The organism is Clostridium beijerinckii, from assembly GCF_008705175.1.
GTDB lineage: Bacteria > Bacillota > Clostridia > Clostridiales > Clostridiaceae > Clostridium > Clostridium beijerinckii.
Genome location: NZ_CP043998.1, coordinates 1,967,672 through 2,083,014, shown reverse-complemented (window position 1 = coordinate 2,083,014; position 115,343 = coordinate 1,967,672). Strand labels below are relative to the sequence as shown.

103 protein-coding genes, 1 pseudogene and 1 riboswitch (1 of these 105 cut by a window edge) are annotated in these 115,343 nt (G+C 29.1%); of the genes and pseudogenes, 17 read left to right on the top strand and 87 right to left on the bottom strand.

What is annotated here, in order from left to right:
- Positions 1-634: 634 nt before the first annotated feature.
- The 7 genes and pseudogenes from F3K33_RS09470 to F3K33_RS09440 form a co-directional block, all read right to left on the bottom strand.
- Positions 635-2,029 (bottom strand): NAD(P)/FAD-dependent oxidoreductase, encoded by a 1,395-nt coding sequence (locus F3K33_RS09470; protein ID WP_023975817.1) that lies wholly within the window; start codon positions 2,027-2,029, stop codon positions 635-637.
- A gap of 26 nt (positions 2,030-2,055) precedes the next feature.
- Positions 2,056-2,160, bottom strand: a riboswitch (purine riboswitch).
- A gap of 247 nt (positions 2,161-2,407) precedes the next feature.
- A complete protein-coding gene (locus F3K33_RS09465) occupies positions 2,408-3,019 on the bottom strand; it encodes an ECF transporter S component (RefSeq protein ID WP_017209603.1) in 612 nt (203 codons plus the stop codon).
- Positions 3,020-3,355: 336 nt separating this feature from the next.
- Entirely contained in the window at positions 3,356-4,756 is a 1,401-nt protein-coding gene (locus tag F3K33_RS09460) for a hypothetical protein (protein ID WP_174775790.1), read from the bottom strand.
- Between the two features lie 127 nt (positions 4,757-4,883).
- Positions 4,884-5,165, bottom strand: coding sequence for a SoxR reducing system RseC family protein (locus F3K33_RS09455; protein WP_023975814.1), 282 nt, complete (start codon positions 5,163-5,165; stop codon positions 4,884-4,886).
- Between the two features lie 240 nt (positions 5,166-5,405).
- A pseudogene (locus F3K33_RS09450) lies at positions 5,406-5,588 on the bottom strand (DsrE/DsrF/DrsH-like family protein); the annotation flags it as partial.
- A gap of 123 nt (positions 5,589-5,711) precedes the next feature.
- The gene (locus F3K33_RS09445) at positions 5,712-5,867 is read right to left on the bottom strand and encodes a zinc-ribbon domain-containing protein (protein ID WP_012058137.1); all 156 of its coding nucleotides are present in this window, start codon (positions 5,865-5,867) and stop codon (positions 5,712-5,714) included.
- 143 nt (positions 5,868-6,010) lie between these two features.
- Complete coding sequence (locus tag F3K33_RS09440) at positions 6,011-6,508, bottom strand: CarD family transcriptional regulator (protein ID WP_012058136.1); 498 nt, start codon at positions 6,506-6,508, stop codon at positions 6,011-6,013.
- 504 nt (positions 6,509-7,012) lie between these two features.
- On the opposite strand from F3K33_RS09440, the gene fba reads away from it, so the two are divergent.
- Positions 7,013-7,879, top strand: a complete 867-nt coding sequence (fba, locus tag F3K33_RS09435) for a class II fructose-1,6-bisphosphate aldolase (RefSeq protein ID WP_012058135.1) — start codon at positions 7,013-7,015, stop codon at positions 7,877-7,879.
- A gap of 80 nt (positions 7,880-7,959) precedes the next feature.
- On the opposite strand, the gene F3K33_RS09430 is transcribed toward fba, so the two are convergent.
- A complete protein-coding gene (locus F3K33_RS09430) occupies positions 7,960-8,316 on the bottom strand; it encodes a hypothetical protein (RefSeq protein ID WP_023975042.1) in 357 nt (118 codons plus the stop codon).
- 247 nt (positions 8,317-8,563) lie between these two features.
- On the opposite strand from F3K33_RS09430, the gene F3K33_RS09425 reads away from it, so the two are divergent.
- Complete coding sequence (locus F3K33_RS09425) at positions 8,564-9,913, top strand: [Fe-Fe] hydrogenase large subunit C-terminal domain-containing protein (RefSeq protein ID WP_039771863.1); 1,350 nt, start codon at positions 8,564-8,566, stop codon at positions 9,911-9,913.
- A 137-nt stretch (positions 9,914-10,050) separates the two neighbouring features.
- On the opposite strand, the gene F3K33_RS09420 is transcribed toward F3K33_RS09425, so the two are convergent.
- Together F3K33_RS09420 and gloA are read right to left on the bottom strand one after the other, a co-directional pair.
- Positions 10,051-12,084, bottom strand: a complete 2,034-nt coding sequence (locus F3K33_RS09420; RefSeq protein WP_039771862.1) for a penicillin-binding transpeptidase domain-containing protein — start codon at positions 12,082-12,084, stop codon at positions 10,051-10,053.
- 177 nt (positions 12,085-12,261) lie between these two features.
- The gene (gene gloA / locus F3K33_RS09415; protein ID WP_039771861.1) at positions 12,262-12,639 is read right to left on the bottom strand and encodes a lactoylglutathione lyase; all 378 of its coding nucleotides are present in this window, start codon (positions 12,637-12,639) and stop codon (positions 12,262-12,264) included.
- Positions 12,640-12,937: 298 nt separating this feature from the next.
- On the opposite strand from gloA, the gene cax reads away from it, so the two are divergent.
- Positions 12,938-13,984, top strand: coding sequence for a calcium/proton exchanger (cax, locus tag F3K33_RS09410; RefSeq protein ID WP_023975045.1), 1,047 nt, complete (start codon positions 12,938-12,940; stop codon positions 13,982-13,984).
- Positions 13,985-14,061: 77 nt separating this feature from the next.
- On the opposite strand, the gene F3K33_RS09405 is transcribed toward cax, so the two are convergent.
- Positions 14,062-14,982: a magnesium transporter CorA family protein gene (locus F3K33_RS09405; protein WP_023975046.1), complete on the bottom strand. Its 921-nt coding sequence runs from the start codon at positions 14,980-14,982 to the stop codon at positions 14,062-14,064.
- Positions 14,983-15,264: 282 nt separating this feature from the next.
- On the opposite strand from F3K33_RS09405, the gene F3K33_RS09400 reads away from it, so the two are divergent.
- Both F3K33_RS09400 and F3K33_RS09395 read left to right on the top strand, forming a co-directional pair.
- Positions 15,265-15,831: a LemA family protein gene (locus F3K33_RS09400; RefSeq protein WP_039771858.1), complete on the top strand. Its 567-nt coding sequence runs from the start codon at positions 15,265-15,267 to the stop codon at positions 15,829-15,831.
- On the top strand, positions 15,828-16,622 hold the full coding sequence (locus F3K33_RS09395; RefSeq protein ID WP_023975047.1) for a TPM domain-containing protein: 795 nt from the start codon (positions 15,828-15,830) through the stop codon (positions 16,620-16,622). Before F3K33_RS09400 ends, F3K33_RS09395 begins: the two co-directional genes overlap by 4 nt.
- Positions 16,623-16,709: 87 nt before the next feature.
- Here the strand turns inward: F3K33_RS09395 and F3K33_RS09390 are convergent, their stop codons facing one another.
- The 16 genes from F3K33_RS09390 to F3K33_RS09315 form a co-directional block, all read right to left on the bottom strand.
- A complete protein-coding gene (locus F3K33_RS09390) occupies positions 16,710-16,979 on the bottom strand; it encodes a late competence development ComFB family protein (RefSeq protein WP_012058126.1) in 270 nt (89 codons plus the stop codon).
- 235 nt (positions 16,980-17,214) lie between these two features.
- Positions 17,215-18,174, bottom strand: coding sequence for a methyl-accepting chemotaxis protein (locus tag F3K33_RS09385; RefSeq protein ID WP_023975048.1), 960 nt, complete (start codon positions 18,172-18,174; stop codon positions 17,215-17,217).
- 14 nt (positions 18,175-18,188) lie between these two features.
- Entirely contained in the window at positions 18,189-19,220 is a 1,032-nt protein-coding gene (locus tag F3K33_RS09380; protein WP_023975049.1) for an FIST signal transduction protein, read from the bottom strand.
- A gap of 266 nt (positions 19,221-19,486) precedes the next feature.
- A complete protein-coding gene (locus tag F3K33_RS09375; protein ID WP_039771856.1) occupies positions 19,487-20,818 on the bottom strand; it encodes a CCA tRNA nucleotidyltransferase in 1,332 nt (443 codons plus the stop codon).
- 106 nt (positions 20,819-20,924) lie between these two features.
- Positions 20,925-21,821 (bottom strand): MurR/RpiR family transcriptional regulator, encoded by an 897-nt coding sequence (locus F3K33_RS09370; RefSeq protein ID WP_012058122.1) that lies wholly within the window; start codon positions 21,819-21,821, stop codon positions 20,925-20,927.
- 224 nt (positions 21,822-22,045) lie between these two features.
- Positions 22,046-22,756, bottom strand: a complete 711-nt coding sequence (locus F3K33_RS09365; RefSeq protein ID WP_012058121.1) for a pseudouridine synthase — start codon at positions 22,754-22,756, stop codon at positions 22,046-22,048.
- A gap of 193 nt (positions 22,757-22,949) precedes the next feature.
- Positions 22,950-23,210, bottom strand: a complete 261-nt coding sequence (locus tag F3K33_RS09360; RefSeq protein ID WP_077723653.1) for a ground-like protein — start codon at positions 23,208-23,210, stop codon at positions 22,950-22,952.
- A 169-nt stretch (positions 23,211-23,379) separates the two neighbouring features.
- Positions 23,380-24,447, bottom strand: coding sequence for a hypothetical protein (locus tag F3K33_RS09355; protein WP_039771852.1), 1,068 nt, complete (start codon positions 24,445-24,447; stop codon positions 23,380-23,382).
- Complete coding sequence (locus tag F3K33_RS09350) at positions 24,428-25,324, bottom strand: ABC transporter ATP-binding protein (RefSeq protein WP_039771850.1); 897 nt, start codon at positions 25,322-25,324, stop codon at positions 24,428-24,430. Before F3K33_RS09350 ends, F3K33_RS09355 begins: the two co-directional genes overlap by 20 nt.
- Positions 25,308-25,706 (bottom strand): GntR family transcriptional regulator, encoded by a 399-nt coding sequence (locus F3K33_RS09345; RefSeq protein ID WP_011969208.1) that lies wholly within the window; start codon positions 25,704-25,706, stop codon positions 25,308-25,310. Before F3K33_RS09345 ends, F3K33_RS09350 begins: the two co-directional genes overlap by 17 nt.
- Complete coding sequence (locus F3K33_RS09340) at positions 25,699-26,226, bottom strand: hypothetical protein (RefSeq protein WP_039771849.1); 528 nt, start codon at positions 26,224-26,226, stop codon at positions 25,699-25,701. The genes F3K33_RS09345 and F3K33_RS09340 overlap by 8 nt, the downstream gene beginning before the upstream one ends.
- Before the next feature lie 202 nt (positions 26,227-26,428).
- The gene (gene yjeM / locus F3K33_RS09335) at positions 26,429-27,925 is read right to left on the bottom strand and encodes a glutamate/gamma-aminobutyrate family transporter YjeM (RefSeq protein ID WP_039771847.1); all 1,497 of its coding nucleotides are present in this window, start codon (positions 27,923-27,925) and stop codon (positions 26,429-26,431) included.
- A 245-nt stretch (positions 27,926-28,170) separates the two neighbouring features.
- Positions 28,171-28,575, bottom strand: coding sequence for a YmaF family protein (locus tag F3K33_RS09330; protein ID WP_011969205.1), 405 nt, complete (start codon positions 28,573-28,575; stop codon positions 28,171-28,173).
- Positions 28,576-28,824: 249 nt separating this feature from the next.
- Positions 28,825-30,102, bottom strand: coding sequence for an FAD-dependent oxidoreductase (locus F3K33_RS09325; RefSeq protein WP_017209624.1), 1,278 nt, complete (start codon positions 30,100-30,102; stop codon positions 28,825-28,827).
- Positions 30,099-31,088 carry a sulfide/dihydroorotate dehydrogenase-like FAD/NAD-binding protein gene (locus F3K33_RS09320; RefSeq protein ID WP_039771844.1) on the bottom strand — a complete coding sequence of 330 codons (990 nt, stop codon included), beginning with the start codon at positions 31,086-31,088 and terminating at the stop codon, positions 30,099-30,101. The genes F3K33_RS09325 and F3K33_RS09320 overlap by 4 nt, the downstream gene beginning before the upstream one ends.
- Positions 31,089-31,288: 200 nt before the next feature.
- Complete coding sequence (locus F3K33_RS09315; RefSeq protein ID WP_017209626.1) at positions 31,289-32,143, bottom strand: D-alanyl-D-alanine carboxypeptidase family protein; 855 nt, start codon at positions 32,141-32,143, stop codon at positions 31,289-31,291.
- Between the two features lie 141 nt (positions 32,144-32,284).
- On the opposite strand from F3K33_RS09315, the gene F3K33_RS09310 reads away from it, so the two are divergent.
- Both F3K33_RS09310 and ytfJ read left to right on the top strand, forming a co-directional pair.
- Positions 32,285-32,827, top strand: coding sequence for a DUF2953 domain-containing protein (locus F3K33_RS09310; protein WP_023975058.1), 543 nt, complete (start codon positions 32,285-32,287; stop codon positions 32,825-32,827).
- Positions 32,828-32,850: 23 nt separating this feature from the next.
- Entirely contained in the window at positions 32,851-33,321 is a 471-nt protein-coding gene (ytfJ, locus tag F3K33_RS09305; RefSeq protein WP_011969200.1) for a GerW family sporulation protein, read from the top strand.
- Positions 33,322-33,487: 166 nt separating this feature from the next.
- On the opposite strand, the gene scpB is transcribed toward ytfJ, so the two are convergent.
- The 4 genes from scpB to F3K33_RS09285 form a co-directional block, all read right to left on the bottom strand.
- Positions 33,488-34,078, bottom strand: coding sequence for an SMC-Scp complex subunit ScpB (gene scpB / locus F3K33_RS09300; protein WP_039771842.1), 591 nt, complete (start codon positions 34,076-34,078; stop codon positions 33,488-33,490).
- Positions 34,071-34,817 (bottom strand): segregation/condensation protein A, encoded by a 747-nt coding sequence (locus F3K33_RS09295; protein WP_039771839.1) that lies wholly within the window; start codon positions 34,815-34,817, stop codon positions 34,071-34,073. The genes scpB and F3K33_RS09295 overlap by 8 nt, the downstream gene beginning before the upstream one ends.
- A 426-nt stretch (positions 34,818-35,243) precedes the next feature.
- Positions 35,244-36,434: a D-alanyl-D-alanine carboxypeptidase family protein gene (locus F3K33_RS09290; RefSeq protein ID WP_039771837.1), complete on the bottom strand. Its 1,191-nt coding sequence runs from the start codon at positions 36,432-36,434 to the stop codon at positions 35,244-35,246.
- A 177-nt stretch (positions 36,435-36,611) separates the two neighbouring features.
- Entirely contained in the window at positions 36,612-38,801 is a 2,190-nt protein-coding gene (locus tag F3K33_RS09285) for a DNA topoisomerase III (RefSeq protein ID WP_039771836.1), read from the bottom strand.
- Positions 38,802-39,363: 562 nt separating this feature from the next.
- Between F3K33_RS09285 and F3K33_RS09280 the strand changes: the two genes are divergently transcribed.
- Positions 39,364-39,855: a hypothetical protein gene (locus F3K33_RS09280; RefSeq protein ID WP_039771835.1), complete on the top strand. Its 492-nt coding sequence runs from the start codon at positions 39,364-39,366 to the stop codon at positions 39,853-39,855.
- A 126-nt stretch (positions 39,856-39,981) separates the two neighbouring features.
- A complete protein-coding gene (locus F3K33_RS26320; protein WP_011969194.1) occupies positions 39,982-40,137 on the top strand; it encodes a hypothetical protein in 156 nt (51 codons plus the stop codon).
- 159 nt (positions 40,138-40,296) lie between these two features.
- On the opposite strand, the gene F3K33_RS09275 is transcribed toward F3K33_RS26320, so the two are convergent.
- From F3K33_RS09275 to glyA, 3 genes are all read right to left on the bottom strand, one after another.
- Complete coding sequence (locus F3K33_RS09275) at positions 40,297-40,545, bottom strand: hypothetical protein (RefSeq protein WP_011969193.1); 249 nt, start codon at positions 40,543-40,545, stop codon at positions 40,297-40,299.
- Positions 40,546-40,671: 126 nt separating this feature from the next.
- Positions 40,672-41,187: a cysteine hydrolase family protein gene (locus F3K33_RS09270; RefSeq protein ID WP_154861661.1), complete on the bottom strand. Its 516-nt coding sequence runs from the start codon at positions 41,185-41,187 to the stop codon at positions 40,672-40,674.
- Positions 41,188-41,407: 220 nt separating this feature from the next.
- Positions 41,408-42,643, bottom strand: a complete 1,236-nt coding sequence (glyA, locus tag F3K33_RS09265; RefSeq protein ID WP_039773945.1) for a serine hydroxymethyltransferase — start codon at positions 42,641-42,643, stop codon at positions 41,408-41,410.
- Between the two features lie 347 nt (positions 42,644-42,990).
- Between glyA and F3K33_RS09260 the strand changes: the two genes are divergently transcribed.
- A complete protein-coding gene (locus F3K33_RS09260; protein WP_017209635.1) occupies positions 42,991-43,749 on the top strand; it encodes a threonine/serine exporter family protein in 759 nt (252 codons plus the stop codon).
- Between the two features lie 64 nt (positions 43,750-43,813).
- Entirely contained in the window at positions 43,814-44,263 is a 450-nt protein-coding gene (locus tag F3K33_RS09255; protein WP_017209636.1) for a threonine/serine exporter family protein, read from the top strand.
- Positions 44,264-44,273: 10 nt separating this feature from the next.
- Here the strand turns inward: F3K33_RS09255 and F3K33_RS09250 are convergent, their stop codons facing one another.
- Entirely contained in the window at positions 44,274-44,798 is a 525-nt protein-coding gene (locus tag F3K33_RS09250) for a hypothetical protein (protein ID WP_023975067.1), read from the bottom strand.
- Between the two features lie 109 nt (positions 44,799-44,907).
- Positions 44,908-45,567 (bottom strand): DUF6483 family protein, encoded by a 660-nt coding sequence (locus F3K33_RS09245; RefSeq protein ID WP_023975068.1) that lies wholly within the window; start codon positions 45,565-45,567, stop codon positions 44,908-44,910.
- Positions 45,568-45,792: 225 nt separating this feature from the next.
- Here F3K33_RS09245 and F3K33_RS09240 point away from each other — a divergent pair, with 225 nt between their 5' ends.
- On the top strand, positions 45,793-46,335 hold the full coding sequence (locus tag F3K33_RS09240; RefSeq protein WP_017209639.1) for a DUF4489 domain-containing protein: 543 nt from the start codon (positions 45,793-45,795) through the stop codon (positions 46,333-46,335).
- A 56-nt stretch (positions 46,336-46,391) separates the two neighbouring features.
- On the opposite strand, the gene gshAB is transcribed toward F3K33_RS09240, so the two are convergent.
- The 15 genes from gshAB to sufC form a co-directional block, all read right to left on the bottom strand.
- Complete coding sequence (gshAB, locus tag F3K33_RS09235) at positions 46,392-48,740, bottom strand: bifunctional glutamate--cysteine ligase GshA/glutathione synthetase GshB (RefSeq protein WP_023975069.1); 2,349 nt, start codon at positions 48,738-48,740, stop codon at positions 46,392-46,394.
- Positions 48,741-48,785: 45 nt separating this feature from the next.
- Positions 48,786-50,099, bottom strand: a complete 1,314-nt coding sequence (locus F3K33_RS09230; RefSeq protein ID WP_023975070.1) for an MATE family efflux transporter — start codon at positions 50,097-50,099, stop codon at positions 48,786-48,788.
- Between the two features lie 96 nt (positions 50,100-50,195).
- Positions 50,196-50,519: an ArsR/SmtB family transcription factor gene (locus tag F3K33_RS09225; protein WP_011969183.1), complete on the bottom strand. Its 324-nt coding sequence runs from the start codon at positions 50,517-50,519 to the stop codon at positions 50,196-50,198.
- 476 nt (positions 50,520-50,995) lie between these two features.
- The gene (locus tag F3K33_RS09220; RefSeq protein ID WP_011969182.1) at positions 50,996-51,862 is read right to left on the bottom strand and encodes an SDR family oxidoreductase; all 867 of its coding nucleotides are present in this window, start codon (positions 51,860-51,862) and stop codon (positions 50,996-50,998) included.
- A 144-nt stretch (positions 51,863-52,006) separates the two neighbouring features.
- Positions 52,007-52,858 carry a DegV family protein gene (locus F3K33_RS09215; protein WP_023975071.1) on the bottom strand — a complete coding sequence of 284 codons (852 nt, stop codon included), beginning with the start codon at positions 52,856-52,858 and terminating at the stop codon, positions 52,007-52,009.
- 171 nt (positions 52,859-53,029) lie between these two features.
- Positions 53,030-53,674 carry a pentapeptide repeat-containing protein gene (locus F3K33_RS09210; protein WP_023975072.1) on the bottom strand — a complete coding sequence of 215 codons (645 nt, stop codon included), beginning with the start codon at positions 53,672-53,674 and terminating at the stop codon, positions 53,030-53,032.
- A 168-nt stretch (positions 53,675-53,842) separates the two neighbouring features.
- Positions 53,843-54,463, bottom strand: coding sequence for a superoxide dismutase (locus F3K33_RS09205; protein WP_017209643.1), 621 nt, complete (start codon positions 54,461-54,463; stop codon positions 53,843-53,845).
- Positions 54,464-54,596: 133 nt separating this feature from the next.
- Complete coding sequence (locus F3K33_RS09200) at positions 54,597-56,603, bottom strand: flagellar assembly protein A (RefSeq protein ID WP_039773944.1); 2,007 nt, start codon at positions 56,601-56,603, stop codon at positions 54,597-54,599.
- Positions 56,604-56,822: 219 nt separating this feature from the next.
- Positions 56,823-58,559 (bottom strand): S8 family peptidase, encoded by a 1,737-nt coding sequence (locus F3K33_RS09195; protein WP_154861663.1) that lies wholly within the window; start codon positions 58,557-58,559, stop codon positions 56,823-56,825.
- Positions 58,560-58,825: 266 nt separating this feature from the next.
- Entirely contained in the window at positions 58,826-62,341 is a 3,516-nt protein-coding gene (nifJ, locus tag F3K33_RS09190; RefSeq protein ID WP_039772425.1) for a pyruvate:ferredoxin (flavodoxin) oxidoreductase, read from the bottom strand.
- 390 nt (positions 62,342-62,731) lie between these two features.
- Positions 62,732-63,157 (bottom strand): Fe-S cluster assembly sulfur transfer protein SufU, encoded by a 426-nt coding sequence (gene sufU, locus F3K33_RS09185; protein WP_039772424.1) that lies wholly within the window; start codon positions 63,155-63,157, stop codon positions 62,732-62,734.
- Positions 63,158-63,162: 5 nt separating this feature from the next.
- On the bottom strand, positions 63,163-64,392 hold the full coding sequence (locus tag F3K33_RS09180) for a cysteine desulfurase (RefSeq protein WP_039772422.1): 1,230 nt from the start codon (positions 64,390-64,392) through the stop codon (positions 63,163-63,165).
- Positions 64,385-65,482, bottom strand: coding sequence for a Fe-S cluster assembly protein SufD (gene sufD, locus F3K33_RS09175; protein ID WP_039772429.1), 1,098 nt, complete (start codon positions 65,480-65,482; stop codon positions 64,385-64,387). The genes F3K33_RS09180 and sufD overlap by 8 nt, the downstream gene beginning before the upstream one ends.
- A gap of 9 nt (positions 65,483-65,491) precedes the next feature.
- The gene (gene sufB / locus F3K33_RS09170) at positions 65,492-66,901 is read right to left on the bottom strand and encodes a Fe-S cluster assembly protein SufB (protein ID WP_039772420.1); all 1,410 of its coding nucleotides are present in this window, start codon (positions 66,899-66,901) and stop codon (positions 65,492-65,494) included.
- Between the two features lie 15 nt (positions 66,902-66,916).
- Entirely contained in the window at positions 66,917-67,669 is a 753-nt protein-coding gene (sufC, locus tag F3K33_RS09165; RefSeq protein ID WP_011969171.1) for a Fe-S cluster assembly ATPase SufC, read from the bottom strand.
- A gap of 245 nt (positions 67,670-67,914) precedes the next feature.
- Here sufC and F3K33_RS09160 point away from each other — a divergent pair, with 245 nt between their 5' ends.
- The gene (locus tag F3K33_RS09160; protein ID WP_011969170.1) at positions 67,915-68,307 is read left to right on the top strand and encodes an RrF2 family transcriptional regulator; all 393 of its coding nucleotides are present in this window, start codon (positions 67,915-67,917) and stop codon (positions 68,305-68,307) included.
- A gap of 239 nt (positions 68,308-68,546) precedes the next feature.
- Here the strand turns inward: F3K33_RS09160 and F3K33_RS09155 are convergent, their stop codons facing one another.
- From F3K33_RS09155 to F3K33_RS09035, 25 genes are all read right to left on the bottom strand, one after another.
- On the bottom strand, positions 68,547-69,098 hold the full coding sequence (locus F3K33_RS09155) for a hemerythrin domain-containing protein (RefSeq protein WP_039772419.1): 552 nt from the start codon (positions 69,096-69,098) through the stop codon (positions 68,547-68,549).
- 133 nt (positions 69,099-69,231) lie between these two features.
- Positions 69,232-69,870, bottom strand: a complete 639-nt coding sequence (locus tag F3K33_RS09150; RefSeq protein WP_039772418.1) for a hypothetical protein — start codon at positions 69,868-69,870, stop codon at positions 69,232-69,234.
- Between the two features lie 340 nt (positions 69,871-70,210).
- On the bottom strand, positions 70,211-72,133 hold the full coding sequence (locus tag F3K33_RS09145; protein ID WP_039772417.1) for a PTS fructose transporter subunit IIABC: 1,923 nt from the start codon (positions 72,131-72,133) through the stop codon (positions 70,211-70,213).
- 124 nt (positions 72,134-72,257) lie between these two features.
- On the bottom strand, positions 72,258-73,160 hold the full coding sequence (pfkB, locus tag F3K33_RS09140; RefSeq protein ID WP_017209655.1) for a 1-phosphofructokinase: 903 nt from the start codon (positions 73,158-73,160) through the stop codon (positions 72,258-72,260).
- A complete protein-coding gene (locus tag F3K33_RS09135; RefSeq protein WP_017209656.1) occupies positions 73,153-73,905 on the bottom strand; it encodes a DeoR/GlpR family DNA-binding transcription regulator in 753 nt (250 codons plus the stop codon). The genes pfkB and F3K33_RS09135 overlap by 8 nt, the downstream gene beginning before the upstream one ends.
- Positions 73,906-74,023: 118 nt before the next feature.
- On the bottom strand, positions 74,024-74,890 hold the full coding sequence (locus F3K33_RS09130) for a pyridoxamine kinase (RefSeq protein WP_039772416.1): 867 nt from the start codon (positions 74,888-74,890) through the stop codon (positions 74,024-74,026).
- Between the two features lie 251 nt (positions 74,891-75,141).
- Positions 75,142-75,633: a mannose/fructose/sorbose PTS transporter subunit IIB gene (locus F3K33_RS09125; RefSeq protein ID WP_023975085.1), complete on the bottom strand. Its 492-nt coding sequence runs from the start codon at positions 75,631-75,633 to the stop codon at positions 75,142-75,144.
- A 485-nt stretch (positions 75,634-76,118) separates the two neighbouring features.
- Positions 76,119-77,606: a UxaA family hydrolase gene (locus F3K33_RS09120; protein WP_023975086.1), complete on the bottom strand. Its 1,488-nt coding sequence runs from the start codon at positions 77,604-77,606 to the stop codon at positions 76,119-76,121.
- A 92-nt stretch (positions 77,607-77,698) separates the two neighbouring features.
- Entirely contained in the window at positions 77,699-79,147 is a 1,449-nt protein-coding gene (locus tag F3K33_RS09115; RefSeq protein ID WP_039772415.1) for a tagaturonate reductase, read from the bottom strand.
- Positions 79,148-79,479: 332 nt separating this feature from the next.
- Positions 79,480-80,430, bottom strand: a complete 951-nt coding sequence (locus tag F3K33_RS09110) for a sugar kinase (protein WP_023975088.1) — start codon at positions 80,428-80,430, stop codon at positions 79,480-79,482.
- 1 nt (position 80,431) lies between these two features.
- The gene (locus tag F3K33_RS09105; RefSeq protein ID WP_039772413.1) at positions 80,432-81,079 is read right to left on the bottom strand and encodes a bifunctional 4-hydroxy-2-oxoglutarate aldolase/2-dehydro-3-deoxy-phosphogluconate aldolase; all 648 of its coding nucleotides are present in this window, start codon (positions 81,077-81,079) and stop codon (positions 80,432-80,434) included.
- A gap of 668 nt (positions 81,080-81,747) precedes the next feature.
- Entirely contained in the window at positions 81,748-83,154 is a 1,407-nt protein-coding gene (locus F3K33_RS09100) for a glycoside-pentoside-hexuronide (GPH):cation symporter (RefSeq protein WP_023975089.1), read from the bottom strand.
- Between the two features lie 52 nt (positions 83,155-83,206).
- Positions 83,207-83,629 carry an HIT family protein gene (locus tag F3K33_RS09095; protein WP_039772411.1) on the bottom strand — a complete coding sequence of 141 codons (423 nt, stop codon included), beginning with the start codon at positions 83,627-83,629 and terminating at the stop codon, positions 83,207-83,209.
- Between the two features lie 79 nt (positions 83,630-83,708).
- Positions 83,709-85,157: a tagaturonate reductase gene (locus F3K33_RS09090; RefSeq protein WP_039772410.1), complete on the bottom strand. Its 1,449-nt coding sequence runs from the start codon at positions 85,155-85,157 to the stop codon at positions 83,709-83,711.
- A gap of 87 nt (positions 85,158-85,244) precedes the next feature.
- Entirely contained in the window at positions 85,245-86,645 is a 1,401-nt protein-coding gene (gene uxaC, locus F3K33_RS09085; protein WP_039772408.1) for a glucuronate isomerase, read from the bottom strand.
- A 195-nt stretch (positions 86,646-86,840) separates the two neighbouring features.
- Positions 86,841-87,839, bottom strand: a complete 999-nt coding sequence (locus F3K33_RS09080) for a LacI family DNA-binding transcriptional regulator (protein WP_023975093.1) — start codon at positions 87,837-87,839, stop codon at positions 86,841-86,843.
- A gap of 176 nt (positions 87,840-88,015) precedes the next feature.
- Complete coding sequence (locus F3K33_RS09075) at positions 88,016-89,257, bottom strand: NAD(P)-dependent oxidoreductase (protein WP_039772406.1); 1,242 nt, start codon at positions 89,255-89,257, stop codon at positions 88,016-88,018.
- 190 nt (positions 89,258-89,447) lie between these two features.
- On the bottom strand, positions 89,448-89,993 hold the full coding sequence (locus F3K33_RS09070) for a histidine phosphatase family protein (protein WP_039772404.1): 546 nt from the start codon (positions 89,991-89,993) through the stop codon (positions 89,448-89,450).
- Between the two features lie 45 nt (positions 89,994-90,038).
- Positions 90,039-91,820 carry a bifunctional homocysteine S-methyltransferase/methylenetetrahydrofolate reductase gene (locus tag F3K33_RS09065; RefSeq protein WP_039772402.1) on the bottom strand — a complete coding sequence of 594 codons (1,782 nt, stop codon included), beginning with the start codon at positions 91,818-91,820 and terminating at the stop codon, positions 90,039-90,041.
- 190 nt (positions 91,821-92,010) lie between these two features.
- Positions 92,011-93,147 (bottom strand): anti-sigma-I factor RsgI family protein, encoded by a 1,137-nt coding sequence (locus tag F3K33_RS09060; protein WP_039772400.1) that lies wholly within the window; start codon positions 93,145-93,147, stop codon positions 92,011-92,013.
- A 9-nt stretch (positions 93,148-93,156) separates the two neighbouring features.
- Complete coding sequence (gene sigI / locus F3K33_RS09055) at positions 93,157-93,822, bottom strand: RNA polymerase sigma factor SigI (RefSeq protein WP_011969149.1); 666 nt, start codon at positions 93,820-93,822, stop codon at positions 93,157-93,159.
- Positions 93,823-94,412: 590 nt separating this feature from the next.
- Positions 94,413-94,916 (bottom strand): J domain-containing protein, encoded by a 504-nt coding sequence (locus F3K33_RS09050; RefSeq protein ID WP_039772398.1) that lies wholly within the window; start codon positions 94,914-94,916, stop codon positions 94,413-94,415.
- Positions 94,917-95,037: 121 nt separating this feature from the next.
- Positions 95,038-97,488 (bottom strand): DNA helicase RecQ, encoded by a 2,451-nt coding sequence (gene recQ / locus F3K33_RS09045; RefSeq protein ID WP_039772396.1) that lies wholly within the window; start codon positions 97,486-97,488, stop codon positions 95,038-95,040.
- A gap of 83 nt (positions 97,489-97,571) precedes the next feature.
- On the bottom strand, positions 97,572-98,441 hold the full coding sequence (locus F3K33_RS09040) for a methionyl aminopeptidase (RefSeq protein ID WP_017210048.1): 870 nt from the start codon (positions 98,439-98,441) through the stop codon (positions 97,572-97,574).
- 311 nt (positions 98,442-98,752) lie between these two features.
- Entirely contained in the window at positions 98,753-100,195 is a 1,443-nt protein-coding gene (locus F3K33_RS09035; RefSeq protein WP_039772395.1) for a DEAD/DEAH box helicase, read from the bottom strand.
- 316 nt (positions 100,196-100,511) lie between these two features.
- Between F3K33_RS09035 and F3K33_RS09030 the strand changes: the two genes are divergently transcribed.
- Together F3K33_RS09030 and F3K33_RS09025 are read left to right on the top strand one after the other, a co-directional pair.
- A complete protein-coding gene (locus tag F3K33_RS09030) occupies positions 100,512-101,720 on the top strand; it encodes a DEAD/DEAH box helicase (RefSeq protein WP_039772393.1) in 1,209 nt (402 codons plus the stop codon).
- A 464-nt stretch (positions 101,721-102,184) separates the two neighbouring features.
- Positions 102,185-102,763: a hypothetical protein gene (locus F3K33_RS09025; protein ID WP_023976833.1), complete on the top strand. Its 579-nt coding sequence runs from the start codon at positions 102,185-102,187 to the stop codon at positions 102,761-102,763.
- A gap of 136 nt (positions 102,764-102,899) precedes the next feature.
- Here the strand turns inward: F3K33_RS09025 and F3K33_RS09020 are convergent, their stop codons facing one another.
- From F3K33_RS09020 to hisC, 9 genes are all read right to left on the bottom strand, one after another.
- On the bottom strand, positions 102,900-103,643 hold the full coding sequence (locus F3K33_RS09020) for a TIGR03943 family putative permease subunit (RefSeq protein WP_017210052.1): 744 nt from the start codon (positions 103,641-103,643) through the stop codon (positions 102,900-102,902).
- A gap of 52 nt (positions 103,644-103,695) precedes the next feature.
- Complete coding sequence (locus F3K33_RS09015; RefSeq protein ID WP_039772392.1) at positions 103,696-104,694, bottom strand: permease; 999 nt, start codon at positions 104,692-104,694, stop codon at positions 103,696-103,698.
- Entirely contained in the window at positions 104,691-105,359 is a 669-nt protein-coding gene (locus F3K33_RS09010; RefSeq protein WP_017210054.1) for a GTP-binding protein, read from the bottom strand. Before F3K33_RS09010 ends, F3K33_RS09015 begins: the two co-directional genes overlap by 4 nt.
- Before the next feature lie 42 nt (positions 105,360-105,401).
- On the bottom strand, positions 105,402-106,364 hold the full coding sequence (locus F3K33_RS09005) for a GTP-binding protein (RefSeq protein ID WP_039772390.1): 963 nt from the start codon (positions 106,362-106,364) through the stop codon (positions 105,402-105,404).
- A gap of 302 nt (positions 106,365-106,666) precedes the next feature.
- A complete protein-coding gene (locus F3K33_RS09000) occupies positions 106,667-108,142 on the bottom strand; it encodes a leucine-rich repeat domain-containing protein (protein ID WP_039772388.1) in 1,476 nt (491 codons plus the stop codon).
- A gap of 130 nt (positions 108,143-108,272) precedes the next feature.
- Positions 108,273-108,929, bottom strand: a complete 657-nt coding sequence (locus F3K33_RS08995) for an HAD family hydrolase (protein WP_011969137.1) — start codon at positions 108,927-108,929, stop codon at positions 108,273-108,275.
- 53 nt (positions 108,930-108,982) lie between these two features.
- Positions 108,983-109,171: a hypothetical protein gene (locus tag F3K33_RS08990; protein WP_017212999.1), complete on the bottom strand. Its 189-nt coding sequence runs from the start codon at positions 109,169-109,171 to the stop codon at positions 108,983-108,985.
- Positions 109,172-109,316: 145 nt separating this feature from the next.
- A complete protein-coding gene (locus F3K33_RS08985) occupies positions 109,317-110,354 on the bottom strand; it encodes a M42 family metallopeptidase (protein ID WP_017212998.1) in 1,038 nt (345 codons plus the stop codon).
- A gap of 229 nt (positions 110,355-110,583) precedes the next feature.
- Positions 110,584-111,648: a histidinol-phosphate transaminase gene (gene hisC / locus F3K33_RS08980; protein WP_023975343.1), complete on the bottom strand. Its 1,065-nt coding sequence runs from the start codon at positions 111,646-111,648 to the stop codon at positions 110,584-110,586.
- Between the two features lie 229 nt (positions 111,649-111,877).
- Between hisC and F3K33_RS08975 the strand changes: the two genes are divergently transcribed.
- Positions 111,878-112,504, top strand: coding sequence for a VTT domain-containing protein (locus tag F3K33_RS08975; RefSeq protein ID WP_011969134.1), 627 nt, complete (start codon positions 111,878-111,880; stop codon positions 112,502-112,504).
- 385 nt (positions 112,505-112,889) lie between these two features.
- The gene (locus F3K33_RS08970) at positions 112,890-113,513 is read left to right on the top strand and encodes a manganese efflux pump (RefSeq protein ID WP_023975342.1); all 624 of its coding nucleotides are present in this window, start codon (positions 112,890-112,892) and stop codon (positions 113,511-113,513) included.
- A gap of 93 nt (positions 113,514-113,606) precedes the next feature.
- Here F3K33_RS08970 and F3K33_RS08965 read toward each other — a convergent pair whose 3' ends face one another.
- Both F3K33_RS08965 and F3K33_RS08960 read right to left on the bottom strand, forming a co-directional pair.
- Positions 113,607-115,100: an ABC transporter permease gene (locus tag F3K33_RS08965; protein WP_017212996.1), complete on the bottom strand. Its 1,494-nt coding sequence runs from the start codon at positions 115,098-115,100 to the stop codon at positions 113,607-113,609.
- Positions 115,091-115,343, bottom strand: partial view of an ABC transporter ATP-binding protein gene (locus F3K33_RS08960; protein WP_020372905.1) — the 3' end only. The gene runs 485 nt beyond the window's last position; 253 of the gene's 738 nt are visible here — the last part of the coding sequence; the start codon falls outside the window, past its right edge; its stop codon occupies positions 115,091-115,093. Before F3K33_RS08960 ends, F3K33_RS08965 begins: the two co-directional genes overlap by 10 nt.

Genomic DNA, 115,343 nt, shown 5'->3' with positions numbered 1-115,343 from the left:
ACAGCTAAGAACCTTTAACAGCTCATTTTCAAATGTTTTCTCCACAAATATATTTATGATTTCTAGTGATGATATGAACTTAAAGTTTTAGCAAATTTGCAAATACATTCATCTAATAAGTTGAATTCTTAAATTGGATATCTATATAGATAACATAATCATAAACTATACTTAGACTATGAAATGTCTTCCAACCAGAAATGAGTAATATACTTTTGTGGAATGTTTCATTGGTAATTTTGATGGATGTGATTCTTTGGCTATAAGTTGTTCCAAATGTGCTAGTTCAAAGCTTGTTCTTTGAGACTAGCACTTTGGGTGCAACTTTTATAGCCTTAGAATCACCCATCAGAATTACCTAGAAACTGGAACAAAAGTATGTTACTCATTTCAGCGAGTTATATGCATAAGTTAAGGTCTTAGTTGGGTTATCTATATTTCTTTATACAATTTATAATCTTAACTTTAGGTTATTACTAATAACACATCATTTAAATTAATATATCTTTTATAAAAAAAACAGCATCCCCCATAATTTTCATAAAAAATTATGTAGAATACTGTTTAATGGATGTTATCATCCCCTGAATTTATGAATACTTTATATTAATACAACTTAGTATTTTCAATATTTTTAAAGTTTTCTACCCATTATCACACCCATGGCTGATGCCATCATAAGTCCTCTAGTCCATCCACTTGAGTCACCTAAACAATGTAAGCCTTTTATATTAGTTTCGAAATTTTTATCTAAATCAATTCTATTACTGTAGAATTTTATTTCTGGGCCATATAATAATGTTTCTCTGCTTGCAAATCCTGGAACTACTGTATCCATGGCTTGTATGAAGTTTAAAATATTTGTCATAGTTCTATATGGCATAGCTGATGTTAAATCTCCAGCTTCTGCATCTGGTAATGTATGTCTAACGTTTGATTCATACAATTCCTTTTCCCAAGTTCTCTTACCATCCAATATATCTCCATATCTTTGGACTAATATTTTTCCATTTCCCAACATATTAACAAGTTCTGCAACCTTCTGACCATATTCAATTGGTTCATTGAAAGGCGCTGAAAAATTATGCGAACTTAAAATTGCTAAGTTTGTATTATCAGATTTCTTATCTTTATAAGAATGTCCATTAACTATTGCTAAATTATTATCATAATTCTCTTGACTTACAAAACCACCTGGATTTTGACAAAAAGTCCTAACCTTATCTTTAAATGGTGCTGGATGCCCTATAAGTTTAGATTCGTAAAGTACATTATTTACACTTTCCATTACTTCATTTCTGAGCTCAACTCTAACACCTATATCAACTGGCCCTGCACTATGATTTATCTTGTGTTCAATACACATGTCTTTTAACCAATCAGCACCTTTTCTACCTGTTGCTACAACTACTTTATCTGAAAACATTTCTTCATCATTACTTCTAGTTAATGAATCTGTTATTAATACCCCAGATACTTCATTGTTTCTTATCAAAAGATTTTTAACTGTTGTATCAAATTTAATTTCAACACCAGCATTTAATAGATGTTTTTGAATCTTCAAATATATTTCTTGAGCTTTTTCAGTTCCTAAGTGTCTTATTGGACAATCTACTAGCTTTAATCCACCTTGTATTGCTTTTCTTCTTATTTCTTTAACTGCTTCATTATTTCCTACACCTTCAACTTTAGTATCTGCTCCAAAATCCAAATAAATTGAATCTGTATAATTTATGTATTCTTGTATTAAATCAGCTCCTGCAAGTTCAGGTAGATCTCCACCTACTTCATAGCTTAAAGATAGCTTTCCATCTGAAAACGCTCCTGCGCCAGAAAATCCAGTAGTAATATGACAATAAGGTTTGCATGATACACACTTTTTAGTCTTATCTTTTGGACAATGTCTCTTATCAATGCTCTTTCCTGATTCAACTAAAAGGATTTTAGATTGAGGTTTTTGTTTCTTTAGTTCATACGCAGTAAATATTCCTGCTGGACCAGCACCTACTATTATTACATCATAATTCATTCTTATCTCTCCTTGACATTAAATATAATTTTTAAGTAGACACTTATAGTCCTATAGCAATTTACGGTAGCTTGGTAGAAACATCCGACCCTTATTATCAGATTTATATAAGTGAATATTATTAACTTTTTTTTTAAAATAGTTCTTATTACTAGGTAATTTTAGCTCATATATTAATAAAAATCAATAACAAATTATTTTTTTCTTCTTTTTTCCTTTATAAACACGAACATTAATCTAAACTCAAAGAATAAAACTCTCATCTATGTGATCGTATGGCCTTATAAAAATTAAAATTTATTGTATTTTAAATTGGTAAAAACCACCAAAATCAGAAATTGTGATTTTAATGGTTTCTTACATACAAAAATAAAGTTATTATTTTACTATAGATTTTCTTTCTCCAACTGGTAATAATAATCCAGACTTTGATAAAACGGGTCTTATAGCATTATAAATAATACTTACTAATATTACTGACACTACTGCATTAACAAAGGTTGCAAATACACTTATTTTTGCCAAAACTGCAGCCATTTGCTGCGGCTGCCCAAGAATATATTGTTTATAAAAGTATCCAGCTATAGGATCAAAAACAACATTAAAAGCTAATCCTCCAATTGCAGCAATAATAGTCCATTTAGCTATATACTTTTTATCCCTACTTTCATCTATTTTTGCATATTTATGAGCAATTAAACCAGTTATCAAACCAATGCATAACTTTAAAATGAAAGTTTTAGGTGCTCCGATTGCATATGTTGGATCTAATAGATCTGATATTGTCATACCTATAGCCCCTGATAATCCACCATACCAGCCTCCTAGAAGCAATGCTGCCAATACACAAAATGCATTCCCAATGTGCAGTGAAACCGCATCTTCACCTACAGGTATTTTTATTGAAAGAAAAGTAAATGATACAAAGCATAATGCTGCAAGGACACCCGTCTGAATTACTTTTACAATTCTTGAATTCTTATTTTCCATATAATAGCCCCCCTTATTGTATTATTCTATCTTCATAGGAAAATGTTGTGATTATTATAACACTATAGGAGTTCTCTAGCAATTGTATGGGTTCATTTATATTTCACATTGCATCTTTTATTATATATTATGTTTAAATTTACAATGCACATTTCACAATTCACAATTACGGCTAGAATCCTTGCAATGTTTTTAGAAATTTTATGAAGAATTATTTTTGCAATATATATACAAAAAATAAGACTCCCCTAAATCACAAATTAGTGGAGTCTTTTAATCGTAATCTTCTATTTTAATAATGATATAGCTATTTAATTTAGCCTGATTTTAACTTTGTTAAATAATAATTATTGCTACTATTGTTGTGATAATTAATCCTATAACAACAGGTTTGAGATTTTTTTTAGCTAATTCAAATGCATCTACACCGCAAATCGCTGCTACTGGTATTAGTGCCCATGGGATTACGGTTCCTCCACCTACCCATATTCCTGCAATTTGTCCTAAAGCTGTTAATGTTGCTACACCACCACCTAAAGCAGTTGAGAATATTTTCGAAATGGATCCTACCAAAGATATTCCTGAAAAACCTGATCCATCTAAGCCTGTAATTGCGCCAACTACTGTAAGTGTGCCGGCAGAAATAGTTGAATTTATTGGAACGTTATTTGCAAGTGCAGCACCTAAGTCATTAACTATGCCATTTGAGCCTTCTGGAAGTATCTTTCCAAATATATCTGTAAATGCAGAGTCACCTAAATAAAAAAATGCAGCTATTGGTATAACAACTCCAAATATTTTGAAACCAAACTGGAGTCCTTTAACAAGATTATCAGTAATTTTATCTAGTGATTTTTCTTTATAAGCTAGTATTGAAATTAAGCTCAGGATAAATATAGCAGTACCTCCAATAAGCGCTGTTGCATCACCACCTTGTAATTTAGCAATATACATTATAAAAATATCTAATGCAAATAATACTAGAATTAATAACGCTAAAAACCTTCTTACTTTTTTTGAAGAAATAAGCATTGAAGAACTTGAAATTGATGTTGAACTTTCTATTTCCTCATATTCACTAGACATCTCTCCTGATTTAATCTCCTTTCTGAGGAAATAAAATGCAGCAACAGTTGTAACTATTCCCATTGTTAGTTCAAGTGGAATACTTGCAGATATAACCTCAGAAACTGGTATACTTGCTGCATCAGCAGTAAGTTTTGGTGCTGCCTGAATTATATAATCGATTGATAAAGCTATACCATGTCCAAATAAATTCATTGAAATAGCTACTCCCATAGCTGGAAGTCCAGCTTTCTTAGCAATAGGTAGAAACAATGCCCCTATAAGTGCAACTGCTGGAGATGGCCAGAAAAACCACGATAAAACCATCATAAAAATTCCAATTACCCAATAAGCAATCCAATAATTTTTTATAACTTTTCTAAAAGGAGACACCATCTCATCATTTATTCCAGAGTCCATTAATGTATTACTCATTGCTGTTATTATTGATATTATAAAAATTGTTGGCATCAATTCCTTTGCTGCATAAACAAAACTATTAAATACTCCCATTACAGATTTATAAATTGATTCTGTTCCGGCCAATCCCAGAATAAAAATGCCTAATATACATAAAAGAGAGATATCTTTCTTCTTCACCATAGCCAATATAATTATAATGATAAAAATAAGATAAATATAGTGAAGCGGTGTTAATACTAAGTTAATCATATATTTCTCCTATAAAAGTTCTTGTACTTATAAATTATGTAGGAAATATATTCTTAGTTACTATATATTAAACAATTGTCAACAAATATTTTTTATTTAGCAATTCCTTATTATTTCTATCAGTTATTTATAAATCATCCCAATAAATCTTCTCTGACTTTTCATCTGCTTTTGAATGTTTATCAAACACTTTGACTATTATGGCTGATAACAAAAAGCCAATTACTCCACCTACGATTTGAAAAGTTCTATCAGAAGCCACCTGCATATTTTCACCTATTATTCCACCTATAAAAGCTCCTATAAATACCAGCATTATTGGCAAAATGAAAATCATGAACGCAGCTAGTATCATACTTGTATTTTTCTTTTTTGTCTTTAAATTTGAGCCATTTTCTAAATCTCTCATAAAATCCCTCGCTTTCATATTAATATGTTTATATAAACGTTTATTAACTTGTTTTACCTGCATGATAATATTTTCAAATTAAAATATATCCCATTCTAATTATATATTTTAATCCCAATACTTGTCTTCTATAATTTCATATTATCACCAATCATTGTAAAAACAAACAATAAAAAATAGACTTGGTGAAATTATTAATTACCAAGTCTATGAAATATTTATATTACAAACAATTATTAATTAAATAAACAAGTTTAGTCCAGAACCTTCTGTTGATCCTAAATATAAAGCAACTCCACCAATTTCAACCCCATCAATAAATTCTTCTTTTTTAATCCCCATTAACTCCATGCTCATAGAACACGCTCCCACCTTAACTCCCATATCTATAGCATTTCTTATTAATGTTTCTAATCTATCAACTTAAAACGCAAAAACTATCTAGGCAACTTTTTTTAAGTTATCCATAAATTTTATTGGAATATAAATTTCTAAAGAATAAAAAAAGAGTTGTAAGAAAATCTTACAACTCTTAATAAAATAATATTATCTTCTATTATTTTGTTCCTTCTTAATTCTTCTGCAAGATATACATCTTGTAGGTTCATTAGTAAATCCCTTTTCTTGGTAGAATTCTTGTTCCCCTACAGTGAAAACAAATTCTTCTCCACAATCTCTGCATACTAAAGTCTTATCTGTCATATAAAGTTCCTCCTTTAACTAAAGATTAATATATTGATTCATATAATTCTCTAAAGGAGAAATTTACATATCTATAAAAAACCTTTTATTTCATTTACAATATTCATTATAACATACTTCAGTAAAATAGCAAACTTTTTAACTTAACTTTTTAAATTCATTGAGATATCCAATAACTCAGAAGCCTCATCACTTGTTAAACATTTTGCTTGAGCAATCTCTTCTACTACAATTTTCTTTATATGATTTAGCATTTGTTTTTCACTTGAATTTAAACTATGCCATCTTTTCAATTGTGTTAAATCAAAGATAACTTCAATAAATTCATCAAATGTGCCTGATTTCATTTTTATTTTACTTATATTCCTTCTTTCTTTATAATTAATTTTAGAAAATTTTTCTGCTTCTGTCATAAATCTATCCAAATGTTTTAAACTATTCTCTAATGTTTTAATATCGCTCACTAACCTTATATTGAATGTATTTGCTGCACTAATAGGTAAAGTTAATTTCATGGTATTATTAATTAAGTGTATTATATAACATTTTATTTTCTCACCTTTGAGTTCCTTTTCTTCAATAACATCAATTATTCCTATTCCTTGACTTGGGTATACAACCTTATCTCCTATGTTAAACAAAAAATGACCTCCTCACATGTAATAGAATTAATAAAACTAAATTATATAAAATTTTAATATTGTAATTATCTAGATAATACATATAAAATTAAGCGCTCTAAAAGTTCATTTTAAAATGCCTACTCATCTTATGACCATTGTAGTTATAAAAAGTTTTTACTTTCTAGTATGGTACTTATTTCAAAATATAAATCTAACTTTTAGCATTTTTTATCCGTACCATCATTTCTCTACATAAGTCCTTTTTTTAATTAAATTCTACATATTACCACTCTTTCATAAAATAAGATTTTTATTATCTAAATATATATTATGTAAATTTCGTATAAAGATACATATGTTTTATTAAAAGAAGCAGATTTTTCAATTTATTGTTTTCATATAGTTAATTTTAGAGTATAATAAGTTTGAAAAAGGAAAAACTGATGTGTAAAGTACATAAATCATTTTTCCTAAGCTATTATAGTTATTATAATAAATATACAAGTATACGGAGGTCGTAAAATGTTAACATCAGCTAAAGAAATGTTAAACAAAGCTAGACAAGGAAAATATGCAGTTGGTCAATTCAACATCAACAACTTAGAATGGACTAAAGCTGTATTATTAACTGCACAAGAAAATAATTCACCAGTTATCTTAGGTGTATCTGAAGGTGCTGGAAAATATATGACAGGATATAAGACTGTATCTGCAATGGTTAAAGCAATGATCGAAGAATTAAACATTACTGTACCAGTTGCTTTACACTTAGATCACGGCAGCTATGAAGGTGCAAAAAAATGTATCGAAGCTGGATTCTCATCAATCATGTTTGATGGATCTCATTATCCAATAGCTGAAAATATAGAAAAGACTAAAGAATTAGTTGCTATAACTAATGAAAAAGGACTTTCTTTAGAAGCAGAAGTTGGTTCAATTGGTGGAGAAGAAGACGGAGTTATAGGTAAAGGTGAAGTTGCTGATGCAAATGAGTGTAAGCAAATAGCTGAATTAGGAGTTACTATGTTAGCTGCTGGTATTGGAAACATTCATGGAAAATACCCTGCAAACTGGGCTGGATTAGATTTTGAAGCATTAGCTAAAATTGAAGAAGCTGTTGGAACTTCTATGCCATTAGTATTACATGGTGGTACTGGAATTCCTGAAGATATGATAAAGAAAGCTATATCTCTTGGAGTAGCTAAGATCAATGTTAATACTGAATGCCAATTATCATTCCAAGAAGCTACTAGAAAATATATTGAAGCTGGAAAAGATTTAGAAGGAAAAGGATTTGACCCAAGAAAGTTATTAAATCCTGGATTCGAAGCTATCAAAGCTACAGTTAAAGAAAAAATGGAATTATTCGGTTCAGTAAACAGAGCTTAATTTCATTGAATATAAGGAGCACTATATTTAGTGCTCCTTTTTATTTTAAATTAGTATTTCAATCAAATTTCCCTCTTTATCTAAAACAATGCCTTTATAAATATGTTTTCTAGTATTGATATTGAATCTATAATTACTTTTTCTCTTTTTTTAATATAAAAATTGTCATGTATGTTTTCAAGTATCCTATTATAGTCATTATCAACTATAAACTTACTCAAAATCTCAATTCTATCATTTCTATCCAATTTATATTTATCCAAAATTCCTACAATATCTCCTATTTCACTATTAAAACTTTTAAGATTAGAACCTCTTTTGATATTTGCTAACCTCGAAATGCAACCTGTATCATTAATAATTTCAATGTTTGATAACCCCTCAATTTTATTTTTCCTTGCCCCATCTTTTAAAATATTTAATATATAAATAAACATTTTTACATCTCCCCAATAAGAATAAAACTTAAATTTAATTATACGTTTACATTGAATAAAATTCAAGATTAATATAAAATTTATTAACTGTATTTTAAATATTACTTCTACATCTATATTTGTTTTTCCTTCCATTTTCTTATTTTTTTCTATTTTAATTTAACTTATGCTGAATTTTAGTATTAATATATGCAAATAAATATATAATAATATATAATAGATATTTTTGCAATTTGGAGGTGTCTTAATGAATAATAAATATAATGATTTATTCGATGAGTTAGTTAAATCATATTACAATGGTAATTTTGATGAAACTCTTAAACGTATTATGGTATGTCACAAAAAGTCTCCACAAGAAACTTTTGAGATTATTAGATCGTTGTGTGGAGTTGATATGGAGTTCGATAATAATTATGTATATAATCTAAAAAAAGCAATTACAGAATATACAGTTAATACAAGATTAATTGAAAAACTTAAAGGCTGTAATGAATCATGTCCTAGAAATGAAGACGGTAAATTTAGCTGTCAGGTTGCTTGTCCTTTTGATGCCATTCTTTATGATGAAGAAGAAAGATCAACATACATAGATAACGATAAATGTCTAAATTGTGGTGTATGCGTGGATTCATGTAAGCATGGATTAATATTAGATAAAGTTTATTTTCTTCCCGTTTTAGATTTAATGCAGAACAATAAAAAAGTCTTTGCTGCAGTTGCTCCTGCTATTAGCGGGCAATTTGGCGCTGAGGTCACTATGGATCAAATCAGGGCTGCTCTTATAAAAATAGGTTTTACTGATATGATCGAAGTTGCCTTTGCAGCAGACGTATTAACAATAAAAGAAGCTGTTGAATTTGATAAACATGTGAATGGGCCTAAAGACTTGATGATTACTTCATGCTGCTGCCCTATTTGGATAGGAATGCTTAGAAAAGTTTACAAGGAACTTGTTCCTGATTTATCCCCATCGGTTTCACCTATGGTTGCTGCTGCACGAATGATAAAAAGTCTTGATTCCGATGCAAAAGTAGTTTTTATAGGTCCATGTATTGCAAAAAAAGCTGAAGCTAAAGATAAGGATTTAAACGATGCAGTAGATTTTGTATTAACATTTCAAGAGCTTGACGAAGTATTCAGAACTTTAGACATAAAGCCTAGTGATTTGGATGGTGTACCATCTGTTGAGTACGCTTCTAGAGGCGGAAGATTATACGCCCGCAGTGGTGGCGTTTCAATTGCTGTATCAGAAACAGTTGAAGAACTTTTCCCTGAAAAGCACAAGTATTTTAAAGCTGCAAAAGCCTCTGGAGTAAAAGATTGCAAAGAACTTCTTGAAAACGCTCTAAATAGAAATGTTGATGCAAACTTCTTAGAAGGAATGGGCTGCGTTGGCGGATGTGTTGGTGGTCCTAAAGCAATAATTCCTACAGAACAAGGTAAGGAATCAGCCGATAAATTTGCTTATGATTCACCTATAAAGGTTCCAGTTCATAGTAAAGTACTTGATGAGGTATTAAATAAACTTGGTATAAATTCAATAGATGACTTTCATGATCATGAAAAAGTAAGTATTTTTGAACGTGAGTTTTAACCTAATTTTATTTTGACTTCTTAATCTATAATTTCATCTGAATGCTAATTAACATAAATATTTATAGTATATTTTACTAAAAAATGGCTGTATAAATCTACAGCCATTTCATATATGAATTGCAATTGTTAATCTTACTAATTTACAGTTTCAAGAGCCTTTTTTACTTTAGGAACTACATAGTGGCTACTACCTCTATCTTTAACATCTTCAATCATCATTACTACCAATAGATTATTGGGAGATTTATTAGTGGTCATCCCAACGAACCATCCTAATTCTGTACCATTATTATCATCCTGAGATGCTTTTATCTCCGCTGTTCCTGTCTTTCCAGCTATAGTTAACCCACTAGTATAAGCTCCATGACCTGTCCCACCTGAATTTTCTACTACTTGTATCAAATCTTGAAGTACCGTATTAGCTGAGTCTTTTGACACAACATTAGCTTTCCATACTTTGTTATCTGAATTATCCTTTTTCACAAGATATGGTGTTAATATATTTCCTTCATTTTGAAACATAGTGTAAAGCGCTGCTAGATGCACAGGATTTACCAAAACTTCACCTTGACCATACCCACTGTCTGCTAGTTGTACCTCAGATTTAAAATCCTTATCACTTGAATATTGTGAATTATATAATGGATATTCAAATGGAATTTTATCAACAAATCCAAAGCTATTTAACTTATCTCTAAGTATATCCTTTCCAATATCTAACGCTGCCTGAGCAAAGTAGATATTATCAGAATAAACAAGTGCATTCGATAGATTTGACGGTCCTTTATAATCGCTTACTCTTGTAACTGAGTAATTTCCCCAACTGCTATCCTTCTTCCAGCTAAGGCCAGTTATATTTTTATTTGCATTGGGATCTATCTTTTTTGTATCTAAACCAATAACCGCAGTAATTGGCTTAAAGGAAGATCCAGGCACTAATGTTGCCTGAAATCTATTATACATAGGTTTTTTAGGATCATTATTCAAACTATTCCACTCATCACCTGACATGCCCAAAACAAAATCATTTGGATTAAATGCTGGTGTACTAACCAAAGCTAAAACCTCTCCTGTATTAGGATTCATAGCAACTGAAGTTCCTTTATCACTACCAAGCTGACTATATAATAAGCTTTGTAGATTGCTATCAATTGTTAATTTTAAATCCGCACCGTTTTTAACATCTTTTGTTATAATTGATTTTTTCTTTTCGCCCTGAATACTTTGAATATATATTTCAGCACCATCAATTCCTCTTAATGTATCTTCGTATGTTTTTTCAAGCCCTGATTTACCAATTATAGAATTTTCAGTATACTCCTCATCTTTATGTTTATCCAATTCATCAGCATTTATAGCTTGCACATATCCAGTTAGATGTGCTGCCTGCTCTCCTAGAGAATAAACTCTTGCATCTTTATCATTAATTTTAACTCCTGGAATTTTAAGAAGGCTCGGAATTCTTTCATCACCATATGGTATTGCCTTTACCGGAATAAACATATCTGGTTTAACATATGATGCATTTAGTTGACTGTTTATATAATCAACAGTTATCCCTAATACTTTTGAAATTTCATCAATTGATTTATCTTTGTTTTCACCTAAGTTTCCTGGAACAATTCCAACGTTAGATGAAAAAGAATCTGTTGCCAGTTTAACTCCATTTCTATCTAATATGTCTCCTCTTTTAGATTTTATTATTTTAACCCTTATTTTGTCGCTATAAGCTAAGTCCGGGAATATTGCTTGAGAATTCCACATTAAAGCATAATCCTTTCCAATCTTCCTACTCATAGTTGCACTATTTGAAAATTCTAATTTTCCACATATAGTATCCATGCTGGTTTCATAATCTACGGTAGCTTTATCACCATCTTTTTTTACATTTTTTACATAGATTTCAATATTACTAGCACCAATACCTTCATAAATATTTTTGTTCCTTGTAATAAAATCATCTTTGGACATCTTTTGTATAATTTCACCATCTGCCAAATCATACATTTTTTCATATTCTTTTGAATTTAATAAGCTAAAGTACTCCAGTAATTTATTTTCCGGTTTGTGTGTCTTATTGTAAAAAAAGAAAGCAGCTAAACTAATAATAAATGGAATTACTACTATTCCTGCACCAATTAATATATAAATATTTTTCTTTTTATCCATAAAATCCAACCTTCTCTATCTTAAATCTATCAGTAAATTATACCATATAAATGTATATCTTTACATCTCGAATTCCACATTATTAAAATATAAAGAGAGACTACTTTTATATTTTCGCAATCTCTCTTAATCTAATATATATTTATATAATTCACTTATTTTTCAAGCATAAAAGTATTATCTTCGTATAACTTCTACTTTATATCCATCTGGATCAGTCACAAAATAATATCCTGGTTTTTCTCCTGGTAATCCTTTCAAAGGCGTAACTTCGTATCCTAGTTCTATATGTTTGTCTCTCATTTCTTCTAAGTTTTCAACACCTATTGCAGTATGGCTGAATCCATTTCCTAAATCGTATTTTTCAACACCATAATTATAGGTAAGTTCAATTTCATATCCCCCCATCTCATTTGACAAATAAACAAGGGTGAATTTATGTTCTGGGAAATCTTTTCTTCTAGTCTCTATAAGACCTAGTGCATCTCTATAAAACTTTAAAGATTCCTCTAAATTTTTAACTCTAATACAAGTATGCAACATTTTTACTGACATTTCAGTTCCTCCTTAATTTAAATAATTTTATAATTCATTTGCATCAATAGTATATATTTCTCTATACAACATTACTTTGCATTTATATACACTAATTTCTTATATTAATATACCACATAAAATGCAAATAATAAAATAGTTTCCTATTCCTAAAATAAAGTAAAAATTACCTTTAACTATTTTCATAATTAGAAAAATATAGCATAATGTCAAATTATAGTTTATAATATTATGATGTATTTATTAAACACTAATTGAAGTTACAAATTTATAATAATTATCAAGGAGGCAATATTTCATGAAATTACTAAAATATATGCTTATTTTTATTCCAATAAGCTTTATAGCAGAATTTGTTATGCATGTATCTCCATCAATAATGTTTATACTTGCAGCATTATCTATAGTACCACTAGCAGGACTTATGGGTGAAGCAACTGAAGAAATTTCATTCTACTCAGGCCCTAAGATTGGCGGTTTTTTAAATGGCACTTTCGGAAATGCAACAGAACTAATAATATCATTTTTTGCTCTTAAAGAAGGCCTTTTTGATGTTGTAAAATCTTCTATAGCTGGGTCTGTAATCGGCAATATATTGTTAGTACTTGGTGCTAGCATGCTTGCTGGGGGGCTAAAACATAAAACTCAGACTTTTAACAAAAAAGTAGTTGAAGTTTCTTCAAGTATGTTACTATTTGCTGTTGTTGGCTTGTGTGTACCTGCTTTATTTACCCATACTGTGGACCCAACTCTTTTGAATACTAGATATGAAGGGTTAAGTATAATAGTTGCAATAGTAATGCTTTCTATTTACATTTTAAGTCTTATTTTTTCATTCTTCACTCACAAAGATATTTATACAGTTTCTAATCAAGAAGAAGGTAGTGCTAAATGGACATTAAAAAAAGCAATATCTGTATTAGTTATTGCTACAGTTCTAGTAGCTATAGAAAGTGAATTCTTGGTAAGTGGAATAGAATCTATAACTTCAAGCTTAGGACTTAGTGAATTTTTCGTTGGTATTATTTTAATCCCTATTATAGGAAATGCCGCTGAACATAGTACTTCTGTTGTAATGGCAATGAAGAATAAAATGGACGTTGCTTTGGAAATAGCTATTGGCTCAAGCTTGCAAATTATATTATTTGTAGCACCAGTATTAATATTCTTAAGTTTATTATTCACTCCTATGAGTATTGTTTTCAATGAATTTGAACTGATTGGCCTTATTGTTGCTGTATTAATAGCTAATAGAGTTTCCAACGATGGAGAATCAAATTGGTTGGAAGGAGTTCAACTCCTTGCTGTCTATTTAATAGTTGCCGCATCATTCTTTATTTTGTAAAATTCAAAAAATAATCTAATTCCATTTTAATGCAATACCTCATAATTTCTTATTTATAAAATTATGAGGTATTATTTTTATAACCACTTATTTTTCTTGAACCATACACCACATAACACAACTACGCTGACACTTATTGAAATCACAAAGGGATATCCATAACTCCAACCATATTCCGGCATATTAAAATTCATTCCATACCACCCTACTATAAGAGTAAGTGGCAAAAATATAGTCGTGACCACCGTGAATAACCTCATTAATTGATTTTGATTTATGTCAACTTGAGCTTGATATGCTTCCCTTACTTGAGTAACATAATCTCTAAGATTATTCACATTCTGATATAGTCTATTAATACGATTAGTGAACATTCTAAAGTATCTTATTATTTTTTTATCAATTAATCCATTATCATTTTCTTCTATAGATTCTGCAATATTTAATAATCTTTCATAATACCTCTTCAATTTTAATAATTTTTTTCTCAACATAATAATCTTCTTTAAGTAATTATCATTCTTTGAAGTCATTAAGCCTTCTTCAAGTGCTGCAATTTCATATTCAAGTTCTTCAATATGATAAGTGTCCTCAAATGTAAGTTTATCAAAAAATGCATATAAAAGCTTGCTAAGATTCAATCCTTTAATCTCACCCGTTTTACTCTTAGAAATCACCTCTTCTAGAATATCATTTCCATCACTTATAAATACAAGTACGTTTTTCTGAAGAAACATACTTACTTTTTTTGATTGTTTTAATACATTATTAATTATAGGAATCTTTAAAGATATGTAATCTAGACCTTCATAACTTTCAAATTTAGATGTTCTTCCATTCATACAATCATATAATAATTTTTCGTTTATATTGAGGATGTCCGAAACTGATTTAAGTTCATCAAATTTGATGACAACAACAAATAATTTATTATTATTTGTTGTAATACTTTCCATTTTATCACTTTGTAATATATCATTCTCTAAAACATAGACCATTTTTAATCTCCTAAGTATAAATTTATTATATTTTAACATATTATCATAATCATTTCATCATATCCTTAAACTTCATAATGATTCGTTAATTAAAATTCGTTTATCGTTATGATACTTAAATTTTAACATCATAAATATTCTCCTTATTTAATTCCAAATCACTAATCTAAAGCTACTTGTAATTTTTGAATTATTATTTTAAATTTTGTTATATGGTTAGTTTACTATATAAAATTTATATTTCTGCACATAATATAATTAATTTAGAAGGGAGGCTTTTTAATGCGAAAAAGTACAAAAATAGCAATAATTGTGGTAATAATCTTGATAGTCGTAGGTATTCCTATAAGTAGTTATAATAATCTAGTTTCTTTAGAACAGACTGCCAATTCTGCATCTTCAAATATTGACACTCAATTGCAAAGAAGATCGGATTTAATTCCTAATTTAGTTAATACAGTTAAAGGTTATGCTACACAAGAAAAATCCATATTTACTGATATCGCTAATGCAAGAAGCAGATTATCTGGTGCAACAAATATACAGGATCAAGCTGATGCTGATAATCAACTTTCCAGTTCCCTTTCAAGACTATTGGCTATAGTTGAAAATTATCCAGAATTAAAATCTAATCAGAATTTCAGAGATCTATCAGTCCAGTTAGAAGGAACAGAAAATAGAATTGCAATAGCGCGGCAGGATTATAATACTGCTGTAACAAATTATAATACTAAAAGAAGAAGTTTTCCAAGTAATATAGTATCTTCATTATTTGGTTTCCAAGAGAAACCACTCTATAAAGCTAGCGAAGGCTCAAAAGAGGTTCCTTCAGTAGATTTTACAAAATGATAGAAAAATTAATACATAAATCTTTAAATTCATTATTAAGCTTTCTTCTTTTAGTTGTTTCTTCAATTTTCCTCATTTCAGCAAGTGCTGAAATTAAAGTTCCTTCTCCTACATCTTACAAATATTTAAATGATTATGTACATATAGCTAGCGAGACTGAGGTGAATGGCATACTCTCTATAGGAAAGGAATTAGAAGACAAAACTGGCGCACAAGCTGTTGTAGTTATTATAAACTCAACTAATAATATACCTATTGAAGACTATGCTAATACTCTTTTTAGATCATGGGGCATCGGAGAAAAAGGTAAAGATAACGGCTTATTGGTTCTTTTGGCGTTAAATGATAGGGCATGGAGAGTTGAAGTTGGCCGTGGACTTGAAGGTGCTATTCCAGACGTTTTAAGTAGCAGAATCATGGAATCAGTTGCTAAGCCTAGTTTTATAGAAGGAAAATATGGTGAAGGTCTACTTAATTCTTATAGTACTTTTTGCGATTATATAGCAAAAGAGTATAATATCACTCTGGATAAATCATTAAATATCTCGGAAAAAAATACAAATACTATTAAATCTAATACCGGAACTAAGGTGTTTGGAAGTATAATTCTAGGTCTGCTATTTCTAGATATTATCTTTAATAAAGGTAGAATTTCTTTTTCACTACTTCAGATTATTTTCTGGAGTAGCATCTTTAGAGGCCGTGGTCCCAGAGGTGGATCATCAGGAGGAGGTTTTGGTGGCTTCGGTGGTGGCTCTTCTGGTGGTGGTGGCTCTAGTGGAAACTGGTAGAACCACCCAAACCATAAAATAAAGGTATTCTTCTAAACGATATTTTATAGTTTTCTTAATATCAGTAGTAATATTTTCCCGAGATGTTTATCTATCATGATTAGGGTTATTACTAACCTTATTTATCGCAGTTGTAACTTGTACTATTATATCAGTTTCAACTTGTTGTTTAGTACTTTCTATTTTGGCCATTATCTTTCCTAAAGGTGTTGCCACATAGTATGGTTTTAAATTGTTAAGAGAAAGTGTGAAGATGTCCCTTTTACATTTATCGCATTTACATCCATCTGTTTTGGCTAACAAGATTTCCATATACTCCTTAACCCATATTTCCATATAATTAATAACATTCTCCATTATGTTTTCTCCTTAATATTAAAGTCTTAAGCATTATCTAATCTTTACCACTGACAATGAGATTGTACCACAATTTTCTAACAGAACAATTATATCACTAATCTTAGAATATTTTAACCCTTATAAAATCATTTATCTGTATTTAAAATAATAAAAGATGAGCTCTACTAAACTCATCTTTTATTGCTTTATGCTTGTTAGTTTACTCACTATGTAAAAATATTTTATACAGCATTTATTCCTTTTTAAGGATTTTAATTTGATTTATATAATTAAGTATGTCTAGGTAACAATCACCCTTTTTCTGTATGCTATATACTAGGTTTTGTAATTGCTGATTTTCAGTTCTTGATTTCTCAACTAAATTAGTTAAATTTACTGATATCTCCTTTATTCCATGTAAATTATTCTTTTGAGAGTCCTGAACTCCTTGTACATGTTTATATACTTCTGATTCAGCATCTATTATTTTATCTAGTATAGACGAAGACCCTTCTATAATGTTAGTTGTTTTATTTATAACTTCAGTTCCTTCGTTAGATTTACTAGATAATTCCTCCATTGATTTTGTCAAATCATCTAAAGAATTCATAATATCTTTAGCATTTTTCTGGGTATCAACAGAAAGTTTTTTTATTTCATTAGCTACAACGGTAAACCCTTTTCCAGCTTCACCAACTCTAGCTGCCTCAATAGCTGCATTCAATGATAATAAATTTGTTTGCTGGGCAATTCCATTTATAATATTAGCAAAGCCTTGAATACTGTTATACTGATTTTGTATCTCTGAAATTAAATTGATAAATTCATCAAAAACCTTAGAAACTGTGCCGACCTGATTTATTAATTCATTAAAATCATTTCTTGCATTATCTATTTCTTTTTGAGAATTATCAAGACTAAGAAAAACATCCTGTACAAGATTTTCTGTCTTATCACTATTGTTAGATAAAACCTGTAAATATTCATTAACATTTTCTGTTTGCTTAGTCGTATATTCAGTACCTTTAAGAAGTTTATCCAGCCCGTACGTCATATTTCCTTCTTCATTAATAACTGTTTTTATATTATTTTCTATTATAGATGTTAACTCCATAACTTCATTCACATATAGGAAGCATTCTTCTTTCTCATTACTGTTAACTTCATTTTGATTTTGTATAGTGCTTATTTCCTTGCTTTTAAATTTAAACATATTAATATCCCCCTTTATTCAACTGCTAATATTACCATAGTTTGATTTACGTGTTTTTTATAAAATTGCTCTCCATAGCTTACAAATCCAGCAGTATTAGGGCAGAATGAAAGTAGTTCTTTATCTATTGCTTTCCAAATATTATCTTCTTGAAACTTCAAACTTCTTAATATACAGTTTATTGACAACATAAAGCTAGGTTTAAATCCAATCTTCTCAACTGTATTTCTTACTTGGCTTATTGGATCAACTGGTTTTAGAACCTCAACAAAGGTATTCGACATAACCTGGCAATAAAATGTGATTGATTTGTCTGGGTTTACTTTCATAGGAGAAGATATAAAAATTTCATCTTCATACATTTTTCCTAAAGGATTATTCATAAAATAATTAGAAAGATCACTTTCTTTTACATTTAAAACTCTTGCATATTCAATGCTAGCTGGAACTTTATTGAATGTCTTTATCGTTCTGCTTATAGGGTCGGCTTCAGTTACTAATAGTCTTTGTCCCATTGGTATATATATATTTTCTTTTATTATAGTAGTTCTTCTTTTTGTATTAAAGAAAATCATTACACTATGAACACGCTTTTTACCTATAAATATGAATGTTTCTTTAAACTTAAGATTATCTCCAGCACTTCCACCTATGACTTTAAAATTATCATCTACAAAATAGAGGGTACCTATAATACTTTCTTCCATTCCAGTTAGGCCATCGCATAATAAAAGTGAAAAAGCATTCTTGTTAGTTTTAATTTTTTCATAAGCACCTTTTAAATTATTCACACTTTTTATTGGTGGATAAAGTATCTCTACAACTTCACCATCACAAATATCATATTGAAATCCAGAAATAACTCCATCTTCATAACCATTTCTTCCATACTCTCCAGACGTAGAACAAAGTATAACATTTGAAGATACTAATGTTGATAATTCTGTAACATTTTCTACATTTGAAAATATAACAAATCCTATATTAGAATTATTATTTATAAAATTTGACGCTTCTTGTACGTTTGAAAACATTAACTCTCTCATAATCTTATCCCCACCCTTAATTTTTTCTTAAATGTAAAAATTTTCTCAATTTTCACTATAATTATATCCAATTTTTCTACAAAATACAATCACACAATTATTCTCTCATTAATTAAATTTATTGTATAGATTTAACTAAATAAAAACTTAAATATTTATATATACAAATTAAAAAAACTTAAAATAAAAGATATAAATTCAAAATGAGCAGCGCTTAATTTGAATTTATATCTTTTGATCATTAACATATTCTATATTAATAAATTTTATCTCCATCGTTTCATAACTAATTTAATTAGTTCCTGTTTCTCATTTGATTTAGGATCTTCAATTACAATATCCAACAAATGATTTAAGATTTCACCAATTTCTTTTCCTTTATTAAATCCTAAAGACAATAAATCTCCACCATTGATTTTCAAATTTTTTAAAGTAAAACATTCATCTTTATCAATTATTTTATTAAGAATATTTTCGGCCTCATCTAAATTTATTAAATGTTTTTTAGAGTTTTTGGACTCCTGAGCAAGTATATCCGCTCGCTTAATCTTAATTAGATCTTTAAAAAGATCTATACCTATTTCTCTTAATAGTTTTTTTATAGATACTTTATTATCCATCCTATAGTCATGATACTGTATAAGAAGTGTAACTTTATTAATTGTATTATTATCATATTTCAAATATTTTAATATTTCATTGGCTATTCTTGAGGATTCCTTTGAATAAGAACTGCAATGCAAATTGTCATTTTCATCAGTTCTTATTGTGCAAGCCTTTCCAAAATCATGAAATAGCATACTCAATTTCAAATATATCTGGGATTCTACAGTTTCAGTTGCTATAATTGCATGATTATATAAATCATGTGAATGGCAAGAATTGTTTTTATTAAAATTATAGATTTTGCTCATTCCTGGAACTATGTATTCTAAAATTCCACATTCCCTCAACATTTCTATTTTTCTTGGATTATTAAGTAATATCTTATTAAATTCTTCTCTTATTCTCTCTTTTGATATATTTCTTATATTATCTTTAAGTTCTTTTATTGAATTTAGTGTTAACCTATCAATAGTAAAATCTAGTTGGGCAGAAAACCTAATTGCCCTAAGCATTCTTAATGCATCCTCGCCAAATCTTTTTCTAGGTTCACCTACAGTTCTTATTACCTTTTCATCCAAATCCTCTATCCCATTAAAATAATCTACTAATCCACTTATATTATTATATGCCATTGAATTAATGGTAAAATCTCTTCTCGCCAAATCTTCCTTTAAAGAACTCACAAACTTAACCTCTTTGGGATGTCTATTATCTTCATATTCACCATCTGATCTATAAGTTGTAATTTCATAACTCTCTTTATTTAACATTACTGTAACTGTTCCATGCTTTAATCCAGTTAATATAACTTTATCAAATAACTCCACTACTTCTAGTGGCTTAGCATTAGTTGTTATATCCCAGTCTTTAGGTTCTTTTCCTAGAATACAATCTCTAACACATCCTCCAACCATATAAGCCTCATATCCATTTTCTAATAACCTATCAATGATTAATGCAACATTTTTAGGCATCTCTATATTTTTATTCAATATTTCACCTCTAAACTTATCATTCTTATCAAAATAAATTTATCTTTATCTAATAAAAACAAGCTGCCCTCATAATCATCTGAGAACAGCTCTATTTACTAGAATTTTAATCATCTGCAACATTTCTATTATTATAAGAATAAACATTATACGTCTGCCATATTTGTTCTAAATTACCAAAAATATCAGATATGTTTTCCTTCTCTCGCATTCCTACTGCAATAATTAGTGCATTTATTACCGACATAGGTGCAACTAAAGAATCTACAAATGATGCCATATTACTTTGTGCAATTAATGTGTGATCAGCTTTAGACGCAAGAGGTGATAGTAAACTATCCGTGAGAGCAACCACTTTGGCTCCTCTATCTTGTGAAAATTCTAATGCATCAATAGTTTTAGCAGCATATCGAGGAAAACCAATTCCTATAACTAAATCTCCATCTCCTACATTTATCATTTGTTCAAATACATCTGAAATTCCATAACTTACAATTTTAACATTTTGCAGTATTATATTTAGATAAAACCCTAAAAACTCCGCAAGAGCAGTAGAACTTCTAAGACCAATTATGTATATTCTATTTGCCTCAAAAATCCCCTTTACTACGTCTTCAAACGTGTTTTGATTAATTTTTTCAAGAGTTGCACGTATATTTTCCATATCAGCTTTTAGTACACCTTTTAATGCATCTCCATCAGAAAAATAATCATTTCTAAGCTCTAATCTCTGTACAGTTGTTAGCTTATTCTTTATAAGTTCTTGTAATGCTTTTTGCAATTTAGGATATCCTGAAAAGCCAAGCTCAATCGCAAATCTTACAACTGTTGATTCAGAAACTCCAACAGATATTCCTAGTTTGGCTGCCGTCATAAATGCTGCTTTATCATAATTTTTTAATATGTACTCAGCTATTAATTTCTGACCTTTACTTAGCCTTATAAATTTTCCCTGAATTAATCTCATTAAATCTTTACTGTTTTCATTATTTACTTCATCCATCTTTTGCCTTCCTGTTACAACATTGAATAATATTATCTTAATTCTATCATCTTATTTCTAAATATTCAACAAATAACTTGTTTTTCACAGAGCATATTAAAATTTTGCAATATTTTATCAAGCTACTTTCATTACGTATTATATTTTAAAATCAATATCTTACTTTAATTTATTAATGATGTACAATCAAATTTCCTTTATCTGTCATTATGATTAGTTATTTTCTATAAACTATTAATATAATCTAGTTCTTCTTTGTTTAACTTTCTATATTCCCCTCTTTTTAAATATCCTAGTTTTATTTCCCCTATAGATATTCTTTTTAAAGATAATACATCATGGTGTATAGCAGCACACATTTTTCTTATTTGTCTGTTCTTTCCCTCATGAATACCAATCTCAATAGTCGAAACGCCTTTATCATAACTAATAACTTTAAGCTCAGCTGGAGCAGTAATATACCCTCCAATATCTATACCTATTTCAAACTTCATCTTATCTTTATCAGTTATCTCTCCCTTAACTACCGCCACATACCTTTTTATTATTTCTACCCTTGGATGGATTATTTTATTGTAAATTTCCCCATCATTTGTTAATAACAATAATCCTGAGCTATCATAATCTAATCTGCCAATTGGATATATTCTCTCATTCACCTTAACTATATCCAAAATAGTATCTCTGCCTTTTTCGTCTTTAACCGAGCTAATATATCCCTCAGGCTTATTGAGCATTATATAAACTTTATCTTCTTTCTTTTTTATTTCCTTTCCATCATATTCTATCATATCTTTTAATGGATCTACTTTTATTCCTACTTCATTAACTATAACCCCATTTACTTTAACTTTTCCTGAAATTATTAATTCCTCACATTTTCTTCTTGAAGCTACTCCACAATTTGCGAGATATTTCTGCAATCTTTCTTCCATAATTTAAATCACTCCATTTAGCATATAAATACATTTATACTTTTACATTTTAGATTATATCTTTTTCACTTATATAATACAACTTTCTAATTATTTTTATTTGAATAGTAAAGTAATAGAAACGCTGTCACCAGCGTTTCTATTATCTAATTATAAGGCTACTTTTAAATTGTACTCCTTATGATTAATCAAATTACCAGAGAAATCCTCCGCAACCTGCTCCGCCACCAAGGAATAAAATTAATAAAATCCAAAGCCAGCTTCCGCAGCCACCAAAGCCGCCTCCGCAACCCAAGCCGCCTCCAAAGCCGCCGCCGTAGCCTCCAAATCCACCACCGTATCCACCGTATCCTCCGCAGCCGCCGCCGCATCCGCAAACGTTACAGCAACTAGGTTTACAAGAGCAACAAGAATTACATTTACAGCAGCAACAATCATTAGAATGTTTAGACATGTTGATCATCTCCTATTCTTTTGTTAATATATTCTATTCGATACATATATTTTTTGTTCTTTATGATTTAAATAAAATATGAGAACCATCTACAAGTATCATTACTTCATATGGTTCTCACTAATTTAAAATCTATAAATATTTTGTTTATAAAAACTTTTTTTATAACCTAAACTATATTTTTTAATATTCTTTTTATTATTTTATAGGCTATAAATCCAATTAAAAGCATGCATATTATATCTAATCCAAGACCCTTGATTAAGTCTGATCCTATTAATACCATAGAATTTCCATTCTTTCGCTGCAAACTATGAATAAAACTTTCAGTTAAAAACAATGATGCAAATGATCCAGCTGCTGTTGATACTAATATCACTAAAATCTTTTCGTTATTTTGTGATGAAAATATCTTATTAGCGTTCTCTAGTCTATACTTATTTTGAACTACACTGTAAACAATAATCATAATTATAATAACAAATAAAATAATTACCGTCTCACTCCATAAATTTCTGATTATTATATCTTTAACGCTAATTCTATCAAATACAATCTCAAAAAAGCCTCTTCCTAATTTATTTTTATAATCTACACCTCTTATTTTATCTAACAAACTATAATCCTTATTAACTCCAAAATATTCAAATATAGAAATAAATTTAGCTATTATTATGGAAATAGATATAGGTATTATTGAAATCATGCTAATAAATCCTATTACTGAATTAGAAAACATTAAATCTATTATTAACATAAACATTATACCAATAATTCCAAGTAAAATTATTTTTGAAGTTTCTATAATAACTATATTCCAATATCCTTCAACAACGGATATAAATTCAACATTACCGAAATATGATACTGTTGCAATATAAACATAAGTCATTACAAAAAGTATTAATGTAATTAAAAGACATATAAATTCATTATATCTAATCTGCTTTTTTGTATATGGTCCACTACATAAGAACATTTCAGTATTTCTCTTATTAATTCCCTTTGCTATAAAATATATAGCCACAAATATAATTGCTAGAATGAAATATTCATTCCAAGAATTTGTATAGTAGTAGTTATCAAAATTGTTTGCAAGTTGATTTCTAACATTACTTAAATTGCTCTTTATAATTTCATATGCTACAGCTCCCCATACTAATAATCCTATAGAGATGGCTGCCTTAGCAGAATTGAACCATGCATATAGCAATCCTTTATTTAAATATTTTTTCATCATTATCCTCCTTATCAACTTTATAGATAAAGATATCTTCTAAGCTTAAATCTATTTCTTCAATAAATAACGGTTTGAATTTTTCTAAGCTTTTTATAAATTCCCCGTCATATTCATCAGTTATTATGGTAAAGACTCTGCCAACTCTACTAATTTTAAATATTCCCTTAAGTTTTAAATCTTCTTCGTAAACAGGCTCATCAAAAGCCACTTGTATCTTTTTTATCTTATTCTTCATATTTTCCACAGAATTTTCATATGTAACTACGCCTTTGTCTAAAATAGCCACATCATCACAAATTCTCTCAAGTTCATTTAAATGATGAGAACTTATTATTATAGTTATACCATTTTCAAAAACTTCATCTGCAAATATCTTTAATAATTTATTCTTTAGTATTGCATCTAGTCCTGATGTTGGCTCATCCAATATTAAATATTCAGCATGAATAGAAAAAGCTAGCATTATGGAAAGTCTCATTTTCATCCCTTTGGACAATTGGAATATATACTTATTAGTTTGAATTTTAAAAATTTTATTTAATTCATTAAATTTCTTTTCATCAAAATTTTTATATGAATATTTATAATACTTCAGTATTTCGCTAACTTTAAAATTTGTTTGCATGATATTCTCATCCGCTACATAGCCAATTTTATTTTTAACGTCTATATTATCATAAACATCTTGTCCATCATAAAATACATTTCCTGATGTCCCTTTATAAATTCCTGTTAAGCATCTTAAAAGTGTAGTTTTTCCCACACCATTTGGTCCTATAATTCCAAATATTTTATTTTTATCTATTCTAATATCTATATTTTTCAAAATTTGTTTTCCATCAATCTCAAAGGATAGATTATTTACTTCTATCATTATCATCCACCCCTAACTCGGAAAATATTTGAAGTGCCAACCTTATAAATTCTTCCTTACTAACGCCCCCATAACTTGCCTCAAGTATAATTTTTTTTAATTCATTTGAAATGTGCTCCATTTTTTTATGATCCCCCTTACCTTCATAATTAGATGTTATAAAAGTTCCTTTTCCCCTTAAAGTTTCAATTATACCTTCTCTTTCAAGTTCACCATAGGCTTTGCTTATTGTATTGGGGTTTATCATAAGTATTGATGCCAACTCTCTAACTGATGGTAATTTCTCTCCCATCTTTAAAGCTCCTTTTAGAATAAGTTCCTTTATCCCAAGTTCTATTTGTTCATAGATAGGAGTACTACTCCTAGGATCGATTCTAAGCATTGTCATTACCTTCTACATAAGAATGATACATAATATAATCAATTACTAAACCTTCCCCCTCATCTACGAGGACTAAGTTAACTTTTAGCTTTTGTGATCTATCATCTTTTTCTTTTAGAGAGCTGTAATTATATGCATCAACAATTAAGCTTACTGGTTCTTCTCTTGTTATCGGACGTCTTTTAGAAAAATTATTTCGGAATCCATCATATTCACTTAGCATCTCACTTTTATCCTTTTCATTAAGATCACATACTTTTTCTATGTTTACCTTCGAAAAATTAAACTCGAAATTAGTTAACCTTTTTCGTTCTGAAAAACATTCCTTAAATTCATTTGTTTCAGTTAACTTTCCGGTATCATCAATTGCTTTTAACGGTTTATCATTTAGTTGATCTAGAACCTCATTCACAGTTTCGAAATGCTTCTGTTTCTGATACATTTTATTATTATCCATCCCAAGAAAAGCAGTAACTATAATGACAATTCCAAACATAATAATTATCGTTGATTTTTTCATAAACTTCCCTCCTAATTGTATTAAGTGTACTAGCTTATATAGTACACTTGAATTATAAAACTCATTTCTTGCTTTTTCAATTAATAATTGTTTAACATTTCTTAATTTTTCCTTAATATACATAATGTAACCGAAAATATTAATAATAAAAATAACTAGAGATTTTAACCCCTAGTTATTTTTACTATGTACAAACAATTTTCTAAATATCTTTTTTCTTCTCTCCATTAGCATAGATTAATAATGCTGCTACAGCAAAAACTACAGGTCCCGCAATCATAGCAAATGTCGATTTGTAATCCCCATGGATTGCCGGCTCGATAATTGTAAAGAAATTTGCGAATCCAACCACTGCCGTAACTATAACTCCTATAAATATAGCAAATGATTTACTTTTCAATATTATAAAAGGCTTCTCTATATTATCTTTTTTTCTAAATGATATATACGCACTTGATAAAAATAAATATGGTATAGTCATTGCGACATTAGTCATTAATACTAACATTGTGAAAAATAATTTTGCACTGCTTCCTCCCATAGAAACAAATAGCACCATAACTGCTACTATAATAGTTTGAATAAACATTGCATTTATTGGCATCTCGTTTTCATCAATAACAGCCATCTTTCCTGGCCAAAGTTTTGCTGGCGTTCCTTCTATTAACTGTTTAAGTGGAGAATATGATAGTGTAAAAAACGCTCCTGTTAATGCTAAAAACATTGATAATCCAACAAACCTAGCTACCCAATTTCCAACTTGTATAGATAACGAATTACTTAACCCCATTGAACTGCCCAAAGTATATCCTAAATTATTCATAACAACATATGCAACGTTTGCCATATTGATGTTTTCACCTGAAAGAGTGCCTGCCCAGTTTGTAAATATTCCAATCAAGAAAATTCCAAGAGAATAACCAACAGAAATTATAGCTGCTGCCATTAAAATTCCCTTAGGAAATGTCTTCTCTGGATTTTCAGTTTGATCAACAAGTCCACTCACAGCTTCGATACCACCATATGCAAATAAAGCAAAGACTAGGAATGATAAAACTGAACTAACATTCTGATAAGCTGGATTTGGTGAATTAACAAAAGACATTATAGATGTAATTTCCTCTCTAAATTGTCCCTTATTTAATATAGATATTATAATTGCCCCTATTATCAAAACTATATTTAGAAGTGCTACCGCTATTCCTCCAACTGATGTAATCTTAGTTATTTTGCTTATTCCTCTTTTTGATATAAGATATGTTGCAGATACCCATATAACACCAAGTACCCCTAAAACCTGAGTTGAATTCAATCCAAGTATTCCCCAATTTGATGTAGTATCTATTCCAAATATTGTATTTGATAATGGAATCCAAATAGTAGAACATATATTTATCATCCATACTACATAAGAAGAATACCACATGAAAACTCCTACAAAGGCAAACTTAGGGCCCACAGACTTCTCCATCCATGAGTATATACCACCTTTTTCATCTTTAAATGCAGATCCATATTCTGCCATCATGAATGCAAATGGTATAAAATATGTTATCCCTCCTAATATAAACCAAGGAATTGCACCATAACCCATAAGATAAAAAGATCTTGGCATATTAGCAAATCCGAAAACTGATGTAAAGATCATCAGAATTAATGTAATTAATGTTAATTTCTTTTGTTTATTATTTTCTGCCATTTTTGTTACTCCTTAATTTTAAATACTTAACATATTCAAATAGAATGAATAGTATTTTTATTTATTATTTGCAATTTTGATGTACTTTTATGCTATATTTAAATATTTAAATACATTATAAATTCTTAAAGAATAGAAAAACTAATTAACCACACTCTATTTATACTAGAGTGTGGTTAATAGCTATGACGACTCATATTTGTTTATGCAATAATATATGCAAATAAAAATATCTTAATTTATCGTTAATTTCTATCTGGTACATTAGATGGATCGTCAATTAGAGTAGTAAAAAAATAATCGTGATCATGCCCATCATTGAATGATGTTTGCCCTTGCACTATATGAATATGCTTATTTCGTGAAATATAAATCGCTGGACCAGTTGTAATGCAAACTCTATGATTATGATCATTAAATGTGTCTGTGACTTCTTCGATTCTATGAACATGAGACAGTCCAACCCTTATTGCTGGGCCAGTGGTACCAGCAATGCGATGATTGTGTTCTTCACAATTCTCATCTTCTTCATAATTTGTGCTTGATAGAAATTCATGATTATGATCCCTATACCTATAATAATTATCACCAAGTTGGTTTCCTCTATAATGACGACCATAAGCAATATCGCAATTATTATTGTTGCTCATATCTAATTCCTCCTCAGTTTTTATATACTATATGTTATGTACGATCATATGATTGGTGTTAAAAAGCCTAACTTATTTCATCTATCTTTCTAATTAACTAAAGTTTATTTAATGTCAACTTATAGAATAAAATTTTCCTAACTTATTTAAACTAACGTGTACATTATGTTTATTTGTAAAAATAAAAGACATGATTTTAAATACCATGTCTTTTAAATCTTTATAACTTCCTCTTAACTGTAATAATTATTATAATAATTTTTGGCTAAAAACATTATCTAAATTTACTTTTTGGATTCTTTTTGTAATTTCATCTACATCTATTGTATACAGGCCTAATTCTTTCATCCTATTAAAATATACTGAACCTGCGAAAGTATATCTATCTTTTCTTCCTTCTCTAGTACTCGCCTTTTCATTTGCGTAAGTTATCATATCTCCGATTGCTATAGATGAAGGAAGTATCAAAAGCGGCATTCCCATAGCCAATCTTACCGCATTGTGTCCAGCTAAAGCACCAGTACACATTGCTTCTGTATGACCAACAAATAATCCACTTTTCTCACCTGCACAGAACAAATTATCTACGCCAATTACCTTTAAGTCATTAGTTCTTGGTGCAACTGATAAATACCTAATTGAGTTTCCTTTACTTCCTGCGTATGGATCAACATATTTAGCATTTTCTAATCCTTTTATTTTCCTTAGTTTGTATAACGGATAGTAAGTTGTCATTAGCTTTGCATGTCCCGTATCCAAGAGTATGATATTCTCAGCAAATTCTTTGAGCGCATATTGTTGGCATACTTTTGTACTTAATTTATCATAATTTATATCTTCCTTAGGAACTTTTAAAATTACAACACCTTTAGAATCTAACTCATTTCTTATTTCATCTGACAAACTTTCTTTAGCCAATTTACAAGAACCAGAGAACGCCCCTAAGATATCATCTCCTCTTTCTCCTTGAATATCGGAAACTCCACATCTTTCACTAATACTAATTCTAGGCCCAAACGCAGGACATCTTAAAACACACATTGAGCAGCCATTTCCATAACGCAAGCAATTTCCCATAGGCCCGGTAGTTCCTGTTGTCTCTATAAATACGTCACCTTCTATATAAGTTCCATCGCTAAGATAAGCACCTTTTATTTTTTGTCCATCAAAATTTATGTCATTAACTCTGCTCTCCATCATTAGATTTATATCTAATGATTTCAAATATTTGCTAACAACTCCCTCTATTAAATTAACATTATACAGTGTAGCATGTTTATGTCCTGGAAAATCTATATTTTTATGAGTTGAAATTTCATCTGTGATCTTAATCAGATCACCTCCGCCAAGAGCTATTAATTCTTCTGCAGCAGTATATCTACCATTATTACGCATTATTCCACCTACATTACCAAGTCCAAGTAACAAATCTGTCTTTTCGATTATAGTAACATCTGCTCCAGCTTTTTTACTCGAAATTGCTGCCGCGCATCCAGACCAACCTCCGCCAACAATAATAACCTTCATACAAATCTTCTCCCTTCAAAAATACTTCTCGGGTCAGCCTGTTCTTTGCAGAATCTTTTTACTCTGTGACCTGAAAATCTTGATGTACATGCTCCACAAATTCCTTCACCGCAGCACATCTTAAAATTATTACAACATGAAAGTGAGACATCATTTCTATTAATGTCGCTTAGATAGTTAATAACGCCATAAGTCAAAATATCAGCTCCTGCTACATGAATAAAATTAGTTCCACCTTTAATTGAATCCTTAATCAGCACTTTTGCATGATCTGAGAGCTTGCCCTTATCCAGTAGTGAACACTCTGATACCTCTATTTTATATTCAGACAAAATTTCTTCAGAAAAATTTTCTTCAAATGGATCTTTATCTATTATTATTTGTATATCATTATTTTGTGAAATTAACTTTCTTACTACAGGTATCATAGGAGCTAATCCAATACCTCTTGCAAGTACTAATGCTTTATTATTCTTTTGGTCCAATATATTTTTAATTCCAAAAACACCATTCCAGTAAGGTCCACGTATTACTATGTTCCCGCCTGTTTTAATATCTAATAATTTAGCAGTTTTAACCCCTCTAATTTCAACAGCAACCATGATAATGTCACTTTCTATATCTGAATTCATTATAGATATCGGAACATCGAAATAAGTATTTCCATCAGTTCTTATAAATATATAACTTCCAGGCTTCACCAAATCTATAACTAATTTATGAGGAGCTTTAAATTTAATTATCACTAATTCATCATTATAATTTAGTACCTCTGTCACATTACATTCAAAAGTTTTACGCCCTTCTTTTGCTTTATTTCCATTATTATGGAGTTCTTGATATATACAAACCCCCTTCCAATTCAAACAATCACAAAAAACTTCTCCTTGGCATTGGGAACATGTCAAACACTGCCCATACTCTGCAAGTTTACATGGACAATACTCCGTTCCCGCATCTATACAATCAATAGCTTCTTTTACCATTTTTTCTCCTTTAGATAAAATTGCTTCTAATATAAATTATTTTAAAATATCTAATTTGACACAAATATAATTGTTTAAAATTATTTATTTTCCAATATTCTAATCTATACCTTATACTCTAAGAATTTATTTTTGATTTTCTAAATATTTTATTTAATAAAAAAAGTAGATAGTAATAAAAAACTATCTACTATTGCTTACTAAACCAATTCTTTAACTGTATGATTCCCAAATGCTACTTTCTCTAATACATAATTATATATTTTTTCTGTCACATTCCATCTATCTGGACAATTTAAAACTACAATTATCACATCTTTGCCATTATTATTAATTGATGAAACTAAACACTTACCAGCTTGGCCTGTATATCCTGTTTTAACACCATTAGCTCCTGGAATTCTCCACAATATTTTATTTATGTTATTATAATCTCTTGTAAAATTATACTTTTCTTTTGAGATTTGTTTACTTCCTACTACTTCTCTAAATAGATCATAATCCATGCCCTTAGCAGTAAGTATCGCTAAATCATATGCTGAAGAATAGTGTTTACTACTATCCAATCCATGAGGAGACTCAAAATGTGAATCTAATATTCCTATGCCCCTAGCATAATGATTCATTATTTCCGCAAATCCTTCTATTGATCCCCCTAATTCCTCGGCAATAGCTATTGCTGCATCATTTCCCGACTTAAACATTAATCCAAAAACTAACTCCCTCAAAGTAATTTCTTCATTTTCTTTATATCCAACTGTAGACCCTCTTATACTAGCTGCTTTTTTACTTATTACTACTTTTTTATCTAGATTACCTTGTTCAATAGCTATTAAAGAAGTAAGTATCTTTGTTGTACTTGCCATTGGAACTATTTCATAAGCATTTTGTTCAAATAAAACTGCATGACTTTCCTTATCCAATGCAATCGCAGATCTAGCATTTACCCTTAAATTATTACCTTTACCTTTGGCATTTGCATCTATACATATTATTTGAGTACATATAAGAATTAGTGCTATCAATGAAGTGCATTTACTAGTACCTTTTCGCATAATTAATCACCTTCTAAACTTACTATTTGGTTCTAGTTTACCTTTAAAATTAATTTTTAAACCTAATTTTGATAATTTTCTAGGTTTATTTTTTTATTATTAGTCAATAATTATGGAGTAGATGTAGTTTGGAGGAATTTTATGAAATTATTTTATGTCTTTTTAGTGGTCTTATTAATATTTTTTATTCCTATTCCCATTAAATTTAGTATTTACTATTCTACCGTAGATTATTATATAAAATTATATGGATTTAATCTTATCTCTAAAAATAAGAAAAGAATAACACGTATAAAAAAACTCAAAAATTCACCTTTAATTAAAAGTAAGCATAAATTTTTTTCAAAAATTAATAGTAAAATAAATTTCAAGCATCTGATTTCTACTTTAAATAATTTAAAATATAAGCCACTGTTAAAAATAAATTTATCTATGGAATACTCACTAAACGATGCTGCGAGAACTGCAATTTTCTATGGAGTCATATATAATACAACATCATTAACTTACATTCTCCTTAATTACCTTTTTAATATAAAGAAATTTAATTTTAAAATAACTCCTGTATTTGATGATAATTTTTTACTAAAAATTGAAACTTCAAGTATAATTTTCTTATCACTTGCAAACATTATATATATAATAATTAATTTATTAAAAAATAACGATAAACAAGGGAGGTGACCCCTTAATAAAGGGGATTTATTATGTCAAGTGAACAACATGTAGAAAACTTAATGAAAAGTACCATGGAAAATCTTAAGGATATGATTGATGTAAACACAGTAATAGGGAAAGCCATAGAAACAAAAGATGGAGCTTATATCGTTCCTGTTTCAAGATTAAGCTTTGGATTTGCTTCTGGTGGAAGTGAATGTCTAAATTTAAAGCAAAATATCACAAGCACAACATTTCCTTTTGGAGGCGGCTCCGGAGCAGGGGTTTCTGTTAAACCTGTAGCATTCCTAGTTGTTAAACAAGATGGTGTTAGAATGCTACCTGTAGATCAAGATACTACATATGATAGAATTGTGGATACAGTTCCTCAAATCTTAGATATTGCAAAAAGTTTAGTAAAAGATATATGTGGAAAGAATAAAAAATCTGCTACTGTCAATACTACTACTGTTGATAATAATTCCGAAGAATGTTATTGCAGTGATAGCGATAATATTTAAATTGCTCCTAATTTTTAATTCAAGAGAGAAATAGTTATTTAATAATACACTATTTCTCTCTTAAATTTAATAAAATAAATATAAAATATCTAAAAATAGATTTTATTGTTTTTCAAAATTTCAAGTATTAATATATTTATAAATTCCGATGATATATCCTTAAATTTTATTCCTGTTCATGATCTTCCTGAACATCTTCTTGCCCAAATAAATCTAGAGTAGGAAGTTCTTTTAAATCTTTCAATTCAAATTGTCTTAAAAATTCATCTGTTGTTCCATATAAGATTGGTCTACCAGGCACTTCTAGTCTGCCAACCTCTTTTATAAGATCTTTTTCTAAAAGCCTTTGGAGAGCACTCTCTGATTTAACTCCTCTAATTTCATCAATATCAATTCTTGTTATAGGCTGCTTATAAGCAATTATGGCTAAACTCTCTATAGATGCTTGTGATAAAGATTGTCTTTTGTTTTTCTTCAAAAGCTTCTGTATATAATCAGAGTTTTCAGCTTTCGTAACTAACTGGTAATTTCCTTTAATACATATTATTTTTATTCCTCTATTATCATTTTCATATTCTTCCATCATTTCATGTATGATAATTTCAATAAGTTTATTTTTTTCTTCAAGATGGTTAACCAAATCCTGCAAACTTAATGGTTCACCACTAGCAAATAGTAAAGATTCTATTGCTGATTTTAAAGAATTTTTTTTCTTGTCATCTATAAATGGAATTTGAATCCCTTTATCATTACTCATCATCTGTTCTCCTTTCAATCAATATATTGCTAAAATTTTCGCTTTGATATACTTTGATCATCCTCTGTTTAATCATCTCTAGCAATGCCAAAAATGTCACAACACACTCTAATTTGCATTCACAATTTTCGATAATCTTGTGAAAGCTGCTTACCTTCTCTGTTTTTAACTTGTCCATAATATATTCTAACTTATCTTCTATTTTATATTTATCCATATATATTTTTTTCTGAATTATGTTATTTCTATTTTGCTTATTATTATATATCTCAAGTAAATTATTATATATATTAAACAATTCTATAAGACTTATATTTTTTAATAAATCTTTTTTATCAGTATCATCTCTTTTTTCTTCTATTACCTCTGGTTTCTTTCCATATATCTCGCCAGCACTAGTATATCTGTCTTTTAAAAATACTGAAACCCCTTTTATTTTCTTATAAAGAATAAGTTTTTCTAAAAGCTTTTTCTCATCATCTTCTTCATCATCTTCTTGTTTTTTAAGCTTCGGCAACAAATTCTTAGATTTAATTTCTATTAAGGTAGCCGCTACTACAATAAACTCAGAAGTTATTTCTAAATCCATCTTTTTCATTTCATTAATATAATTCAGATACTGATTAGTTATTTCATATATTTTTACATTATATATACTCATTTGATTCTTTCTTATTAAATGCAATAGAAGATCAAACGGGCCTTCAAAATCATTAATTTTAATCTTTGGAAGTTCCATATATATCTTTTTTACCTCCATTATGAATTATACTTAAATTATAACTTTAAATCTAAATAATAAGTACTATAATATATAATAACAAGTTATAACATCTAAAACAAGAATCATTAATATATATATATGTTGCAATTCACAATTCACAATTACGGCTAAAATTCTTGCAATATTTTTAGAATTATAATGAAGAATTATTTTTGCAATATATATATTTTGAATAACAAATTTACATTTGAAATTTTCTTAAGTTAAATGTTTCACTTAAGAACAATATATAAGAGCTAATTAAAAATATGTATATTATAAAAATATAAAACAAGCATAGCTAAATAAATTTAATTAAATTTATTGTTTAGCTATGCTTGAATTATTTCTTATTTATAGTTTTACAAGAAAAATATAAAATTCATAATGTTTTTTATCGGGCTATACACCTTTTTCGAATAAGTTTTTAATATTATATTTTATATTGTCAATTATATTGCCTTTCTTCACATCTCTATCGCAATATATATCTACTTCTCCCACTTTTTCGCTACCCAAATAAACTTCACATTTTCCAACTATATCTCCTGCTTTGTATTCTTTTTGTAGTTCATCTATAACAATTTTCTTATCTAAATCTTTATTACCACCCTTAGGAATTATAACATTTAAATCATCTTTTGCCATTGCCATAAAGAACTTATCTGTTTGTTCATCCATATATACTTTATCTATTTCTTCATCTTTAGATACAAGTTTTTTACCTTCATACTTTGAGAATCCATAATTAAGTAAAACACCCGCATCACGATTTCTTATTTTGTAAGTTGGTGCTCCCATTATTACAGATAGCATTCTTACTCCATTTCTTGTTGCTGTAGCGCTAATACAGTATTTAGCTTCATCTGTAAATCCAGTTTTTAGCCCGTCACATCCTTCAAAAAACCTAACTAATTTATTGTGGTTTACTAGTTCTATTGGAGATTTTCTTCCTTCTGATATATTATCCATATAAGTTCCTGTGTATTTCAATACCTTTGGATGTTTCAACAACTCTTTTGACATTATTGCTATATCTTTTGCCGTAGACATATGTCCATCAGCTGGTAATCCATTGCAATTTTTAAATGTTGTATTAACCATTCCAAGCTCTTGAGCCCTTTTGTTCATCATATTAACGAAGTCTTGTTCTGTCCCTCCAAGATATTCTGCAAGTGCAACTGCAGCATCATTTCCAGACGCTATAGCTACACCTTTCAAAAGTTCTTCAACAGTTCTTATTTCTCCAGTGTCTAAAAGCATTGTACTTCCGCCCATTTTCTTAGCATTTTCACTACAAGTTACTTTATCATCTAATTTAATTTTTCCACTATCTACAGCCTCCATTGTGAGCAACATAGTCATAATTTTTGTTACAGATGCTGGTGCAAATTTTTCATCTGCATTCTTTTCATAAAGTACTTTACCGCTCATTGGTTCCATTAATAAAGCTGATCTTGCTTCAATATTAGTTCCATCTGATTTTACTTTTTCATCTGTATCTACAGCTTTGGCTAAGTTAATTGGTAAAAGTAATAAAGTAAAAATAAATATCAAAGTAAAAGATATAATTCTTTTTGCATTATTTTTCATAGTTACTGCCTCCTTTCAAAATTAGTGTTACCATAAGAAGAAATAATATAACAAGTAATTCTAATTTTCTTAACAATATGACAATATTTTTAACTTATGCATAACTACCGAAATAAAGGGTATAAATATATTTAATAAAAAACTTCTAGTAACTTTAAATTACTAGAAGCTTTTTTACTATTTATCAAATTTTATATCGCCTAATAATGCGGCAAAAGGATTATCATTAAATTCCTCTGCTTCTTTCTTCATTTTCTTCATATAATTATTCACTTCTCTTTTATCAATCTTTCCATTTTTCTCAAATCTCTTCTTAAATTGAGAAGCTTTTTCTCTAAAATTGCAGTTACTGCCAGGGCATACGTATATTGCTCCCTCACCATTTCCTCTTAGTTCCAATTTCTTCTTGCACTCTGGACATCTAGCATTTGTCACTCTAGCTACACTTTCTCTATATCCACATTCTCTATCTTGGCAGACATTCATTACTCCATTTTTACCTTTAACCTCTAATAGATACTTGCCACAATTAGGACACTTCTTTCCAGTTTTATTATCATGAACAAACTTATTATTTGTACCTTTAACATCTTCCACTAAAGCAACTGAATAGTTTTTCATTTCTTTTATAAATGAATGATCATCTCTTTTTCCTTTTGATATTTCATCTAATTGGCTTTCCCATTTAGCCGTTAAAAGTGGTGATTTTAAATCCTTTGGCACAAGTTCCATTAATTGTTTTCCTTTTGACGTAGGAATTATTTCCTTGCCCTTTTTTTCTATAACAAATGAATTAAATAATTTTTCAATAATATCTGCTCTTGTAGCAACTGTTCCAAGGCCACCTGTTTCACCTAAAGTTTTAGCAGCTTCCTTGGAAACATTAATATATTTATGAGGACTTTCCATCGCTGATAAAAGAGTAGCTTCTGTAAACCTAGCTGGTGGTTTTGTTTCACCTTTCTTTATATTAACACTCTCTACTCTAATATTGTCCCCAATAGACACTGTAGGAAGAACTTGCTCTTTTATTTCTTCTTCATCACTATCTTCTTCTAATCTATCATAAAGCTTTTTCCATCCTTTAGCTTTAATAACTTTTCCTTTAGCTACAAGCTTTTCCCCCTGAACCTCTGCTTCTATTGTGGTTTGAATATATTCAAAGGGTGGAAGCATAACGCTTAAAAATCTTTTAACCACTAAATCATAAATTTTTCTTTCTTCAGATGATAAAAGTGCTAAATTAGGCTTTTGTTCTGTTGGAATAATAGCATGGTGATCACTTACCTTTGAATTATCTACAAAACTCTTATTGCCAATTATTTTTCCTTTAAGTAGTTCTTCTGCTACAATTCTATATTCTCCAATAGAAATTGCTTTTAATCTATCAGGAATAGTAGCCACAATATCAGTAGTAATATATCTTGAATCTGTTCTTGGATAAGTTAATATTTTATAATTTTCATAAAGCCTTTGCATTATGTTTAATGTCTGTTTTGCAGAATATCCCCATATTTTATTTGCATCTCTTTGAAGTTCTGTTAAATCATAAAGAGCTGGAGAAAACTTTTTCTTATTTGCTTCATTTATATTTACTATTTTCCCCTCTGAATTTTTTAGTTTTGAAGCTATCTTATTAGCAAATTCTTCATCAAATATTCTCGAATTATTGTCTTTATTTACCCATGCTAAGTTAAATCCCTTAGTTTTTCCTTCTAAAGTATAATAAGTTTTTGGTTTAAAATTTCTTATTTCATCTTCTCTTAACACAATCATAGATAATGTTGGAGATTGAACTCTTCCTGCTGATAATTGTGCATTATATTTACATGTCAAAGCTCTTGTCACATTAAGTCCTACAAGCCAATCAGCTTCTGCTCTACATACTGCTGCTTTATAAAGATTTTCATAAGCTGCACCTGGTTTTAAATTTCTAAATCCATCTAAGATTGCTTTTTCTGTTTGAGATGAGATCCATAATCTTTTAAGCGGCTTTTTCACCCCTGATTTCTCCAAAATCCACCTAGCAACTAATTCACCTTCTCTTCCAGCATCTGTAGCAATTACAATATCGCTAACATCATTTCTCAATAATTGTTTTTTTACTTCATCATATTGTCTCCCTGTTTTTTTTAACACCGTAAGTTTCATATGTTTAGGAAGCATTGGGAGTGTTTCCATTTTCCACTCTTTATATTTATTATCATATCCTTCAGGATCCATAAGCCCAACTAAATGCCCCATTGCCCAAGTCACTATATATTTACTACCTTCTATATATGAACCTTTATTTTGGTTACACTTAAGAACTTTTGCCAAATCTCTCCCCACTGATGGTTTTTCTGCTAATACTAATGTTTTACTCATTTTTTCTCCTTGTCGATAAAAAATTCAATAATAAAAATTTATTTCTTATCATTGTTTATTTTCTATACTTAATTTTATTTTAGTAAAATATATATTTCTCAAATTAATCATATTTATTTTACAAATTTTAAGACGTCTTATCGTTTATTTAATTATTCTAGTATATGATTATCAGTATGATTTTTAATTACTTTATCATTATACAACGTTTTTCTTGATAATCCTATTATTTTGAATCAACTATTCTCAGCTTAGTCATTTTTAAAATCACTAATTCTTTACACCCACCATTATTTTTCAATAATTAACTTGAATTTATGATTAACCCTACTATCATAGATGCTTAATGACCATTTTCACTGTACTGCTATCATATAAATATAACTCATATCTACATAGTCTTTGTCAAATAATTAGTTAATTATTTAGCTTATAATTTGTTTTAAAGTAAAAACTCAATTCTATTCAAACATATTTATGTATATATTTAAATATACTAACTTAATTTTATTATAAATTTATATAATAATAACTTTAATGTTCATTAATAAAGGAGGTTTTTATGGGAACTAAAAGATGGATTGCCAATGTAGATAATATAAATTACACTATAGAATATTCTAAAAATTTTTTAAGAAAGACCCTACTAGTAAATAACATTCCTGTAAAACTTCAAAGCTCTAAAACTTTTGGAGTTACACGCGAGACTACATTTAAACTAGGAAGTAAAACCGCTATTCTGGTAAGTATAGATAATAACTGTGATATTGCTATTAATGGTACATACTTAGATTCAGGAAAAAACTATGTCCAAGTAAAATACATGCCTGGCTGGAATTTTATATTTTTAGGCTTAATTTTACTTATCTTTATACTCTCTTACGATAGTCTATGTTCTGCACTTTTTACTTTAGCAGGTTTTTATTTTCTTATAAGAGTAAGTATAGAGCCATCTTTAAATACAAGGCAGAGACTTCTAATTTGCTCATTTATAACATTCTCCATGCATTTGTTTTTTTGGGGTGTTTTATTTGTATTAATTTCTATTTTGTAATATTTTCTTGCAAAAGGATTATAAAATAGAATATTATTTTTTATAATATCTATACTAAATTTACCACAATTAATTTTTCTTAATGTAGACATACTATATATATAATAAATTAAAGGAGATGATTTTGTGGACAATAATAATAATAAAGATTATTCAGAAAGTAATTTTTTAAGAAATGGTAACAAAACTCAAAATCAATATGCGAAAAGTAGTTACAATACAACAATAAAAAAGCCTGGAAGAAATGAAAGTGGTATTGAAGCTGAAAAAAGAGGATTTTAATTTCCGAGCCAAATTAACATATTAATAATAAATTTCCCCTAAAAATCTATTATGCTTTTTAATCTAAAATAGAAGAAGTTTCATATAGTTAAATCCTTACAACTATATGAAACTTCTTTTATTCAATAAGTACTTGAAAATATATAATTCTAATTTAAATCATTTATAAATATTATACTCATCTAATAATCCTAAGATTCTTTTTACCGCATGCTTTGCATCTTTAGGTAATCTTTCCATAGCTTGTTCCCTTTGACTTTCATCACTAATTTGAGCTATTTGAATAACTCTTTGCTGAAGTCCTGGCACCTTGTTTAATTCAGATACAGCTTTATTAAATTTATTAGCAAAGTCAGGATCTTGTTGCATTCTTTGTTGAACATTCATGATTAATTGATAAGGATTCATTAATTTTTCCTCCCATAAAACCTTCTTTCTTCATAATATATATTATTCTGAAATACTTTAAATGTTCATGAGAAATTTTTAAATAAAATATTTATAAAAACTTAATCTTAATTTTATTAGTTTTTTTCATATATAAGCTACTCCAATTGACTTTAATTTGTTCGTTATTCTACTATATTTTTCATTATTAATAATTCCTATGCTATTGCTGGGTATGATAACATTAAGTCCAATCTTAACCGCACTTCTTGCAGTCTTAAAAATACATTCATTATTATCAACTCCAACCAACTCTATTTTACTCACTTCATTCTTTTTCATGAATTTCACTAAATTACTATTTCTAAAAGCACTTGTAAATTGTTTTTCAAAATAATTTTGCGATACTATCTTAATCCTCTTATCCAATTTGGCCCCTTTAGTTCCTACAAGACCGTATCCAAAAAACTTCTTATAAAAAAAATTATTAGGAAGTACACTAGCAATATAAATTACTATATCTTTATTTCTCTGATAAAATATAATTTTCTTATTTATATTATTAATAAGATTATCTATATCTTCAAAATTAAATTTCTCTTTATTACGCTGTTCACCAATAAAATCTTCTTGAGCATCAATAATCAAAAGTGCTTTTTTCATCTATCTCCTCATCTTCCACATAAATCATATTATATTTTCAAAATCTCTTATGTAAATTCTAAACCTCAATTTATTTTATTATTATCTCAAGTATTTAATTACTTATTTAATTATAAATAATAGCGACAATAAAAATAAAAATTTCTATTTACTCTTTAGAATTCTAGATAAATATAACAAGAGGCTTCATATAAATGAAGCCTCACTATGTCCTTATTACTTAATTATATAATGGATGTTTATCACATAAAGTTTCTATTCTAGTCTTAAGAGCTGATAAATCTCCATCTCTCTTCTCTATTGCCTCTGATATAACTGCTGCAATTTCAGCCATATCATCCTTTACAAAACCTCTAGTTGTTATCGCTGCTGTACCAATTCTGATTCCTGAAGTTACAAATGAACTTCTTGTTTCATTAGGTACTGTGTTTTTATTAACAGTTATTCCAACAGAATCTAATAAAGCTTCTGCTTCTTTTCCTGTTATGTCTTTGTTATTTAAATCAACTAAGAATACATGGTTATCTGTTCCACCTGATACAATTTTAAAACCTCTAGCTATTAATTGTTCTGCAAGTTCTTTACAGTTTTCAACTACATTTTCTCCATATGTTTTAAAACTTGGATCTAATGCTTCTTTAAAACAAACAGCCTTAGCAGCTATAATATGCTCTAAAGGACCTCCTTGTATTCCTGGAAATATGTTTTTATTTAATACTTGAGCATATTTATCTTTACAAAGTATTAACCCACCTCTTGGACCTCTTAAAGTCTTATGAGTTGTTGTTGTTACAAAATCAGAATATGGCACTGGTGATGGATGAACACCTGCAGCAACAAGTCCTGCAATATGAGCCATATCTACCATTAGTAATGCACCAACTTCATCAGCTATTTCTCTAAACTTTGGAAAATCTAAAATTCTTGCATATGCGCTTGCACCAGCAACTATAAGCTTTGGCTTATTTTCAATAGCTAGCTTTCTTACATTTTCATAGTCAATCATCTCAGTTTCTTTATCAACTCCATAAGATACAAAGTTAAACAATTTTCCTGAAAAGTTAACTGGAGAACCATGAGTTAAATGTCCACCATGGCTCAAATCCATACCCAATACAGTATCTCCTGGTTCTAATACTGCAAAATATACAGCCATATTAGCTTGTGAACCTGAATGAGGTTGAACATTAGCATGCTCTGCCCCAAATAATTCCTTAGCTCTATCAATTGCAATTTGTTCTATTTCATCTACAACGTGACATCCTCCATAATATCTTTTATTTGGATATCCCTCAGCATATTTATTAGTTAAATAAGAGCCCATAGCTTCCATAACAGCCGGACTTACAATATTTTCTGAAGCTATTAATTCTATTCCTTTTTGTTGTCTAACTAGCTCTTTCTCAATTAAATCATAAATTTCTTTATCTTCTCTTTGTATATTTTCAAAATTCATCTTAATAAATCACCCCAATATATTTTTGTTCCCTAACGGGCACGAGAAACCACTTTAACATAGTATAAAATATGTACAAGAGTTTCACTTATATTCAAATTATATGTTTTCTTACTAAATTTATCAACTATTTTTTATATTTTTATATTGCCTTTAGTAGAATTTGTTATATTTTATATTATCTTATAGATTCAGTCTACTATATTAATATGCTTAACTTCCAATGATTTTATCCGCTGATAACATATAATCTTTCATTATTAAATATTATATAACTTACTCCTATAAGAATTATTTATTATGTGCTATAATTCATTTGTTATAAAAAATATATTGGAGAAAAAATTATGGACTTAAATAAATTACTCAAAGTATCTACATTGGCTGGAAAAATAATGCTAGAAAGTGGTGCCGAAACTTATAGAGTCGAAGAAACCATTAGTAGAATATGTACTGCCTTTGGTGCTCATACAGTTGATAGTTTTGTAATACCGACAGGGATAATTGTAACAGTCACTTATTACGATGAGGTTGCTACCCTTGTTCAAAGAATTATTTCTAGGGGTGTTGATTTACATAAAGTAGATTTAGTCAATGATCTTTCTAGAAAAATACAAACAGAAACTATTGATATAAATGAATTTAATAAAGAACTTACAAACATATCGAATAGCCATAGGTACTCTAACTTAACCACTTTATTGTGGTCTGCTCTTAGCGCAGGATGCTTTAGTATTATGTTTGGTGGAAATCTTAAAGACTTTATTTCTGCAAGCATAATTGGCGCAGTAATAAAAATCATTGTTGTTATATGCCAAAAATTAAATATAAACGAATTTTTCACTAATTCCTTAAGTGGAGGATTGTGTGCATTTTTAGCTATAGCATTCATAAAATTAAATTTATCTAATAATTTAGATAAAACTATTATAGGTTCTATTATGCTTCTTGTTCCTGGGCTCACAATTACTAATGCAATTAGAGATACTATAGCTGGTGACTTTTTATCTGGTATAACAAAAGCCTCCGAAGCATTTTTAGTTGCGGTTTCTATAGCTGTTGGCACTGGTGCAGTTTTAAGCCTATTTATAAATAACTTAGGTTAATTCTAATCCAAATAATAAGCTAATAGAATATATTTCATTTTTATTATAATATTTAGGAGGTTTTATGCTAACACAAATTGCAGTCTCATTTTTAGCATCCTTAGGCTTTGGAATAATTTTTAATATAAAAGGAAAGAATTTAATATTTGCATCTATAGGTGGTGCTATAAGTTGGTTTTCTTATCTTTATTTAAAAGAAAATTATATAGGTGATATCTTATCATTGTTTATATCCTCAATACTATTTAGCATATATTCAGAAATTTGTGCAAGGCTTTTAAAAACACCTGTAACAACTTTGGTAATTTGTGCACTTATTCCACTAGTTCCTGGTTCTGGAATGTACTATACAATGTACGAAACAATAAGTGGCAATATAAACCGTGCAGTAGAATTAGGGTTAAATACATTAGCTAGTGCTGGAACATTAGCATTAGGGGTAATATTTGTATCTACTATAACAAAACAGGTAACAAATTTAAAAAAAGTTAAAGAAAAATTACTAGAAAAATAAATTAACTGGATTATTTTTCTAGTAATTTTTTAATCTCTTTTATTTCTTCTCTTAAATCATTTAATGATAATTCCAAATGGTTTATCTTACTATCCATGTCCTCTTCTGAATTTTTCTTCTTAATATCATTTGTTGATTTATTAGGTTTATTTTTGCTTGAGTTAGTATTTTGCGAACTACTACAAAACGGATTACTTACATTATAACTTTTAGGATTAAAGTATATTCCTGGTCCTCCTTGGAAATATTGCTGCTGGGCATTATATGTCTCTATTACTTGGCCAACTAATTGCAGCCAATTTCCTAATGCATTTTGAACATTGAACGGAAGCCTTCCTGATAATATATTTCCCAATATCTCTCCTATAAGAATAAATAGCTGTGGATCTACATCTTGAAATCCGTTTGGAATATCTCTACATTCTGAATTTTCAAACTCATCCTCTGTTTTATCTCCATTGTCATTTTTACCACAACTACTATATCCACAAGCTCTCGCTAGATTCTCAAAATCATTCCATCCCTTAAACTCCATAGTTTCCTCTAAATTGTAATTACTTTTTATCATTATATTATTTATTTTTAGCAATGTTCCTATAATACCAACAGCAAGTCATTTCTACTTACTTCATTTAAGTAAAGATTTATAAACCAAGTCTTCTTTCAAGCTCCAAAATTCCATCTTTAACTTCCTCTATAGGAAGATTACCTTCCGCTAATTCATCGTAATCTTTTTCTTTAAGTCTGTTGTAAAATTTAATTCCTTCTAAAATAATGCTACCATCATTATCAGTCTTTCTAAGAATATAAAATAAGGTATCCTCTGCTCTATCAAACTTATTAGTCAGTTCATATATTCTAAATATTTTCTTGTCTAAATCTAAGGAAAGTTCATAATTAATTAATTCATCTGCTACTTCTGTTGCTTCATAAAGATATTTCTCATTTATCTCATCATCTTCAATATAAGCCTTATAAAAACCTTCTAGTGACTTTTCATAATATTGAATTTTAGCGCTTTCATTATTTTCCTTATCGCTAATAAGTCCTTGAAGTTTCATAAGACTTCCAAATGCTATAAATTTTTCTGCATTATAATGCGTTTCTTTACCTATAAAACTTTCTATGCTGCTGAAAGAAAATATGTCTATAGTTCCTATATCGATTCCTACGAGAGCCTTAAGTTTTTTGTTTATTTTTTCTTTAGCTTCTCCTATATCACCCTTTACTATATCCTTTCTTACTTCTTCATTTGTTAATGTTAAAGTATTCTCTATCTCTTTCATATAATCATTCTTTATCATTGAGTCGCACCTCATCTTTTAAATTATTAGTTAAATTTGTATATTCCTAAAATATAAATACCTTTGCATTTAATTATTATACTCATAAAAATTTATAAAATATTAGATTTTCTAATACATCACATTTTTATACATTTCTCATACAATATAATATAAAAAGAATCTCTTACAACTAAATTATACGGAGAAAAACTTGATAAACTTATGATAGTATGGAGGTAATTTATGAATATTATTTGTGAAAATGAACATGATTATGATTGCTACGATACTCGTCCTAGCTGCACTTATTCTGACAATCGTCCTAGTTGCAGATGTTACAATCGTGCCCCAGAGCCTGGTAGAGCTTTACTAAATGTTGGTTCTGGTGGAGTTGGACCATTGCCTATAATTTCAACACCATTATCTAGACCTATACCTGTAGCTAGTGTTTCTCTAGATACTACTAACATGTGTAATCCTAAAGTGCTTTTAACATTTACTAGCATAATTTCTTTACCTGTAGATATTTTAGTAAATTTAAATTTCACATTAATAAAAACAGTTGGTGATGGAGCTCCTCAACCAATAGGTGGAACATTTACTTTCGCCGAAACAGTTAGTGTCTTAGAATCTGAATCATTTAGTTTTCAATTTTGTGATTGCAATCCAGCTTATGCTAATACGACTTATACAGTTCAACTTGAGCCAACTAGCTTAATTTCTGTAACAGCTGGATTAACTATAACTAATGCAGTATTATCAGCTTTAGCTGTTGAATCTCTATAATTATAGCTAATTATATTAAAGGGAGCTCTTTTGAGAGCTTCCTTTATTTTTATATTTTAAACGAAATTTAATACCCTTAATATTTCTACACCAATTTCTCTTTCCGTACCTTTATAAGGATAGCAATGAATATGAATTGCAGGATTAAAATTTAGTTCGATTATTGAGTAATTAGAATTTTCGTCGTTAAAATTTTCAAGCATCATGTCAACTCCACAAATTCTTGCGTTTACAGCATCCGCTGCATTTACAGCTATTATTTTAAACTTTTCAGGAATACTATCAGTATAATCTATACTATCTCCTCCAGTGCTTATGTTTGAATTCTCTCTTAGATAAACAATTTCGTCTTCCTCAGGGATATAATTAAAATCTTTATTTTGTTGCTTTAAAAATAATTCTGCACTTTCATCTAAAATTATCTTTTCAAGTGGTGTTACATAGTGATGACCTCTTAACGGATCCTGATTCTTTATTTCCACTAGTTCCTTAATAGAACTGACTCCATCCCCTTTAACATTAGCTGGAACTCTATGAAGTATTCCTGCAACTTTACCGTCTATAACTAAAAAACGATATTCTTTTCCCTTAACAAATTCTTCTATGAGAACTGTATTATCATATTTAAATGCGAGTTCAAAAGCCTTTTTAATACTCTCTTCATCAGCGCCTTCTTTAAATATACTTATACCTATCCCAAAATTTGTTGATTTTGGTTTAATAACAACTGGCTTTTTAGTAAATTCTTTTATTATATTAAAAGACTCATTTATTGAATTTACCTCAATTCCTTTTGGAACCTTAATACCACTATCAGAAAGAACTCTTTTAGTCACGCTCTTATTTTCCATAATTAAAGCAGTTATATAGCTATCTTTTGATGTTTTAGTTGCCTGCTTAATATATTCTACTTTATTATTCTTTCTAAGTGATATGAAATTTTCGAATTTATCCAAAACTTCAACTTCTACTCCTCTTTTAATGGCTTCTTTCATTAATATTTGAGTAGATAGCTCTAATTCTTCATATCCTTCCAATTTAAATCTGTTTTTATAAGAATTTTCTTTATATTTTTGTGCTATATCTAAATGGGCATTGATATATCCTTCTTCTTTTACTTTTTTTTCAATTTTATAAGCATATGTTAGTTGATTATTCTTAATTTTTTCGATCATCAAGTCAATAATTCTTTCTTTTCCAAGATTCAATTTATCATTAATATCTCTTATATTATTTAATATTTCTACTCCCCAATGCTCTTTGGAAATAAGCTCTCCATCTTTCTTTAATAAAACATCTTTTTGTCCTAGTTTTGAAATTATATTTTGGTTTTCTGTTCCCTCTTCCTGCCATCTATCATAGTCAGTTTCTTCATTAATTAGCAAAAACAAATTAAATACTTGAAGAAAATACAGATCATCTAAGCTTATTCCTCCTTTTTCAAAAGGATTAATATCAATACTTCTATATTCTAGATATTGGATTCCATCTTTACTAAGTGAATTAAAGAAATCACTTGGATCTTTTGGTTTAAGCCTTACACAGCTATATAATTCTTTATGGCTTCCTATAAGCTTATCGCTTACAAATCTCCTTAAACTTTCAATATGCTCATCAACAGAATTATAATTAGGATATAGATCTATTTTATTCTTATACCCACATTCACTATTTCTATAAGACAAAGCCCCTTCATTTGAAAAACTATCATGTGCAATTTCCTTAGATGAATTCATACAAGGTCCCATATAGCTTTTGTCAACAACTCCACTTGCTCCTAAAAGATAGATAATAATCCACCTATACCTCAAGTAATTTCTTGTAACCTTTAAGTATAAGTTATTTTTAAACTCCTTGTATCTCAATTTCTGATTTTCATTAAATATTCCACTAAAAAGCTTATGAGTGTTCTGTCTTTCATATAAACAGTATAACTTTCTCAAGAAATCATCATCAAAGGAAAAATTATAATGGATACCACATATAAGCTGTTTTTTACCTCCATATTTTTTTATTAAATTTTCTCTGTAACGTCTAGCTTCTCTACCTTTTTCATTGTCACCATATTCTGCAATTCTAATTTTATCATCGGTAGGTACTATTCCCGGCATAGACTGTGGCCATAAATATTCATCCTCAATTTCCATTGCAACAATATCATATAGCACTCTAGAAAAATTATATGTTTCCTCTATATTTTTAAATGGTGGTGTTATAACTTCTATTTGACTTTCAGCAAAATCCGTAGTTATATATTTGTTTTCCACTTTCTCACCAAACACTGCTGGATGTCTTTTAACTGATAACTCACCTTTATTATTTACTCTTAAACTTTCTCTTTCTATACCATAATTACCTTTTAATAACTCAAAAGGCGTAAATAATTCTTTAAGTTCATTTAACATTGACTGCCTCCCCATATAAATTTTATCTATATATTTTATTGATTTCTATTTATATTTTCTTTTCACCTCAATTATATATAATATATAAGCTACACTTCCTTTTAGAATACTCGATATAGAAATACTTATCCAAATACCATTTAAACCAAATGGTTTTATTAAAGCTAATGCCATTGGTATTCGTAGTGCTGTAAATATAATGCTTATAATTGAAGATATTTTAGGTTTTCCTATGCCTGTAAATAATCCATTAGATACAGTTTCTGTAGTACTAAATAATTGAGAAAATGCTACTACTTGTAAGTACATATTAGCTATTGCAATTGTTTGCTGATCTTTAACAAATAATTTAACAAATGGTGTACTAAAAAACATGAATATAAATGCCATAAGAAGAGAGTATATAATTCCTATCCTAAGTGCAGTGTTATACCCTTCTTTGATTCTTTTATATTTTTTAGCCCCAAAATTTTGACCTGTAAATGCAGCTATCGCACCATGAAGGCCACCAATAACCATATATGTAATAGATTCAATTTGAAGTCCTATTTTTTGAGCAGCTATTGCATCTGATCCAAATATAGCTATTATTTTTGCAAGGAATATGTTTATTACAGTAAATAGAATTCTTTGTATAGCCATAGGAAATCCTAAAATTATTATTTCCTTTATCTTATTATAATCAATTTTTACACTAAAATTATACTTAAGTGTTCCCGATGATCTAAATAAATATAACAAAAACATTATAATATTAGCAATCATTGTTGCAATTGCTGCTCCTTCAACGCCTAGTTTTACAGCATAAATAAAAATCGGGTCTAATATTATATTTGCAACTACTCCTACAACATTTATATTAAATGCTAATTTATTATTTCCAAAGCTCCCCAGTATCCTTGCATATAAAAGATTAAAAAATGCAAAAATTATTGTAGGTCCACTGAAAATTAAAAATTCATATGCATCTTTTTCAACTGCAATATTATTTATATTTAAAAAATTCACAAGTGCTCTTCCTAATATAATAAGTATAGACCCAAAAATAAACGACATTACTGCATTAATTAAAAGGCCCGCATTAATATACTCTTTTACCTCATTCTCTTCTTTTTTACCTATAGAATGTGCGACTTTTATTCCTGTTCCTATAACTACTAATGAGTTTATAGAATATCCAAGGCCTACGAAAAAACTCGCTGATCCAACACTCGCTACAGCATTACTTCCAAGTCCGCCAACCCACAGCATATCAACCAGATTATATGTAAATTGTAGCAATGAACTTCCCATTATTGGTACTGATAATGTTGTTAGAACATTCAATGTTTTTCCTTTAGTTAAATCAATCTGTCTCATTTCATCTCCGTTTTTATAAATTTTTATTATTTTTAATAAGTACATTATATTTAGTATATTATAAAGATTAACAAAATCGTACTTTCATATTAACTTTTAATTAGAATCTTCATTTTTCTTATCAATTTGTACGCAATCCTCATTTTCTGTAATTAGATTAAGTAAAAACAGCACTAATCTGTTACAATTACTTGTGTTTAACTTGTACAAGTTCCAAATTCCATCTTTTCTTGCTTTAACCAACCCACAATCTATTAATACCTTCATATGATGCGATAAAGTAGGTTGTGTAAATTCAAAGCTCTCTAATATCTCACACGCACATTTTTCTCCACAAGATAATAAGTCTATTATTTTTAGCCTATTAGGATCTGAAAGTGCCTTTAAAATTCTTCCATTCTTATCATATTTCTTACACACATTTAACTCCTTTTTCAATATTAGCCATTTTACTAATCTATGTATATAGTATAGATATTCATCTATGTGTAGTCAAGATTTTTTATTTTAATTTGCCTTTTAAACCGCCATCACATATATACCTATCTATTTGATGCCATAACTCTAGCTACTGTCTTATGTTGATAAATAGTATATTTTAATCTAAGGTTTCCGCAAACATAAATGCTAGTATTATTCTTTTATCATTTCTCATTAATATATTTTACTTTCTATAGAAATATCGCTTAAATCAAAAGAGCCAAGATTTTATTCCTGACTCTAGATTTTCTAATCAACATTTTATGATGTTACAAAGTATAATTTTAATCTATGTAAATCATATAATAAATTTTACTACTAGTTTCGCAGCTTTAAAAGTAAGCTTCCCATATAAATTTCTTAATATAATTTATGTAAAATTGCTCTTCAAAAACATTATACAAATATTTGTTTATCTACGCATTTACTATTTCTCCACCATTAACATGGATTACTTGCCCTGTGATATATGAAGCACATTGTGAAGCTAAAAATACGTATGCTCCAGCACACTCTACTGGCTGTCCTGCTCTTCCCAATGGTGTATCCGATCCAAATTTCTCAACCTTTTTTTCATCAAAGCTTGCTGGAATTAATGGTGTCCAGATTGGCCCAGGTGCAACAGCATTTACTCTTATATTAGTTTTTCCTTTTGCTAATGCAGTAGATAAAGATCTTGTTAATGTAACTATAGCACCTTTAGTCATTGAATAATCAATTAATGTTTCATTTCCCTTATATGCAGTTATTGAAGCAGTATTTATTATGCATCCACCTGCTTTCAAATGATTTAATGCTGCCCTTGTCATATAAAATGTTCCATATACGTTTGTCTTAAATGTCTTATCAAATTGCTCGTCACTTATTTGCTTGAAATCTGCACTTTCATATTGAACTGCTGCATTATTAACTAATATATCTATTTTTCCATATTCTTTAATAGTTTTTTCTAAAACATTATTACAAAAATTAGGATCACTTATATCACCTTTAATTAAGGTACATCTTCTGCCTATATTATCTATTATTTTTTTTGTTTCTTCTGCATCTTTATTTTCATTATAATAAGCAATCACTATGTCAGCACCTTGATTTGCATATGCTATAGCAACAGCCTTTCCGATTCCACTATCGCCTCCAGTAATTACTGCAATCTTGTCCTTTAATATATCTCCTTTTTTATTATAACTTGGATCATCATATATTGGAGCTGGATTCATTTCATACTCCAGTCCTGGTTGTTCTTTTTGTTCTTGTTTTGGAAAAGATGTTGGAAAATTCATTTTAATTCCTCCTGTTTTTCTTTATTTTTATAAAAATTAGTTTTTCCTATATACTAAAAAATATTTATGTGCAAAAAATTAAACTTCTAGTAAGTTAGAAATTTAATTTCACTTAACTTACTAGAAGTTTATTTATAATACCTCTTATTCATCTATTCTCTCAATTGCGAGTCCTACAAGTCCTGGTCCTGTATTTACCCCAAGCGCTGGACCAATTGTTCCAGCTATTGTACACTCAACTACATTGGGTAAATCTTTTATCAAGCAGTATAGGTTTTGTACCTTATCAAAACCATTTCCATCTAAAATCCAGGCTTTATATTTACCTTTTTCTAAATACATTTTAAATATACTGGTTAATTTAGATACAGCTTGCTTTGAACCTCTAACTTTAGCTGCAGTTCTATATGTTCCATCTTCTGCTACAGTTATTATTGGCTTAAGATTCAAAAACTCTCCTATTGTTCCTGCCACTTTGCCAATCCTTCCTCCTTTTTGAAGATATTCTAAAGTATCTATTGTAAAAAATAAATCTATCTTCTCTCTGTATGTAGGTAGAATTTCAATTATTTCATTAAATGTTTTACCTTCTCTAATTAACCTTGAAGTTTCCAAAACAATTGCACCTTCTGCCATTGTTAATGTTCTAGAATCAAAAACAAAAGTTTTCAGCTCCTTGAACTCCTCACAAATTAGTCTTACTGCATTATATGTTCCTGAAAATGCAGATGAAATAGTTATTATTATTGCATGCGTAAATCCCTCACTAACAACATCTTTCAGAACGCTTGTTATTTTTTCAATACTCGGTAACGATGTTTTAGGAATTTCTGTTTTTAATCTTTCATACATAAATTGGGGAGTTATATCAATTCTATCCTCGTATTCCTTATCCGAATATATAATTTTAAATGGCAAAAGCCTTATTTGGTTTGCTTCTAATAACTCTATGCTTATATCCGATGCACTATCAGTAATTAATGCTATCTTTTCCACTTATTGTTCCTCCTAAATTAATTTTACATTACAATCATTATATCACTCTCTATACGTTTATCAATATTTCCAAAACATTTCGAAACTAATACCCTAACTTTTAAAAAATCTAATCTTTAAAATCGAAAAATAAATCACCTATAGACAATTTTACTTTAACGGGAATAATGCTTATTTAACTATTACACCAAGAAATCTTGCTAGCTCAACTGCCTGCATAGGAGATACAATAGCATCTTTTAGCTCTTTTCCAGTTAACGATATGTCCGAAATGTTATTTTCTCTAAAATCTACTTTTTTAAGAGGAGTATTAGTAAACTCAGAGTTAGCTAAATCACATCCATTAAATGCAACATACGTAAAGCTACATTCCAAAAACATACTACTTTGCATATCACATTTCTGAAATTTTACATTCTTGACCTTTGAATATCCAAAGTTTGAGTATCTGCTAACTGTATCTTTAAAAAGAACCTCTTGTATACTACTATCACTAAAATCAGATCCTAAAAGCTTGCAATTATTAAATTCTACTCTATGTATACTTCCATTTGAAAAATCAATATTTGATAAATCACAATTTTCAAATATTATATCTACTAAGTCTACATTTCTTAAACAACACTCCCTAAACACAACATTTTCAAACTTGCATGCACTAATCTCTACCCTTTCTTCATTCATATATTCTAGACAACTATTCCTAACTAAAGTATTTGTTAAATATTTTTCATTTATGAGTTTCTCTTTAATGTTTATATTTTCTTCTAATATACTCTTTAATCTTGGTCCTGATATTTTTTTTAATTCCGCCATATGCATTCTCCTTACCCCAAAATTAATTTTAAATTTTCCTTTATTATAATTCTTATTTTATGAATTGTGTATAATAATTTACTATACGCAATCTTGATTTTATTTTAGTACATATATAAAAGAGAACTTTAACTAAAGTAAAGCTCTCTTTATTGACGGAAATTAAAATCAAACCAAATTATCATTCTTATACAATTCCTCAACTCGCGCCCAGTCAATTAAATTCCATATGTTTTTAACGTAATCTCCACGTAAATTTTTATATTTCAGATAATACGAGTGCTCCCAAACATCTATTGTTAGTATTGGAGTAAATCCAAAACTTAGAGGTGTATCCTGATTTGAACTATTTGCAACTTTCAGCTTACCACGTTTATCTTTAACTAGCCAGCCATAGCCTGATCCAAATTTATTTATTGCAGTTTCGCTAACAAGCTTCTTTAACATTTCTAGTGAACCAAAAGTACTAACTATTTCGTTAAGTAGTTTCCCTTCAGGTTCCTTTTTAGGATAAGGGAAAAGAATTGAAAAATATAAATTGTGATTTAATACACCTCCACCTTGATTTATAACATCGCGATAAATTTTTTTAGGTATTTTATTTGGATTTGAAAGTATTTGCTCTAAGGTTTTTCCCTCTGTAAATTTCTCATATCCCTTAAGCACATTATTTAGTTTATCAACATATCCTTGAAGATGTTTAGTATAGTGTATTTTTACAGTTTCTTCATCAATGTATGGTTCTAGTGAATTATACGAATACGTTAATTCAATTTTTTCATATCTCATATTTTTCCTCCAAACTTTAGAGAACAAAATTCATTTTATATTATAGTATGTTTTAATTGAATAAATGTTCACCTAAATAATCAAAGTAAAAATTTGAAATCCTATCAACACACATGAGAAAATCTATAATTCTTTACAGTACAAACTTCTCAATTATTATTTCTCCTTCTTTATTGACATATGCCTTAATATCTTTACTTGAGACATCTAATGTTTTTAATCTTTCTCCAAAGCAAAAAACTGTATTGCTATATGCAATTTTTGCAGTTATAATTCCTCCTTGCAACACTTCCAATTTGGTTGTTACCCCCGAAGGACTCCCAACTATTCCAAGTTTAATATTTCCTCTTGCTGATATAACGCCCCCTCTGGCTACTGAATCATCACGTAAAAAAATAATATCATTTAGTGCTGTTAAATTAGAAACATATTGTCCTTTATCTTTTATAATAATATTTCCTGTAGATTTTATTAAAGAATCCTGACAATAGCCTATATATATGTCTGCTGGAATTATCATATTATCTTCTAACAGTTCTATTTCATTGGTTATTAACTCTTCAAGATTTCTTAAATCCTCTATTGATTCTATTTTTGATAAGTTTAATCCCATCATTTTACTTCTTATAAAACTTACTAAATCATTATTATCACTATCTTCACAAATACTATGAGTTATTATATTTAAAGACAATTTAGGTATAGATTTATACCTGTTTTCTATAAGAATTTTAACCAATTCAGAAATTTTTTTAGAGTTATTGCTAGACTCATTTAACTTTTCAACCGCACTTATAAGTTTTGATATGATATCTTTATATTCATTTAACTTTTCCAAATACATTTTCTTTTCCATATCTACTTGTCCAGTAAGAACAGTTGATTTAATCACGCTTCCTTTAATATTAATTTCTCCTCCTGCCACTATGGTAGATATGTCAACATTTTTTTCGATAGTTAAAGAATTTCCCGATTTAACTTTCATTCCCTCTTTAACATTACCTTTAATATAAACGTCTCCAACAAAAAATATATTCCCGGATTTTATATCTACATCTTGAATATTATATAAACTATTTACACTCAAAATTCCATTTTTAGATGATGGCCTGCCAGTTTTAGTGGCAATTATACTATTTCCTTCAACTTTACATCCATCGCCTATTTTTATAGGTCTACTTTTCACAGTCTTTTTCTTTAATACTTCACCACATATATTTTTACCATCTTGCCCATTTTTACCTGGAATTATTTCTGCCAAAACTTGTCCTTCAGTTATACTAGATATAGAATATACATTCCTATAATCTATCTTTTCATTTGAGTTTTCATTCACTATCCTCTTTTCTCCAATATCAAATAACACTTTAATTTCATTTGGCGTGTCATCAATAGCACTAATACCTTCAGCTATTAACTTCTCTTCTCCATTTCCTAATGCGCATGCTTCTATAAGATTTTTATATATTATTCCATCAGTTATCTTGTTTCGCCTTAATATTTCCTTTATTTCTGTTAATGTATATTTTTTAGGATAATCTTCCTCTACCTTCATCGCCTTAAGAATCAAATCTTTAGCCATTGGCTTATCCCTAAGTTTATATACGTATGCTGGTTTATATTCTACCTTTATATATCCTTCCATTTTATCCACTGAAATATTCACTGATATTTTCTTTACTTGTTCTATTTTCTCCCCTATATAATCTATCTTATCAGATTGATTTATTTCATATGGTCCTTTTTCACTACATAGTTCTCCATTAATAAAAAGTTTGATTTTCTCACAAGGCCTAATTGTTATCTGTTCTTTATATACTTTGCTTAAACCTTCTATTACTACTACATCACCATTTTCTACTTTAACTCCATTTTCATCATTATTAATTACATTATCCTCATTAATTACAACTCTTTTCTTAGCAACATCTTTCGTGAAATCTTCCGTATAATTTAGATGATTATTAGAACTTGAGGAATATAAATCAACATCCATAACTTCTATTTCAACTTTTTTATTGATAAATGAATGATTGTCCTTAATTATTTTATAGTTTAGGTCTTCCTCTGCAACATTTAATTCTTTTGAAGCATTATTTAAACATTCATCTAAATATTTTCCAACATAAGTCCTATTCATATTCCTCATCTCCTTAACTTGACATTATTCCTTAACTAATTATAACATTAATCGATTACATTTAATACTTATTTATACATATTGTTAGCTTTTCTTATATAAATTGCCACTAATCTACTAAAGAATAACAATATTTTTCTTTAATAAAATAAAAGACTTACTCAATTAAGAATAAGTCTATAAAAAGATAATTAAAATATTGCTTTAATTACTCTTTCTCTATGTCATATTTTCAAAAATCCTTGGTACATTCAATATGCCATAACCCCAATATGGATTTGGAGTAACATCTCCACTTCTCGCCATTGCTACTTTTGCAAGATATGCTTTAATAGTTTGTGCATACATATTAGGTTCATTTCCATTTACAATCCCCCATTGAAATAGCATAGCACAAACTCCAGATACGACAGCCGCTGATACACTAGTTCCGCTTACTACTGCCGTTGTGTTATTCGGGGCAACCGTTAGTGCATTTATTCCACCTGCTGCAACATCTATTCTATCAGTGTAGGATTCCAAAAAGGCCATACCAGAAAAATCAACAATATTGTTATTATTTTGATTATATGCCGCTACAGTTATAGCGTATATTGAGTTTCCTGGATTTGTTATAGTTCCAAATGGATCTGAAAAACTAAATCTTGTATCTCCAACTGTTAGCCCCTTTTGTGGTATCCAAGCATTAAATCTTCCATTAGAAATATAATTCGCCAGTATTCTGATTCTCCATATACCAGGCTGCAAATTATAAAATCTTATCCTTATCAACTCATCTCCAGTTACTTCTTCTGGAAAATAAAAATTAACTCTAATTGAGGTCTTCTCAAAAATAAAAGTATGATTTATGGTGTAATTAATTATTAAACTCAATATCCCAGAACTTTCCCCTGATGGTGAAACTATTTCAACCGTCATTATGTTAGGCAAATCAGCCCATATTTGCACCCATATATTTTTTTGTTCAGGTGACGCTTCTAACTCCGCAACCCCAGCACCAGGTGATTGCGCTCCAACAATCTGAGTTACTGAACCAGATGTGTGGCCGCCAGCATTCCTCTGATTTCCAGTACCAGTAACTACCGCTATTCCTCCATTGCTTGATATTGCATCTATAAAGTCTTCCAGTATACCTTCTCCCTTATGATTTCCCAAACTACTTCCAAGAGGAAAATATATAACCATTGGTTTGTTGGTCGTTAAAGCATATTCATACACATATTGCAATGCTGCAAAAATAGCAGTTATATTAAACACAGGAACTATTACGTCTGGAAACTGGACCTCATATGAAAAATCTCTTATAAGTTTTACTACTACAAAATTACAGTCTGGTGCAACACCCCTTAAATTCGGATTCTTTCCACTAGCTCCAATTATTCCAGCCATATTCGTCCCATGTCCAATTTCATCTCTGCTTGGAACTATATCATCTGGAGATCCTCCCTCCCTACTTGCTCTTATAGCATCATTTATTTTATTTCTATCAAATAATACCCCAAACGGTACAGATTCCGAACCGTTTTCGGCATTACTTATCAATGTTTGATCCCAAATATTTTCAATTCTTGTTTCCCCATTAGCATCCATAAACTCTTCGCTAAGATAATCAATACCCGAATCGATAATTGCTACATTTACACCTTTTCCTGTTAAGTTCAATTGAGATCCGGTTTGTAAAAAGCTAGCTTGAGACGCATCTACTGGTGAAATATCTTGTAAAGTATAAAATTCTGCAGGAATAACATATACAATTGATGAAATATATGGTTCATTTCCCATATTGATTTCAACATCTTTTTTAACAGATACAACGGCATATCTATCATTGATTACTGTAACATAGTAATCTGGTATTTTAGAAATCTCAGCTTCAATATCTCCTTGATACTGTACAACATAATTATCATAATTAATATCATGAAAAATTCTTTCCATCAATATATTTTTTTTCATTTAAACTCCTCCATGTATCTCTTCGGAATCCTTATGAACGACTTCTATATATAATATTTTAATGTGTACAATATTCAGTTCTTTTAATTTATACACACTTAACTCCTTTATACTATTTATATTTAATAATATTTATATATATAATAAATTATTCGTAAAGAATATTTATAAAAAAAATAACATATCAACTTCTGATTAAGAAGTTAGTATGTTATTTTCTATTAAATTTAAATTACAACCTTTTGTATTTATTACTTTTTATAAAATTATTGTTGATTTGCTAATGTTTTATAAATTTCTAACCTTTCCTTCGCTTCAGATTCTGTTTTCTCGAATAATTTCTCTGACTCCTCTGGAAATGCTTTAGCAAGGGATGCATATCTTACTTCACCCATTAAGAAGTCTTTAAAATCTTCTTTTGGATCTTTAGAATCTAATATAAATGGATTCTTTTCTCCCTTTAATGCTGGATTATATCTATAAAGATGCCAATATCCACAATCAACTGCTTTCTTTTCTTCCTCTTGAGTATTTGACATTCCTACTTTTATTCCATGATTAATGCATGTAGAATATGCTATTATCAATGATGGACCATCATATGCTTCTGCTTCTGTTATAGCTTTAATAGTTTGATTCTTATCTGCTCCCATACAAACTTGAGCTACATAAACATATCCATATGTCATTGCCATTCTTCCTAAATCTTTCTTCTTCGTCCTCTTCCCAGATGCAGCAAATTTTGCAATTGCTGCTGTTGGAGTTGATTTTGATGACTGACCACCAGTATTTGAGTAAATTTCTGTATCGAATACTAATATATTTACATTTTCATTCATTGCTATCACTTGATCTAGACCTCCATAGCCTATATCATAAGCCCAACCATCTCCTCCAAATATCCACTGTGACCTTTTTACGAAATATTCTTTATCCTTTAATATCTCTTTAGCAATTTCACTATTTTCTTTTTCAAGAACTTCAACTAACCTTTCTGCCCTTTCTCTTGTTCCATCCCCAATATCCTTATTATCTAACCATTCTTTAAGAACAGTCTCAGTTCCCTCTGACATATTACTTTCAATGGCGATAGCAACATTATTCGCTATTCTTTCTCTTATTGTTTTAACACCTAAATACATTCCATATCCGAACTCAGCATTATCTTCAAACAATGAATTTGCCCATGCTGGTCCATGACCATGTTCATTAACTGTATATGCCATTTCATATGACCCTGCTGCCCAAATTGATGAGCACCCTGTAGCATTTGCAATCATCATTCTATCACCAAATAATTGTGTCACAAGCCTTGCATATGGAGTTTCACCGCAACCTGCACATGCTCCATTAAACTCAAGTAATGGTCTTTCAAATTGGCTTCCTTTAAGAGTGTATTTATTTAGCGGATTTTTAGGTTTAACTCTTTCCATATAGTAATTCCAAGCTTCAATTTGCTCATGTTGACTATCTTGTGATTTCATTACTAATGCTTTACCTGGTGCTGGACATACTTGTGCGCAATTACCACATCCAGTACAATCAAGCGGAGTAATACCAATTGAGAAATATAACTTTTCATCACCTTTTATTCCTTTTGCATCTAATACTTTTAGACCTTCAGGAGCCTTTTCTTTTTCATCTTCATTTAGTAAGAATGCTCTAATTGTAGCGTGTGGACATATATATGAACATTGTGCACATTGAATGCAGTTTTCTGGTATCCACTCAGGCACATTTACAGCTATTCCTCTCTTTTCATAAGACGTTGTTCCAGACATAAAGGTACCATCTTGTATTCCCGCTTTCACGAAATGGGACACTGGCATTGAATCGCCCTCTAACCTATTCATTGGCCTAGTAATTTCTTTAATAAATTCCGGAAAATTCTCATCAAGCTCAATTTTATCGTCTAAATCAGTATTCCAACTATAAGGAACCTTAATTTTAGTTATTCCCTCTAACCCTGCATCTATTGCTGCGTGATTCATATTAACAATTTTTTCGCCTTTATTGCCATATGATTTAACAACTGCTTCTTTTAGAAATTTTATAGCATCCTCAACTGGAATTATATTTGCTATTTTAAAGAATGCAGCTTGCATTATCATATTTATTCTTCCTCCAAGGCCAACACATTGAGCAATTCTAACTGCATTAATTATATAGAATTCTATATGATTTTGAGCAATATACCTTTTTATAGATGCTGGTAATCTCTCATCCAATTCTTCAGGCGTCCAAATTGTATTTAATATAAATTTACCATTCTTTTTTAGACCTCTAATCACATGATATTTATACACATAGGATTGATTATGACACGCAACAAAATCCGGTCTATCAATTGGATATCTAGATTTAATTGGCTTATCACCAAATCTTAAATGCGAAACTGTAAGTCCTCCTGATTTTCTAGAATCGTAATCAAAGTATCCTTGAGCATACATATCTGTATTATCTCCGATAATCTTAATTGCACTTTTATTCGCACCAACTGTACCATCTGATCCTAAGCCCCAGAATTTGCACGATGTAATTCCATCAGGAGTAGCATCTATATGTTCGAATGTTCTTAAAGATGTATTTGTAACATCATCAATTATTCCAATTGTAAAGTTATTTTTTGGTACATCTAAAAATAAGTTATCATAGACAGCAGCAATATGAGCTGGTGTTGGATCTTTTGATCCAAGTCCAAATCTTCCACCAACAACAATCGGAGCATTATCCATTCCAAAAAATGCTCTTGATACATCTAGGTAAAGTGGTTCTCCAACTGACCCTGGTTCTTTCGTTCTATCTAAAACTGCAATTTTTCTTACAGTCTTTGGAATAGCCTTCAATAGTTTATCCAGTGAAAATGGCCTATATAACCTTACTTTTACAAGCCCTACTCTTTGTTTATTATTATTTAGAAAATCTACAGTTTCCTCTATAACATCATTTACTGCCCCCATAGAAATTATAATTCTATCAGCATCATGTGCTCCATAATAATCAAAACAATGATATGATCTACCTGTAAGCCTAGTAACCTCGGTCATATATTGTTCAACAATTTCTGGAACATCATCATAATACTTATTTACAGCCTCGCGCATTTGAAAGTAAATATCTTGATTCTGAGCAGTTCCTCTTATAACAGGATGATTTGGATTTAAAGCTCTTTTTCTAAATTCATCAAGTGCCTTATAATCTAATACCTTAACAAGTTCTTCTGGTTCAATTACCTCTATTTTTTGAATTTCATGAGATGTCCTGAATCCATCAAAAAAATTCATAAAAGGTATCCGTGATTTTATAGTTGCTAAATGTGCCACTCCACTTAAATCCATTACTTCTTGAACAGACCCTTCTGCAAGCATTGCAAAACCGGTTTGCCTTGCCGCCATAACATCTTGATGATCTCCAAATATACTTAGTGCTGATGTTGCAATTGCTCTAGCAGCTACATGTATGACACATGGCAGCAATTCTCCTGCTATTTTGTACATATTAGGAATCATTAATAGTAATCCTTGGGATGCTGTATATGTTGTTGTTAATGCACCTGCTTGAAGCGAACCATGCAGTGCACCAGCTGCTCCCGCTTCTGACTGCATTTCAACAACTTTTAACGGTTGCCCAAAAATATTTTTTTTCCCTTGTGCAACCCATTCATCCACATGTTCTGCCATTGGTGATGATGGAGTTATCGGAAAAATCACTGCTGCTTCCGAAAATCCATATGACATATATGCAGCAGCTGTGTTCCCATCCATAGTTTTCATTTTTCTCATTGTATTTACCTCATTTTCTCTTTGTTTCTATATTGTTAATTATTAATTCTATCTTCATTTATAGTATTACTAAAAAATTTTGATAGTATGTATTTTTCAATGAAGTAATTCCATGTTCTTCAAATGATAGTATAATTTTAGATCAAATAAACAAAAGTTATAATACTCTCACTCATTCGTATGTTTCCAACGGAAATACATGAGAGTATTATAACTTTTAAAATGTTCAAATTTATATTTTTCACATACCACAGCTTTCATATTTTAAAAAATGGGTACTAGCTTTTTCTATATTTATATAAGAATTTAAAGTTTTTACTTGACTAAAATAACATTTTACATTTCGTTTGATTTTAAATAAGGTCTAGGTTCTATACTATCTAATAATAATTATTTTTCCAAAGCTTCCTTCAAAGTATGCCATGCTAAAACTGCACATTTAACTCTTGCTGGCATATTAGAGATATTTTTAAAAGCCATAGCATCTTCTAATGCATATAATTCTTCATCATCTTTAATTTCTCTTTTAATCATTCCAATAAAAGTTTCTGTAAGCTTTAATGCTTCTTCGATATTTTTACCTTTTATCAAATCTATCATTATTGATGTAGATGCTTGAGATATTGCACACCCTTGCCCTGTAAAGGCTAAATCTTCAATAACACCATTGTTTAATTTAAGTTCTAACGTAATTTCATCTCCACAGCTAGGATTATGACCTTTTTCTTTTATATCTGGGCTATCTAAGTTTCTCTTATTATGCTTAGAAGTGCTGTGTTCCATTATAAGTTCTGTATAAATAGCATTTAAATCCATCTAAATTACCTCCATTTCAAAAACATTTCATATGTTTTCTTTGTTGCTTCAATTAATTTATCTACATCTTCTTTTGTATTATAAAAATAAAAACTAGCTCTGCAGGTTGCATTAATACCCATATATCTCATTAATGGCTGAGCACAATGATTGCCTGATCTTATTGCAACGCCATGAGAATCAAAAACTGAAGCAACATCATGAGGATGAACTCCCTCTATATCAAATGAAATTATTCCACCTCTATGGCTTAAATCCTTAGGCCCATATAGCTTTATATAAGGCAGTTCTTGAAATTTTTCAATTGCATAACTTGTAAGTTCTCTTTCTATTTCATCTATTCTTTTCATTCCTATATTTTCTAGATAATCAATGGCAGCTGCAAGCCCTACAGCACCTTCAACATTTTGAGTACCACCTTCAAACTTAGATGGCAATTCTGCAAAGGTTGCTTCCTGCTCATAAACATATTCAATCATATCTCCACCAACTATATATGGTGGCATGCTTTCCAAAAGCTCCTTCTTGCCGTAAACTACGCCAATTCCCATTGGGCCTAAAAGTTTGTGTCCTGAAAACACTAAAAAATCTGCATCTAAGTCTCTTACACTTACTTTCATATGTGGTACGCTTTGTGATCCATCTACAATTACTTTAGCACCTTTTGAATGAGCATACTCTATAATCTCTTTTACTGGATTTATAGTTCCAAGTGCATTAGAAACATGAGTTATGCTAACTAGTTTAGTCCTTTCAGTAATCTTATCTTTAATTTCTTCTTCTGGAATTTCTCCGTTTTCATTTACGTACATATATTTTAAAGTTGCTTTTTTAGCTCTAGCTACAATCTGCCATGGAATAAGGTTTGAATGATGCTCTGCAATTGAAATAACAATTTCATCACCTTCATTAATGTTGTTCATTCCATAAGAAGATGCTATAAGATTAAAGCCTTCTGTTGCATTTTTAATAAAAATTACTTCTTTTGAAAATTCTGCATCAATGAATCTTCTAATCTTTTCTCTAGCGTCATCATAGGCCTTTGTTGCATCAATACTTAACTTATAAGCACCTCTATGAGGATTTGCATTACTTACTTTATAGTAGTTTTCAATAGCTTCTATAACTTGAACAGGCTTTTGCGTTGTAGCACCGCTATCTAAATAAACTAATCTTTCCCCATTTTCATTGGCCCTCAAAACAGGGAAATCTTTCAAAAAATCTACATTATTCATTTTTAAGTCCCCTGTCTACTTCTTGTAATATTTCTTCTATAACGTCATTATCACCAATTGAATCTATTATTGGATTAAATGCAGCTCTAACAATTACAATCTTAGCTTCATCATAACTTAATCCTCTAGACATCAAATAAAATAATTTGTTTTCATCAATTCTTCCTGAAGATGCTGCATGTTCTCCTGAAACATCATCTTCTGCACATAATAGCACTGGCATTGCTTTAGCTCTAGCTTCTTTTGAAAGGAGCATACAATATTCATCTTCTGCACCAACACTTTTAGATGCACCAGTTTTAAAATCCAAGGTTCCTTTGAAAGCCTTTCTAGCTTTTCCTTGAAGTGCCCCTTTAACATTTATATTGGAATTACTTCTTTTACCTTTGTGAGTAATAATGTAATTAATGTCTATAAGTTTATCTTTATTTCCTAAATAAATAGAATTTATATTGGCAGCTGATTTATCACCTATTAAATCTCCATGATAATTGTAAATACTATATTGTCCTCCAAGGTCTACTGATATAAAATCAACCTTTCCATCTTCTTCAATATCTGAAACATTAGAATCGAAATGAACGGTATTTTCATTTAAAAAATTCACTTTAGTTAGTTTAATTTCACTATTCTTCTTTGAATATATAGTACAAATTCCATTATGATAACCAATTGAATCGTCCAAAGATTTATACTTTACTATAATAGAAGCTTTCGAATTTTCTTCTCCAACAATTATTAAATTATCTACTAAATAGCTGTTATCTTTATCCATATTAAATTCTATAATTATTGGTTCTTCAGTTTTTATATTTCTACCTATTGTTATTACATAACCTTGGTTGAAACCTTCTTTACCTTGGTTTATTAAATCTTCACTGATTCCATATTGAAACTCTCTATATAAAGGTAATATTTTGTCATTTTCTAACTTTTGAATATCAACGCCTTCTAAGCCCTTGATTTCTACGTTATCAAACTTTTTAATTTCTCCAATATTTAATTCTCCAAGGCTTATATCATTAATATTAACCCAGCTTTTAGTTCTTATTGGAGTTTTATTTAAATTATTAAATTGTATAGCCTTCATTTCTCTCACCTACCCTATGCTTCCTTCTAATTCTATGTTGATTAAATTGTTCATTTCTACTGCATATTCTAATGGTAATTCTTTTGATATAGGTTCCACAAACCCTCTTACTATCATAGATTTAGCTTCATCTTCACTTATTCCTCTAGTCATAAGGTAGAAAATAGAAGCATCACTTATCTTACCTATTTTTGCTTCATGACCAATTTCAACATCATCATTTAATAAATCAATTACTGGAATAGTGTCTGATTTTGATTTATTATCTAACATTAGAGATTCACAGGATACCATAGATTTTGAATTATAGGCATTTGAATTTACCTTTAATACTCCTCTATAAGTAGCTTTTCCACCGTTTCTTGAAATTGATTTTGAGTTTATAGTAGAAGAAGTGTTTGGTGCGGCATGTATAACCTTTGCTCCAGTATCTAAGTTTTGTCCCTTACCTGCAAAAGATACACCTGTAAATTCTGCTCTTGCTCCTTCGCCCTTTAATATACTCATAGGATATAGCATCGATATTTGTGAACCAAAAGAACCTGATACCCATTCTATTGTTCCATTCTTTTCAACAATTGCTCTCTTAGTGTTTAAGTTAAGCATGTTCTTTGACCAGTTTTCTATTGTACTATATCTTAGTGTTGCGCCTTCTTTTACATAGAGCTCAACACAGCCTGCATGTAAATTTGTAACGCTATACTTTGGAGCTGAGCAACCTTCAATAAAATGAAGCTTTGCTCCTTCATCTACAATAATTAGTGTATGTTCAAATTGTCCTGCTCCAGGTGAATTTAATCTGAAATAAGATTGTAGCGGTATGTCTACATTAACCCCTTTAGGAACATACACAAAAGATCCTCCTGACCAAACAGCTCCATGAAGTGCAACAAATTTATGATCATTAGGTGTAACACACTTCATAAAATATTCTTTAACTAAATCCTCATGTTCTCTTAATGCTGTTTCCATATCAGTATAAATTACGCCTTGTTTTACTAAATCTTCTTTTATACTGTGGTAAACTACTTCTGAGTCATACTGTGCTCCAACTCCAGCTAGTGATTTCTTTTCAGCTTCTGGAATTCCTAGTAAATCAAAAGTTTTCTTTATATCCTCAGGCACTTCATCCCAAGAACCAACTAAGCTGCTCTTTGGCCTTACATAGGTTACAATGTTATCCATATCTAACTCATCCAAGGATGGTCCCCATGTTGGTAATTTCAATTTATTATATATTTCTAAAGATCTTAATCTAAAATCTCTCATCCATTTGGCTTCATTTTTTTCTTCTGAAATAGTTTCAATTATATCTTTTGTTAAGCCTTTTTCAGATTTAAAACTAAAGCTGTCTTCATTTTTAACATCATAGATTCCTCTATCCATTTCATCTATATAAGTCTTCTTTTTGTTTTCCATCTTATTTCACCACCTTTATATAGCTACATTTTCTTTAAAAGATTCATAACCCTTTTCTTCAATTTCATTAGCTAAACTTCCATCTCCGGTTTTAACTATTCTTCCATCTACTAATACATGAACATAATCAGGTTTTAAATTTTCTAATATTTTTGTATTATGAGTAATAATTAAAACTCCATTGTTTTCATTTGAGAACATTTTAATACCTTTAGAAACAATTCTTATAGCGTCAACATCGAGTCCAGAATCTGATTCATCTAAAATTGCCAACTTTGGATTTAAAGTTAACATTTGCAGTATTTCATTTTTCTTCTTTTCTCCACCTGAAAATCCTACATTTAAATATCTGCTTGCATAGCTTTCATCTATTTTTAATTCCTTCATATTGTTCTTTAAATCTAAGTCAAACTTAAAATGTTTTAGCACATTTCCATCTGTAGTTCTCTTAGCATACTTTAAGAAATTCTCTACAGTAATTCCTGGAATTTCTTCTGGGTATTGAAATGATAAAAATAAACCTTTTTTAGCTCTTTCATCAGTCTTTAATTCATTTATGTTTTCACCTTCGAATTCTATATCTCCACTCAATCTTTTATATTTAGGATTATTTAAAAGAGCATTGGCTAGAGTAGATTTACCAGCTCCATTTGGTCCCATTATTACGTGAACTTCACCTTTATTTATTTCAAGATTTAATCCTTTTAAAATCTCTTTATCATCTGCTTCAATTCTTAAATCACACACTTTTAACAAACTCTTATCCATAACAATTCTCCTATCTAACTAATATTTAATTAACTATGTTTTTCACAAAACACCTGTCTAAACTCCATAAATGTAAGTCTTATATATAATTTCTTTATATGTATAAATTTTAAAGTGCATTCTAAATACACCTTAATATTAGCACAGGTTTTTTTAATGTGCAATACAAATGCACATTTTATTTTTAACCAATTTACTTTTTTTTATTATAAGGTATAATGAAACTAAAGAAGGGATGTGAAAATTTGAACTTATCTAAGTTTTCAGATTATGCTTTTAGAATTTTAATATATTTAGCTAAGAATCAAGATAAAATATGCACTGTGGAAGAGTTGGCATCTAACCTTGAAATATCTGAACATCATTTAAAGAAAATCGTTCATAGGCTAGGTAAAACTGAATATGTAATATCAACTAAAGGAAGAAATGGTGGCTTAAAACTTGGGTTGGAGCCTAAAGACATAAACCTTGGAAAAATATTAATAATTACAGAGGAAAGTATATCTATATCTGAATGTTTTTCAAGTGCAAAACATACTTGTTCCACTTCAAAATGTAAATTAAAAGCAATATTATCGTCATCTATTAATTCTTTTGTTGATGAATTTAGCAAATATACTTTAGAGGATATTTTATAGCAAGATAAAGTTTTTATACTTTATCTTGCTATAATTTTTTATTCAAATTCTATCATTAGAAAAATATTTTTTGTCTAAAGCCTTATCACAAAAACCATATACTTATAAAAAATCAAGAAAGTAATTAGGCTGTACTGATTTCTAAATTACATAAATCAGTATTTTTTATACACCCATTAAATGTATACTTATATAAAAATAAAGGTGTTACAGTCGCTTCCCACTATAACACCATTTACCTATGAATTGTATTTTTTCTCCAATTCTTCTAATATTAAAATATTATCTTTTTTTATGTGATTATTTATTTCTTCAAAGTCAATACATTCCTTATTTATACCTGTTAATGTGCCTGCATTTAATTCTCTTTTGGCAAATGTATATACAACTTTATCTTCTTTATCAATATGTCTCTCTAATAAATGCGTATAGGAGATAGCATTAGAAATTACGTCTAAAATAGCTTCTTCATCCCCATCTTTTAGATTTTTAAGTGCAGCTTGAAGTTCACTTATGTGTAGTCTTCCAAGATCATGCTCCACAAGCATACCATGCTTAACTATTTTTTCAGCAGTTGGGCCTATTTCTTCAACCATTCTATTAAAAAGCATTAATTCTTCTTTCTTATGATGATGAGAATCAGCAAAATTTCTAATAAAACCTATCATGGAATTAAAATCATCATAACTTATTTTTTCACCTTTGTATAATCTAAAACATGCTTTTCTTACAACAACCAACATTCTTTTTATATACTTATGTTCTTCCATCATTAAATCTATAGCATCCATATCTTTTCCTCCTATTACATATTTTCATTACAAATAACAGTAATAAATTTAATCATCGTATAGCCAAAAATATAGCTAGGTACTCTATTATTCTTAAATTATTACCCCATAAAAATTCTTAATTATAAAAATCTTATTTCCTTCTTATCACCATTGTATTGTTGTCATCTTCAACATACTCGAAATCTGAATTAACTGCATTTACAAATTCTTTAACCCATAAACTTCTTAGCTTGTAGAAATAATTAACATCACCTTCTTCTTTATTCCAAATATCACTATGAACGCATACTCTTCTCTTCCATTCAACCATATCTTCTTCTGCTTTAATTACTTCATTGACTCTATCACATGGCATTCCATCTAAAATATAATCATTGATACTGTCAAAAATTTCACCTGCATTTGTAAGTTCCATTCCTTTTTCTTTAACTTCGCTGGCAGCTTTAATCCCTTGACTAGAATAAATCTCTTCTAATTTTGTAGTGACACCTTTATTATTATTTACAAGTTTTGTTGTCCACGCAGCCATTCTTCCCTCTGCTGAATGAATTTTTCCTTGTAACCATCCATGGATATTACTTGTGTCTATCATTTCTTCTAGTGGAAGATTCAGAGTTGGCTCACCATACTTTTCATTAATTTCTTTACGTAACTCTTCTACATTCAAACCTTCTTCTTTTGCAAGGTTTATTATCTCACCTTCTAATTTTTCAAACCATAAAATCTTATTAAATAACCAATAATGTATCTTTCCTAAAAATAAACTCATATTTTTTCTCCTCCTATAGCAAAAGTATTTAACTAGAAAATAAAACTTTTATTATTTTTAAACTTAAACCAATTTAAAAATCCATACTTATTTACTTCAAATACTTATTTATATTATGTTTTATTTGTAAATTTATAATACCATATTATTTTATATTTTTACGTAACATATGATACAAATCCATAAAAAAGATATATAAGAAAATCCTATATTTTATCCTTTTTTATAGAAATATTTTTCATTTTATTTTAGAAGTCAATAAAAGAAGCAGTGGCTGTTTTTAACTTCCACTGCTTCCTATACCCTTATATTAACTTACCCTCTTATTTTCCCATAAATCTTATTTTTGTACTGGTTTCTTTATTATTCCTAATATTATTGCCCCAACTACTGCACCAATGATTATTGCTGCTAAGTATTGAAGTGGATTAGTTACTATTGCAATAACAAATATTCCACCGTGAGGTGCTCTTAATGCACATCCAAATGCCATTGAAAGAGCTCCAGCAACTGCTGAACCAATTATACAAGATGGTAGTACTCTTATTGGATCTGCTGCTGCAAAAGGTATCGCACCTTCTGAAATAAATGATAATCCCATTATATAGTTTACAAGACCTGCCTGCCTGTCTTTTTCAGTAAATTTATTTCTAAATACTGTAGTACATATTGCAATTGCAAGTGGTGGAACCATACCACCAGCCATAACAGCTGCCATTATATCAAAGTTTCCACTAGCAAGTGATGCTGTACCAAAAAGATAAGCTGCTTTGTTAACTGGACCACCCATATCAACTGACATCATACCACCTAAAACAATACCTAAAAGAATCTTACTTGTACCACCCATTGAGTTAAGTGCACCAGTGATACCTGTATTTATTGATCCCATTATTGGGTTTATGAATAACATTATAACACCGATTAAAAATGTTCCTAGTAAAGGATATAAAAATACTGGCTTTATACCTTCTAAACTGTTTGGTAAACCTGCAAATAACTTCTTAAGACCAACAACTAAATATCCAGCAATGAAACCTGCAAGTAATGCCCCTAAGAAACCACCAGAAACTGCTGGAACTTTTGGATCAAAAGCACTTGCAAAAGTAATACCGGCACTAGCTAAAGCACCACCAACAAAACCTACTGAAAGAGCTGGTCTATCTCCAATACTCATTGCAATAAATCCAGCAAGAACTGGTAACATGAATCCAAATGCAGTACCACCAATCTTCATCAATACGGCTGCAATAGGTGTGCCTGAACCAAAACCACTTGGATTAGCAGGATTGAATGTATCAAATAAGAATGCTAAAGCTATTAATATACCACCACCGATTACAAACGGTAACATATGTGATACACCATTCATAAGATGCTTGTAAATTTGGCGTCCAACAGATTCGTTTGAAACATCTTCGCTGCTATCTGCTCCTCCAGCATGATGATATATTGGAGCATTTCCACTTATAGCTTCCTCAATTAATTGAGCCGACTTGTGTATTCCATCTGCAACCTTAGTTTTAATTACTCTCTTACCATCAAATCTAGCCATTTCTACATTTTTATCAGCTGCTATAATTATACATTCTGCATTTGCTATTTCTTCTTTTGTTAAAACGTTTTTAGCACCACCAGAACCATTTGTCTCAACTTTTATTGAGACTCCCATATCTTTCCCCTTACTTTCAAGACTTTCAGCTGCCATGTAAGTATGTGCAATCCCTGTTGGACATGCAGTTACTGCTAATACTCTATAACCACTTTTATTCATCTCTAATTCCCCCTTTACCTCTTCAGGAAACTTTTCCATTTCCTTCTTATCTATTAACCTTAAAAACTCCTCTTTATCAGAACAGTCGATTAAGCTTGTTCTAAATGCTTCATCCATTAATATAGTAGATAATCTTGCTAATACTTCTAAGTGTAAATTATCATTATTATCTGGTACAGCAATCATGAAGAAAAGATGTGCTGGTTGACCATCTAATGCATCATAATCAACACCCTTTTTACAAATTGCAGCTGCAAGAGATGCTTTCTTTACTGCACTCGTTTTTCCATGTGGAATTGCTATTCCATCCCCTATCCCAGTTGTACTTAATTCTTCCCTGGCTAATATTGCTTTTTTATATTCTTCCTTATTATTTAAATTTCCCGTTTTGTCCATTAAATCAACTAATTCATTTATACATTGTTCTTTTGTATTTGGATTAAAATTTAAGTTTATGCCTTGTTTGTGTAATAAATCTACAATCCTCATTGTTAGCCTCCTAAAATTTAAATATATTTTTATTCTTTTGTAAAAATCATAATACTAGTTAAACTACTCTTGTCAAAATTTTAAAATATAATAAGATTCAACTCATACTAGAATAAATTCACTATTAAATTTGCTTTAATAATTCATATACTTGTTCTTTAGTTGCCAATTCTTCTGAGAAAGCACTTGCACTTCCTGTAGCAATTCCCATTTTGAACGCTTCTTCTATATTTTTATTTTTCAAATATCCACATAAGAAACCAGCCACCATTGAATCTCCAGCCCCAACTGAATTTTTAAGTATTCCTTTTGGAACAGCTCTTTTTATCGGATCTCCATTTTCAGGTAGTAGAATTGCTCCATCACCTGCCATTGAAATAAGAACATTTTTTGCTCCCATTTCTTGAAGTTTTCTACCATATTTAATTATGTCTTCATCATCTTTTAATTCTACATTAAACATTTCTGCAAGTTCATGATGATTTGGTTTTATCAAAAACGGTTTATATTTTAATACCTTTAATAGCAAATCTTTTGTTGCATCAACTATGAACTCTACCCCCTTATCCAATAAGCTGTTCATAATGCTTTCATATATATTATCTGGCACACTATTTGGTATACTCCCTGATAATATTAAATAATCGCCTTTTGTTAGATGTGAAAGTTTTTCATGTAAGAGATTTAACTCTTCATCAGTTATTGCTGGTCCCGATCCATTAATTTCTGTTTCTCCATCACTTTTAAGTTTCACGTTTATTCTAGAAAATCCACTTTTTAATTTTATAAAATCACAGTTTACGCCATGACTTTGTATTTGTCTTAGAATTTCATCTCCAGTAAATCCAGCAACATATCCAAGAGCTGTATTAGCTACCCCTAGATTTTTAAGAACTATGGATACGTTAATTCCTTTACCACCTGCATAAATATTTTCCTCTTCAGTTCTATTTAATGAATCGACCTTAAATGAATCAACTTTAACAATATAATCTAAAGAAGGATTAAGAGTTATTGTATTAATCATTTTTTACCACCTCTATTACATTAGTATCATAACTAATATTATTATCAATTTTTGTTGTTATTAATGTTGAATCTGCTATTGCTCCGAAAGTTATAAAACTAACTTTTTCTAATTTAGATTGATCTGCTAATACATATGATTCTCTGCACATTTTCATTGCTTGAGCTTTAACCATTGCTTCATTCATATCTGGAGTTGTATAACCACTCTCGTTGCTTACGCCATTTACTCCAAAGAAACCTTTTGAGAAATTATATTTTTTCAAATCTTCTACAACAGTACTTCCTACTATTGCTTCAGTTATAGCTTTAACTTCGCCTCCAACAATAAAAGTCTTAAAACCTCTTTCCAAAAGCTTTTTTGCATGAACTATTCCATTAGTTACAACTATTATTTCGTTGGCTTCAATAAAATCTATTAAGATCTCAGTTGTTGTTCCAGCATCCAAGTAGAGTATATCCCCATCTTCAATTAATGCAGCAGCATGCTTTGCTATTTCAGATTTTTCATCTACATTCAAAGATTGTCTAACATTAACTTTATAATCGTGCTTGGATGTACTCTCACCTATTGCAATTGCACCTCCATGAATTTTCTTCAAAAGCCCCTCACTATCAAGTGTATTTAGATCTCTTCTAACTGTAGATTCCGAAGCATCCAGTAATTTTACTAAATCAGTAACAGATACTATTCCTTTTACCTTCAACTCCTGAAGAATGATATTAAACCTTTCTTCTGTAAACATTATCATCACTCCTCTGATATAATAATAACTTATATTCCAATAAAAATCAACCATTTTATTTCAAAAAAAATCACTTTTTTCACGTTTATTGATTTTTATTGATTGTTTTTATTCATATTTAAATATTTTGTTCTTTTGTTGACTGTTTCAAGTCATTTAACTTATACAATATTGGTTCTAAAAGTAATCCTTCTCTTGCTGGGTAATCATAAGAACTGCTTTCTTTAATACAATCTTCAACGAATTTGCATGATTCTTCAACGCTCTTTTCTAATGAGTTACCATCCATAATTAATCCAATCAAAACTGATGTAAAAACATCTCCAGTTCCTGGATAAGATCTTTCTATCCTATCCCTAATTATTAATTTGAAAGAATCGTTTTCTCCATTATATACAGCTATCCCAATCTTCTTTTTATTTGCGACAGGTGCACTTGTGATTATTACATTATCACATCCAAAACTATATAATTTTCTAGAAAGCGCTAATAGTTTCTCTTCATTCACTTCCTCTACAATCTTTTCATCACATAAAATACATGCTTCCGTAAAGTTAGGTGTAATGATATGCGAATATCTTATTATCCTTTTTAAACTATCTGAATATTCCTTACTAAAATTACTATAATAAGAACCGTTATCAGCAAAAATAGGATCGAGCACTACTAATGATTTATTCTTGTTTACAGATTCTAATAAAAGTAAAGTTTCTTCGATATTATTAGTACTTCCTAAATATCCAACAAATATGCTTTCAAAATTTATGTTCAATTCAATATAGTGTTGAACCGCCTTACTTATATATCCATCCAATCTTTCTATGTTTGGACTAAACCCTCCAGTATGACTGGTTAATATCATAGTAGGTATCGGACAAACCTCTACCCCCAAAGTTGATAGAATAGGAATTACATTGGTTAAAGCAGCTTTTCCTATTCCGCATAAATCATGTAAAACAGCTGCTCTTTTTATAGGCTTTATCATAGATTTCTCCTCTCTAAAACATTTTTACATTTAGTTTTTTAATTCTTCATCATATTCAATAGAAATACAACTTCTTTGTAAAAAATTATAGTATTAATACCTGAATCAGGCAAATTAATTACCATATGATTGTATTACATTAGAACTTTTACTGTTGTTTTTTATCATGGTTGTGTAATAATTTTAACTTTTAGCAAAAAAATGCTATCCACCTATCTATAAAAGGTTATATAGCACTTCACTGTTATTCTCTATAAGAATTTCAATTCTTTTAACCTGTCAATTAAATTAATCTTATTATCTTTCGCTACCTGCCTTATCTCTAACTCAATTCCTTTCTCGTAAAGTTTCTTGAAACATTCTATATCTTTATTATTTACGGATATAGCACCAGTAATTTGTTTTTTTCCATCCTTATAGCACATTCCTCCAACATTTACAGATTTAATATCAACTCCACCTTCAATCATTCGAAGCACGTCTGCCGGATTAGTAAATAAAAATAAAGTCTTAAAATTTTTATATTTAGGATTCTTATAAGCTTTGATAGCGGTTTCTATTGGTATTACATAAGCTTTAATTCCTTTTAATGCTACTTGAAGTAACAACTGTTTTCTCAAATCATCTTTAGCAACTTCATCACTACACGCCATAATTCTGTTACATCCACTTGCTTTTGACCATATGGTTGCAATCTGTCCATGTATCAATCTGTCATCAATTCTTACAAAGCTAATTTCCATGATTTCAAAACCCCTTCAAATTTTATATTAATTCTATATTTATCATGTACATTTAAACGCAGCTATCCCCAACGCTACATTTCATTTTTAAAATTTGTAATTATAATATCACAAAATGTATTCATTTTCAATCACAACAATTCACTTTCCTTCAAACAAAATCGTGATAATCCCACTTAAAGCTCAAAATAAGATTTTCTTTATATTATTATTTATTAAAAAATTAAGCTATAATCATTTACTCTTATTTATGTTATGTTGAAATTTAGTTTCTGCCTCCTAGCCTTAATTAATCATTTAACTTGCTAGAATTTTAAATAAAGATTTATTTTTGAAGTATTTATACTTCAAATACTCAATTAAATTCATTATATCTAGTAAAATACAAATTATAATTTTTATAACAAAAAATAGCATATTAAAGTAATTTTAATATGCTAAATTGTTTATATTTTTTACTCAAGTATACTTTCTTATGCTGAATTTTATAAAGTAACACCTTGTTTTAAAATAGCTAACTCTTTAAATTTATTAATTTCATTATTTACATATTTTCCATTAGCCACTTCAACCACATATTTTATAAATTCTTCTGTTACTTCACTCAAAGTCTTATCTTCAACTAAAGTTCCTGCATTAAAGTCCATCCAATGTGGCTTTAAATTATATAATGGAGTATTTGTTGATATCTTCATTGTTGGGACAAATGTACCGAATGGTGTTCCTCTACCTGTTGTAAATAAAACCATATGACAACCAGCTGCCGCTAAAGCTGAGGCTGCAACCAAATCATTTCCTGGTCCACTTAAAAGATTTAATCCATTAGTTTTTAAAGTTTCACCATATTTTAATACACCTACAACTGTTGAATCTCCTGATTTTTGTGTACACCCTAAAGATTTATCCTCTAATGTTGTAATTCCACCAGCTTTATTTCCTGGAGAAGGATTTTCGTATATAGGCTGATTATACGCCATGAAATATTCTTTGAAATCATTTATTAAATGTACAGTTTTATCAAAAGTTTCATTATCTTTAGCTCTATTCATAAGAATTGTTTCAGCACCAAACATCTCAGGAACTTCTGTAAGTATTGTTGTTCCACCTTGTGCAACTAAGAAATCTGAAAAACTACCTACAAGAGGATTTGCAGTTATTCCTGAGAAGCCATCTGAACCACCGCACTTTAATCCAACTTTTAAATTTGATAGAGATACTGATTCTCTCTTATCATTTTTCATATTTTCATAAAGCTCACGTAATATTTTGGCACCCTCTTCTATTTCGTTAGAAACTTCCTGTGATACTAGAAATTTAATTCTAGTTGTATCATATTCTCCCAATGACTCAATAAATTCAGCCATTGTATTATTTTCGCAACCAAGTCCAAGTACTAACACGCCTCCAGCATTAGGATGCTTTACTAAATTTCCAAGCATAGTTCTTGTATTTGCATGATCATCTCCCAATTGAGAACATCCATAATTATGTTTGAAAATTTCAACTCCATCGATCCCAACAGGTTTTACATCTTCTTTGAATTTTTCGATTATTCTTTCACCAATTCCATTAACGCACCCAACGGTTGGCACTATCCAAAGTTCATTTCTTATACCAACATTACCGTTTGCTCTTCTATATCCATCAAAAGTAAGATTTTTGTTTTCTATAGAAACTTGTTTTAGCTGCTGATTAAAATTATATTCCATAATTCCATCTAAATTTGTTTTAATATTATGCGTGTGAATCCATTCTCCTATTGATATATCCTTAACAGCATGTCCTATTGGATATCCATACTTTATTACATTGTCGTTAACTTTAAAGTCTGATATAGCTACTTTGTGTCCTCTTTTTATGTCTTCTTTTATCTCTATTTTTTTATTTTCAACTTCTATAATTTCACTTTTAGACAAATCTCTAAGTGCTACTACAACATTGTCTTTTTCATTTATTTTTATAATTTCTTTCATCACTCTCTACCTACTTCCATTAAATTATTGTTCACAACTTTAAATTTAACAGCTATATGAATATTCTATAATAATAATTTATAATCTTATTCCTAAATAACTTCTTTTATAGCTTCCTTCATTCCTACTTTTTCAATTATTTCTAAATATCTTGAAACTTCATCAGCTAGATTAGGAATTTCATTCAAATTGCTTCCCCAATTCTTTTCATATGCAAGAACAGAAGTTACAATTTTGTTTAGGCCTTCTTTTGTTCCATCATATTTTTCCCATAATTCCTTGAATAATTCTAATATATCCTCATCATCAGCTAGTTCAATATCTTCGTCTCCTCTTTTTCCTTTGTAGAATTCTATTAAAGATGCAAGGGAGAATACTAATTTCTTAGGAAGTGTACCCTTTCTCTTTAGATATTCAGTCAAACTTGGTAAATCTCTTGTTTTGTATTTAGATAATGAATTTAATGCTATGCTCATTAGATAGTGCTTTACATATGGATTTTGGAATCTTTCTATAATCGCATCTGCAAATTCCACTAATTCTTCGTGAGGCAAATCTAAAGTTTCTATGATTTCATCATATATTACATCATGGACGTATCTTCCTATAACCTCATGATCAACAGCTTCTCCTACAGTTTCTAAACCATAAAGGTATGCTACTGGAACCATTGCTGTATGAGGCCCATTTAAAATTCTAACTTTTCTTGTTCTATATGGTGTCATATCATCTACAACTTTTACATTAAGTCCAGCTTTTTCTATTGGTAATTCATCTTTTATAGACTGAGGCCCTTCAATTACCCATAGGTGGAATATTTCCCCTACATCTACTAAATTATCATCATATCCAAGTTCTTCTCTAACTTCATCAATTGTATCTCTTGGATATCCTGGAACTATTCTATCAACTAAACTACAGCAAAAAGTATTAGCATCATTTATCCAATTCACAAAATCTTGTCCTAAATTCCACATTTCTGCATATCTTAATACTATTTCTTTAAGTTTTTCACCATTTCTATCAATAAGCTCACATGGAATTATAATAAAACCTTTACTATTGTCACCATTAAACACCATAAATCTACGGAACAAAAATGCGGTTAACTTACCCGGAAAACTTTTTTGACATCCTTCATTTAACTTATCATTCTCATCAAAAGCGATTCCTGCCTCTGTTGTATTTGACACTATGAACCTTAATTCTGGATTTTCTGCAACTTTTAAATATTCATTATAATCTGTATATGGATTAATTCCTCTACTTATACTATTGATTATTTTATGTGTTTTTATAGCTCTTTTTCCTTGAACTCCTTGAAGATAAAGTGTAAACAAGCCATCTTGTTCATTTAGCATATTAACTAGTCCACCTTCTTGAGGCTGAACGACTACGACACTTCCATTGAAACCTGCTTCTTCATTCATTTTGTCAATTTGCCAATCAACAAATGCTCTTAGGAAATTTCCTTCCCCAAATTGTAGCACTTTTTCAGGGTAAGTCTTAAATTCTTTATATATTTTCTTATTTAATTTCATTAGTTATTCCTCCTAAGTTTTTTCATTAAAAATATCTTAAACTAATTTCAATGGACAATTAACAATGCAAATGCTATCATTTTAATATTTCATATCTCTTCAATTACCAATATCAACTTTGATATATACATTGTTAAAGATAAGTAAAAGTTTATTTTAAATATTATTTGAAGTTTATAATTTAGAGATAGAATACACTTAAAATTTAATTATCAAAATAATCCTCTTTACTTATCCTTAAATGTAATTAAAATTTTATATGAAGAAAGTACTTTTAATAGCGCTAACATTTTCAATTGTTAGAAATATAGTAATATCTATTTCAGAAAATTCTATCTTTCAACGCCTTGTCTCTTTCCTATGAATTCCATCAGTTGATCATAATATGGATAACCTTCCATATCTCCCTGTACCAATGTTGCCATAGCTCCAACACCGTTAGCATATTGCCCAATTTCGTTTAGTGATAATTTTTCTAAATATCCAGCTAAAAATCCAGCTGCAAAACCATCGCCCGCCCCAGCTGTATCTTGAATTAAATCTGATACATTATACCCTGCGACCTTGACTCCTTCTTTTTTATCTTTTATATAGCAGCCTTCTGACCCTAATTTTACTGCGACTATTTTCGCTTCCTTATTTAAGAAAAAATCTGCCACATCATCTTTATTAGTTAATCCTAATAAAAGTTCCGCTTCATCTAATCCAGGCATTACAATATCTGCCTTACTAGCAATATCCACCAAGATCTTTCTAGCTTCATCAACCGTCCACAATTTAAGCCTGATATTAGGATCGAATGATACTAATATCTTGTTTTCTTTAGCTATTTCTATTGCTCTGTATACTGCTCTTCTACAACTTTCCGATAAAGCTGGCGTTATACCTGTAATATGAAGAATTTTAGCTTGCTTAATATATTCTTCATCAATATCCTCTGGCGATAAGCTACTAGCAGCAGAATTCTTTCTATAATAATATACATTCGGATTGCTTCGTTGATAACGTTCCTTAAAAAGCAATCCTGTAGGCCTTTCTTTATCAATTATTACTCTTGATGTATCTACTCCCTCTGCTTTTATAGAACTTATAACAAATCTTCCGAATTCATCATCCGAAACTTTTGAGAACCAGCCCGCACTATGATTTAATTTTGCCAAGGCAGTAGCGACATTTGATTCGGCACCACCGAGTGACTTGGAAAAACTATGAACATGTCTCAAAGGGCCATTAATATTAGGACTAAATACGACCATTGATTCTCCAAAAGTTAAAACATCCATTTTAGATTCTCTCCTTCGCTTTTCTGTATGCATCCATAAATTCTTTAGCAGTCCTTTGAACTAGATCATAATCGCCTGTTTTTGCACCTTTAGTTAAATCTCCTCCTGTTCCTACTACGAAGGCTCCTACTTCTATCCACTCATGTAAGTTAGCTATACTAACACCACCTGTTGGCATAAAGTCTCCTTGAGGGAGCGGCCCCTTAAATGATTTAATTACTGATGGCCCATATAGATTGGCTGGGAATATTTTAACCACATCAACTCCATACTCAAAAGCTGTAATAGCATCCTTAACGGTCATTACTCCTGGCATAACCAGAATCTTATACCTATTACAAAGCTTTAAAGTATCAATATCCAAACTTGGGCTTACAATAAATTGTGCCCCTGCTAAAATACAAGCTCTTGCCGTTTCACTGTCCAATACAGTTCCCGCCCCAACAATTACATCGGTATCCTTATATTTTTCAGCAACTTCTTTAATAACTTCAACTGGATTTGGAACAGTCATTGTAAGTTCCATCACTTTTATTCCGCCTTTTGAAACAGCATCTACAATTTTAAGAGCTTCTTCTTTTGAGTCTCCCCTCACAACTGCAACAACACCTGCTTCTTTTATATTTTTTAAAACTTCTTCTCTTCTCATATTACACCTCAAATTCTTTCTTAATTAATATCTTCATACTGAATATATATACAGGTTTTAGATAATAAAATTATTCTTTAGAATATCCATTAGTTTAAAATTCATAGTCTTTCAAACTAATTTTTCAGAATATATATTATAATTTCAAACATTCATTTTTTAACAAATCTATTTTGTGCTATCACTATTAATTAAATACACAGTTCTTAAAATGGTTAACTTAAAATATGATTAATAAATTATAGTATGAAAATTATAGGTTTGAAGAATTCTATATTATTTATTTTTGTATTTTTAAGAACTGTGTTATATATTAAATAAGTTTATAGCTTATTTATATATCAAAGCATTTTTTTCTTTGATTATTAAATTAAAATATTTATAAATATTTTAATTTAATAAATAATTTTCGTTCACGTTAACAATTAGAGGTCGAACAATTGTTAACGTGAACAATTTTAGTTAAAAATTATTTAAGTTATATTTACATTATAGTATCAAATAAAAAAATATGCAATACTTTTTTGTGAACGTTAACAGTTTTTTACAAGTATATCTTTTTTTATTTACTCAATATATAAAGATAAAACACTATCAACTCTCAAAATACAAAGCTGATAGTGCCTTATTCTTCTTAGCTAAACAATAATGATTTATTTATAACATTATTATTCTAAAATTCCTTTTTCCCATTTTCCTTCTTGTAAGTCTTGAGCAACTTTTCTGTACTTGTCATCTGGTAGATTATGTAATATACCTACTACAAGAGCAGCTAAAGCTAAAGCTACTGCTGGATACAATGTCATTGCTCCCTTAATTCCTAGTAATGTTTCTGCACTTTGTTGTGCGTTTGCAACATACCCAGTCATACCTAATACTGCTGCACTAACAAGGGCTGCCATAGATTGTGCAATTTTTCTTGAAAAGTTAAATGCAGCATAAGTTACACCTTCTTTTCTTATTCCAGTATGCCAATGTCCATAGTCAATTGCATCCGTTACGAATGCCCAAGTAACTCCATTTGGAATAGCTAAAGCTACATATCCTATTGTAACAAGAACTGTGAAAGTAGTAGCATTTGTTGGTATTATAAAGTTTAATCCATTAGCAACAATTCCAATCAATAGTCCTGCAATCGCAGTTTTCTTTTTACCAAAATGTTTTACTAAGAATGGAATAGCGAATATACCTATTACAGAACATCCAATCATTATACCATTAACCTTAGGTTGAAGTTTAATATCCCCTAAGTTATATTGGCAGAAGAAAATCATCATTTGGTTGTTAGTATTCATAGCTGATATTGTAAATAATTGCATAAGAATTAAGCATAACAATGGTCTATTTGTAAATACAACCTTAAAATAATCTTTAGCAGATGCCTTTTCTGATTTACCTTCTCTATTAATTACAACATGTTCTTTTGTGTTAGCAAAACAGATAAAGAATGAAACAACTCCTATAACAGCCATAACTGCGGCCGCAACTGGATAACCAACTTTTTTGTCACTAAACATCATAAGAATAGGTACAAAAGCTACTCCAGTTATTAATTGTGCTCCTAATGAACCAGCTTGTCTAAATGTAGCTAATTGGCTTCTATCCTCTACATCTCTTGTCATAACCGATGCTAATGATCCATAAGGAACATTAGTGAATGAATATACAAGACCCCAAATCATATATGTTGCATAACCATATATAATCTTAGATGAAAGCGGCATCTCAGGCATAGTAAAAGTAATAATTGTAAGTAAAGCAAGAATTATACTTGAAATCATCATTACAGGCCTAAACTTTCCTGATTTACCTGCTTTTCTACTATCTATCAGCGATCCTGCTAATGGATCCATGAATGCATCGAATATCTTTGTAAATGCAAATATACCACCAACTGCTCCAGCACTAATTCCACATGTATCTATAAAAAACTTTGTAAGATATGATTGACCTAAGTCAAACATGAATCCATTACCAAAATCTCCAAAACCATAAGAAATTTTTTCTCTTAAACTTAATTTAACGTTTCCATTATTAGCATTAGTTGATGCGTTTTTGTCAACAGAATTTAACATTCTTTTTCCTCCGTATCTTTAATTTAGTTAATTTTTATTCATTAATCCAATATTATAAATTATCTTTTATTTTACAAATTAGGTTTTGGTATTCATCATCGCTTAAATATATTTTTTGTGGATTCATCTCAAAAGTTTTTCCCCAAGATGGGCCGCCTTCATATTTAGGTACAATATGAAGATGAAGATGTTTCATAGTATCAGCAAATGCTCCATAATTTACTTTATCTGGATTGAACGCTTTATGGATTGCTTTAGCTACCTTTCTAGCGTCATTTATGAAAGCTGCTGCTTCATCTTCATTTAAATCCGCTATTTCACTTTTATGTTCCTTATAAACAACATTACATCTTCCACTATAAGTTTGTTCCTTAAACAAATATACTGTTGATACATCTAAATCACAAATCTTAATCATTAAAGAATCTAAATCTTGATTCTTCGAACAATAAAAACAATTTTCATCAAAACTCATTTATTTACCTCCTTTATTATTGATATATATTTACTTATCATGCAATTAAGAAAATTTAATTGCATGATAATAAATTTCATTATAAAACTACTTTAACTGCTTCCTTCATTCCTACTTTTTCAATTATTTCTAAATATCTTGAAATCTCATCAGCAAGATTAGGAATTTCATTTAAATTGCTTCCCCAATTCTTTTCATATGCAAGAACAGAAGTTACAATTTTGTTTAGTCCTTCTTTTGTTCCATCATATTTTTCCCATAATTTCTTAAATAATTCTAATATATCCTCATCATCAGCTAATTGAATATCTTCGTCTCCTCTTTTTCCTTTGTAGAATTCTATTAAAGATGCAAGGGAGAATACTAATTTCTTAGGAAGCGTACCTTTTCTCTTTAGATATTCAGTCAAACTTGGTAAATCTCTTGTTTTGTATTTAGACAATGAATTTAATGCTATACTCATTAAATAGTGCTTTACATATGGATTTTGAAATCTTTCTATAATCGCATCTGCAAATTCTACTAGCTCTTCGTGAGGCAAATCTAAAGTTTCTATGATTTCATCATATATTACATCGTGGACATATCTTCCTATAACTTCATGATCAACCGCTTCCCCTACAGTTTCTAAACCGTAAAGGTACGCTACTGGAACCATTGCTGTATGAGGTCCATTTAAAATTCTAACTTTTCTTGTTCTATATGGTGTCATATCATCTACAACTTTTACATTAAGTCCAGCTTTTTCTATTGGTAATTCATCTTTTATAGACTGAGGGCCTTCTATTACCCATAAGTGAAATATTTCACCTACATCTACTAAATTATCATCATATCCAAGCTCTTCTCTAACTTCATCAATTGTATCTCTTGGATATCCTGGAACTATTCTATCAACTAAACTACAACAAAAAGTATTAGCATTGTTTATCCAATCAATAAAGTCTTCTCCTAAGTTCCATACTTCTGCATACTTTAATACTATTTCTTTAAGTTTTTCACCATTTCTATCAATAAGCTCGCATGGAATTATAATAAATCCCTTACTGTCATCTCCATTAAATGCATTAAATCTGTGATATAAAAATGCTGTTAGCTTACCTGGATAACTTTTTTGACATCCTCCATTTAAAGTATCGTTTTCATCAAATGCAATTCCTGCCTCTGTTGTATTTGACACTATAAATCTTAAATCTGGATTTTCTGCAACTTTTAAATATTCATTATAGTCTCTGTAAGGATTAATTCCCCTACTTATACTATTGATTACTTTATGAGTTTTTGATGCTTGCCCATTTTGGACCCCTTGTAAATATAAAGTGTATAAACAATCTTGATCATTAAGCATGTCCACAAGACCATTTTCTAATGGCTGAACAACTACAACGCTTCCATTGAAATCTGCTTCATCATTCATTTTATCTATTTGCCAATCAACAAAAGCTCTCAAAAAGTTACCTTCTCCAAATTGCAATACTTTTTCTGGATATGTTTTAAATTCTTTATATGATTCCTTATTTAATTTCACAGCTATTCCTCCTAAATCTTCACTTCATCTGTATCTTTGCATTATTGTATGAAAATAAGCATCTCACTTATTTTCATACATAAAAGATTACATATTAAAGTATTTGTCTGCGTTATTATAACTAATGTCAGCTACAATTTGTCCTAAATGTTCAATGTCGTTAGGTAACTCGCCATTTTCTACCCATTCTCCAATTACGTTGCAAAGTATTCTTCTAAAATATTCATGTCTTGTGTAAGATAAAAAGCTTCTAGAGTCTGTTAACATTCCAACAAATGTGCTTAGCATACCTAAATTAGCTAAAGTTCTAATTTGATCTTGCATACCAATCTTGTGATCATTAAACCACCAAGCTGATCCAAATTGTATTTTGCCCTTAATTCCGTCTCCTTGGAAGCATCCAAGTAATGTTCCTATTGTAGAATTATCATTTGGATTTAAACTATATATAATAGTCTTAGGTAAAGCTTTTTCACTATTTAACGAATCTAATAACCTTGACAGTGGAATTGCAACTTCTGTATCATTAAGTGAATCAAATCCTGTATCAGGTCCTAATTTTTCGAACATTACTTTGTTATTATCTCTAACGCAATTCATGTGAAATTGCATTACCCATCCTAGATCGTGATATAATTTTCCAAAGAACTTTAATATATATACTCTTAATTTATTTTCATCTTCAAAAGATACTTGTCCATTTTTAAGTACGTTTGCAAAAATTTCTCTAACTTCTTCTAAAGAAGCATTGCCTACTGGAACAAAATCCAATGCATTATCTGACACTCTACATCCAGTTTCATGAAAATATTCCACTCTCTTTTTTAATGCTTCTAAATATTCATCAAAGTTTGAAATTTTAGAACCAACTACTTCTTCTAGTTTGTTAAACCAATCTTTAAATGTTTCTTTATTAACTCCTAGAGCTTTATCAGGTCTAAAAGCTGGTAATACTTTCACATCAAAGCTTTTATCTTCTTTTATTGCCAAATGATATTCTAATGAATCTATAGGATCATCTGTTGTACATATCACTTTTACATTTGATTTCTTTATAAGATTTCTTACTGTAAAATCATCGCTATTTAACAGCTTATTAACTTTTTCCCAAATAGCAGGTGCACTTTTTTCATTTAAAACTTCATCTATTCCAAAGAATCTCTTAAGTTCTAAGTGTGTCCAATGATAAAGTGGATTTCCGATAGCAAATGATATAGTCTTTGCCCAAGCTAAGAACTTTTCATAATCACTTCCATCTCCTGTAATATATTTTTCATCTATGCCCAAAGTTCTCATCTGTCTCCATTTATAATGATCACCATAAAGCCATACTTGAGTTATATTTTCAAACTTTTTGTCTTCTAATATTTCCTTCGGATTAATGTGGCAATGATAATCAATAATTGGCATTTTTTCTGAATAATTATGATATAATTTTTCAGACGCTTCGTTGCTTAATAAAAAATTTTCATCCATAAACTTTTTCATATCAAAATCCTCTTTTCTTTTTTGTTCACGTGAACAAAAATACGTGCAAATCCCTGTTCACGTGAACATTTTCTTGTATCTACTTGATAACTTTATTATAATATCATATTTCAAATAACGCAACACTTTTTTGTGAACGTTAACAACTTTTTTTAATAATTAGTGTTTAAATTCACTAATTATTAAAATCCATTATTAAAGTTTTTTTACTGATTTTCTTACCACAAGCTGAGATTGTATATAAACTTTTTCTTTATCTACTTCTTTATTCTTTATAAGATTTAATAAGTTTCTTCCGCCATATTCGCTCATCGCCAGAGAATCCTTCCTTACACTTGTCAACGGAGGAGTTACATAGTTACAAAAGTTGCTATCATCAAACCCTATAATTGAGATATCTTCTGGAACTTTTAACCCAGCTTCAAATATTGCTTTCATAGCACCCACCCCAATATCATCATTAGCGCAAAATACTGCTGTTGGAACATTCTCTAATTTAAGTAACTTTTTCATATTTTCATATCCACTTTTCAGATCATATCTACCACTTAAAATATATTCCTCATTAATTGGAATATTATTATCCTCCAACGCTCTTATATATCCTCTTTTTCTATATACTGTTGATTCAAATTCCTTATTTCCTTGCAATAATGCTATTTTTCTATGATCGTTCTCTATAAAATAAGTAACTGCATCGTAAACTCCTTTTGTATCATCTGACATTATGTTTACTAATCCTTCATTTTCAATGTATCTATTTATAACTACAGTTGGTATATTTTTTTCTAGAATAGTCTGTATGAATTCATCGTCATTTTTACTTTGACTTACAACAATTATTCCATCAAAATTTCTGTTATCAATTAAATGGGAGTATTGATAATCATCTATACCTCTTACAACTAAATTATATTCTTTATCTATGACATTATTGACTCCTCTTATAATTTCGTGAAAGAATGTATCTGATGTTCCTTCGCTAATCGATGAAAAAAATACACCTATAACGTATGATTTTAATAAAACAAGACTCTTAGCACTATAATTTGGTACATAATTCAATTCTTTTGCTAAAGCTATAATTTTAACCTTGGTTTCTTCATTGATATACGGACTATTATTAAGTGCTCTAGACACTGTTGTATGAGAAACATTAGCTAATTTTGCAATATCCTTTATAGTGACACTCATATTTTCTTTACACTCCTTATTAAGTAAACTTTTTTCACCATATACGATAATCACAGTATATAAAAAAGCTTAATCTACTTCTAATAATATTTTAATAATTAAAATTCATTTTTGCAACCTATACGATTTTAATTGTTTTTCCTTAATTTATCAATGTTATATTTAATTTTTATTATTTAGTTGTTTTCACAGTAATCTTCAATGGTTTGAGCAACTATTTTGGCTTGCACTACTGCTTCTACTACAGTTTTAGCACCAGTAACAACATCACCTGACGCGAATGTACCTTTTTTAGTTGTATTTCCTTTATCATCTGTTATTAATAATCCCCATTTATTAGTATCTAATTTTGTTGTATTTGAAACTATATTAGTTCTAGGGGTTTGACTTACAGCTACAATTATTGAATCACATTTGAAAAATTCTTCTTTTTCTTCAATAAGTTTGTTTTGAACTTTTCCATCTGACTCTACTACATTCTCAGTATTAACTAACTTTACTCCCTCTTCTGTTATTTCTAATGGCGATTTAAATAATTCAAAATCAATTTTATCTTCCTTAGCTTCTTTTATCTCCTGCTTTGTTGCAGACATTTGATCAAAACCTTTTCTATATATTATTGTAACATCCTCAACTCCATTTCTTTTTGCACTTCTTGCGGCATCCATGGCTACATTACCAGCTCCGATAACAGCTACTTTATTACCTAGCTTATAGTTCTCTGGTGATTTTAAATAATCAATAGCAAAATGTACATTTCCTAAAGTTTCACCTTTAATATTTAATGTTTTTGGATTCCATACTCCTGTACCAATAAACACTGCTTTATAACCATCTTCAAATAGTCTATCTAATGTTATTACAGGACCAATAAGAGTATTAGGCCTAACTTTTACACCAAGTTCTATTAATCTTTCTTCAATGGAATCTACTAATTTTTTTGGAAGTCTATATTCTGGTATTCCATACCTTAGTACTCCACCTATCTTCTCGTGCGCATCAAAAATAGTAATATTATATCCTTTCCTAGCTAGTATAAATGCAATAGTAATTCCTGCTGGACCACCACCAATTATAGCAATTCTGTCTTTCTTTTTAGAAACAGCTTTAAACCTAGTTTCTTCTATGTATTTTTGAGATATTTCCTGCTCTATATCATGAAATCGTATTGGTTCCCCTTTAATCCCTCTTATACAATTTCCTTTGCATTGGTCTTCATGAATACATACTAATGAACATACTGCTGAAAGCGGATTATTTTCAAATAATAGTTCTCCTGCTTCTTCAATTTTTCCTTCCTTATACATATTTATAATATCAGGTATAGGTGTTTCTACTGGGCAATTAGACTTACAAGCTGGTTTCTTACATAGCAAGCATCTACTTGCTTCACCAATCAAATTATTATTATTTATCATATTTGTCTTCCTCCTTATCATCATTTGTATATAAAGTATACTAACTTAATTTAGTATTTATTTCAATAATATATATCAAAAAATATGCTATACTTTTTATCATAAAATATAGCATATTTTATTGACTCTGTCCTTATATTTCTTTATATTACATAAAGTTTTGTTCAAACATAAATTTATAGTTATTCTATTATTTTTTATATAAATATAGGATTCCATTTTTAGGGCTGTATATTAGCTTGCCCGTAAAGCTCCTTTTCTTCAATTCTTTCTGAAGACTATACATAAAAAAACCATGCGTAAAAATTAAAATGTTTTCTGTACCTTCTTTTCTCGCTTCATTTAATAATAAATCAACAAACTTCTCAGCTTTCTCTTTTGTAATAATCTTATTTTCTTGTTGAGATTTATGGTTGAAATACCACGCTATTCTTCCACTAATCGCCCAAAACCAATACGGAAGCTTTAAATTACTTTTAAATATTGGATCAATGATAGTTTCTCTAATTAGATCATTTTGAATTATATCATCATTATATACATGTTGTGCTGTCGTTATTGCTCTTATAAGCGTACTAGAATAACATTTATCCCAATTTATCCCCATAAGCTCTACATCTTTTCTAATCACACCACTTATATTGTAATTCTCTTCCCAATTTTTAAATTCTTTTGATGTCATAAAAAAACTTTTACGGTAATCAACTTTAAAATGTCTGATAAGACCAACATTCATAAAAATCCCTCTTGTCTTTTATTATTCATATAAGAACTATAATGATTAGGCATTAATCTGCTTAATAATTTCAATTAACATATTAACCCTATTGAAAGGAGTAATGAAATATAATCCATCTGCAATACCTTTTAGTTTCTTTCCTATTTCCACAGTAATTTTTACACCTATTTCTTGCGCCTCTTCTTTGCTCATATTTTCTGAAAACATTTGTACATATTTATCTGGTATAGTTACTCCAGGAAGCTCATTATTTAAAAACATTGCGTTTCTATAACTTACAACGGGAAGTAATCCCGCTAAAATCTTTACATTAGTCCTCTCTTTAATCATTTTCAAGAACTCTATAGCATTGTCATCATAGATAGGTTGCGTTAAAAAAAACTTTGCACCTTTTTCTATCTTCTTCATCATTCTATTATATTCTACTTCTTTATTTAAAACATTCAAATTCAAAGCACCACCTACATAAATACTATCTTCTTTGAATATTTCTTCATTCATGCTTTCTATTAATTCTATTAGCCTAAATGAATTTAAATTAAATACGCTTTTTGTTTCAACTTTACTAGCATCAGATATAGGGTCACCAGTAATTGCAAGGATATTTCTTATATTTTCAATATGAGATCCTATCAGACTTGACCTTATTGCATTAGTATTTTTATCTCTACAGCAAACATGAGGCATAGCTTCAATTCCTATTTCTCTCTTGATTTTAGACGATATAATAGTTGAATCTGCTCTAACCTTCGACATTGGTGAATCCGGAACTGTTACTAAATCAATATTGTTTTCTTTACATATCTTAGCTCCATCTATGATTCTTGATATATCGGTATCAATTGGTGCCGATAATTCTATAGCTACAACAAACTCACCATTTTCGAGCTTATCTTTAAAAGTATTCTTAGCCTTTTTCTCAAAACTTTTAACTTTTGGCTCAGCCTTAGTATTAGCATTGATTACTTTAGAATTCTCATTAATTATTTTGGTTAATTGTTTAATATAGCTTGGATTTGTTCCACAGCATCCCCCTATAATTGAAACCCCAAAAGACCTTATTTCACTAACTTTTTCCGCAAAATATACGGGATTGTTTGGATAAACTGTTCTTTCGTGAATTATCTCTGGATAACCTGCATTAGGCAGTACCGAAACAATTTCATTTTCTATATTAATTTTTTTAACCATTTCCAATATATGTGCTGGTCCAGAACCACAGTTAAACCCAAATGCATCTATATATTCTGTATTTCGTACTTCTTTAATCAATTTAGCCGCACTTATCCCATCTCTTGTAAATCCATCTGGCTTAACAGCAAACTGAGTAAGTATGAAACTATCTATATTCTTGTACTTAATATACTCGCTTATTTTTTTCAGGTAATTATAGTTGCTAAAAGTTTCGAATATAAAAATATCTATACCATTTTTTAAAAAGCAATCTACTATGTATTTATATTCTTCTAAAACTTCATTGCTAAATTCATCTAAATTATCTGTTTTAATAGGTCCAATACTTGCACCTATTAAAACAGAAGTATTTCTTGTTACTTCTTTAGCTAAGTTTATTCCTGACTTAATTATGTCCATTAATGTTTCTAACGATACTCCAAGATCATATGTATTAGCAGAAAAAGTATTTGTTCTAATTAGTTTAGCCCCTGCTTCAATATACTCTTTATGTATTCTTTTTATAGTTTCTTTATCATTTAAGTTACCAAATTCACAATAGGATACATCATTACCTGTTACTTCTGAATAATATGTTCCCATTGCTCCATCACATATTAGTATATCATTTTTTAATATCTCTTTTATCATTTTTAATCTCCCCAAATCCTTGTTAATAATGCTTACTAGTAAGTATACTATAATTTTTTATTCTAGTCCTCTTTTTTAATACGATTTTCCTATTGATAAATTTATTTTTTAGCCAAATTGCATGTAAAAATAAAAAGTAGATCTATCTTTGATACTATGCATCTAGATAAATCTACTCTTAAATAACTCATTAATTTTTAACAGTCTTATTAGCTGTATTCTCGTCAGTTTTTGGTACTTGTATAGTCTTATTAGGATCTTCCTGAATTTTTCCTGACGTAGGATTATTTACAATAGTTCCGTTATCTGGACCTATATTAATAGTATTGTCATCCTTTGCAGGACTTGTCACTGGTGTATTTCCCTTGTTATCATTCTCATTTTGTGCAGGAACCTCTGGTTGTAAATTTAACACACCATCATCCTTTTGTTCTTTTTTAGGGTTATCTGTAGCTTTCCCCGAATCCACATTAGGTAATGAATTGTCAGCTGCTCCATTTATTACAGGCTTATCTACAGTTGTTTTTTCAGGTTTTGCATCTGAATTTGAATTAGTAGCTGGAGTAACGACATCACTATTTTTTTCATCTTTTGCATCCCACTGAGTTACATTTTCTTTATCTTTTATACTTGCAGTAATTTCTTTTACTGGTGCTACATCTATTTTATTCTTTGTACTCTCATCTACCACTAGAGATGCTTCATATCTTCCTAAGCTTATTCCTTTTGTCTTAGCTTCATCAACATCTTCCTTATCACCTTTAACATAAGTAACTTTTTCTGTATTAAAGGTAGATTGAATAACATCCTTTATATCTTTCTCATAAGCACTGTTATCTTCATTTTTTATAAATGCAAATCCAACCAATACTTCCCTATTAGTATCTAAATATTTTTTTTCTATAAGTTTTTCCTTTATTTTTTGTATTCCTTCATCAAGAGATATACCTTTAACATCTGTAAAATCTATATTCTTTCCATCATTGTTTACACCTTCAACTCTAATAATCTTCAATTTATTATCAGCTTCTATTTGTATACTAGGATTAATATCTAAACTAACAACTGCATATGCTGTATCAGATTTCATAGTATGAAAGAAGGTGAATACTATTAAAAACAACGCTGCAATTGCTCCAATTGACTTAATAAAGTTATTATACCTATAAGTCCCACTATTACTAGCCTTAATGAGATCATCTTCAAAATAAAATATTTTTTGCCCTATTTTCATATCTTTCTTAGGTTCAATCTTTTCCATTATGCCATTATCATTTAAAGCTATAGCATAACTTTTTTTAATTTCCATTATTATTCCCCTATTCATTCTTTTCACCTACTTTCTGATCCAATTTTTTAAAGCACTGAGATTTTTATCAATTATTATTACAACAGAAATTATAAATTTTTTGCTTCTTTTTATTACCTTTTCTGTAACTGAAAACTTTAAAACAATCCTTTTGATTGGTAATCTTTTCTTTAAATACATAAAAGATAAAAATTCTTCATCCTTTGATATTTCTTCTGATAAATTAATTGCATTCTTTCTCGTTGCTTGTTGTTTGGGAGCTTCATTCACCAAATCTTCCAAAGTAAAACCAAACGAACTTATTTCATTCTTTAAGGCAGTTATTTCTTCCAGCAACATGCTATTATCTTCCTTAGGCTCAAAATATTCATCTCTAAAATCCAAACCTTTGTCCACTAATTCGTCCAAAGATGAATGATTATGCTTATTTTCACCTTTTAAGTAATTCTTTATTCTACTTCCAATTACTAATTTTGCAAAAGATAAAAAATGTCCCTTCTCATTATCATATCTTTCAATTGCCTCATGAAAACCAAGTAATCCAACGCTAAGTTCTTCATCATTTTCGCAAGATACATAGCGACCTGTCACATCTGAAATACTTTTTATTATAAAAGGCATATGATTTTCAATAAGTTCATTTATACTTGTGTTCTTATCAACATTTAAATCTATTAAAACACATTCGAGCATGACATACGCTCCCTTCTCCGGTCATTATTATATACAAAAAAAAATATAGGTTTTGGTACTTTTTATTAAACAAATGTAAAACTTTAATTTCTAGGCTTAATTTAACATTTAATTGAAAATACTTTCGTAAAATCTAAAGTGATATTTACTATTATATCATGTATTAAATATATTTTTAACTTTGTTGGTTGAAAAATATATTTATAGAACTTTTTTTCTCTTATTAATGTAATTTCTGACACTTTTTTTATTAATTTAACAAAAGATATCATTCACATATTTATATTATTAAAACATAAATTTACTTTCTAATTTAATTACAGCATATTTTACTAAAACAAAAGGAGCTTAGAGACCGGCGAAGGACACTCTAAGCTCCACATTAGCACTTTACGTACCAACTGCTTATTTAGAATAACATAAATATTTCAAAATTTCAACACAAATTATAAACTTTATCTATATATGTTAAATTTAAAATCATAATATAGATATATATATGTTTTAATAAATAAATTTACATTTAAAACTCTAGTAAGCAAAACGCTAAATTAAGAGTAGAATCTTGAAATTTGATTACAACATATATACTAACACATTCCCCCGTTACCACTACTATTATTATCTCCACCGCAAGCATTCATACTATTAGAATTAGGTTTAACATTTTTATTTGCATATTTTTTCATATAATCAATAACTCTTGCCTGCAATTTGTTTAAGCTGTCCAAATATTCATGGTTATTAGGATCTAATTCTACAGCTTTTTTCAAGTAATTAAGCCCACTGTCAAACCATCCCTTTTGAACAGATATAAAACCTTGAAGATAATTCCATTCTGCTGAATTCGCATTATTTATTAAGTTCAATTTTGCTTCAGCCTCAGAAAAGTTTTTATTATCGACTAAATTACGAATTTCTTTATATAGATTACCATTAATAATGAGCTCATATGCCGCACTAAGAGCCAAAACTTTTTGTTTAGTGGTCTCATTTTGATTTTGTGTATATTCTTCTAAAATATCTTTGAATTTATTTTTTATTTCTTCTTCAGAAGCTGTTTTTTCAACGCCTAAAACCTCGTATGGATCCAATTTAATTACACCTCTTTACTCTATCTTCTATTCTACTATTAAATATATTTAATAAAAATTAGTAATATTCTTACATGTAATTAATTTGGTCCAAAATAACCTAATAGATTTTATTAATTGACTACAAATAGTACTTTTTTAAAATTACAGCTCTTATGCTTTCATATTTTATATGTGAAGGTAGTTCTTTTTTTAGTACATTTATCTTATCATATCCATGCTTTTGGCATGCATCTATTATTAGCTTTTCATCTTCTTTATTATAAAATTCTTCCAAATTTATATGAAATGCATTTTCTCCAAACTCTTTTATATAATCTGTTACATATCCTAGGATAGTTGAAATTGAGATCTCTAATTTTTGAGATACTTCATGTATAGTTATGTTCTGCTTAAGCATATCTATTGAGATTTGATCATTCTCCCTAGTCTCTCCATCAATTATAACCTTTCTTCTTTTTCTTTCAATCCATTCTACTTTTCTATCATTTTCTGACAAATATTCGTTTACTATATTTATTATCTTTTCTCCATACAAACTTATTTTCTTAGGTCCCATGCCTGTTATATCTTTTAATTCATCTAAAGAACTCGGGCATCTTCCACTTATTTCCTTCAGAGTATTCATTGTCAGTATTGCTTGGGGTAATGCTCTTTCTTCTTTAGCGAATTCTTTTCTTGCATTGTCTAGTCTCTCGTATAATTCTAAGTCTGTTTTAACTTCTATTCTAGATTCTTCATCTTTATTTATACTCTTTTGTTCGTCTAGCAAGCCTTCATCATGATCAGATATAGCAATTTCATGTTCTTCTACAAAATTCCGTATTACATCTTCAAATACTTTTCCGTATTTATTATATTTAACTTCTCCAACTCCAGAAACTTTAAGCATTTCATATTTTGATATCGGATAATTTACAGTCATTTCTTTTAGTGTAACGTCACCGAATATTATATATGGTGGAACATTGTTTTCCTTTGCCAGTTCTTGTCTTAAATTTCTAAGAATCTCAAAAAGTTCATTTTCTTCACTAGCTTTCTTTTCTACTCTAAACTCTTTTAATTGAACTTTTTCTTGAGATGTTAATACTCTTCTTGATCTATCATTTAAACTCAACACTGGATATGTACCTTCAACCACATTAATATATCCATGAGAAATCAATGTATTAATAAAGTTTTTGAGATCTTCTGCTGAATATTCTTTCATTAATCCATAAGTAGAAAGCTCGTTAAAATGAAATTGAATAACTTTTTTATTTTTAGATCCTCTAAGCACATCTACAAGCATTCCAATTCCAAATTTAACTTTCATCCTGTATATACATGAAAGAACTTTTTGCGCTTCTATTGTCTTATCAACAAACTCTCCTTCACTCAAACAATTACTGCAATTATCACATTGCCCATTATATGTTTCTCCAAAATACTCCAAAACGTATTTTCTATAGCAATAATTGCTATATACAAAATCCATCATTTGTTGAAGCTTTCTATATTGATTGTTCTTTCTCTCTACATCTTCTATTGAGTTTTCTATTAAATACTTTTGGACCTGAACATCTTGAGGCGAAAATAATAATACGCATTCGCTCTTTTCTCCATCTCTTCCTGCTCTTCCAATCTCTTGATAGTAACTTTCAATATTTCTTGGCATATTATAGTGTACAACATATCTTATATTAGGTTTGTCTATCCCCATTCCAAAAGCATTGGTTGCTATCATAATACCAGCTCTATCATATATAAAATTTTCTTGATTTTCTTTTCTAGTATGTTCAGATAATCCCGCATGATAGCAAGTCACATTATACCCTTTCGCTTGCAAAGATTCATATAAATTATTGACTTCTTTCCTAGTTGCAGCATATATAATGCCTGAAACTTCTTTATTATTTTCTATATATTTATATAAATATTCCTTTTTGTTACCACTTTTAATCACGCTGATAGATAAGTTTTCTCTATCAAAACCTGTTATAAAGACTTTTGGATTATTCAATTTAAGAAGATTTATTATATCTTCTCTCACTTCCTGTGATGCAGTTGCAGTAAATGCTGTTATTATAGGTCTCTTTTGAAGTAAACTTATAAAATTTGATATTTTTCTATAACTTCCCCTAAAATCATGTCCCCATTGAGAAATACAATGAGCTTCATCTATAGCTATTTGAGAAATATTACATTTAGAAATAACACTCAAAAACTCAAAAGATTCTAATCTTTCAGGAGCTATATAAAGAATCTTTATTTCACTATTTTCCAAATTGTTTATTACTTCTTTTTCTTCTATAGCACTCAATGTACTATTTATTAAAGCGCCTTTTATCCCCATATCTTTTAGCGTATCTACTTGATCTTTCATTAGGGATATTAAAGGAGAAATTACTATTGTTATTCCTTCTAGCATCAATGCTGGCATCTGATAACAAATTGACTTTCCTCCTCCAGTTGGCATTATGGCAAGTACATCTTCTCCATTTATTATTTTACTTATTATGTCTTCTTGCCCTTTTCTAAATGACTTATATCCATAATATTTCTCCAAATAATTTAAAGCTACATTATCCATTTAATAATACTCCTTAGATTAATACTTCCATTAAACAAGGTAGTCAAAATTGATTTAAAAACCACTTTTAACTACCTTATATATTACTTAGCTAAAATTTCTATTCCAGTCTCAGTTATCAACACTGTATGTTCCCACTGCGCTGATAATTTATCATCGGCTGTATAAATAGTCCATTCATTTTCTTCATCAACAAAAACATCATAAGTTCCTTGATTAACCATTGGTTCAACGGTAAGAATCATTCCAGGAACAAGCAACATTCCAGTTCCTTTCTCCCCTATATGAGGAACAAATGGATCTTCATGAAATTCATTACCTATTCCATGTCCACCTAATGCTCTTACTATTGTATATCCATTTTTATGAGCATGTTCCTGACACGCTGCACCTATATCTCCTAAGAATCCCCAAGGTTTTATAGCTTCAATTCCTTTTATCATACATTCCCTAGCTACTTCTACTAATCTTTTAGCTTCTTCACTAACATTGCCAATCATAAACATTCTAGATGCATCTGAATAATATCCATCTAAAATCGTAGAAACATCTACATTTATAATATCTCCATCTTTGATTATAATATTTTCATCTGGGATTCCATGGCACACTTCATTATTTATTGATGTACATACACTCTTTGGGAAACCTTCAAAATTCAATGGTGCTGGAATCGCCCCATGTTCTATAGTATAATCATATACTAATTTATCTATATCAGCAGTGCTCATCCCTGCTTTAATTTTACTTGCAACTAAGTCTAAAACCCCATCATTAATCTTAGCGCTTCTTTTGATTCCTTCTATATCTTTTTGGCTTTTTATAATATCTCTTGGTGGGACTATATGGCCTTTTCTTTTAAAACTTTCAATTTTTTCATCAAATTCTAAATGACATTTTTTATATTTCAACCCACTGCCACACCAACATTTTTCATTTCTATCTAAGATCATTGTTTTTATAACACCTCTTTATAATACATTATTATTTATTAATATTTTAGTTTTTTGTCATCAAATATTCAGCTATATATATAATACACCTAAATCAATTTAAATGCTCATCTATATTCTTTCTCTGCCAAAATTTTAACATCTTAAGCTAGCTTCCTTTAAGTAATATGGCATTTATAATTTTATAATGCAAAAGACTAGTAATCAATTTACTTTTATTTCCTATATTTAATAAGATTTCATATTCACTATCTATAATACCACTTAATATTATTTATGTTAACATTCTTTAAAATTTTATATTAACATACTTACTTTTTTGCTTTTTCAGCTTTAATAATTTTACCTTTTATAGTTATATTTTTTAACTCTTCTATAACTCTTTTTCCTTTTCCATTTAATATATCAACATAGGATACCGAATCTTGGACATCTATTATTCCAATATCTTCAGATCTAATGCCCTCTATTTTACAAATAGCCCCAACTATATCTCCGGCACGAATCTTCTTTTTTTTACCTCCATTTAAATAAATTTTTGTTATATTGTTATTTATGGCTTTTGATTTTTCTTCTTTTCTTTTCGGTTTACTTTTAAGTGTTTTAACCCCTTCATTTTTTTCCTTTTCAACCATTATTTTCTCAGGCAAATTATAGACAGGAATTTTGAATCCAATAAACTCTTCAATTTCACTTAAAAGCTTATTTTTTTCATTAACACAAAAGCTTATTGCCTTCCCTTTTTCCCCTGCTCTTCCTGTTCGGCCTATTCTATGTACATATGCTTCCTTCTCTACGGGAAGATCATAATTTATTACGTGAGTAATTCCTTTAACATCAATGCCTCTTGAAGCTAGATCTGTTGATACAAGTATTCTAAAATCGCCCAATCTAAATCCATCCATAATGCTTAATCTTTCTTTTTGAAGCATTCCTCCATGTATTCTATTAACAGAGTACCCCTTAGATTTTAACCATTGAAACACTGTATCTACATTCTCTTTAGTTTTTGCAAATATAACTACTGTTTCAGGTTTCTCAATTATTAAAATATCATTTAGTTTTTCTATCTTCTCTTCATAATTAGTATAATATAAATTATGATCTATATTTTCGTTAATAAGTTTTTGATTATTAATACTTATATCTACAGGCTTATTCATGTATTTATCACATAATACCTTTATTTCCTCTGGTATTGTTGCTGAAAATAACATAGTAACTTTCTTCTTTGGAAGTCTTCTAATAATTCCTTCAACTTGCCCTATAAATCCCATATTAAGCATTTCATCAGCCTCATCTATAACAAAATATTTAATTTGAGCTAAATTAAGACTTCCTCTATCTATATGATCTAGAATTCTCCCTGGAGTTCCAACCACTACATGCGTCTTCTGTTTCAATTTTCTCTCCTGCTCTGAGATAGGTTCTTTACCAAAAATCGAAACAGATTTTATTCTTTTAAACCTTCCTATATTAGTTATATCTTCACTTACTTGAACAGCGAGTTCTCTCGTAGGTGTTAATACTAAAATTTGTGGGATATTTTCATTCCAATCCACTTTCTCACATAAAGGAATCCCAAAAGCTGCCGTCTTTCCACTTCCCGTTTGTGATTTAACTATGATATCTTTATTCAAAAGTATCTCTGGGATAACTTTTTCTTGAACTTTTGATGGATTTTTATAACCAAGTCCCTCGATTGATTTTAGGATTTCATCACTTATTTTAAATTTAGTGAATTCATTATTCATATATTAAATTTTCACCTCAATTATTTTATTAAATTATATTAATCAGAAATTATATAAATCTTTCTTATTATACCATTCTTATCTATTTTTCAAACACTATTTGTTTGTTTATTTTTTCATTGTTTTAATGCAATTTATACTTTAAATCTAAATTTTGCTTTAGAGAGTAGTTTTTTTACATAAATATATAATCATTCTATATCAGATAATATATCTGTGGGATTATGTAACTTTAACTAGAAAAATGCACATAATAAGGATATAATTAATTAGCAATATATATAGAAAAATTATTCAACTATAAAAGGAGAAATTAATGATTAACTCATTTAGTGATTTAAATTTAAATTCAAGTATAATAGAAGGACTACAAAAACAAGGAATTAATATACCAACTTCAATTCAAGCCAACTCTATTTTACCTGCTCTTGAGGGCAAAGATATAATTGGTGAAGCCTTTACAGGAAGCGGTAAAACATTAGCTTATCTATTGCCTCTTTTTCATAAAATAGATACATCAAAGAGAGAAATGCAAGGATTAATATTGGCTCCAACACATGAACTTGCTAAACAAATAGAAGATCAAATTAAGCTTCTTGCTGAGAACTCATCATTCCCTATAACTTCACTATCTATTATTGGTGATGTTAATATAAATAACCAAATAAAGAAACTCAAAGAAATAAAACCTCACATAATTGTTGGGTCAACAGGTAGAATTCTAGATCTAATTCGAAAGAAAAAAATAACTGCTCATACTATAAAAACAATAGTAATTGATGAAGGAGATAATTTATTAGATCCGAAGAGATCTAACGTTACTAAAGACATTGTTAAATCAACAATGAGGGATAGACAGCTTATGCTATTTTCAGCATCTATAAAACCTGAAACATTGGAAACTGCGAAGTCTCTAATGAAGGAACCAATAATAATAAAAAGTGAAGATAAGCCTTTAATAAATCCTAATATTGAGCATATGTTTATCTTATGTGAAAGACGTGATAAGTTTGAAACCTTAAGAAAAGTTCTTGTTGCTGCAAAACCAGAAAAAGCAATCATCTTTGTTAATAACAATGAGGATATTGAATTAACAACAGCCAAACTTAATTATCATAGCAAAGATTGTTTTGCTATGACCGGAAAGATTTCTAAGGAAGATAGAAAACTTGCAATTGAAAGCTTTAGGACAGGTAAAATAAAAATACTAGTCTCATCAGATGTTACAGCTCGTGGTCTTGATGTTGCTGATATAACTCACGTTTTCCATTTGGATTTGCCATTAAAATTAAATGAATATCTCCATAGATCTGGAAGAACTGCTAGAGGAAACGCTCATGGTACTTCTATATGTATTTTAACTGTTCAACAGCTTAATATAATAAAAAAATATGAGAGAGAATTTAATATACAATTTAAAGAAAAGAAAGTTTTTGGCGGAGTTTTAGAAGATGCTAATTATAACTCTAGTTCAAAGCAATATGAGCAAAAAAATAAATCTTATAGTAGCAAATTTAACAAATAAAATTTTATTATAGTACTTAATAAAACTTAAGCAAATTAGTATTAGGGATACTTATTTTTTCACCCAAATGATTAAAATGAGTATCCTTTCATTTTTATAATAAACTTAAATCTCTGCACACTCTTTTATATCTAATCTAATTATTCTCTATATAACAATTAGTTAATTATTTAATTATTGATGTGCCTTCACTTTAATTTATGATTTTCTTCCATTAATTTTATTAACGATAATAGTTAATAATAACTTATTATTTTATTAAAGTTTTCTTAAGTAAACAATTACCCAACTTAATCGGTGCTATAATCGGTAGTGATGTAACGGTATATATGTTCTAAGAAGTTCAATTCATAAATGTTTATCATAAACTTATCAGGTATTTATAGAACAATGAACTATATTATTTAGGACTTATATCCAAAAAACTCACTAAAATATACACATAATGTTGGAGGAAAATTTTTATGAAAAAGAAAATCATTAGTCTATTGTTAATTGCAGCAGTTAGTTCAACTGCATTAATATCTTGTGGAAAAACTAAAGATTCTGCAAATTTGAATAATGAAAATACAACGGAGCAGTCTTCCACAACATCTACAACTGAACAATCACCTCAAAGTAATTCTAAGATAGTTGGCGAAAATAACAAACCCACTGTAGAAGTTAAACAAATTGCTTCTTTGACTGATTTTAAAGATAAAGACAAAAGTGAAATTGAAAAACTTTTAGGAAAAGCTATTAGCGAGGAAGATGATAAGGCTACCTATGAAAAAGATGATTATAGTTTTGAAATAAAATATAAAGATTCAAAATGTAATGAAATTAAGATAATTCCTAAGTCAGAAATGAAATTCCCAGCTGATGGAACTAACATCTTAAAATTAGTAGGAATAAACGCAGATGATTCGGATTCTACAATATCTCCAGCTGGACTTGAATGGAATAATAAATTTGATACATTTAAGATCAATGTAGTTTCTAATAATGAACCAAATGGTAAAATTTCTTATGTAACAATTATTTTATCAGATCCTTCTAAATAATGATAAGAGTTTGTGGATTTTGTATATAAAATACTACAGTATTAAAATTTAAACCAAACCATATTAAACGTATATTCATACTTTTTTACCTAACAAATTACTTTTGTTAGTGATTTCCATGAATATACGTTTAACTTTAATTTTCTATCTCTAATTTTTCTATTTTTATAGATGGTATTTTATGCTCTACATTGCTTTCATCTTTAATCACCGAGCTACCTACTTCCCCTATAACTTTAATCTTATCATTTTCTTTTAGTTGATACGATTTATCATAATCTCCAACTATTCCAACGATTTTTGAATCAGCAGCACAGCATGTCATTATAATCCTTCCTATAATTATTTGATCTTTATTTAAGTAATTTTCTTTACATACAAATCCATGTATTTCTAACTTTTTCCCTATATATTTTTCTGGATTAATCCGTATATCATCAAGCATTGTAGGATTATGTTCGTCAATTCTTATAGTTTCTTCATTGTTTCTTATGTTGCTCTTATTAAAATTATACTCAAATTCATGTTCATATAATGACTTTCTATCAATAACACTTGTTTTGTTTTCTAAAATTTCTAAATTCAGCTCTGAATGTTTAAATGTTTGCTGCTTATTAATAGATATGAAACCTATTATTAAGGCTAGTATTATTGGAAACAATTTTATTTTAATATTCATGCTGCCTTTAGGTGTAAATATATTTTTTATTTGAAAAACAGTAATTATACTTATCATTATTATAGTAATATAAAAATATTTAATCATATTACTACCTATATAAAAACCTATACTTCCAGTAGATATTAAATATATTATAGAGAAATCTAACAATATAAGAACAATAAACCATAAAAACTCATCAAAATTAAATCTTTTCACTTATTTTTCAGCTCCTTTTTATATTTAAATTGCTATCATTTAAAGTGCATCTTTATATTCCGCACATCATGAATAAAAAGGAGATTACAAATACAACAACTATTGTACTTATACTTAATTTAAGTACAAAACTTTTTTTAAAGGCTCCAATAATCATAATAAGATTTTTCAAATCAAGCATTGGACCTAAAATTAAAAATGCTGTAACTCCACTAAGTGAATAGTTAGTTAAAAAACTTTTTCCTACGAATGCATCCACTTCTGAACAAAGAGATAAAAAGAATCCAAGCAACATCATTGCAACTATTCCTAGAATCTTATTATTAGAAATAAAGTTTATTTCTCCATGAGATACTGCCACTTGAAATACGCTAGATATAAATGTCCCAAGTATCAAGTATCCCATTATATCCAAGAACTCTCTATTTGTATGTTCAATTATTCCTCTTAATTTGTTTTGATTTTCCACATATGAATTACATCCGCAGTTACAATAGCTATCATTATCTATAAAATCTATCACTAATCCTTTCTTATCTTTTTCAAGCGAATTTACTATCATTCCAATTAGAATTGCAGCTATAAATCCTCCAACTATTCTAAGAAGCACCATAATTTTTTTATCGTAAAATGCATAGTAAGTAGACATTATTACAACAGGGTTAATTATAGGTACAGCAAGCATAAATGTTACTCCGAACCCAACAGGTACACCTTTCTTTATAAGCCGTCTTGTTATAGGAACAATTGCGCATTCACAAACCGGAAAAATAAGACCTATCAAAGCAGCTCCTAAATATCCTAAAATATTTGCCTTAGGTATTATCTTAGCAATAATCCTTTCTGATATACATGTTTGAATTATAGCAGATATGAGAGATCCTATTATGATAAATGGCATTGCCTCAAGAATTATACTTGTAAATATACTTGCAAAATCTCCTATAACTTCAATATATATAAGGGTTGGATATTTATTGTAAATATATATTGATAGTATTACTACACTTATAATAAAGAAAGCTTTAACCTTCTTCTTATAAAGATTCATACATTTTCCTCATTTCCCTCATATTTTATGTTAGTACTTTTTTTGTAGTTTATCATTTTAATTTTTATCTTTTTTAAACACCCATTGTCCAATACCCTTGCTTCCCTAAGTGTAGAATTCAAAATATACTTATTACTAACTCGTAAAATAAATGCTTTAGGATTTATATTCTTAACTTTTTTAAAACCTTCATTTAAAATTTCTTTTTTGCAATAATCTATATTATTAATAACAATCATATTGGCGTTTTGTATAAAAGGTATTATAAAGCCTCCCATATTGTCAATATATTGCTTTAATGTCTTACCATCTGCAACAAAGAATATAGTCGTAATCTTACTACATTCTCTATAAATTCTTTCATTCAATATATCGAATAATTCTTTTAAATCAGAGGTTCCATTATATTCAATTATTATTCTGTTAGGTTTATATTTTTTTATTGAGTATATCATTTTTTCTTTTAAATCTTTAATATCTAAAGCATCCTGGATTCTTACAAAATTACTTATGTTACTAGAATGTACAATATTTTTTTCTCCTTGCTCTAATTGAAAAACCAGTACTTTTTCTCCATCAACTAAACTTTCTTTTAAAAGTGAATTTATAAATGACGTTTTTCCAGCTCCTAAAAAACCTGTCACAATCTCAATATGTATTTTCATAATTCCACCACCTCTCTACAAAGTTTTAATAATTAATAATTCTTATATTTGCCTAATAAATAGACGTTCTAATTCCCTTTTATTTAACTCACTACCAATTATTGAAACCACTTTCTTATTTGACCATCTAATTTTCCTGCTTTTAAATTCATTAGGTACATAATCAAATTGATAATATTCTCCATCGTTTGCTTTAAAAACACCTTTAGCTCTTATTATTCTTCCGAACTTATCATTAGTTGAAATAATTTCGAATTTTTTTTGAATTTCAAGCATACTTATATTTTCTTCAAGATCTATAGGATAGCTTTCAAAAATTTCATTTGCACTATGATTTACTTCTCTTCTCATCTGCTTACTTGCGCTAGAGCTAATACTAGAATTTGCAGCAAAAATTTTTCTTTTTTCATTTATTACATTTGTACTAAGAAAATCACTTCCTTTTAATAACTCCCATGGTTTATATATTATTTTAGCTTTCAAATTTAACTTTCTTATAGAATCTATAGTTGTATCAATTTTTTTATTATCTACAAGTTGACTTCTGCTTAAAACTATAGTTTTTGCTCTTTTTATTTGATTCTCATAAAATTCCTTAAAATTTTTCAAATACATATCATAATTTCTAATATCAATTAAAGTAAAAATATTTCTAATTTCGAGCTCATGCTGAAACTTCTTTTCTTGGAGAATATTTAATATCTCACTTAATTTTGCTACTCCTGAGGGTTCAATTATTATATTGTTCGGATTATACTTACCTATAACTTCTAAAACAGCTTCTCCAAAATTTCCAGATACCTGACAACAAATGCATCCAGAATTTATTTCCTTAATTTCAATATTACTTTCTTTTAATATGTCTCCGTCTATTCCAACTTCTCCGAACTCATTTTCTATAATAACCGTATTGCTATCATAAACCTTTTCTGACAATAACTTTTTGATTAACATTGTCTTTCCAGCACCTAAAAAACCTGAAAATATATCAACTTGAACTTTCATCAAACTTTTCTCCTTCCATTGCAACCATACATTATATTCATATTTTTATTTATACTATAATTGCTCAATATATATGAATAAAATTTATTTACAATTTTTCATAACAAAAAAGTCCTTATAATTAATAAAAAGTTATTAATTATAAGGACCCTCGTTATAGCCTAAGCTAAATGAAATAATTAAATATGTTATGCTACTATTTTATTTAGATATATACTTTAACTTATAGCTATAAATTTATCTAGCATTTATAAAAATCCAAGAAAAATTCACATATATTTCTATTCATATTAACAACAGAATTAATATGGATAATAGAAGAAATGAGTAGCTCTATCTGTTGTCGCAGTATCTTGAAGAATAAGCCTTTTATGTAATACCGAATTTCCAAAGCTTGTCCTTTGGTTATCTACAATATAAGCATATCCATCTTTATCCCAACCCATAAAAATATAAACATGAGTATAATTATTTGTAAATACAATATCTCCTGGTTTAATCTGAGAGAAATCATAACTATAGACAAATCCCATATTCTTTAATATGTTCTCTAACTGATATGTATTTGCTGTTGAAGTTGGTATATTAACACCTATTCTTCTTAACGCTTCAGATGTAAAATATACGCAGTTATTACTAGTAATTCCGTCATGCAATGCAACAGCAGTACTATCTACACTTAATTGATTATTTACATTAGTCATATATTTAAATAGCTGATAGTTTGTACCTGAATGCGAATAATTAGAGGAAGTATTCACTGTTTCACCGCTAGGATTAACATATGTATAATTATCTATCCACACATTTTTAATTAATGAACCATCACTAGAAAATCTATATTTTTTACCGTTTATAACCGTATCCCCTGATGCCATTATACCTGACGTACCATCCAGATAGTATATCTTATCATTTAAAGTTAACCATCCATATTGCATTGCTCCTGATCCTGAAAAATAATAATAGCTATTGTCTATCTTTACCCATCCAGTTGCCATTGCTCCATTATCATTGAAAAAGTATTTAGCACCCTTTATTGTTTGCAATCCTTTTTCCATTTTTCCATCTTTATCAAAGTAATACCAATTTCCAGATATCTGCTTCCAATCATTTTTTATTGCTCCATTTATTCTATCATAATAGTACCAATTCTTATCCTTATCGCTTTCCCAACCATCTTTTACATTACCATCGTCATTGAACTGATATTCCTTACCATCGATAGTTTCAGTTCCTTTAAGCCTATTTCCATTTCTATCCAGATAGCACCATTTACCCTTTAAAAAATACCACCCCTTATCTAACCTAAACTTATTTCCTTCAACATCGCAATAAGTATAAGTACCATTTACTATTTTTTGAGTTATATTTTTAGGTAATCTCTTTAATTGATTATTTCCTAAATCTAAATAAGTTAATCTAGGTAAATCTCCCAAATAATCAGGAATATCTTCATATATATAGCAAGAATTTAAGTTTAGATACTCTAGATTCTTTAACATCTTTATTTCTTCCGGTATATTATTACCAACTCTTTTATGGCTTAAATCAATTTTTTTGATATTCAAAAAATCTGCTTCTGTTAAGTTGTCCACTTTTTTACTTAACTGCTTGGCCACTTCTTCTGTAAGCCAGTTGTCATTAATTTCAACACCACTCTTTTCTACAACTTCCCCACTAATCCTTGCGTCTTTTGCATAAGTTATTACTGGAATACTATTAATACATAAAAATACTGCTAATATTGCTATTTTTTTTACTCTATTGCGTCGCATCTAATCGTCTCCCTTGATTTTTTTCATATAAATTATACCATTTTAGACGTATAATCTCAAATAATTTTAAAAAAATCAATTTTAGGAAATTTAATAGTATCTGCTTTTTTCTCACTTATTCTATATACTTTTAAATTATATGATTTTCTAGAATATTACTTAAATCTATATCTCGAATTGAGTTAACAATCATATCTGCTTTAGATAAATCTTGATTTCCAGAGTTAATATTTTTAAATCCTATACAATTCATTTTAGCATCTTTTGCAGCAAATACTCCATTCCTAGAATCTTCAATAACGACACATTCTTTTGGCGATATTCCCAATTTTTTTGATGTTTCAATATAAATATCTGGTGATGGTTTCCCTCTTTCAACTTCTTCTCCGCTTATAATATATTTAAAGTATTCTTGTAATTTAAACTTTGATACAACTATATCAATTAAATCTTTAGGTGATGATGATGCTATTGCAGCAGGAATATTTCTATTCTTTAATTCTATTAACAATTCTTTGATTCCATCTATTGGCTCTAAATGAGATTCAATAATCTTCATTTTAGTCAATTCTACTTTATAGTCTATTATTTCTTCCAGTGATTTTTTTATATTGTAATTTTCCTTTATATCCGTATACATATATTCATTTGTTGATCCTACGTATTTTTCCAATTCTTTTTCTGAAATATCACAACCTAATTCTCTTATTGTTTGCATATCCACCTCAAAATGAATTGGTTCACTATCAATAATTACTCCATCCATATCAAATATAAATGCTTTCATAATATACCTCCAAATTAATAAAATACATAAACTTTACATCGCTTTAGAATTTGCTATAATGATCTAAACAATTCCTCAAACGTATCGAATTCAACTATACCTTCATCACTAATCTTATCTTTTTCGCATGCTGTATAAATATATCTAAATGAACTAATTCCACTTAATATCTCATTAAATTCTTCTATTTTCTTTTTAAAAAACTCGCTTGCATTTTTAAATTCTCTATATCCATAATCCATCCCCTCCTTTTGCATAATAGAATTATGCAAAAGTTACTAAAATCGTTTCTTAAATGTATCTATATCACTTATCTTTTATCTCAAAAGCTACTTTATATAACATACATTTAATTTTGCAATCCTACTAATAGATTATGATTATTTTTTAATTAGTTAAGTAAGAATATAATAATTTAATAGTATTTTCAAAAGCACTATAATGAGTCCTTTCCATGCCATGAGATGCGTGGACGCCTGGTCCTATCAACGCTCCGCGTATATCATTTCCACCTCTTAAAGCAGCCCCTACGTCTGAGCCGTACATTGGATAAATATCTACAGCATATTTAAGCTCATTATCCTTTGCAAGATTAATTAGTTTTGTTACCATATTATAATCATATGGTCCTCCTGAATCTTTGGCGCATATTGATACATCATATTCACTGCAAGTTAAATCATCGCCAATACATCCCATATCTACTGCTATCATCTCAACTATATCGCTTGGTATATATGATGCTCCATGTCCAACTTCTTCATAAGTTGAAATTAATATCTTGGTAGTATATTTAGGAACTATTTTTTCTCTATTAAATAATTCCAATAAACCCATTAAACAAGAAACACTACCTTTATCATCAATAAATCTTGACTTTATAAACCCACTCTCAGTAATTGTTGTTTTAGGATCAATAAATATAAAATCTCCTACACAAATACCCAACTTTTGAACATCACTTTTTGAATGAACCTCTTCATCAATTCTTATTTCCATATTTTTTGGATCTCTTGTTTTACTTGAGCTATCCTCAAAAACATGGGCTGCAGGACTTGTGCTTAAGAATGTTCCTGTATATTTCTTTCCTTCCCTTGTTCGTATTGTACAATATTCGCTGTCTAAAGTCGGAACAATTGGTCCTCCAAGTAAGGTAAACTTTATTTTTCCATCTGAAGTTATTGATCTAACCATGGCTCCTAACGTATCTACGTGCGCAGATAATCCTAATATTTTTTCATCCGATTTACCCTTTATAGTTATTATTCCACAACCTTTATTGGTAGTTTCAAAACTATATCCTAGTTCTTTAACTATATCTCTTATTTTATCAATTATCTCAAAGCAGAAGCCAGTTGGACTATCAAATTCTAATATCTCCTTTGCAACATCTAAAACGTATTCTTTATTAACACATAATTCCATAAAATCAACCTTCCTTCAAAAATTAAAATCTCTTTGTTAATTTCAAAAATGCCTAATCATAAATTCAGACAAAAATTTCATTATATCAATATCCTTAACTCTTACTCTATATGACTAATAACATTCTCTAATAAGTAAAATTAGATACAATTCACTAAATAGGATTTCCAAAAGTAATCCTATTTAGCGCATTGCATCCAACTTTGCTATACTTTTATCATAATTCTTTTTAATTATTACTCAAAATAAATCTTAATTTTCCAATTAAAATATCCATTTCTTCATCGGTTCCTATTGTTATTCTCAAAAAATTATCTATTCTTTCTTTATCAAAATATCTTACTAGTATTCCTTGACATTTCAAATTCTCATAAATAAACTTCCCAGAAGCACTGTTATGACTAGCAAAAACAAAATTTGATTTTGACTTTAAAACTCTAAAATCTAATTTTTCTAATTCCTTGACCACTTTTTCTCTTGTTTTTACTATTTTCTTAGTTATTTCCTCAAAATATTTACTATCTTGAATAGCTGCTTTAGCCCCAGCTAAAGCCACTCTATCTATAGTATAAGAATTTATGCTATTTTTAATTCTGTTTAATCCCTCTATTAAATCTTTATGACCTAGCGCAAATCCAACTCTTAATCCTGCTAATGAACGTGATTTTGATAATGTTTGAATTACTAAAAGATTATCATATTCATGTATATATTTAACCATTGACTGGCCACCAAAATCTATATAAGCTTCATCAATAATTACTACTCTATCTTTATTAGCTTCAATTAAACTTTTTAAGCTTTCTGTATTTATATATTTTCCTGTTGGAGCATTAGGATTTGGTATTATTACTCCACCATTTGTCTTTTTTAGCTCTTCCAATGGTATATCAAAATTATCGTCTAATTTTACTAATTCATAATTTAAATCAAAAAGTTCAGCATAAACCTTATAGAAAGTATAACTTATATCTGGAAATAATATTTTTTTGTTCTTTGAAAAGAAAGTCATAAACGAAAATGCCAAAATCTCATCCGAACCATTTCCTATAAATATTTCATTCTCATCTAACTTATAATAATTAGCTATTTCACTTATTAACTCACTACATGTTGGATCTGGATAAAGTTTCAAGTCATCATTAACCGCGTTCCTCATGGCTTCTAAAACTTTATCTGATGGTGGATACGGATTCTCATTCGTATTTAGTTTTATGTACTTTCTATCCTTAGGCTGCTCCCCAGGCACATAAGGCTCTATTTCTCTAACTTTATCATTCCAATATTTACTCATACAACTGCCCCCTAGTATGTTATGTTTTTACTATATTATACCCTAAGTCTAAAATATCTTCTATTACTTTATTGTTATTAATAATTCTTAAAATAAACGAAAGATTTCCAATTTTTTAACATTTTCTTATAATTTATTGGTAAAATGGTTTATAGTAAGGTGGAAATATGAGTATTATAAGCTTTTTTTCTACGTCTCTAAGTTCAATATGAAAGGAGTGGTAAATTTAATGAGTAAGCTATTCAAGGGTATTGTTATTATATTTTGGATATCTATCTTATTTGTTTTTCTTAAATATCAATTATATAGTGATGGAGTTAATAAGATAATATTTTTTTTAAATACATATGGAAAATTCAGTGCAATTTTATTTTTCATAATTGCATCACTAAGAATTTTCACACTAATTCCTTGTACAATTTTTATAATTATTGGCGGAATATTATTTAATCCATATGAAGCATTTATTTTAACTGCAACAGCGAATTTATTAAGTGAAATTCTATTATTTTTCTTTGCAAGACTTACGTTTGGAATGAGTTACCAGAATAAAATAGTAAATAAATATCCCAAAATATACAACATGATAAAAAAAAATAATGTGCAACTTCTAGCTTTAGGGGTATCTTCACCAGTTGTTCCCACCGACATTATTTGTTTTTTTTCTGTATTAGCTGAAATTAGCTTTATTAAATATACTTTAACAATATTTTTTGCAGATACACCAATAATTTTGCTTTATACATTTTTAGGAATTAGTATAAAGTATTCGTTATACGTATTTGCTGTTATGCTTTTTATTATCATACTAGTTAATTATTTTAATTTCAAAAAATGGAGTAATCAAACTAATTAAACAAAGATAGCTATTGATTATGTTATTATATTTACATAATCAATAGCTATTATTAATATTTATCAAATTCTATCGTTTATATATGGATCTTACTTAAGCACATCTATAGGCGAATTTCCTATACCTTTATAATCTTACATATAGCCCTTAAACACAACTGAATTTTTACGACAAATCCATTTCTTTATATGTTTGTTGCATCACCTAATATCAAACCTTTATGTTTATAAAATATTAAGCGAAATTTACAACACGACTTTTAATATTTAAATATCTCATTCTTTTTTCAATCAAATACAAAAAATATCTTATAAATTTATCATATTACAATCTTTTTTTAAATAAAATGAATATATTATACTAAAATAATTTTTAGGAGTTCCATATGATTCTTATATCACCTCTTTTACTAGCTATTTCAACAAATATAGTAACATTATCATTTTTTTTATCTTATGGAATTAAGAAAATACATTTATCTAAATCAAATAGTATTTTACTTGCAATAGTAACTTCTGCTAGTACATTTGTTTCTATGTATATTGGTAAATTAATTCTGCCCTTAATAGATCCTAAGGTCAGTAATATATTTGGTGCTATTCTTTTAAGTTATATTGGTATTTCTTTTATAGTTGAGAATATTCGCTTAGAAAAAAAACGTCTTGGTTACGATACTTCCTTTTATTATGAAAGTTCTTTTAAATATAAAAACCTCTTGGAGGATTCTTATATTCTAAATTTAGATAACTCTCATAATATAAATCTAAGAAAATGTTTAGCTCTTTCCATCTCACTATCTGTAAACAATATTTGTACAAATTTTGCTGCAAGTATAACAGGTGTTAATCTTAGTATAAGTGTATTTTTAAATTTTATTATTTCTATCTTATTTGTATATATAGGCTACTTTAATCGAAATATCAATTTTTCAAAATATTTGATTAGATATTCAAATTTTATTTCTGGAATTGTATTAATCGCTTTCGGAATTTATGAAATATTTGTTTAATAATAATATAATAATGCCATGGAGTAGTAATGCAGAATATATCCATGGCATTAAAAATTATTTTTAGAACATTAGCTTATTCTAAAATCCATTCTATTCGTATCTAAGTGCTTCTATAGGATCTAGTTCAGCTGCTTTCTTTGCTGGATAATATCCAAAGAATACTCCAATAAACATTGAAAATGAAAAACTTACTAAAATAACTAATGGCGATACTGTAGTTGCATATCCCATAGCTTTTGAACCAATTGCTCCTGCACCTAAACCAAGTAATATTCCTAAAATACCACCAATGGAGCATATTATAATTGATTCAACTATAAATTGCATCTTTATATGACTGCTTTTAGCTCCAAGTGCCTTTCTAGTTCCTATCTCTCTTGTTCTTTCTGTAACAGATACTAGCATTATATTCATAACTCCAATTCCGCCAACCACTAGCGAAATTCCTGCAATAGCAGATATAGCCACTGCAACTGTAGTCATCATTGATGTCATTGATTCAAGCATACTTTCCATATTGCTTGCTTGAGCTTCAAACTTTGCATTTTTTGCATAAAGCTTAGATAAGTAGTCTGATAATTCATTAGTAAATGACTGAACATTTACTTCATCTTTTGCTTTTATTTGAAATGTCTGGTAATTTTTATTAGTTGCTGTCTTCTTTGTTACAGTAACAGGAATATATAGGTCAGTAGTTAAATTTTCATCAGATGTTGTTCTATTTCCTCCCGAAGCCTTATATTTATATACTCCAACTATTGTGTATGTGTAAATTGCATTTGATGTATAAACTTTTATATCTTGATTTATGGGATCTACATTTGTTCCAAATATCTTGGATACTAATTTATCTGAAACTACTGCAACATCTTTTGCTCCATCAATATCATTTTGTGAAATATATCTACCTTCGGCCATTTCCAAATTTTTAACATCTTTATATCCAACATTTGTCCCTACTGTGCTTACATTAGAATACGTTGAATCATTTTTAACTTTACCTGAGCTACCACTTTCAGATACACTTATAGAACTTATTTCGTCACTAAAGTTTTCCTGTAAATCATTTATCTGTTCCATTGTCATAAGGTCAATATCTTTTGCAGTGCTACTTGATTTTCCTTGTCTTCCTGAACCTCCTGGAGGCATTCCTCCTCCGCTTGCTGCTTTCATTGCACCTGCACCTGGCACTCCACCCCCACCTTGTGGTGCGCCACCGCCTGACTTTGCGCCTCCACTATTATTTGGTGAATTGCCATTTGAGTTTTTCGAGTTTGAACTATTAGAATTTTTCGAACCTGAATTTTTTGAATTCGAATTATTTTTGTCCTTTAAATTCGAATTATCGGAATTCAACGAATTTAATGTACTTGTAGTACTTTTTTCTTGCACGTTAACTGTAATATTAGTTGCACCCATTGAAGACATTGAACTTGTTAAAGAAGAGGTCATTGCATTTCCTACTGAAACAACACCAATTACTGACGCTATCCCTATTATTATTCCAAGCATTGTAAGTAACGCTCTCATTTTATTGGATTTAAGCCCCGCAACTGCAAGCATTATATTTTCTTTTATAAACATACTTTGTCCTCTTTTGGAAATCTTCTGTAGTACATATCATTCTTTTTTTCAGATATTATATTTCCATCCTTCAAAGTTATAATTCTTTCTGTTTCCTCCGCAAGTTCGCTATTATGGGTTATAAATACAATGGTTTTGCCTTCCTGTTCATGAACTTTATGAAACAAATCCATAACCAATCTTCCAGTTGTTGAATCAAGTGCACCTGTAGGCTCATCCGCAAGTATTATACTTGGATCATTA

What these genes read in the sequence shown, in the direction of transcription:
- F3K33_RS09470 (WP_023975817.1), bottom strand. Translation starts at nt 2,029, where the DNA reads ATGAATTATGATGTAATAATAGTAGGTGCTGGTCCAGCAGGAATATTT.
- F3K33_RS09465 (WP_017209603.1), bottom strand. Translation starts at nt 3,019, where the DNA reads ATGGAAAATAAGAATTCAAGAATTGTAAAAGTAATTCAGACGGGTGTC.
- F3K33_RS09460 (WP_174775790.1), bottom strand. Translation starts at nt 4,756, where the DNA reads ATGATTAACTTAGTATTAACACCGCTTCACTATATTTATCTTATTTTT.
- F3K33_RS09455 (WP_023975814.1), bottom strand. Translation starts at nt 5,165, where the DNA reads ATGAGAGATTTAGAAAATGGCTCAAATTTAAAGACAAAAAAGAAAAAT.
- F3K33_RS09445 (WP_012058137.1), bottom strand. Translation starts at nt 5,867, where the DNA reads ATGACAGATAAGACTTTAGTATGCAGAGATTGTGGAGAAGAATTTGTT.
- fba (WP_012058135.1), top strand. Translation starts at nt 7,013, where the DNA reads ATGTTAACATCAGCTAAAGAAATGTTAAACAAAGCTAGACAAGGAAAA.
- F3K33_RS09430 (WP_023975042.1), bottom strand. Translation starts at nt 8,316, where the DNA reads ATGTTTATTTATATATTAAATATTTTAAAAGATGGGGCAAGGAAAAAT.
- F3K33_RS09425 (WP_039771863.1), top strand. Translation starts at nt 8,564, where the DNA reads ATGAATAATAAATATAATGATTTATTCGATGAGTTAGTTAAATCATAT.
- F3K33_RS09420 (WP_039771862.1), bottom strand. Translation starts at nt 12,084, where the DNA reads ATGGATAAAAAGAAAAATATTTATATATTAATTGGTGCAGGAATAGTA.
- gloA (WP_039771861.1), bottom strand. Translation starts at nt 12,639, where the DNA reads ATGTCAGTAAAAATGTTGCATACTTGTATTAGAGTTAAAAATTTAGAG.
- cax (WP_023975045.1), top strand. Translation starts at nt 12,938, where the DNA reads ATGAAATTACTAAAATATATGCTTATTTTTATTCCAATAAGCTTTATA.
- F3K33_RS09405 (WP_023975046.1), bottom strand. Translation starts at nt 14,982, where the DNA reads ATGGTCTATGTTTTAGAGAATGATATATTACAAAGTGATAAAATGGAA.
- F3K33_RS09400 (WP_039771858.1), top strand. Translation starts at nt 15,265, where the DNA reads ATGCGAAAAAGTACAAAAATAGCAATAATTGTGGTAATAATCTTGATA.
- F3K33_RS09395 (WP_023975047.1), top strand. Translation starts at nt 15,828, where the DNA reads ATGATAGAAAAATTAATACATAAATCTTTAAATTCATTATTAAGCTTT.
- F3K33_RS09390 (WP_012058126.1), bottom strand. Translation starts at nt 16,979, where the DNA reads ATGGAGAATGTTATTAATTATATGGAAATATGGGTTAAGGAGTATATG.
- F3K33_RS09385 (WP_023975048.1), bottom strand. Translation starts at nt 18,174, where the DNA reads ATGTTTAAATTTAAAAGCAAGGAAATAAGCACTATACAAAATCAAAAT.
- F3K33_RS09380 (WP_023975049.1), bottom strand. Translation starts at nt 19,220, where the DNA reads ATGAGAGAGTTAATGTTTTCAAACGTACAAGAAGCGTCAAATTTTATA.
- F3K33_RS09370 (WP_012058122.1), bottom strand. Translation starts at nt 21,821, where the DNA reads ATGGATGAAGTAAATAATGAAAACAGTAAAGATTTAATGAGATTAATT.
- F3K33_RS09365 (WP_012058121.1), bottom strand. Translation starts at nt 22,756, where the DNA reads ATGGAAGAAAGATTGCAGAAATATCTCGCAAATTGTGGAGTAGCTTCA.
- F3K33_RS09360 (WP_077723653.1), bottom strand. Translation starts at nt 23,210, where the DNA reads ATGTCTAAACATTCTAATGATTGTTGCTGCTGTAAATGTAATTCTTGT.
- F3K33_RS09355 (WP_039771852.1), bottom strand. Translation starts at nt 24,447, where the DNA reads ATGAAAAAATATTTAAATAAAGGATTGCTATATGCATGGTTCAATTCT.
- F3K33_RS09350 (WP_039771850.1), bottom strand. Translation starts at nt 25,324, where the DNA reads ATGATAGAAGTAAATAATCTATCCTTTGAGATTGATGGAAAACAAATT.
- F3K33_RS09345 (WP_011969208.1), bottom strand. Translation starts at nt 25,706, where the DNA reads ATGCTTAGAATCGATCCTAGGAGTAGTACTCCTATCTATGAACAAATA.
- F3K33_RS09340 (WP_039771849.1), bottom strand. Translation starts at nt 26,226, where the DNA reads ATGAAAAAATCAACGATAATTATTATGTTTGGAATTGTCATTATAGTT.
- yjeM (WP_039771847.1), bottom strand. Translation starts at nt 27,925, where the DNA reads ATGGCAGAAAATAATAAACAAAAGAAATTAACATTAATTACATTAATT.
- F3K33_RS09330 (WP_011969205.1), bottom strand. Translation starts at nt 28,575, where the DNA reads ATGAGCAACAATAATAATTGCGATATTGCTTATGGTCGTCATTATAGA.
- F3K33_RS09325 (WP_017209624.1), bottom strand. Translation starts at nt 30,102, where the DNA reads ATGAAGGTTATTATTGTTGGCGGAGGTTGGTCTGGATGCGCGGCAGCA.
- F3K33_RS09320 (WP_039771844.1), bottom strand. Translation starts at nt 31,088, where the DNA reads ATGGTAAAAGAAGCTATTGATTGTATAGATGCGGGAACGGAGTATTGT.
- F3K33_RS09315 (WP_017209626.1), bottom strand. Translation starts at nt 32,143, where the DNA reads ATGCGAAAAGGTACTAGTAAATGCACTTCATTGATAGCACTAATTCTT.
- F3K33_RS09310 (WP_023975058.1), top strand. Translation starts at nt 32,285, where the DNA reads ATGAAATTATTTTATGTCTTTTTAGTGGTCTTATTAATATTTTTTATT.
- ytfJ (WP_011969200.1), top strand. Translation starts at nt 32,851, where the DNA reads ATGTCAAGTGAACAACATGTAGAAAACTTAATGAAAAGTACCATGGAA.
- scpB (WP_039771842.1), bottom strand. Translation starts at nt 34,078, where the DNA reads ATGAGTAATGATAAAGGGATTCAAATTCCATTTATAGATGACAAGAAA.
- F3K33_RS09295 (WP_039771839.1), bottom strand. Translation starts at nt 34,817, where the DNA reads ATGGAACTTCCAAAGATTAAAATTAATGATTTTGAAGGCCCGTTTGAT.
- F3K33_RS09290 (WP_039771837.1), bottom strand. Translation starts at nt 36,434, where the DNA reads ATGAAAAATAATGCAAAAAGAATTATATCTTTTACTTTGATATTTATT.
- F3K33_RS09285 (WP_039771836.1), bottom strand. Translation starts at nt 38,801, where the DNA reads ATGAGTAAAACATTAGTATTAGCAGAAAAACCATCAGTGGGGAGAGAT.
- F3K33_RS09280 (WP_039771835.1), top strand. Translation starts at nt 39,364, where the DNA reads ATGGGAACTAAAAGATGGATTGCCAATGTAGATAATATAAATTACACT.
- F3K33_RS09275 (WP_011969193.1), bottom strand. Translation starts at nt 40,545, where the DNA reads ATGAATCCTTATCAATTAATCATGAATGTTCAACAAAGAATGCAACAA.
- F3K33_RS09270 (WP_154861661.1), bottom strand. Translation starts at nt 41,187, where the DNA reads ATGAAAAAAGCACTTTTGATTATTGATGCTCAAGAAGATTTTATTGGT.
- glyA (WP_039773945.1), bottom strand. Translation starts at nt 42,643, where the DNA reads ATGAATTTTGAAAATATACAAAGAGAAGATAAAGAAATTTATGATTTA.
- F3K33_RS09260 (WP_017209635.1), top strand. Translation starts at nt 42,991, where the DNA reads ATGGACTTAAATAAATTACTCAAAGTATCTACATTGGCTGGAAAAATA.
- F3K33_RS09255 (WP_017209636.1), top strand. Translation starts at nt 43,814, where the DNA reads ATGCTAACACAAATTGCAGTCTCATTTTTAGCATCCTTAGGCTTTGGA.
- F3K33_RS09250 (WP_023975067.1), bottom strand. Translation starts at nt 44,798, where the DNA reads ATGGAGTTTAAGGGATGGAATGATTTTGAGAATCTAGCGAGAGCTTGT.
- F3K33_RS09245 (WP_023975068.1), bottom strand. Translation starts at nt 45,567, where the DNA reads ATGATAAAGAATGATTATATGAAAGAGATAGAGAATACTTTAACATTA.
- F3K33_RS09240 (WP_017209639.1), top strand. Translation starts at nt 45,793, where the DNA reads ATGAATATTATTTGTGAAAATGAACATGATTATGATTGCTACGATACT.
- gshAB (WP_023975069.1), bottom strand. Translation starts at nt 48,740, where the DNA reads ATGTTAAATGAACTTAAAGAATTATTTACGCCTTTTGAGTTATTAAAA.
- F3K33_RS09230 (WP_023975070.1), bottom strand. Translation starts at nt 50,099, where the DNA reads ATGAGACAGATTGATTTAACTAAAGGAAAAACATTGAATGTTCTAACA.
- F3K33_RS09220 (WP_011969182.1), bottom strand. Translation starts at nt 51,862, where the DNA reads ATGAATTTTCCAACATCTTTTCCAAAACAAGAACAAAAAGAACAACCA.
- F3K33_RS09210 (WP_023975072.1), bottom strand. Translation starts at nt 53,674, where the DNA reads ATGGCGGAATTAAAAAAAATATCAGGACCAAGATTAAAGAGTATATTA.
- F3K33_RS09205 (WP_017209643.1), bottom strand. Translation starts at nt 54,463, where the DNA reads ATGAGATATGAAAAAATTGAATTAACGTATTCGTATAATTCACTAGAA.
- F3K33_RS09200 (WP_039773944.1), bottom strand. Translation starts at nt 56,603, where the DNA reads ATGAATAGGACTTATGTTGGAAAATATTTAGATGAATGTTTAAATAAT.
- F3K33_RS09195 (WP_154861663.1), bottom strand. Translation starts at nt 58,559, where the DNA reads ATGAAAAAAAATATATTGATGGAAAGAATTTTTCATGATATTAATTAT.
- nifJ (WP_039772425.1), bottom strand. Translation starts at nt 62,341, where the DNA reads ATGAGAAAAATGAAAACTATGGATGGGAACACAGCTGCTGCATATATG.
- sufU (WP_039772424.1), bottom strand. Translation starts at nt 63,157, where the DNA reads ATGGATTTAAATGCTATTTATACAGAACTTATAATGGAACACAGCACT.
- F3K33_RS09180 (WP_039772422.1), bottom strand. Translation starts at nt 64,392, where the DNA reads ATGAATAATGTAGATTTTTTGAAAGATTTCCCTGTTTTGAGGGCCAAT.
- sufD (WP_039772429.1), bottom strand. Translation starts at nt 65,482, where the DNA reads ATGAAGGCTATACAATTTAATAATTTAAATAAAACTCCAATAAGAACT.
- sufB (WP_039772420.1), bottom strand. Translation starts at nt 66,901, where the DNA reads ATGGAAAACAAAAAGAAGACTTATATAGATGAAATGGATAGAGGAATC.
- sufC (WP_011969171.1), bottom strand. Translation starts at nt 67,669, where the DNA reads ATGGATAAGAGTTTGTTAAAAGTGTGTGATTTAAGAATTGAAGCAGAT.
- F3K33_RS09155 (WP_039772419.1), bottom strand. Translation starts at nt 69,098, where the DNA reads ATGGATGCTATAGATTTAATGATGGAAGAACATAAGTATATAAAAAGA.
- F3K33_RS09150 (WP_039772418.1), bottom strand. Translation starts at nt 69,870, where the DNA reads ATGAGTTTATTTTTAGGAAAGATACATTATTGGTTATTTAATAAGATT.
- F3K33_RS09145 (WP_039772417.1), bottom strand. Translation starts at nt 72,133, where the DNA reads ATGAGGATTGTAGATTTATTACACAAACAAGGCATAAACTTAAATTTT.
- pfkB (WP_017209655.1), bottom strand. Translation starts at nt 73,160, where the DNA reads ATGATTAATACAATAACTCTTAATCCTTCTTTAGATTATATTGTTAAA.
- F3K33_RS09135 (WP_017209656.1), bottom strand. Translation starts at nt 73,905, where the DNA reads ATGTTTACAGAAGAAAGGTTTAATATCATTCTTCAGGAGTTGAAGGTA.
- F3K33_RS09130 (WP_039772416.1), bottom strand. Translation starts at nt 74,890, where the DNA reads ATGATAAAGCCTATAAAAAGAGCAGCTGTTTTACATGATTTATGCGGA.
- F3K33_RS09125 (WP_023975085.1), bottom strand. Translation starts at nt 75,633, where the DNA reads ATGGAAATTAGCTTTGTAAGAATTGATGACAGATTGATACATGGACAG.
- F3K33_RS09120 (WP_023975086.1), bottom strand. Translation starts at nt 77,606, where the DNA reads ATGAAAGAAATTATAAAAATAAATGAAAAAGACAATGTTGTAGTAGCA.
- F3K33_RS09115 (WP_039772415.1), bottom strand. Translation starts at nt 79,147, where the DNA reads ATGAAATTAAATAAGAAAATATATAAAGAATTTAAGACTTACCCTGAA.
- F3K33_RS09110 (WP_023975088.1), bottom strand. Translation starts at nt 80,430, where the DNA reads ATGGATGTTTTAACTTTTGGAGAATCAATGGTCGTATTTAGTCCTAAT.
- F3K33_RS09105 (WP_039772413.1), bottom strand. Translation starts at nt 81,079, where the DNA reads ATGAGAAGAGAAGAAGTTTTAAAAAATATAAAAGAAGCAGGTGTTGTT.
- F3K33_RS09100 (WP_023975089.1), bottom strand. Translation starts at nt 83,154, where the DNA reads ATGTTAAATTCTGTTGACAAAAACGCATCAACTAATGCTAATAATGGA.
- F3K33_RS09095 (WP_039772411.1), bottom strand. Translation starts at nt 83,629, where the DNA reads ATGAGTTTTGATGAAAATTGTTTTTATTGTTCGAAGAATCAAGATTTA.
- uxaC (WP_039772408.1), bottom strand. Translation starts at nt 86,645, where the DNA reads ATGAAAAAGTTTATGGATGAAAATTTTTTATTAAGCAACGAAGCGTCT.
- F3K33_RS09080 (WP_023975093.1), bottom strand. Translation starts at nt 87,839, where the DNA reads ATGAGTGTCACTATAAAGGATATTGCAAAATTAGCTAATGTTTCTCAT.
- F3K33_RS09075 (WP_039772406.1), bottom strand. Translation starts at nt 89,257, where the DNA reads ATGATAAATAATAATAATTTGATTGGTGAAGCAAGTAGATGCTTGCTA.
- F3K33_RS09070 (WP_039772404.1), bottom strand. Translation starts at nt 89,993, where the DNA reads ATGAATGTTGGTCTTATCAGACATTTTAAAGTTGATTACCGTAAAAGT.
- F3K33_RS09065 (WP_039772402.1), bottom strand. Translation starts at nt 91,820, where the DNA reads ATGATAAAAGAGATATTAAAAAATGATATACTAATATGTGATGGAGCA.
- F3K33_RS09060 (WP_039772400.1), bottom strand. Translation starts at nt 93,147, where the DNA reads ATGAATAGGGGAATAATAATGGAAATTAAAAAAAGTTATGCTATAGCT.
- sigI (WP_011969149.1), bottom strand. Translation starts at nt 93,822, where the DNA reads ATGCTCGAATGTGTTTTAATAGATTTAAATGTTGATAAGAACACAAGT.
- recQ (WP_039772396.1), bottom strand. Translation starts at nt 97,488, where the DNA reads ATGGATAATGTAGCTTTAAATTATTTGGAGAAATATTATGGATATAAG.
- F3K33_RS09040 (WP_017210048.1), bottom strand. Translation starts at nt 98,441, where the DNA reads ATGATCTTAGATAGAAATGAAAAATGTTGGTGTGGCAGTGGGTTGAAA.
- F3K33_RS09035 (WP_039772395.1), bottom strand. Translation starts at nt 100,195, where the DNA reads ATGAATAATGAATTCACTAAATTTAAAATAAGTGATGAAATCCTAAAA.
- F3K33_RS09030 (WP_039772393.1), top strand. Translation starts at nt 100,512, where the DNA reads ATGATTAACTCATTTAGTGATTTAAATTTAAATTCAAGTATAATAGAA.
- F3K33_RS09025 (WP_023976833.1), top strand. Translation starts at nt 102,185, where the DNA reads ATGAAAAAGAAAATCATTAGTCTATTGTTAATTGCAGCAGTTAGTTCA.
- F3K33_RS09015 (WP_039772392.1), bottom strand. Translation starts at nt 104,694, where the DNA reads ATGAATCTTTATAAGAAGAAGGTTAAAGCTTTCTTTATTATAAGTGTA.
- F3K33_RS09010 (WP_017210054.1), bottom strand. Translation starts at nt 105,359, where the DNA reads ATGAAAATACATATTGAGATTGTGACAGGTTTTTTAGGAGCTGGAAAA.
- F3K33_RS09005 (WP_039772390.1), bottom strand. Translation starts at nt 106,364, where the DNA reads ATGAAAGTTCAAGTTGATATATTTTCAGGTTTTTTAGGTGCTGGAAAG.
- F3K33_RS09000 (WP_039772388.1), bottom strand. Translation starts at nt 108,142, where the DNA reads ATGCGACGCAATAGAGTAAAAAAAATAGCAATATTAGCAGTATTTTTA.
- F3K33_RS08995 (WP_011969137.1), bottom strand. Translation starts at nt 108,929, where the DNA reads ATGAAAGCATTTATATTTGATATGGATGGAGTAATTATTGATAGTGAA.
- F3K33_RS08990 (WP_017212999.1), bottom strand. Translation starts at nt 109,171, where the DNA reads ATGGATTATGGATATAGAGAATTTAAAAATGCAAGCGAGTTTTTTAAA.
- F3K33_RS08985 (WP_017212998.1), bottom strand. Translation starts at nt 110,354, where the DNA reads ATGGAATTATGTGTTAATAAAGAATACGTTTTAGATGTTGCAAAGGAG.
- hisC (WP_023975343.1), bottom strand. Translation starts at nt 111,648, where the DNA reads ATGAGTAAATATTGGAATGATAAAGTTAGAGAAATAGAGCCTTATGTG.
- F3K33_RS08975 (WP_011969134.1), top strand. Translation starts at nt 111,878, where the DNA reads ATGAGTAAGCTATTCAAGGGTATTGTTATTATATTTTGGATATCTATC.
- F3K33_RS08970 (WP_023975342.1), top strand. Translation starts at nt 112,890, where the DNA reads ATGATTCTTATATCACCTCTTTTACTAGCTATTTCAACAAATATAGTA.
- F3K33_RS08965 (WP_017212996.1), bottom strand. Translation starts at nt 115,100, where the DNA reads ATGTTTATAAAAGAAAATATAATGCTTGCAGTTGCGGGGCTTAAATCC.